A 115,343-nucleotide genomic window follows, 5' to 3' on the forward strand; every position below is an offset into this window, starting at 1 on the left:
GCTTTCAGGCAATGACGGCATTCTGGCGAGACTGTAATGCAGTGATTGTTCCGGAACATCGTATTCAATCTGATGGACGAGGAAATCCAGGCTCGCTTTCATGACTTCAATTGTAATGCCTTCCCCTGGACAGCGGTGGCCTTTCTCGGCGTGCCCCCCGCCTTGAGGAATCATATCAAACAGATTTTCTTCCCGCTCCGCAAATCGTTCCGGTCGGAATTCATCGGGATGATCCCATAGACGAGGGTCGTGGTTCGTTCCATATACATCAAGCAGCACCGATGTGCCCTTCTTAAACTCACAGTTATTCCATACAAAATCTTTTTTGACAAGCGCCCCTAAAAATGGGCCGAACGGATAATATCTGCGGACCTCCTGCACAAACATTTCTCTTTCCCGGCTGTTTCCAGACCGCAGCCATTCCTTATATTTCGGATGCTCATGAAGCGCCAAAGCTGAAAACACAAGAAAGTAAGAAATGGCGACAATAGGCCGCAATACATTAATCAGCTCAATGGCTGCCATACGGGAATCCAGCTGGCTTCCATCTTCTTGTGTGTGAAAAGCCATTTCATGCAGCGCTGTTCCGGGAGTCGTTTTCAGCAAGCCGGCACGAGCATCTTCAATCATGACTTCAATCCACTCTTCCGCACGCGGCCTTGCTCTTCTTCCCTTCCAATGCCGCGGTCCCACAGCACCGAACGCATCGACCATGTCAATGAAGTCATCCGCTCTCTCTTTGACTTCCGTTTCCTTCAACGGAACACCTGCCCAATAGCACGCTACCCGGCACAGGATTTCTTTTGCTTCTTCAAATAACACAACCTCATCTGCCTTCTCCCATCTTGTGACTGCTGCTTTCCACTCCTCTGTCATCAACTCAGCCAAACGTTTTTGATGCGGCGGTGTCATCAATGACAGAAAAAGCATCTTCCGATGGATATGCGCGCTGCCATCCATTCCCTGAATCGCATTAACACCAAACAGCGATTTCTGCACCCGCTTAGGCAAAGCGTTCTGCCGCTGGAATCGATCCGTATCATAAAACACCTTCGCCGCCTCAGCGCCAGTCATGCAAATAAAGTTTTTTCCCAACAAACGGGCCTGAAACAGATCTGAATTGTAGCGCTCTGTTCTGTTTTTAATAAATAAATACCCTTCCTTCAGCAGTGTCAGACTGTTATCGAGACTTTTGTCATGTGGAATCTGCTCATTCATCCGCTTACCCTGCCTTCCTTTTTACCCTCTATTTTCACGTTATCTTCCGAATATAAACCCAGTAACAGTATTTGTTTACAAAACCAAATTAAAGCGCTTTTTGATTATTTTTTAAAGGAAGAACAAACGAAATAGAGAAAAGGTAGTTAATCAAAACGAAGGGGAGAACAAAATGAAAAAATGGATATATGTTGTGCTTGTGCTGAGTATTGCAGGGATCGGCGGCTTCTCCGTCCACGCAGCATCATCTGCTCATGAAAAACACTTGAATGTCAGCAGAATGAATGTCGATGACGAATTCAAGGATACGGATGGAACCTTCATTCTTCACGATTTACAAAAGGAGCAGACATTTGTCTATAACAGAAAACGGGCAAATCAAAGACAAACTCCGCAATCCACCTTTAAAGTCGTGAACGCTTTAATCGGTTTGCAGGTCAAAGCTGTAAGAGATGAATACGATGTTAAACGATGGGACGGGGTCAAGCGTGAATTCGAATCATGGAACCGCGACCATACGCTTGGCTCGGCCATGCGCGAATCCGCAATCTGGTATTATCAGGCATTAGCGAGAGATATCGGCGAGGAAAGAATGAAAACATGGCTTCATACACTATCTTACGGCAACGAGGATATCAGCGGGGGAATCGACCAGTTTTGGCTGCAAAGCTCGCTCACAATATCTCCGCTGGAACAAGAAACCTTTTTGGAGAAACTATTTAAAGAGGAGCTTCCATTTGACAAGCCGGTAATGAAAACCGTCAAGCGCATGATGATTCAAGAGGAAGGCGATCATTACACGCTCTACGGGAAAACCGGAACCCGCCTGACAGATATGGGATTAGGATGGTTTGTCGGATTCATCAAAACAGAGCATGGCTCTTATGTCTTTGTCACCAATGTCGATGATTCCGGCACAAAAGCCAAAAACATCACCGTGGATATCCTGAAAAAGTATGGCCTGATCAGATCCTAAATAAAAGAGCCCTGCACGGCAGGGCTCTAAATCTCATGCTCAAAACAATAATGATTCACAAGCTCTTCAATCAAATCATGATCGGGATATTCCCCGTTAAATTCAAATTCGATTTCTTCCACAAATTCTCCTTGATGGTACACATGGATGGCTCCGTTTTGACGGACAACGCTAAACTCCGGCTGAAATGTATATCCGCTTCGTTCAATTGCTCCCATTTCTTACCCGCCTTTCTCAAAGCAGTAATTCATACACCTCGTTTAATTCCTTGGCCCGTTTTTGATCCTGTTCATTCTGGGCATACTTAATTTCTTTTTCTAATACATGATTCAAAAAAGACATTTCATTATCATCTAAGTCTTTTACAAATTCCTCTTCATTTGCATAACGCTTCGCCAGCATCTTCTTGCAAATACGCTGGCAGACTTCATTTTCTAGATGATTCGAAAGTGATTCGCGCAAATAACCGAGTGTAACATCCATTTTATGAACACCTTTCCTTCTGCTATCTTTACCCTATAGCTTGCTAAAATAGGGAAAATCCATACGTGAAAAATAAAAAAAGAGACATCCGTGAATGTCTCTTTTTTATCGTTATTCAGCTGCTTGTTCGCTTTTTATCAAATTGGCCTGCGTGCGTTTGCCAATCCCAAACACATAATAACTAATGACCACAAGCGCTAAGAAAATCACGCCTACAATCAGAGAGATACGAGTATCATCGTTAAACCACATGCCAACCAGAACCATCAGCAAGAAAGCAATCGTCAAATAGTTTGTAAAAGGAGCAAACGGCATTTTGAATGGATGTTTATCTAATGTAGCACCCTTCGCTTTTCTGAATCCGATATGGCTGATCAAAATGATAAACCAAGGAATCATCCCTGGGAGCACGCTTGCGCTGTATACATAGACAAAGATCTTCGGCGGCGCGATATAGTTCAGTACAACACCGACAGCCAAACCGATCAGCACCGCAATTGTGCCATACAGCGGCACACCATTGCGTGAAATCTTCTTAAAGAATTTCGGTGCTTGTCCATTGACACCCAGTGTATACAGCATGCGGCCCGCGCTGAAAATACCGCTGTTACAGCCGGACATTGCAGCAGTAATCACGACAAAGTTAATAATGCCGGCCGCTGCCGTAATTCCGATTTTCGAGAACGTAGACACAAACGGACTTCCGAGTGAGTTGAGCTCATCCCAAGGATACACCGTCACGATCACAAAAATAGCACCAATGTAGAAAATCAAAATACGCCAGATAATACTTTGAATCGCATTTCTTAGCGTGTTTTGCGGGTCCTTCGCTTCACCCGCTGTAATCCCGATCAGCTCAACTCCTTGATAGGCCGCAATGACAAGAGACAGTGCAAAGAAGAAACCTGAGAAACCTCCTGCAAAGAAGCCCCCGTGAGACCACAGGTTCGACAAACCGATCGCATCTCCGCCGTTGCCAAAACCGAAGAAAATAATTCCGATTCCCGCAATAATCATCAAGATAATCGTGACGATTTTAATCATCGCAAACCAAAACTCAAATTCCCCAAACGACTTAACAGAAATTAAATTCGCCGCACCAAGAATCACCATTGCCACGATACCAGGTATCCAAGCAGGCAAATCCGGGAACCAATACTTCATATAAGAACCGACAGCGATAATTTCTGACATGCCGACGATAATCCACTGGAACCAGTTGCTCCATGCTGTTATATAACCTGCCATCGGATGAATATATTGATGGCCGAACGTCGCAAAAGAACCTGTGCTCGGCTCGACATACAGCATTTCACCCATCGCACGCATAATAAAAAAGATAAAAATTCCGCATATTGCATAAGCCAGAAGGACAGATGGACCAGTCCATGAAATCGTGCTGGCAGAACCCATAAACAAGCCAACACCGATCGTACCGCCCAAGGCGATCATCTGAATATGGCGCGCACCCAGGCCCCTCTTTAATTCTTTATTTGCCACTCCTCTTCCTCCTCCTAACAAAATACTCATAAATGAGAAAACAGCAGACCTGCTTGCCTTCACATGAATCAGTGATAACAATCAGAAAATTCAAACTTAAAATTGTTATATAATCTCCTAAATTACTTATTTCATCATAATAAATTTCTCTGGAAAATACAATTGTTTTTTTCAGGTAAACACCTTTGTTCAGAGTTTTGAATCGTTCACTTCTTTTAAAATCTTTTATATAAAAATAATAAAATTGTTTGAATATTAAAATTAATACCCCCCTTAGATTCTCATAAAAAATAAGCTGTTCTACATGAACAGCTTACTTAATAATTCACACCCGTTTGACGCTTTAATGCTTCAAGCCACCCGGTATCTCCGGTCCCATAGCTCTTGCTTTGTCCCACATCTCTCAGAGATCCATTGCTGTAATCAATTGATAGGATGAAATCCGGAATGGCATTATACCCGGCTTCCGCGATTTTACTGAGCTCTGAACGATAGTAAGATATAGCATAAGAAGCCGTTTGTTTCTGCACTGGATCTTTTTCAAGCTCTTCCTTATATACATCTATTAAGTCACGTCCCTCAGGCGTGACGTACCGCCCATCAATCACTTCTAAATCCTTCAAATGGTAGCCTGTGACTTCGTACATCTCACGAGCTGCCTGATACTTTTGATAGGCCTTTTCGGAAAATTGTGTTGAATCACTGCTTTGGCTTTTCATGATGTGTAAAAATAGTTCTTTGCTGTTGTCTCCAGATTGCAGCACTTGCTCAATTTGCTTGATCAGATCCTGATCGTCTGACCCGCTCACCCGCACCTGATAGTCAATCGGCGTAATCGTAAACGTCAGCTCTGTCCCCTCTGGAATATGAATATGGTTTCGATTCAACAGCACTTGCAGCTGCTGGTTAACCTGTCCCCGCTGATACACCTTTTCATTCTCAGCTTCCACTTCCCCATGAAATGTGACATTCCGAAACGCAGCATCCTGAAGGTTATAGTTTTGCGCCTTCCCTTTGAATAACCATTCTGTTTCATTATCGTAAGCGGCCTGTCTTTCTGCAGCTGACAGATCACTTCTGAAATAAGGAGACTTTGAATTTTGGTACTTATCCTTAATATAGCCTAATGGATCAGACTTTGTTTTGTTAATCGCATTCATCCTGCTGTATTTTTCATCTAGTATTTTGATTCTGATATCACTCTCAGATTCATAGGGGTTTTGGGATTGAATCACTGTTTCTTCCCCTGTGTCTGTCACTGTTCGATCATTCACTGATTGATACACTTTGCTGAACGTCCCGCTGTTTCCCGACACGCTGGTTTTAGAATAATTGAACTGATTGATTCCCCCAGTTGAAGATTGTGACTTAAGCCTGCTGTATGCCTTTTCCAGAACTGCCGCTGGATTTTCAGTCGCATTCTCCCGTTTGGCAGGCGCATTCTTGCTCAATATGTTCTGTGCCATCAGCTGAGTGCGGATAAATTGCCGATTCAGACGCATTGAATTCCCTCCCGAGTATTCTCTCTTATTCTTTTTTATCGGCAAAGATAATGTATATATTAACCTCAAAAAACATTTATTTACACCTAAATCGTTATTATGTATGATGGAAATAAAAGGAGGTTGTTTGCATGGTGAAAAAATGGCTTATTCCATTCGCTGTTATGCTGTCTGTCTTATTCACCTTTACGTATTCGGCATCAGCTGTCGGAGTCACTGCTATCACAGGAAACAATTCATTTGATACCGCAATGCCGATCGGTTATTGGAAATATAAAAATATCGATACAACAATACTGGAAGCTGGTCAAGATGAAGCCTATTTCACTTTTACGGCTAATAAGGGAGAAAAAGTATACGTGAGGAGTACATACCAGAGCGCGTATACAGGGATGAAGATTGAAATTTATGATAAGAATAGAATACCTGTTTCTCAAGGGACAGAAGTCATTAACCCTAACACGTTTTCTTCTTTTATTTATGCAAATGCAGACGCCCAAAACACGACAGATACCTTTTATGTGAAAGTGTCACGAGGCACCTATACCGGAAACATGTATTTTACACTTTCAATTGAAGACCGAATCAAATCAGGCAGCGGAACATTCCAATTCAGCGGCGTTGCTGAAAATAAAGGAAATACAAGCCTTAGCCTCTCAGGTTCTGACTCCAGCGTGATCAAGGTTGATTTAACAAACCAATCTGGGATACCGCGTGATGCCATTGTAACCAGAGTTCAGACAACCGCCACTCAAACACCAAGCCAGGGAAATACACGCCACCTGATCATGACGAGCGAAAACAACGAATGGCGCCGTGCTCTTGTAAACAGCTCGACTTCAGGGTCTTATGATATCTCTTTGTCAGATCAACTCAGTGTGGCAAAGGTATGGAGTTTTAAATATAATACATTAGCGACTGCCAGATCGACGATGAGCAACGTAAAAGCAAAAATAGATTATGAATACGACGTGACAAAGCAGTTTTAACTTATACCGAGCCGGTTATCCGGCTCTTTTTTATTCTCCGTCTAGAAGGTAAACTATAATCAGTACAACCAAGGGAAGTGCAGACATGGCATTAAAACTTCTAAAAAAACTGCTTTTTGACCGCCCTCTAAAGAACGGCGTTATCTTAAATCATCAATACAAAATCGAAGAGTGCCTCGGTATGGGAGGCTACGGTTTGGTTTATTTGTGCACCGATATCCTAACTCAAACACCATATGTCTTAAAACAGCTTCGGAAGACAAAAGCGAAAAAGGAAAAAGAAAAAGTCCGGTTCCAGCAGGAAATAAAACTGCTCAAAAGCATTCACCACCCGCAAATTCCGGGCTTCATAGATGAGTTCATCATAGACGGACAGGCTTATTATGTCATGCAGTTCATTGAGGGAGAAAATATAGAAGAATTATTATTTTTTCGAAAACAGCCGTTCACAGAGCTTATGGCGTTACAACTGATTTCGCAGCTGCTTGAGATTATAGAATACCTGCATGATCGCCTTATTTTCCACAGCGACATCAGAACGCCTAATATCATCATCAATGACGGCAGGCTCTGCCTCATCGATTTCGGCCTTGCCAAACAATTGACGCCTGAAGAAATGGAGGAAATAAAGGTACGAAAACAGGATGACTTCTTCGATCTCGGAGAAACGCTGTTATTCCTGCTATACTCTCAATATAAAGGAAAAAAGAAGAAAAACGGCACTTGGCTGGAGGAATTAACACTGACAAAGGAAGTAACCCTGCTGCTGAAAAGATTATTGGGCATCGAGGAAGAGTATCAGCACACCGCTTCCATTCGCGAGGATCTAAACCGGGCCATTCAATCGGTCACATAAAAAAACCCTTGTCCCAAATAGCGGAACAAGAACTTTTTTCGATTAACTGCTGCTGTAGCTCCGGCGTTTGTAACGATGACTGCCGCCATAACGGTCGTAGTGTCTTCTTTTGCCTGAGCTGCTGCTGTAGCTGCGATAATGTCTGCGCCGGCTGCTGCTGTAATGCCGGTGTCTGCGATATCGGTCACTAGAACTGCTTGAGAGGTACTTAATCGTTTTGATGATTTTTTTAAACATATGATGTTCACCCCATTTCTTTCTCCCTATTATATAAATTTTATAGGAGAAAGAAAAACATCAGCAGGGTCACTCTTTTGAAAACAAGAACTCCGTTCCGTTATCATTTGTATGAAGCTCATAAGTAATCGCAAGCAGCCTGCATGTATCCTCAATAATCTTTAACCCAAGTCCCTCACTGCTCTCATTCCGATCAAATCCAATACCGTCATCACGAATAAAAACATCGCCATGTTCAATCGTGACTTCCATCTTTTCAGCTTTTGAATGCTTTAACGTATTTTGAAAAATATTATCAAACAGCCTTTGCATCCATAACGCGTTGCTCATCCATATCACATCTGAATCTGCCGGCTTATAGTGCAGCTCAATCCCACTCATACTGTATAAATAATCCCACTTTTTCACCGCTGTTTCTAATAGCTCGTTTAGACGCACTTCTTCATTTACAATATAAGAGCTTTCCAGCGTCTCAGCGGAATATAGATTGAATTCATTGGTTAATTCCGAGATATATTCGATTTGCTGATACAATGATTCGAATACAGCCTGACCATGACATTGATCTTCCAAATAAAATAACTGCAGCCTGAGAGCCGTTAAAGGTGTATTAATGTCATGCCGCAGTTTTTGCAAAAGCTCCTTTTTGATTTCCTCTTGCTGTCTCAGCTCCAGTTCACGATATGTCGTCCGTTCAATTAACAAATTGACCGACTTGATCAGTTCCCCGATTTCATCAGCACGCTTCACTTCAATTTTATCGGGCACCCTTTGATCACTCGCCAAATGCCGAATGGTTTGATTTAATAGATTGATTTTATGCAACAGAGAATGAATCGACTTTGAAAATAAAAAAGCTAACAATAAGAGCGATATCAAAAATACAACGATCATTGCCGGGTACGCAAACGACCTGTGAAAGGGCATACCATGATTCATCGTTTTAAACATGCTGTCATAAATCACAGACATCAAAACACTGACCGCCAGCAATAGCATCGGAACACTAATGACGGCCGTAAACAATAACAACTGATATTTTGTCTTGAGCTTCATTTCTTCACAACGGTATTCAGCCGATACCCTTCTCCATATATATTTTCAATCATCTCACCCGCTTGATCATTGATTTTAGCTCTGATTTTTTTAATATGCACATTGACAATATTCGGGTTTCTATCTTCGAGCTGCCATAGATATTCAAAGAAATGTTCCTTTGTCAGGATACTGTCTCTATTTTCATATAAATAAAAGAAAATTTTCCGCTCAATCGCAGTAAACAATACCTCATCATGCAGGCTTTCATTGAACACTTTTTTCGTTACCGCATCAATATACAAATGTTTGATTTGCGTAAAGGTGCCATAATGATGCTCAAGCATATTCCGCATTCTTAATAGCAGCTCTCTCGGATCAAAGGGCTTTACCATATAATCCTCGCCGATCTGCAAACCTTGAAGCTTGCTGTCCATGTCATTGCGGGCCGAGAGAAAAATAACCGGAATGCCCAGCCCCAGCTCTTTGATTTTTGCAGACATTTGATACCCGTCTTCACCCGGCAGCATCACATCCATAATGACCAAATCCACCTTCTGAATCACCGAAAGCACATCCGCTCCATCTGTTTTCCATATCACACGATATCCCTCACGCTGCAAAATCTTTTGCAGCAAATCACCAATCATCACATCGTCTTCAACGATTAAAATATGATAACCCTTCATCTTAGCGAACCTTTCTCATAAACTCCATGGACAGTTTATATATTTGATCAGGCTGATATAAATAAATACTGTGTGTTCCCCTCAGTTCCTTTATATCGGCAGTATTGAATTGAGCTGCAAACGCTTCATAGTCTTTTCGGTTTTGTATAGCATACTTTGAATGTCTATTTTGGTCAGAGACCGCATCTAAAATCAAGACGGGAGTTTCCTTTGGTGCCGGCAGATTCACAGATTTGCTGCCGTTTTGGTAAGACTGTAAAAGCTCATGCTCCATATCTGCATTAAAAAATTGCTTAAAGTTAATGGCTTTATAGATTTCTTTTTCTTCATCAGTTAAAAACGACTGCCGAATCGCCTCAGGATTATATACAGCGGAAGGCATAAACCGATGAAAACCAATCGAGGTTAACAGGTGGAACCCTCTCACTTTCAATCTGTCAACTCCGCTCAATTTATACGTGACGTACTGCTGGGGCAATCCAATATCCATCGCAATAATGGCCTTGATTTCCTTAGGATATTTCTGTGCCCAATACATCGCTTCAATCCCGGATATCGAATGAGGCATTAAAATATAAGGAGGCTTATTTCCGCTTTTCATAAGCGCTTTCCTCGTCTGTTCCAATACCGTATCAATATCTCTGTCATCGTGAGACACTTCACTGTATCCATAACCTGCCCGATCTACAACAGCAATCTTATTTTCTTTTGAAAACTTGCTGTACAGCCCCTTCATTTCATAAGCAGGCGCAGCAATCCCCGAACCGGACATAAACACAAACGTATCCTTCCCGCTTCCCTCTTGATACACATTCATCTTTTTACCGTCAACATCGACTAATGTGCCTTTACCTTTCAGCAGTGCCGCCTCCTTATTTAGCTGGAAATGGTGATAAATAAATACCGAGACGGATACAAGCAAAACCAAAGCAGCCAAGCTGACAAAAACAATTTTGAGGACTTTCCATAATGTTTTCATATAATGCTCCTTTCACGTGATACTGAAAGGATACGATATGAAAATAAATAACTGATTAACTTTGGAACAGTTTTATTTTCACATTTGACTTTGCCCTTACGGAAAGGTGTACATTTGGAGCATAGAGGTGATCACTCGGCTATCGATCGGCGAATTTTCAAAGATATGCAAAGTATCAACAAAAACACTGCGATACCATGATGAAATCGGACTCATCCACCCAGAAGACATTAATCCTGAAATGGATATCGGAGGGTCTATCCGCAAAGTCCGAGAATTTCTTATACGCAGCCTTCTCCAAGGAGAACGACATTGAGAAGGCTACCGCTTATATCAATCTTTCACAAAACATAATTCAGGGGTATTTAATCTATTTATTCCTATTTATTCACACAACAAAGTCACCACAAAGCTTTTTTCTCTTCTTCCTGCTCGATAAACAGATAATTTTCAGGACGTGCCAAAACAGAAAAAAGTGCCAAAAGCAACTTCCAACCTCGAAGCGGACTACCGCATCTAAACTTCAACACTTCTCCTTCCGCTAAAGTAAACCTCAAAGTTGGGCTTGTACACCAAGCAATCTTCACTTGAATAACATGCTCACCAGGCGGTAAATCAATTCGCAGCCTTCCTCCATCTTTGATAGTTCCCATCTCAGCCCCATCAATTAGCACTGAATACTCTCTCATTTTGTTGATGTACTGCGATATCCTCTAATTTCAATATACGTCTCTTGATTATTCACGATGACACATCCTCAAAGTAATGATCTTACAGGCGGGAAGCGCTAGAACCCTTCCGCCATACCGTTATTTCCCTTCCTAGTATATTATAACTTGCTGTGCTTCAGCTCTCTGTCGGCAAAAATCCCTTTCAGCTTCAGTGTGCCTTCTACTTGAGCTTTTTAAAAAAACACCCGCTTGTATAACGAGCGGATGTTAGATCTTTCGAAATTATTGATTGATATCTTTTAGCGCTTGTTTCGGTTGCGAATTGAAAATCAGCAATGATGCAATAATGGCAATCATAACCCCTAACGCACCAACCCAGGTAATCGAGGCCAATGATACGTTTTCCACAAAAACCCCTCCTATTCCTGCGCCGACCGCCATGGCGAATTGCATCATTGACTGATTCATGCTAAGTAAAACACCTGACATTTCCGGTTCTATTGTAGCCAGGTGAAATTGCTGTGTCGGACCGGTGGACCATGCGGCAAACGACCATAATATGAGAATCACCAACACTCCGATATAGAAATGAGTAACAAGTGACAGAAGAATCAGTGTGACGATATGCAACGTCATCCCGCCAACGAGTGTAAAGGACACTCCCCATTTATCGGTGCTATATCCCCCAAACTTTGATCCAACCAAACTGGCAATTCCAAATATAAGCAAAACACCACTGAGCAGCTTGCCATTTATACCTGAGATGTTCAAGAGATACGGTGACAAATAAGTGTAAGCAACAGAATATCCCCCGAGCCAGAAGAAAGTGATTGATAATCCCATAGCCACTTTCCGTTTTTTGAAAAGAGCAAGCTGTTGAAGCAAAGGCACAGGCTTATCCCCTTCAGTATGCGGAAGAGTAAAGAAAATAACGACCATTGCGATCAATCCCAACAAAGCAATTGCTCCAAATACAGACTTCCAGCCTAATGCTACTGCTATCATTCTTCCAAGCGGAACACCAATGATTAAAGAAGCGGTAAATCCCATCACGACCGTAGCGATGGCACTTCCCTGCTTCCCTTCCGATGCAATTTTAGCGGCAATCGTTAAGGCGGTGACAACCACCACACCTGCTCCCATCGCCATAATGATCCGCGCTGCAATAAACCATCCATAACCAGGCAGTACAAAAGCCAGGACATTACCGAACACAAACAAACCTAGGGCATACATCATCAATTTGCGTCTATCCATACTTGCTGTCAACGCCATAAGTACGGGTGTAGAAAGAGCATATACAAGTGAGAAAATGGTAATAAGCTGGCCCGCGGCAGCCAAAGTGATCCCGAGAGTATGAGCAATTTGATCCAAAATTCCCGAAATGATGTACTCTGAGGTTCCAACTAAAAAGCTGACAATGGCTAAAATATAAATTTTCCAAGTGTTAGACATAAAACATTCACTCCTTAATTATTAATAAACATATCACGAATTATCGATATGTTATTATAAAAAATAAACACATCGTAATATGTCGATATGTATGGTGTAAAAATAAACATCTTTTGATGTTTATTTTTATATCTCTGTTTTAAGAAAGTCAGCAAGTTTCCCAATGGCTTCTTCATCTCTTTTGTAATACGTGTACTTTCCGATTCGCTCCGCCTTAATTAGGCCGGCTCTTAAAAGGATGGTAAGATATTGGGAAGCCGTCGATTGCGTCATTTTCAATTTGTCTGTTATTTGACTGACACATACCCCGATTGTGTTCATATCAATCCCTTCATGGGGTGCAAAATGACGATCGGGCTCCTTCAGCCATTGCAAAATTTGCAGCCTTGATTCATTTGATAAGGCTTTGAATACTTCAATTGGTTCCATATCGATTATTATATCGTTATATTCCGATATGTCAATCCGTTTTTTGGATATATTTAATTAAAGGTTTATCTCTGACAATTCCGTGAAATGAAACTGAAGACAGCATATCAATTTTGTTCACCACTTAAATTTATCATCAAGCTTTACGAAATTGGTCTCATAATCATGTCACTAAACACTTGGGGGAACCCGGCAGGCAATTAAAATGAATTTAGTATTGTTCAAGTGACTAATTACCATCATCAAATTCATGTATTTAAAATAGATGTGAAAAAACATCCGCTCATAACAACAGCGGATGTTAGATCTTTCGACAGGAATAACAAAACAGTATACTATGAATTGACATCTCTTTGTCCGCTTAGGATATGAATAAAAGTTATCAATGATGCCATAATTGTAAAACAAAAGAAGCGGCAGTTCATTATGTTCAATTCATAACAGATTCCATACCGTCAAAACATTTTAATTTCTTTAGATTATAAGATCTTTTCCAAATTTTTCTCTAGATCATTACATAATTTAAATACCATCACTCGTTCACCTGTCCGGGAGCTTAAATCAGTATGAAAACTTTTCACTTTTTCTCCGGTTATTTTAAGGATAATATCCTTAAGGCCATCTATACCCGATTCGACTAACTCCGAACGAGTTTGTTTGATAGATAACATACCCTCTTTTGATCCACAAACTACATATTCGGCTGGTGTTAAAATCCCTTTTAAATTGACGATGATCATGTCCCGCAGTATATCAGTCTTAACAGATACAGACCCCCGCCCAAGATAATCCTTCTCCCATTGAGTAATGGACTTACTGATCTCTGATTCAATAGAACCCTTCGACTTTTTCATATCTAATACATCTCCTGAGCAAAAAAATTGGCATATTCTATTTGTGATTTCGTCTCATTAATATTCTCTTACAACATATCCTTCATATACACCTTCAATATCCAAATCAGTTTTACCGTTTCTTGTGACCACTATCATTTTGGATAACATATTTTCTTCCATCATAGAGTGGACATGCAAAAATCGAACGTTTCCTGAATGGGTTTCCTCAACTTCTTCATAAGACTTTAGATGATAAAAATCAATTGCTTTTCTAATTAGTTTTTTCATACATTCCATATTTTCACGATCAAACGAGTTCATTTCCTCTATTGTTTTCGTGACAAAATCAGTTAAATTAGCGCTCATACAATCTCCTTAGAACTGCTTTCTCCATATATGGGTGCGTTTAGAAGTTGAACCTGTATTTCATCATGACAAGCAATGATCAGGTAAGGCTTGACCTGTTTTAACATCAGGAACCTCCACGATTGAGGGTTTTCCATCCTTATGATGAACGAATAAACCTCTAACTTTAACATATGACGGCACTAGGGGATGATGTCGAATCATATCAACACTTTTTTCAATGGTGTCACTGTTATTTTCATTTAGCCATTCATCGACCGTACCACCTAAAAATTCAGGCTTGCAATTTTGAAAGAGATAATCCAATGTTTGTATTTTATCTTTCATTGTTTCAAGTTGAGTTAGTCCATTACCTGCGGAAGTCTTCTTGTCTTTTGTTCCTACTACAAAAATCTCCTCAACATCTTCCTGGTAAATCGCAAAAATAACAGACTTCATGATTTCTCCATAAGGATGTGAAATACTGGCACCATAGCTTTGTATAGTCAACATATTCTCTGCAGAAGTGTTAGTCGCTTCTTGTAAAATAGGCTCCAAACCGTTTTCAATATCCGTCAAAAATAATACTTTTTTATTTTGGTTTACATTCATACAGCACACCTCTTCCTTATGTTTATCATTTTTATTTTGAATAACAAATCCATTTGATAAATGCTTAGATTCATCATTACCAGCTTTCCCAACATCCTTCTGGATCAAGACTAGCCAGTCGGACCCATCCATTTTGAACTTTTTGCAGAAATGCTGAATCATTATTTAATAACCGTTCTACATATTCTCTAGGTGCTTGGATGAGTATCAATAAACGAAGAGGAGAATGATAGGCCTCGTGATCTGATTCCATGACGGATTGCCAAGGCAGTCCGGCTAACAAATCGCTTGCATTCCCCTGCATAACGCCGAGACCTGCAGTAACGGTTTGAGTTGCTTTATTTCCGCTGCCGTAATAATGAGGTGCTACCGTTGATGCGTAATATTGTAAATTAATCCATTGGGCTACAGTTCCAGGTCCTGCAATAATATTTGCTAGGAGTTCACCGCTTTCATCCTGCTTCCAATCATAATTATGGAGAAAGGCTCTTCCTTCCAAATCACAATCCTGAGTTAGTTCACGTTTACCGATAATAAAAGCGGCATTACGAGCCAGTCCCCATTCCGGACGTATCTCACTCCAATCTTCCGCAAATCGGTTTGCCTCAGCCTTTGGATTTTTTAGCTTCGATTGGAAATTCGGTAATTGGGCCAGACGTTCTGCGTTTACATGATGTCTCACTTTCGGCATAACGGCTTCAATTTGTTCAAATGCTTCTTGTGCAGCTTCGGAAAGCTCTGGTACATAAAGCCAATGTAATTCATCTACTGTTGTATTATGTTCAGCTGCTGCAAAAACCGTATCCTCAGGAATTTTAATTCCTTCAGCTAAAAGAGCTTCTCGTACCTCTGATAGATTACATAAAGCAGCTAAAACTCTTGCATTGAATCCACCGGCTGCTCCACCGCAGGCACCACAATCAAGGGCTGCAGAATAAGGATTATTAGTGCTTTGACTGCCATGCCCGCAAATCACGACCAATGGTGCGATGTTTTCCGTTAATCCTATCATTTTTAATGCTTGGCGAGCATAGTTCACTTTTTCTTCATCAGTAAAACCCACAGGTATTTCTGCTTCTGTAGCATCATGATGAAGCGAGAGTTTTGTATCAGGTTTGCGCAACCAAGCCTCACGGAGATTACGAATGAAATGACCCGCCTTTCTTGGCACAAAGCTACGGGCTGCCATTTGCAGAGTAAGCCAAGGTCCGCTTAGCTCAGGCAGTAGTAAGCTCGAGAGCGCATTCTGCTTCATCGTTTTAAAGGTATGGCTTAAAGAATGAATTGCTTGCTTCCGTTGATTGTATTTTTTGAATACATCCTCATCTGCGAACTCTTTTATTTTATTTTGCGGTTTTTGTATGATCGGCAAGGAAGCATGACTGTGTTTACTGCCAAGTTCACAAGTTGCAATCGGCACCCCGAAGAAACCAGCAATACCAATCGTTTCAAACGGGCCTTCTTTTTCTAGTTGACGACGAAAAGGTTCTGATCGTACATCGATGCAGAATGCTAATTGAGCTAATGCAGATTTTTTACGGCCGGTTTCACGTTGTTTCGAGATGATCTTCTGGCTTAATCGATCAGTGTATGTTTGTTCCCAAGCTTCTAACCAAAGTTTCTTGCGAAGTTTCTCATCAAAGCTGTAGGCAAATGATAAATATTCGTTTTGTTCAATGGCCGTCATCTGTGACCATTCTTCTAATGTAAGCCCACCCCAATGAATCCAAGCTGCTATAAGGGGAGCAATTGAAATTTTTTTCTTAGATCGTTCATTAGTCAAAGGTAAGTATGGCTTTATAAGAGCCCACTCCATGGATATTCGAACCGCTAAATATTCTGTTAGGAGTGCATGTTCGTGGCTCGATTGCTGGGAGCGCCAAAGCATCATCCCTGCCCATCCAGGTAATGAAAGTAAATGACCTTCAAGATAAGTCTGGATTTCTGACTCTGGGATTTCTAGTGCGAATAAGGCTTCCTGTAAAGCCAAATGCGCCTCTTTCGGCCAACCCTTTACCCTTTCTCGCTGCTTTTTGCTAAGTGCTGGATCATATTGAATGAGATGCTGCCAAGCACGATAGAAACCTTCCTCACGATTAGGCATTGTCCAGCCTGCTTGAGAGTCATCAAGATATAATTTACTCCACTTAATGACATGATGATCTAGTATATTGACTAGCCTTTCACCATCTTGATTCTCTATATGCGAACTTAGTGGTTGCATAAAAACATTCTCGATATGATCCAATCTACTACATTCACTTACTAATTTCTCCAGCTCATGTGATGATAAAAGGTCGGAAGGCAGGGGATCTAACTTTAATGCAGCATGACAAAATCGCTCTGCTACGTCCCGTGGGATGTGATAGGAATGTGAATCAAGCCAACGCTGCAGCCCCATTTCCACAAAATCTTCATCAATCTCACCTTTATTCTTTGCTGAACGGATCATAGACGCACTAGGGTATATATCAACATCGCGAGTGTTTTTCAACCAACTTGCAACCTGATCAAAAGGTTGGTTTTCAAGTCCCATCCACGGATTACGTGCAGCAAATGTAGAAATAGGCCAAAGTGGCGCAATCACCCGGCTGGCAGATGTAATGAAAACGTTAAGATCCCTTTCTTGAACATCAATATCTGTATCTATCTTTTTTACATTATCTTTCGTTAATACGGATGTAATGCCCATCTCAGATTAGCTCCTTATGAAATATATTGTTTAAGGTAGTCTGGGTGACTCTCTACTGACTTTGGTTTTGCTTCACCTAATCGAACTAACCAAAGATAGAGTACCGCGAAAAAAACGGAAGAACGATGACGAGCAACCCACGTACCTAAAGCACTGCCAAATAGTAAGAGACATACGACAATCATGACAGCTGACATTGGAGGTTGAACACTTTGAAAAATGGTTGTATGCAGCCACTTATAGAAAAGGTTATGAATGATAAAATATACGAGGGCTGCTCCTCCTAAAACAGTTAAGCCGGCAATTCGGCCAATTCGGCCCTCTCCAAAAGCGACAAGCTGAGTCCAAGAAACGGACAATGACCACCCTAAGATCAGCGCACTAATGAATTGATACCCCTCTCCAGGAGCAGCGAGCCAAAAAGCAACGCCTATAACTAAGGATAAAATCCGACCAGCCATGACCCATATATAGGATGTTCTTTCATTAGTACGAGCCGATACTTCATGACGCCCTACTGCTGAACCAGCTTGTAGAAACAACGTAGCTTTGAATAAACCATGTAAAATAAGATGAATAATGGCTGCTATATAGGCGCCTAATGCACACTGAATGAGCATAAACCCCATTTGTCCAATCGTGGAGCCTACTAACTGGCGTTTATAATCAACCTGGACTAAACTAATTCCAGTTCCAATCAATACAGAAATGCCAGCAAGCAGAAGTAAGATAATCGAAGCGATACCACCATGAAATAGAGGTGAAAATCGAGTTAGTATTATTCCTCCAGCATTTACTAAACCTGCATGCATAATTGCAGAAACAGGGGTTGGAGCAACAATAGACTCAACCAACCATCTTTGGAATGGCCATTGAGCTGCAGGAATGATCACCGCCAGTACAATCAATAGCTGAATCCCTATTCTCTCCCATTCTCCCAGCCCAGCTAAACTTTCATTTGTTACAACCAATGATAACTGCCATTGACCTGTGGCATGAAAAAGCCACATCATCGCAAAAAACAAAGAAAACCAACTTAACAAAAATAACCGGCCAGAAATTTTGGCTGCTTCACTAGCCACTTGCCAAGCACTGTTTAACCTAATAAGTAAGGTTAAACCAACAAGAGTTGCTCCCCAAAATATAACCATCAAGCGGAGATCACCACTTAACCATGTCATTGAAGCAGCTCCTGTTGTGAAAGTAAAAAGCATAAAATATTTTCGATAAGATCGATCCCCCATTAAGTAACGTACAGAAAAACGCTGAATGATGAATCCAATTGCAAGAACAAAGAAAGTCATTAAACAAGCTAAGGAATCTAAGTGCCAAGGGCCAACATTTCCACTCACACCACTATTGGCAAGAATCAGTAAGGAAACCAAAAGTGGTAAAGTCAAGATCCCAATATGAATGCGAACAAAACTCAAGGGTACTCGCGGATGTAAAAACAATAGTCCACTAATCCCAGAAGCCATAAGCATAATAAAAAATAATGTTAATAATGATGACAAACTCAGCGAAACTAACATTCTAAATTCTCCCTTTTTTAAAACTCATTATTGGTCAAAAGACCTTTCAATCAGATCATATTTGTTTATTATTTATTTCAATTTTTATTTATCTCTATTTTTTTCCAACAAAAAAGCCGACAACTTCAAAATTTCAATGATTATGTTAGATCATTGAATCCTGAAAATTGTCGGCTTCACTTCAACTAACTTCAGCGAAGTTTTTTGAAGAGCTACCTTATTATTGGTCATTTTACTTTATACAATATTTTAAGTTCATTCTAAAGGAATGAACTCACCGCTACACTTTAATATAGTGCTTGATTATAAATAAATCGACTTATGCTTCTCTTTCATTTAAATTAGGATACTTTTTCATCCTGTCAAGATTAGTTGAAAGAATGCTAAAGACCTAATAATGTAACAAATGAAAATAAACATCTGGTCGCGATTATTAAGATAAGTATAAGATATGCTAAATTTTAAACATTGTCAAGATGTTGGAATACAGAGAATGAAGTATCAAATCCTTCTTTCCCTTTAAATATACATCCTGAATCTTTATCCAAGGCTTATGATATCTATCACTTTAATTTTTTGTAGAAATACAAGAAGATTTTTATAATCATTTTTCTATTTTCTTGTTTAGTAAATAACTGGGTTCAATTAGGAACTATAAATAAATACTGGTTCCTACTTTATTTTCAACAGCCTTAACAACCAAGAAATTGAACTAGCTGTGTGGATATTGTTATAGCTGGAATTCCCCAATTTCTCCGTAGATGTCACTTTCCTTAAAAATACCTTCTTTAATATTTTCATATTCTTATGGCAATCCTAAATATCTGTAAAATTAAACATAGCCATCTTTAAAACAAAAAACCCCTTTGGCTAAAACTGTAGCTTTAAAATAAAGGTTGATCAAAAATAACACATGAACCTTCAGTTTACAGCAAATTTAAAGAATCCATAGAAAAAAAGATAGATCGAAATGGATTCTACAGCTTTGAATACAGATGGAATCTTTATAAAAGAGTTTATCATTTTAGGTTACGATTTTTTGAACATTAGCACCCGATTGTTGAATAAATCTAAAGGTTTTTTGACTTGTTTTCCTTTCTTTTGAAGCGATAAAGAAGTATGTTTTCACATTTTTCATAAATTTTCATGGTAGTTTGAGTAATATTTAGTTTAGGGAATGTTAAATATATAAAAGTTGAAACTGCTAGGCTTATTAATACTCCTGCTAAAACATCAAAAGGATAATGAACCCCAACCCATATACGGGAGACTCCCACAAGAACAGCTAACAATACCCATAAAATTGACCAGCCTCTCTTAAAGAGCCAGAATGAAATACAATATGAGAAGAATAAAATTGTATGGTCACTTGGAAAAGAATTGTCTTTTTCTTTATGTATCAGTTTATTAACCTCTCCCAATTCAACAAAAGGTTGATAATTCGAGTGAAATATCCCTGAAACCTTCCCTATCGTAAAGGCACAAATGAAAGCGATAGATGCACAAAAAATCATAATTCTATTATCCGTATCTCTTGTAAACCAAATAAAAAGGATACTTAGTGCAAGTAAAAAAACCATATATTCAGCAATAAAACTAAATACAGGATTCAAAAAGGGATGTTCTTTTCCTAAGTCATTAACTAGTCTAAACAGTGATATATTAACTTCTGAAATATCCAAACCCAACACCATCCAATCTCTTTTTAGAACATAATAAAAGAAAATTAGATGACCTGCCATCGAATAAAATTACATTATTTGAGATTAAAGTTACATTTTTGTAAGATTGGTGTCACATCTTTATGTAAAAAGGGAGCCCAAAATCAATTGGAATCCCCTTATAATTTTTAGTTACCCGCCTCTTTAGTTAAAATAGAAAAATACCCTTAGACATAAATTATCTAAGGGGAAAAACAACATTTTTATAAACGTCGTAACTTTATTTTAAAGCCGCAAAAATAACCAAAGGGGTTAAACATTTTTACTCCACAGTAACACTTTTCGCAAGGTTACGCGGTTTATCAACATCACAGCCGCGATGCAGTGCAGCATAGTAAGCGATCAGCTGCAATGGAACAACAGATACCAACGGAGCAAGCGCTGGGTTTACTTCCGGCAGTACGAATCTGTCATCCGCATCGTCTAGGCCTTTTAGTGAGATGATGCATGTGTTTGCTCCGCGAGCGGCAACTTCTTTGACGTTTCCGCGGATGCTTAGGTTTACGTGCTCTTGAGTTGCCAGTGCGAATACTGGTGTTCCTTGTTCGATCAAGGCAATCGTTCCGTGCTTTAGCTCACCGCCGGCAAAACCTTCTGCCTGGATGTAAGAAATCTCTTTCAGCTTCAGTGCGCCTTCGACACATACGAAGTAGTCAAGGCCGCGTCCGATGAAGAAAGCGTTTCTGGATACAGTCAGGTATTCACGGGCGATCATTTCCATTTCGTCTTTCTGGTCGCATAGAGCTTCCATTGCGTTTGCAGCGATACCGAGTTCTTTGACGAGGTCAAATCCGATATCGATGCCGTTTTTGTCAGCAGCCACAGAAGCAAGAACCGCAAGAACTGCGATTTGTGCAGTGTATGCTTTCGTTGACGCAACAGCGATCTCAGGGCCTGCATGAAGCAGCAATGTATAGTCAGCTTCACGAGAAAGCGTTGATCCAGGTACGTTTGTGATTGTCAGGGCTTTGTGTCCGAGCGCTTTGACTTGAACGAGAACCGCGCGGCTGTCTGCTGTTTCTCCGCTTTGAGAAAGGAAAATGAAGAGCGGTTTCTTAGACAGAAGCGGCATGTTGTAGGAGAATTCACTCGCTACATGCACTTCAACCGGCACGTTTGCCCACATTTCAATATATTGTTTACCGACAAGTCCTGCATGGTAGCTGGTTCCGCAGCCAATGATATAGATGCGGTCCGCTTCCGCTACAGCGGCAGCGATATCGCCAGGCACAGACAGCTTGCCGTTTTCATCTTGATACGTTTGGATGATTTTGCGCATAACAACAGGCTGCTCATCCGTTTCTTTCAACATGTAGTGAGGGTACGTGCCTTTTTCGATATCACTGGCATCAAGCTCAGCAATATAAGACGCACGTGTAATCACGTCACCATCAAGGTTTTTGATGACAACTTGGTCATCAGTGACGATAACCATTTCTTTATCCATCAGCTCAACATATTCGTTGGTTACTTGAAGCATCGCCATCGCATCAGATGCTACGACGTTGAATGTATCTCCAAGACCTACTAATAGAGGGCTTTTGTTTTTCGCTACAAAAATCGTTTCTCTGTTGTCGTTATCGAATAAAGCAATTGCATAAGAGCCTTTTAACAGTGTAAGTGTTTTGCGGAACGCTTCTTCTGTCTCAAGTCCTCCATTGACGAATTGCTCGATTACTTGAACGACTACTTCTGTATCGGTGTCACTTTTGAGCTCTACATCTTGCAAATATTCTTGCTTCAGCTGAACATAGTTCTCGATCACGCCGTTATGAACAAGTGTAAAGCGGCCCAGTGCGCTTTGATGCGGGTGAGCGTTCAGATAGCTTGGTTCGCCGTGTGTAGCCCAGCGAGTATGCCCAATTCCGGCTTTCGCTTCTACATTGGCATCCACAACTTCACGAAGATCTGCAATGCGTCCTTTTTCTTTGAACACATGGATTCCCTGTTCGTTGGCAACAGCAATACCAGCAGAGTCATAACCGCGATACTCAAGCTTTTCTAACCCTTTTAATAAAATTTCCTTCGCATCAAGCTGACCGATATAACCTACGATTCCACACATATTTTTCTTCCTCCTAAGATTGTAAAAGGAGACGAAGAAAGTCAAATTTCAAGGGGACTTTCAATCGTCCCCTCCTACATGTTTTTTGGAAGATCATGTGATTTCTCTTTGTTCAAGGAGTCACCCCCTTGGTTTGAAGAAATCCTTACGGCTGTGATCTGCACACTCAGCCGGGAGGCATCCGCCGAAAATTCGATAACCTCCATCCTCGTCAACTAAGCCTTTTTCCGGGCGCTTAGTTCGGGCGCTATAATTATAGGTAAAGCAATAATCCCGTCTTCTTTTCCTATTGAGATAATAAGAACAAGACAAGCTTGATTTTACAACATGTGGCATAAACGGTCAATTGTTTTTTAAACAATTTTGCGCTATGTCTCACAATTATCTTATGTAATCCTCGCTTGTCTTGTTCACTTTCTGATAATAGACTTCGTTACTCTAATCCCATTTCTGACCGGACGACTTCAACAATGCGATTGACATACTCATCACACAGCTCTTTCGTCTTCGCTTCAGCCATGACACGGACGAGCGGTTCAGTTCCTGAAGGGCGCACCAAAATTCGGCCGTCGCCGTTCATTTCTTTTTCAACTTCAGAAATAATTGCTTTTACTTTTTCATTTTCTTCAACTTTATATTTATCAGTCACTCTCACATTGACTAACAGCTGCGGGAACTTCTGCATTTCAGCTGCAAGCTCTGACAGCGGCTTGCCTGTTGCTTTCAAAGTGTTCATCAGCATAATAGCAGACAATAATCCGTCCCCTGTCGTGTTGTAATCAAGGAAAATAAGATGTCCTGACTGCTCTCCGCCGACGTTGTAGCCGTCTTTTTTCATTGCTTCTACTACGTAGCGGTCGCCGACAGCTGTCTGCACGCTTTTGATGCCTTCTTTTTCGAGTGCCTTATAGAAGCCGAGGTTGCTCATCACGGTTGAAACCACTGTATCATCCTTTAAACGGCCCTCTGATTTCAGGTGTTTTGAGCATATGTACATGATTTGGTCGCCGTCTACAATATTTCCTTTTTCATCGACAGCAATCAGGCGGTCGCCGTCACCGTCGAATGCAAGACCGAGATCCGCGTTTTTCTCTTTGACAAACGCGCTGAGCGCTTCGGGATGAGTCGAACCGACGCCGTCATTAATGTTTAATCCGTTCGGGGAAGTCCCCATTGTCGAAACATCTGCATCTAAATCAGCAAACAGGTGTGTCGCCAAGGATGACGTTGCGCCATGGGCACAGTCCAATGCCACATGAATGCCTGTGAAATCTTCATCAGCTGTCTGTTTTAAGAATTGCAGATATTTTTGTCCGCCTTCAAAATAATCGTTTACAAGTCCAAGGTCTGCTCCGACAGGTCTTGGCAGCTTATCCTCAGGTTCGTCCATCAGGCGCTCAATTTCAGCCTCCTGTTCATCAGAAAGCTTAAATCCATCTCCCCCAAAGAATTTGATGCCGTTATCCTGCACTGGGTTATGAGAAGCGGAAATCATGACGCCCGCCTCTGCATCCATCGCTTTTGTCAAATAAGATACACCTGGTGTAGAAATGACACCTAGGCGCATGACTTCTGCGCCAATGGATAAAAGTCCGGCGACAAGGGCTCCCTCCAGCATATGGCCGGAGATGCGTGTATCGCGGCCTATCAGCACTTTTGGACGTTGTTTGTCTTTTGTCAGCACATAACCGCCGAAACGTCCGACTTTAAAGGCCAGCTCAGGTGTAAGCTCACTATTGGCGACACCTCTTACACCGTCTGTTCCAAAATACTTGCCCATTTTATAATCGCTCCTTTTTTATTCCGATGAGGATTGTGAATTCGCAGTGGATTCATCCTCATCCTGATCTTGGTTTTGCTCTTTATTTTCGTCTTGGTTTTGATCGTTGCTGTTTTTATCAGTGTTCTTTGTATCTTCTTGCTGATTGTTCTTTTGATCATTTGTTTGTTTATCTGTGTCATCCTGATTCCCTGATGTATTGCTGCTGTTATCATTCGTTGATGTATTGCTTTTCTTAGACGTCAGCTTGATTTTGGCGTTTTTCCGCCCCAAGGACCAGGTTACATTCTGTGGCCCGTTCACTTCAAGCTTCACGCTATGCTCCCCGTCCTCTAAATCTGAAACATTCACATACAATTCAATATCTGATTTTTTCAGTTTTTTTATATTCGCGGGAGAGCCTTTAGCCGTTACGTCTATCGCTTGTGATTCAGGATCAAGAAATTCAATGTTTTGTGAGCTGCTCAGCCCTACAGTCTTGATAGGGACATTCTCGAACTTCTGATCCGCTTCACTATCGACTTCTATATGCAAAGTCACCTTTGACGGCGAGATTTTTTTGACACCGTCAGGAAGCGGAATATCTGCCTCGATATCGGAATCCTTGTTAATTTTACTTAAATCTAAGCTGACGCCGTCAATAAATTCAAGAGAATCCAACACATCCTGTGAGCCGTAAACCGTTACCTCACTGGGGCTGGATTCAATATTCGCTATGCTGACACCGTCAGGAAGGCTTCCTGTCCGTTCAATTTTAAAGGGCACTTTTTTACTCGGGCTTGTCACCGGAACGGTAATCTTGATGACCGAGGGCTCCACGTCGACAGGAAGCGCGTTTCCGTCTTTATCATAGACAGTCACTTTCGCTTCCTTTTCAATCGTTTCATCTGCGTTTTCCAAATTCACTGAAGCTTTTACAAGAGAAATATTATCGATGACATTTTTCGATCCGGTAATCTGCACATTTTTCGGACTGACAATCGGCTGCTCCGGAGAATAGCCTTTTTTCATCTTGCTTTTGTTGTAGTACTCCACTTCTACGGGAAAACTTTTGGTCGTCCGTTCCTGAATGGTCACTGTCGTAACAGACGGATTAATTGAGATTGTCAGCCCATCCGACACGTTTTTGGCCTTAAGCTCAACCTTATGTGTGCCGGTTTTCAAATGTTCCATATCGGCATATATTTCAAAGTTTTTGGTCTGCCGAGCCTTTTTCACGGCGCTTGTCGAGCCTTTTATCGTGACATTAACCGTTTGCGGAACACCCGTCACGACGTAATTTTCATCATCATAATACGCTTTAACCGGAATATCAGTCAGAGTTGCTTCATCAGTTGTTGATGTCGGAAAGAAAGATTCACCCGGTTTTTTCGGAGTCGGTGCTTGGTTGCTGTTAACCGCCACATAAAGCAAGAGCGCGAAAAGCAGAGCAATGATTTTCACAGCCCAGCGGTTGTTTAAGAATTTATCCATTTTTCTTGCCCCTCCAATACCAGCGGTTAGAAGAAGTGTCTCTGGTGTTTTTCTTAAACTCGGCTTCAAGCATTTCTTTCAGCGCTTCTTCTGTAAGCTCTCTGTGAAGGTCGCCGTTCTTTGCCACACTGACGCCGCCGGTCTCTTCAGACACAATAATCGTCAAACTGTCTGTTACTTCACTGATACCGACAGCTGCTCTGTGCCGCGTGCCCAGTTCTTTTGAAATAAACGGGCTCTCAGAAAGCGGCAGATAACAGGCGGCCGCGGCAATTTCATTATTTTTCATAATCACCGCACCGTCGTGAAGCGGGGTGTTTGGGATAAAAATATTGATCAGCAGCTCAGAGCTGACTTTGGCATTCAGTGGTATGCCGGTTTCAATATAATCCCCCATTCCAGTATCCCGCTCAATGGTCAGCAGGGCGCCTATACGGCGTTTCGCCATATAATTGATCGCTTTTGTAATGGCCTCAATCGTTTTCTGCTGCGCTTCTTCAACAGGCGTGCCGCTCCTCGAAAAAAAGCGGCCGCGGCCTAGCTGTTCAAGCGCTCTTCTCAGCTCAGGCTGAAAAATAATAATAATTGCTAAAAATCCCCATGTTATCGCTTGGTCCATCAGCCATTGAAGTGTGCTGAGGCCCAAATATTGGCTGGCCATACGAACAAGCACGATGACTACAATTCCTTTTAACAGCTGAACCGCTTTCGTGCCGCGTATCACCATAATCAATTTATATATCACATACCAAACAAGGAGAATATCAACGGCATTGCCGAGGTACTGCAAAAAAGGGATATCCTCAAAAGCCATTTCCTCGTCCTCCAAGATTTCAGTCATTTCGTATTTTGTGTTTTACGTGTTACGCATATGTACTTTACATAGCGAGCCCATTATACCACATTTCGATTTAGCAAGTGAAATGTGCCAGCCCTCTCAGCCCGCAAAAAAAGAGCAAAGCGGCTAACGCGCTTTACTCTTCTCCGTTCGGACTGAATGCATCGAGTACACTTTTCCCCGCAGACTTCATCTTGTACCATGTCCAGTCGAATAATTGATTGATTTCTTCAATCTGACCGGTGACTTGTCCAGCAGAGGCCATATACTTTTCGCCGTTTACGACGGTTACATCCCCGTCTATTTTGCCTTTAATAATCAGCTTGCCGTTTTTGACAGTGACATCACCTTTGACCGTCTCACCTTCTGGCACGGTCACAGTATGGTTATGAACCACAAGATTCGGCTGCTTGGATACGCTGAAATTGTGGTCATTATGCCAGCTGTTAAAAAAACCTCCGCCCATCAAAATGATGAATACCGCAGCAGCTGCGATAACGGGATGGGTTCTGAACCATCTTTTTACAGAAGCTCTTTTCTTCTCCTTAGGCAATTTTGCCATGACATTAGCGGTAAAATCCGCGGGGGCTTCGACATGCGATGTGCTCCGTACGAGCGCTATGGATTTCTCCATCTCGTAAAAATGCTTTCTGCATTTCTCGCATGTCTCCAGATGTTCATTTAATACGTGTTCATCTTTTGGAAGGATATCTCCATCAAGATGCATATGCATAAGCTGCACAATTTGTTCAGGACAGCTCATTTCATCACCCCACTTAAAGATCCCTTAATTGTTTTCTAAGAGCCTCTCTGCCTCTGTGAATCCGCGTTTTCACAGTCCCCACAGGAATGTTTAGAATCTCCCCGATTTCAATTAATGAGAGTTCGTCAATATACTTTAATACGATGACTGTTCTGTATTTGTCAGGAAGCTTTAAAATTTTCTGCTGTATCGTGTTTGAGAGCTCCAGCGACACAACTGCATCTTCAGGCAAAACACCATCTGCGGCGATTTGAGAATACATGGTCAAGCCTTCCGTACCAGCCACCTCTGCATCGAGGTAATAATCCGGCTTCTTTTTGCGAATGCGGTCAATGGTCAAATTGGTCGCGATTCGATAAAGCCAAGTTGAAAATTTCCGGTTAATATCAAAACTGTCGATATTAACGTACGCTCTGATGAAAGCTTCCTGTGCAATATCCTCCGCCTCATGCACATTGCCAAGCATACGGTAGCAAAGCTGATAAATTTTATCTTTGTAAATATCTACGATGTCCGCAAATGCATCCTGGTCGCCTTTTTTGACTTGTTTAATTCTTTTTTTAATCATCATTTCCATATTTATCTAACCTCTGCCTTCACCGGTCTGTATGTATACGAGCTTCGTTTCAAAAGGTTTCAATTTTTTTATAAAATAAGTTTATCAAATTTTTGGCAGGGTGTAGATGGTAATTCGTGAATAAACTACCTTAACATATTTTTAAAATTATTATACAGACTGAACAGTTAGAAGTTGGAATGATTTTTCCAAAAGAAAAAAGACACCTTTTGATCAAAGGTGTCTGTGACTGGGCTAGCTGGATTCGAACCAACGCATGACGGAGTCAAAGTCCGTTGCCTTACCGCTTGGCTATAGCCCAATAATGGTGGAGGGGGGCAGATTCGAACTGCCGAACCCTGAGGGAGCGGATTTACAGTCCGCCGCGTTTAGCCACTTCGCTACCCCTCCACATAAAATTTTGAAAAAACAGTGCCGGCAAGAGGACTTGAACCCCCAACCTACTGATTACAAGTCAGTTGCTCTACCAATTGAGCTACACCGGCAAGATGGTGGAGGATGACGGGCTCGAACCGCCGACCCTCTGCTTGTAAGGCAGATGCTCTCCCAGCTGAGCTAATCCTCCAAATGGTGACCCGTACGGGATTCGAACCCGTGTTACCGCCGTGAAAGGGCGGTGTCTTAACCGCTTGACCAACGGGCCGTTGTGTTCTCGTCGAGCTGACAAAAGTTATTATATACAGGTCACCCCCTGTTTGTAAAGAGGAAAATTAAATTTTTTATTTTCAAACTTTTTAACTCCTTTTTTAACTGAAAAAGCCTCCCAACTAAAGCCATTTATTTTATGATAGAGACAAGCAAAGCAAGAGAGGAGAAACCAATATGATTCTAGTCAGTTCTTGCCTTGGAGGCATTGAATGCAGATATAACGGCTCTCACGCAGCGTCGGAGAAAATCAGAAAACTCGTCGATGAAAAGAAAGCAGTCATGGCTTGCCCTGAGCTTCTCGGCGACTTCTCTACCCCACGCGAACCCGCAGAAATCATAGGAGGCACCGGCGAGGATGTCCTCAATGGAACAGCGAAAATCGTGACAGCTTCAGGAGAAGACGTCACAGAACTATATATGGAAGGCGCCGCGAAAACATTGGCTTACGCAAAAGAAATCAACGCTTCTGCCGTCATATTAAAAGAAAACAGTCCATCTTGCGGAAGCGGGTTTATCTATAACGGCACATTCTCTGGCAAAAAAATCACCGGCAACGGAGTAACCGCCGCATTGTTAAAACAAGCGGGCTACCGCGTCATTTCGGAAAACGAGCTTGACGACATATTGTAAGGAGGCCACCCCATGACTCAAGACATTTCTTTATCCTTCTATAAGCCTGAACACTTGCCCGAGCTTCAATCATTCACGCTCACTAATGATGACAAACGCTTTACCTCCCTCCCGAAAGAGGTGCTGTCTCAGGCTCTGGGCATACAGGACCGATACCCGGTTGTCATCTTAAAAGACGACCTTCCAGTCGGTTTTTTCATTTTACATGCATCAAAAGAAACGCTTGCTTCCTATTCTAACAATCCATTTGCTTTACTGCTCAGCTCCCTGTCTTTAAACGCTGTGCACCACGGAAAAGGCTATGCGAAAAAAGCCATGATTTTGCTTCCCGCTTTTGTGAGCGGATATTTTCCATGGTGCGACGAAATCATCTTGGCCGTCAATCATCTGAACATACGCGCAAAACACCTTTATATGAAAAGCGGGTTCCTTGATAAAGGACGGCGAAGAATCGGGCCGCTTGGAGAACAGTTGATCCTTCATCATTTCTTATAGTCTTGAGTGAAATAAAATTTCAAAAATTTAAAAACATAGTTGAAATATCATAACAGAAATGAATATACTGAACATTGAGATATATCATTTTAAAACAGGGGGCATCCTCATGTCAGAACCATTAAACCTTCACCGTCTTACAACGGAATCACGCAATAGTCAAACAGTTGAAATCCACAAAGCAAACACTCTCGGCATCCTCAAAATGATCAACAACGAAGATATGAAAGTCGCTGCAGCCGTTCAGGAGGTTCTCCCCGACATCAAAACAGCTGTAGACTGCGCATATGAATCGTTTCAAAATGGAGGCCGGCTCATATATACAGGCGCCGGCACAAGCGGCAGACTCGGCGTCATGGATGCTGTTGAATGTCCTCCCACCTACAGCGTAAGCCCTGATCAGGTCATCGGAATCATGGCTGGAGGCCCCAAAGCCTTTTTACAGGCAGCAGAGGGCATTGAAGACAGTGAGGAAGCAGGAGGTGAAGATTTAAGAAACATACAGCTCACTTCAAATGACACCGTCATTGCCATCGCAGCAAGCGGCCGCACACCGTACGCCGCAGGCGCCCTAAGATACGCCCGCAAAGTCGGAGCACACACCATCGCCCTTACTTGCAATGAAAATTCCGCCATCAGCAAGGATGCGGATCACAGCATTGAGGTTGTCGTCGGACCTGAGGCCATTACAGGATCAACACGTATGAAAGCCGCAACCGCTCATAAAATGATTCTAAACATGATATCTACCGCTGTAATGGTCAAAATCGGCAAGGTTTACGAAAACTTGATGGTAGACGTCAACGTCAGCAACAAAAAACTAAAAGAACGCGCCATCAGCATCATCCAAAGCCTTACAAATGCTTCATACGACACAGCCAGGCACACCCTGGAACAAGCCGATCATCACGTCAAAACAGCAATCGTCATGCTCAAAACAAGCACAGATCAGAAACAAGCAAAGACATTACTCGATGAAGCAAACGGTTTCATTGACAAAGCAATCGAACATTACCATCCATGATAAGGAGAGAACTAGAATGGCCACAGGCGGTTTAGCGATCATCCAATCAATGAAGCATAAGCTCCCTCCATCCGAGCGCAAACTTGCAGATTATATCCTAGCCCATCCTCACAAAGCAATCGAAAGCACCGTCAACGAAATTAGCGCCTTAGCCAATTCAAGTGACGCTGCCGTCATCAGGCTCTGCAAATCACTCGGTTTAAAAGGATTTCAAGATTTAAAAATGAGAGTAGCGGGCGATCTGGCAAAGCCAACTTTTCAGGGCTACCGGGATATTGTTCCCCACGAGCCGCTGCCCTCCATTTCCGAAAAAACGGCCGGCAATGCCATTCAAGCCATTCAGGATACTTCAGACCTGATGGACTACAAAGAGCTTGAACGAGCGGTTTCTCTGCTTCTCAAAGCTCATACCGTGCATTTTATCGGCCTCGGGGCTTCCGGCATTGTCGCCAAGGACGCCCAGCAAAAGTGGCTTCGCATTCATAAACAAGCAACCGCGTTTACAGACACTCATCTTGTGGCATCTTTAATCGCAAATGCAGATAAAGACGACATCGTATTCGCCATTTCGTTTTCAGGAGAGACACAGGAAATCATTGAACTGTTCGCCATGGCCAAGGAAAAAGGCATCACAACGATCAGCCTCACACAATTCAGTCAGACATCCGTCTCCGCACTGGCTGATGTCCCTTTGTATACAGCCCATTCCAATGAAGCCTTGATTCGAAGTGCAGCCACTTCCTCCCGCCTCGCCCAGCTTTTTATAATTGATGTTTTGTTTTTAGGCATGGCGGCTGAGCAGTATGAAACGACAACCGGTTATATCGATAAAACGAGAGCAGCCATACAATCTATGAGAATAAAATAAGGCATCTTGAAGGGGAGGGGTTTTAATGAGCAAAGAAAATAACTACCATCATCTCGCACAGAAAATCCTTGAGCTATGCGGAGGAAAATCCAATATTTCTTCATATACGCATTGCATGACACGCCTGCGCATTACGCCTTACGATGAAAGCAAAGCGGATGCTCAGGCTTTAAGAAAGCTTGACGGCGTATTGGGGGTCGTTGAAGCTGAAACCTTACAAATTATCCTCGGCACAGGAGTCGTCAATCATGTTACAGCTGCTTTCTCAAAGCTCGTGTCAGCAGCAGAAGAAAGTGCCGATGTCAAAGAAGCAGCGGCCAAAAAGAAAGCCGATATCAATCGAAAAAACGCCACTCCTTTTAAACTTTTCTTACGTAAAATTGCCAGCATTTTTATCCCTCTTATTCCCGCTCTAGTCGCTTCCGGTTTAATTACTGGGATTACCAAAGCAATTATTCAAGCAGGCTGGCTCTCTGCAGACTCACAAATTGCGGTTATCCTGACAGTCATCGGATCAGGGCTGTTCACTTATCTCGGCATTCTCGTTGGTATTAACGCTTCGAAAGAATTTGGCGGGACACCCGCACTTGGGGCTTTGGCCGGGATCTTGATTATCAATCCGGAGATCGCAAAAATCAGTTTATTTGGAGAAGAGCTTCTCCCGGGCAGGGGAGGTCTGATCGGCGTCCTTTTCGCAGCCATATTCATTGCTTACACCGAACAATTTATTCGCCGTTTTATTCCTCAATCACTCGATATCATTGTCACACCCACCGTTTCACTGTTAATCACCGGAATCGTAACGTATGTCGTATTTATGCCTTTAGGCGGATTCATTTCTGATGCCATTACATCCGGCCTACTGTCCATCCTGGACATCGGCGGCATCGCTGCGGGCTTTATTCTGGGCGCAACCTTCCTTCCTCTCGTCGTAACCGGACTGCATCAAGGCTTGACGCCTGTGCACATGGAACTAATCAATTCAATTGGCAATGACCCTCTGCTCCCTATTTTGGCTATGGGAGGTGCAGGACAGGTAGGCGCGGCCTTTGCCGTCTTCGTGAAGACGAAAAAAACAACACTGAGGAAAGCAATCGCCGGCGGGCTTCCATCGGGACTGCTCGGCATTGGTGAACCGCTTATTTTCGGAGTGACGCTGCCGCTTGGCCGTCCGTTTTTAACAGCATGTTTAGGAGCTGGAATCGGCGGCGCCTTTCAAGCTTATTTTCAAGTAGCCACCATTGCGATTGGTGTCTCCGGACTGCCGCTTTCCTTTCTAGTCCTGCCTTCGCAAATCATTTTGTATATCATTGGGCTCTTTATTTCCTACGCGGCCGGCTTTTTATTAACCTATGCATTCGGATATAAAGATGAAATGGCTTCACAGTTCGATTAAATTGTTTCTGTATTAGGGATAGTAAACGGGATAGAAGCACAGAAAGGGGCTAGCCTGTGAAAACAAAGACACTGTTCATATTCAGTGCCATTTTAACCCTATCGATATTCGCGCCAAATGAAACCTTCGCACAAACAGCAGACAACTTGGTTGAGCCGAAAACCATAAATGCAGAAACTGCACAATTCTCGACGAAGAAGCTAAGGAAGGTAGATCAGATGATAGAACGGGATATTGCAGCAGGATTTCCAGGCGCCGTTCTTGTGGTGGTGAAGGATGGACGCATCATAAAAAAAGCAGCATACGGCTACAGTAAAAAGTACGAAGGATCAGAACTACTGCGCCGTCCGGCCAAAATGAAAACCCGCACGATGTTTGACTTAGCCTCAAATACAAAAATGTACGCAACAAATTTTGCATTGCAGCGCTTAGTCAGCCAAGGAAAACTTGACGTCTATGAAAAAGTTTCTGCATATTTGCCGGGTTTCAAGGATCAGCCGGGTGACCTCATAAAAGGAAAAGACAAGATACGTGTCATCGATGTCCTCCAGCACCAATCAGGGCTCCCATCAAGCTTTTACTTTTACACGCCGGAAAAAGCCGGCAAGTACTATTCCCAGGAACGGGACAAAACGATTGAATATTTGACGAAAATTCCACTCGATTATCAAACTGGGACAAAGCACGTATACAGTGACATTGGATATATGCTACTCGGATGTATTGTCGAAAAACTCACCGGCAAACCGCTTGATGTCTACACGGAGCAAGAGCTCTACAAACCGCTCAGGCTGAAGCATACCTTGTACAATCCGCTGCAAAAGGGCTTTAAACCGAAACAGTTCGCAGCTACTGAACGCATGGGCAATACACGTGACGGCGTTATTCAATTCCCTAACATCCGCACAAACTCGCTGCAAGGAGAAGTGCATGACGAAAAAGCGTTTTACTCAATGGATGGCGTGTCTGGGCATGCCGGATTGTTCTCAAATGCAGATGATATGGCCATACTGCTGCAAGTCATGTTAAACAAAGGTTCATACCGAAATATTTCTTTATTTGATCAGAAAACAGCCGACCTGTTTACAGCACCTTCAGCAACAGATCCGACATTCGCTCTTGGCTGGAGGCGGAACGGAAGTAAAAGCATGGAATGGATGTTTGGCCCTCATGCCAGTGAAAATGCTTACGGGCATACCGGCTGGACAGGGACAGTTACAATTATTGATCCAGCATACAATTTAGGCATCGCATTGTTAACAAATAAAAAGCATACACCAGTTATTGATCCGGAAGAAAATCCAAACGTCTTTGAGGGTGATCAATTTGCAACAGGCAGTTATGGAAGTGTCATAACCGCGATTTATGAAGCGATGGAATGAATGATTAGACGATAGGAGGAAGTTTCTATGAGACCTGTCTTTCCGCTTATCCTTTCAGCCGTTCTCTTTATTTCATGCTTTTTCGGGGCCAGACAGACAGAAGCCTCTGCATCCAAACGTGCAATCGATGCCAATCAGATTGTCAATCGTATGTCGTTAGACGAAAAACTCGGCCAGATGCTGATGCCTGATTTTAGAAACTGGCAAAAGGAAGGCGAGTCCTCTCCGCAAGCCCTTACAGAAATGAATGATGAAGTCGCCAGCCTCGTCAAGAAATATCAATTCGGAGGCATCATCCTTTTTGCAGAAAATGTAAAAACAACAAAACAAACTGTCCAACTGACAGACGATTACCAAAAGGCAAGTCCAAAAATCCCGCTCATGCTGAGTATTGATCAGGAAGGCGGCATTGTAACGAGGTTAGGGGAAGGCACTAATTTCCCAGGGAATATGGCGCTGGGCGCAGCCAGAAGCAGAATCAATGCGTATCAGACCGGCAGCATCATCGGGAAAGAGCTCTCTGCCTTAGGCATCAATACAGATTTCAGCCCTGTCGTGGACATTAACAATAATCCTGATAATCCTGTAATCGGCGTACGGTCATTCAGCTCCAATCGAGAACTGACATCACGCCTCGGTTTATACACGATGAAAGGGTTGCAGCGGCAGGATATCGCGTCTGCCCTCAAACATTTCCCGGGACATGGAGACACGGACGTTGACAGCCATTATGGACTGCCGCTCGTTTCCCATGGCCAAGAACGGCTTCGTGAGGTCGAGCTTTATCCTTTTCAAAAAGCAATTGATGCCGGTGCTGATATGGTAATGACAGCCCATGTTCAATTCCCTGCCTTCGACGACACCACATACAAAAGCAAACTCGATGGATCGGACATTCTGGTTCCAGCTACACTTTCAAAAAAAGTGATGACAGGTCTTCTTCGTCAGGAAATGGGCTTTAATGGTGTGATCGTTACCGATGCGCTCAATATGAAGGCAATCGCAGATCATTTCGGACAGGAAGAGGCTGTGGTCATGGCCGTAAAAGCTGGTGTCGATATTGCATTAATGCCAGCCTCAGTTACTTCAATGAAAGAAGAACAGAAATTCGCACGTGTTATTCAAGCTTTGAAAGAAGCCGTGAAAAACGGGGATATTCCTGAACAACAAATCAACAAATCAGTTGAAAGAATCATTTCCCTGAAAATAAAACGCGGCATGTATCCAGCGCGAAACAGCGACAGTACAAAAGAAAAAATAGCCAAAGCCAAAAAAATCGTAGGAAGCAAGCAGCACCTGAAAGCAGAGAAAAAAATAGCTGAAAAAGCAGTAACTGTATTAAAAAATGAACAGCACACTTTGCCGTTCAAGCCCAAAAAAGGCAGCCGAATCTTAATTGTGGCACCTTACGAAGAACAAACTGCTTCAATCGAACAAACCATTCACGATCTCATCAAGCGAAAGAAAATCAAATCCGTATCCCTCAGCAAAATGAATTTTGCCAATCAAGTATTTAATGCCGAGCATGCAAAACAAGTAAAAAAGGCTCATTATATCATAACCGGCTCCTATGTCGTCAAAAATGACCCTGTCGTCAACGACGGTGTCATCGACGACACAATATCAGATTCAAGCAAATGGGCCACCGTGTTTCCGAGAGCTGTCATGAAAGCCGCACTGCAGCACAACAAACCATTTGTCTTAATGAGCCTGCGCAACCCCTATGATGCCGCCAATTTCGAAGAAGCAAAGGCACTGATTGCAGTCTATGGCTTTAAAGGATACGCAAATGGCCGTTATCTTCAACCTAATATTCCGGCCGGAGTGATGGCGATATTCGGCCAGGCAAAACCTAAAGGCACACTTCCAGTTGACATCCCATCAGTCACGAACCCGGGGGACACCCTTTATCCATATGGCTACGGATTAAATATCAAAACGGGAAAACCGCTTTAATAAGGAGGGACACATGAGAAAAACAATATTCGCTTTTCTGACAGGGCTCATGATGTTCGGAACGATAACCGCTGCCTCTTCTTCACCCGATCCAAAGAATCAAACGGCTAAAAAGCTTAAAGTCCAAACTGGTATAGACACGCTCTTGCCAGACTATAAAAAACAGCTCAAGGGAAAACGTATCGGACTGATCACCAATCCAACCGGAGTAAACGCATCTCTGAAAAGCAGTGTCGATATTCTTTACGAGAACCCGGATATCAAACTGACAGCTTTATTCGGCCCTGAACACGGCGTCCGCGGTGACGCCCAGGCTGGAGACGAAGTAGGCTCTTACATTGACGAAAAAACCGGGGTTCCCGTATACAGCCTCTACGGAAAAACGAAAAAACCGACTCCAGAAATGCTGAAAAATGTCGATATTCTAATGTTTGACATTCAGGATGTCGGGACCCGTTTCTACACGTACATTTATACAATGGCATACGCAATGGAAGCCGCTAAAGAAAACGGCATTCCATTTATGGTGCTGGACCGTCCGAATCCTCAAGGCGGGAATCATATTGAAGGGCCAATCTTAGAACCTGAATACGCCTCATTTGTCGGATTGTATCCCATTCCATTGAAGCATGGGATGACGATAGGCGAATTGGCTTTACTGTTCAACAAAGAATTTGATATTGATGCCGATCTTACAGTGGTAAAAATGAAACACTGGAAACGAAAAATGGATTTTGACGATACCCGATTGCCTTTCGTCCTCCCTTCGCCTAACATGCCGACGGTGGAAAGCACATTTGTTTATCCTGCAACCGGGCTGATTGAAGGAACAAATATATCCGAAGGGCGAGGGACAACAAAGCCATTCGAATTGATCGGAGCTCCCTTTATCAAAAGCACAGAACTTGAAGAAACATTAAACAGCCTCCATTTGCCGGGCGTTACATTTAGGGCAGCATCCTTCACACCCACGTTTTCTAAACATCAAGGAACACTTTGCCACGGTGTGCAGCTCTATGTGACAGACAGAGATAAGTTTGAAGCCGTTAAAACAGGTCTTTCAGTCATTAAAACCATACACGATCTCTATCCTGAGGATTTTGAGTTCCTGTCAACAGGTTCATTTAATAAACTGGCAGGCAACGGCTGGATCAGGACAAAAATTAAAAATGGAACTTCGATTGAGGACATCATAAACAGCTATGAAAAAACACTCCAACAATTCAACAAAACAAGAAAAAAATATCTCATTTATTAGAACGTGAGCATTGTATGTTACACGTGTAACATATTCTTATCGAACGAAAGACCCTTACTTTTACACACGAGTAAGGGTTTTTTCATACTAAAAACCCACACGCTTTATATAGGAAAACTTTCATTTATTTGGTACAATTTTTATTGAAAATGATTATCAATTGAACGTTTCTGAAAAGGTGGTCTACTCGTGCAAAATGCAGTGATTTATCAACCGGTACAAATTGAATATCTAAAAAAGACAAGTGATCTCTTCTCAGAACAGCAATTAGCCGATTCATTCGTGCTGATTTTTCATTTAAAAGGAAACGGCTATATTTCGATCGGAACAAACACCAATCCTCTGCAAAAAAAGACACTTTATGTTTGTCCGCCTAACGAGACCTTTGGCTTTACGCCAGCAGCCGATGGACATATAGAAGCCTGTCTAATCAGGCTTCAAAGCTATATCAAGGAAACCGGACAAGATATTTTCACACCGTGCATAGAATCGGAATTAGCCAACCTGAAGCTTATGAATGTTTCACATATCGAGAATCTTGCAGTCCGGCTTCAAGAACTTGCCGCACTATGGAATGAATCGTCTCAGCTTTCTCAGCTAAAATGTGTGATTGAAGTACAAAGCCTGATTTATGACCTCTTTACTGCCAGTTTATCTGATCAAACGGATACACATTCAGCAATCGAAAAAACAAAACACTATATCGAAACCCATGCCGATACAAAAATCACGCTTGCCCAGCTGTCGCAAATGGCAGGAATCAGTGCCAAACACTACAGTGAAAGCTTTAAAAAATGGACAGGACAGAGCGTAACAGAATTTATTACGAAAACACGAATCACAAAGGCAAAACGGCTCATGGCAAAATCAAACTGCAAATTGAAAGAAATTGCACACCAAACCGGTTATCAAGATGAATTTTATTTCAGCAGAATCTTTAAAAAACATACAGGCTGTTCACCTACAAGCTATATGAAAAAACGCCGAAAGAAAATCGCCGCATACGGAAGGGGCACAATGGGACATCTCATCCCTCTTCACCACATACCTTTTGCGGCCGCTCTGCATCCGAAATGGACGTCTTACTACTATCAGCATTATTCGACAGATATACCTGTCCAGCTCAGTGCATACCGGTTTAATGAAAAGTGGGAAGAAAACCTGTACACGTTATCACAGGCAGAACCAGATGTGATTGTCAGCACGGATTCTATTTCTCCAGAAGAACAAGATCGCCTGAATCGCATCGCAGAAGTCATGTACCTTCCTTCAGAAGAAAGCTGGAGAACCCACTTTCTGCAAACTGCCTCATTTTTAAAGGAGGAGTCCGAAGCAGAAAAGTGGCTAGCGGATTATGACCAGCAGACAACAGCCGCCAAAAAAACACTTCAGCACGTTCAAGGGCTGCGTTTTCTCTTTTTGAGGCTGCATAAGCAAAACTTCTATCTGGCACATAACCGAAGTGTCCGCGAAGTTTTCTTTGGGGATTTAGGATTCAGCTCGGCAACAACGGCTGACACACCTTCAGAACAAGCGATTTCGTTAGAAAATATCGCAAATTACCAAGCTGACTGTATGATGCTTTTTCTTTTTAAAGAGCCGGAGACCATAGCTTACTACCAGCAATTACAGCAGACAGAAGCATGGCAAAACCTAAGCGCGGTACGGAATAACCGTGTTTATCTTCTATCCCTTGACCCGTGGAATGAATACTCAGCTTGCGGGCATGAACGAATCGTTCAGCAAACTGTTTCTTTATTATCCGGAGATTGTCCATGATAAATCAGGAATTTGTCCATGGTGTTATATCTGTTCATTCTCTATAATTCCAATTGATAATAGTTATCAATTGAACAGGAGGCTCTATAGATGAAAAAGATATCTCTTACCTTATTAATCTTGCTTCTCGCTCTGACGGCGGCAGCTTGCGGCAGCAAAAATGAATCAACTGCCAGCAAGGCAAGCGGCACAGCATCTGAGAAGAAGAAAATTGAATACCTTGATAAATCATATGAAGTAACTGTACCGACAGACAAAATCGCCATTACGGGAAGCGTTGAATCAATGGAAGACGCGAAATTGCTTGACGTTCATCCGCAAGGCGCAATTTCATTCTCCGGCAAATTCCCTGATATGTTCAAAGACATCACTGATAAAGCCAAACCAACCGGAGAAAAAATGGAGCCAAATATTGAAAAGATTCTTGAAATGAAGCCAGATGTTATCCTTGCTTCAACAAAGTTTCCGGAAAAAACGCTTCAAAAAATCAGCACAGCAGGCACAACGATCCCAGTTTCTCATATCTCTTCAAACTGGAAGGAAAACATGATGCTGCTTGCCCAGCTGACTGGAAAAGAGAAAAAAGCAAAGAAAATTATTGCAGACTATGAACAGGATCTAAAAGAAACAAAAACAAAAATCAACGATAAAGCGAAAGATTCAAAAGCGCTTGTCATCAGAATCAGACAAGGCAACATTTATATTTACCCTGAACAGGTGTATTTCAACTCCACACTATACGGTGATTTAGGCCTTAAGGCGCCGAACGAAGTAAAAGCTGCAAAAGCGCAAGAGCTGATTTCATTAGAAAAATTAAGTGAAATGAACCCGGACCATATTTTCGTCCAATTTTCTGATGATGAAAATGCAGACAAACCTGATGCCTTAAAAGATTTAGAGAAAAATCCAATCTGGAAAAGCCTTAAAGCAGTCAAAGAAGACCATGTGTATGTCAACTCAGTGGACCCTCTCGCACAAGGCGGCACAGCTTGGAGCAAAGTCCGTTTCCTGAAAGCGGCTGCTGAAAAATTGACACAAAACTAATTCAGAGTAGGTTTTTGTATGTATTCAAAACAGTGGACACGTATCATATTGATTACTTCTCCATTCGCTATAGCGCTGTCACTTTTGCTTTCAATCCTTTATGGGGCAAAGCATCTTAGCACAGATATTGTTTTTACATCTCTTATTCATTTCGATCCGGGAAACACAGACCATCAAATTATATGGCATTCCCGGATTCCAAGGGCTGCCGGCGCTCTGCTCATAGGGGCAGCCCTTGCTGTTTCTGGAGCGCTTATGCAGGGCATTACGCGCAATTATTTAGCTTCGCCATCCATTATGGGTGTTTCAGATGGTTCAGCGTTTATCATTACGCTTTGCATGGTTCTGCTCCCGCAATCATCTTCGATTGAAATGATGATATACTCTTTTATCGGCTCAGCGTTAGGAGCTGTGTTAGTATTCGGCCTTGCCGCCATGATGCCAAACGGATTTACCCCCGTGCAACTCGCCATCATCGGCACAGTCACAAGCATGCTGCTCAGCAGCTTATCAGCGGCCATGTCGATTTATTTTCAAATTTCTCAGGATCTCAGTTTCTGGTACAGTGCCAGACTTCATCAAATGAGTCCAGATTTCCTGAAGCTTGCCGCTCCGTTTTTTCTGATTGGCATCATAATGGCCATTTCTCTCAGCAAAAAGGTAACCGCTGTATCATTAGGGGACGACATTTCTAAAAGCCTGGGGCAAAAGAAAAAAACCATTAAAATCATGGCGATGCTTTCCGTCATCATTCTAACCGGCAGTGCCGTAGCGCTGGCCGGAAAAATTGCGTTTGTCGGGTTGGTTGTTCCGCATATCACGAGATTTCTCGTCGGCTCTGATTACAGCAGGCTGATTCCGTGCTCCTGTATTTTGGGCGGAATCTTTTTAACCCTGTGTGATCTCGCAAGCAGATTTATCAACTATCCGTTTGAAACACCGATTGAGGTCGTAACATCCATTATCGGCGTACCTTTCTTCCTTTATTTAATTAAACGAAAAGGAGGGGAGCAAAATGGCTAAAAAATATGCATTGTTCATCGCTTTGATTCTTGTTGTCAGCTATTTCAGCTTAACGAGCGGATCATTTTCTGTTCGTCCTGCTGAGCTGCTCTCCACTCTTTTTCAAATCGACCCGAATCCGCAGTATGAAATTTTGCTGTTCGATTTAAGACTGCCGCGGGTTGTCATGGCTGCTATTATTGGACTCGGTCTTGGCATTGCAGGCGGTGTTATCCAGGCCATCACGAGAAACGGGCTTGCTGATCCTGGAATTCTCGGAATCAACGCAGGGGCAGGAGCCGGCATTGTAGCGTTTATGCTCTTATTCCAAGGCCAGAAGGAAGTGACATCCATAGCGGCAGCGATGGGAATGCCGCTCTTTGGATTGATAGGCGGGCTCATCGCGGCAATCCTGATTTACATATTTGCATGGCACAGAGGCAATTTAGATTCAGGAAGAATTATTCTGGTAGGGATTGCGATCAATTCAGGATTCAGCGCCCTGTCTTTGTTTTTATCTTTAAAAATGGACCCGCAAGACTATCAAATGGCCATGGTGTGGAAAAACGGAAGCATCTGGTCTGCCAACTGGACGTATATCACAGCCGTACTCCCATGGATGCTGCTGTTTATACCGATTCTTATCGGCAAATCCCGCCTGCTCGACACCATTCGTTTTGATGAAGACACAGTCAGAAGCCTCGGCATTTCATCAAATAAAGAAAAAACCATCCTGCTCGTAGCCTGTGTAGCAATCATCAGCGCCTGTGTCTCCGTAGCGGGAAGCATGGCGTTTGTCGGCTTAATTGCTCCCCATATCTCACGGAGACTGGCTGGCGTCGAACATCGCTATATCCTGCCACTGAGCGGTTTAATCGGGATGCTTCTTGTGATAAGCGCAGACTTTGCCGGAAAACTATTTTTTCAGCCCGCAGAAGTGCCCGCAGGCATCATTTTGGCGATCCTCGGAGTTCCTTATTTCTTATATTTGCTTTTCAAGCAAAAAAAGGGGGAGAATGCTTGAAAGGATCTCTTTCAGAACACAAAGCCGGCAACAGGAGGTTCACGCTGTACCTCCCTCCTTCCTACAGCACAGACAGCGGGGGATTTCCTGCTGTTTATGTGCAGGATGGCAATTCTTTGTTTCACGACGAAATTGAATTTTTAGAAAACATGTTTCAACAGCAAAGGCTCCCTGAACTCCTGCTAATTGGTATCGAACCCGAAAACCGGCTTGATGAATACACCCCATGGCCGGCTGCATCACTCAGTGATCGGTTCACGGACTTCGGCGGAATGGGATATCACTATCTGTCTGATATAACGAACCAGTTCATTCCGCTAATCGAAGAAAACTGGAACGTCACCAGGGAACCGCAGTCAAGAGGAATGATCGGTGCCTCATTAGGCGGCCTCATCTCAATGTTCGCCTTATTAAAATATCCGTCAATGTTCGGGAAAATAGGCTCTATATCAGGTTCATACTGGTACGAGAACGCAGCGGAAACCATTCATATATCTTTTTTAAAGCCCGGCACTGCACGTGTTTTCATGTCTGTCGGGAGTGAAGAAGGCCGTGAAAAACAATCCATTCAGCGACATATGCTGAAAAAAACAAAGCAAGTTCATCAAAGTCTAAAAGAAAAAGGCTTCACTGAAGACCAGTTGTGTCTTTCAATTGAAAAAGGAGCGGTGCACCACCGCAAGTATTTCTGCAAACAGTTCATCAACGCGCTCGAATGGCTATACGGAAAAAACCGCTCAACCCTATGAGCGGTTTTTTTATGCTTTCTGCAACATTGGTTTTAATTCAAAACGATTCAGCATATAGCCAAACAAAGCAGCCAATATCTGCTGAAACAGCATGCCGATCACAACAGGAACGGCAACCTGAGACGGGAAGAACGTAACGGCAAGAACTGCGCCGGCACTAATATTCCTCATGCCTCCCGTAAATATAAGAGAGACTATTTCCTCTTGCCGCCTTTTCATCATTTTTCCGATCAGCCAAGCAGCGGCATAGCCTGTTAACGCGATAAAGAATACCGTTACAGCTATTCCTGCAAATCTCAAATCAATGGATTTGAAATAAGGAGCAATCGCTGAACTGTTAATCGCAATCACTGCCATCAAGCAAAGCTTTGAAAAAGGCGACAGCGCACTGCTCACAGACGCAGTTCTTTCTGGAGATGACATCTGATTAAACAGCATGCCCAGAAAAGAAGGAATCACGACCATTATAATCAGACCTTTCATCATTCCCCACACATCCATATGAACCTGAGCGCCGGCCAGCAATGAAAGACTCAGCGGTACGATTAGCGGTGACAGCACAGTATCAACTAGAATAATCGAAAGTGTCAAACCGACATTCCCTTTGTACATCGCTGCCCAAATCAAGCTTGTAATCCCCGTAGGAATCACAACAGCCAATGTTAAACCGGTAATCGTCAAAGGATCACCTTTAAAAATAAGATGGCCGCTGCCCCAAGCAAAAAGCGGCATGAAAATATGAAGAACGAATAGTGCAAGAATCATAGGGAGAGGGTGAGACAATGCATGTCTCAAAGATTGAAAGTTCGCGCTTAAACTGCCTGCAAACGTAATAAAAGCAAAGATCCAAGGCACAGCCCATTCATACCCATGTAAAAACTGAGACAGCAGCACGCCCAACACCACACTAGTCGGCGTCAACAGCGGCATAACCCTCCCCAATACACGGTTCAGCTTCTGAAGCATCATATGCAAGTCCCCTATTTAAAATTTCTCTTCTCTCTATTATATCAATGCTGCTTAAGTGTATGTTATATAAAAAAGCCCAGATCTCATTAATCTGGGCTTCTCTATTTTATGCCATCTGTTTCATTAGAGATTTACTCGCTTTATTCAAACCTTTTAACTCAGCTTCAATGCCTTGTTCCTTAAACTTCGCAACAATCTTATCAAGTGCGGCCGTACCAGAATCGTCCCATACGTGAGCTTCAGTTAAGTCAATCACAACCCGCTCAATATCCTCTTGATATATAAACGCATTTGCAAGATCCGTCACTGACGCAAAAAAGATTTGCCCCTTCACTTGATACGTTCTAAGCTTTTGATCCTCTGCATGAGAAACGATTTTCAGCTTCGAGATTTTTGCCACAAAGAACACGGCACTTAAAAGAACACCGACAAATACACCTTTAGATAAGTCATCCGTCACAACAACCGTAACCACAGTCACAACCATGACAATCGAGTCCGTGAGCGGCGCTTTTTTGAGACCTTTTAAGGAAGACCAATCAAATGTGCCGACAGACACCATAACCATTACAGCCACTAACGCCGCCATTGGGATTTTCACCACGACATGACTTAACACCGCAATTAAAAACATCAGAAAAGCACCGGCAACAAATGCTGACAAACGTCCGCGACCACCCGCTTTTGTATTAATGACAGATTGTCCGATCATAGCGCATCCTGCCATTCCGCCAAAGAATCCAGTCACGATATTCGCAATTCCCTGTCCGCGGCTCTCTTTATTTTTATCACTGTCCGTATCCGTCATTTCATCAATAATCTGTGCTGTCAGCAAAGATTCAAGCAACCCGACAAACGCTAAAGCAATTGAATAAGGAAAAATAATTTGCAGTGTTTCAAAGGTAAACGGAACATCAGGGATTAAGAAATGAGGCAATGAACTAGAAATATTGCCCATATCACCAACCGTCCGCACATCCACATGGAAAGTGACCGCAATAATTGTCATCACAATAATCGCCACAAGCGGAGACGGAACAGCAGTCGTAAACCTTGGCAGCACATAAATAATAACCAACGACCCGGCAAGCATCGCATACATGCTCCAAGAAGCACCTTCAAACTGGGGAAGCTGCGCAGAGAAGATAAGGATCGCCAGCGCATTCACAAAACCGATCATCACAGAACGCGGGATGAATTTCATTAATCTTGCAATTTTACTGATACCTAAAATCACCTGAATAATACCTGTCAAAATCGTAGCCGCAAATAAATACTGAAGCCCATGATCAGCAACCAGCGACACCATAACGACTGCCATTGAGCCTGTCGCAGCTGAAATCATGCCAGGTCTGCCGCCAAAAAAAGAAATAATAATGGCGATACAAAATGACGCATAAAGACCGACCATCGGATCCACACCGGCTATAATAGAAAAGCCAATCGCTTCAGGTATTAACGCTAACGCAACTAAAATGCCAGCAAGAATGTCTTTTCGGATATTCCCGAACCATTGCTGTTTTAATGTAAAACTATTATTCAAATATAACGACTCCTTTTTAGTAAAAAATAAATCCGCACCATATCTTTTGTATTGGGAGCTTTTTTTATTTTACGGGAGAAAATGAAAAGAAAAACGACCGGGGAAAAAGGGGAAACGTTGAGTATATTGTATTGAGGCAAGGAGTTGTCATACAAAGAGTATCATAATAAATTTTTATCAATTACGCAAGATGAATGCTGAAGAAAAAAATGGCTCAAATATAGTCTGAGACATTTTATCATATCCGGATGAAACCAAGAATCGTTTTAATGACAGTAATATCTTTTCTCTCATTTGGCAACCCGAGCCGGTTTCCGAACAAACGACAGGCATGCTACTCGTTGCCAATGGATTGGCGGCTCTATCCTGCCAATCGCAGTCGGATGGAGTCTGGATGAGTCTCCCGTACAACCTGCATTTTGATTATTTATGACTCTCAACAGATATAAAATAAAAAACCCAGCTCAATGAGCTGAGTTTAAGCTTGCTTGGCGGCGTCCTACTCTCACAGGGGGGAAACCCCCGACTACCATCGGCGCTGAAGAGCTTAACTTCCGTGTTCGGTATGGGAACGGGTGTGACCTCTTCGCTATCGCCACCAAACAAATTGAGAGTGTTCTCTCAAAACTAGATAACAGGTGTGACATCATTCAAAATGTGGTTAAGTCCTCGATCGATTAGTATCTGTCAGCTCCATGTGTCGCCACACTTCCACCTCAGACCTATCAACCTGATCATCTTTCAGGGATCTTACTTCCTTGCGGAATGGGAAATCTCATCTTGAGGGGGGCTTCATGCTTAGATGCTTTCAGCACTTATCCCGTCCGCACATAGCTACCCAGCGATGCCCTTGGCAGAACAACTGGTACACCAGCGGTGCGTCCATCCCGGTCCTCTCGTACTAAGGACAGCTCCTCTCAAATTTCCTGCGCCCGCGACGGATAGGGACCGAACTGTCTCACGACGTTCTGAACCCAGCTCGCGTACCGCTTTAATGGGCGAACAGCCCAACCCTTGGGACCGACTACAGCCCCAGGATGCGATGAGCCGACATCGAGGTGCCAAACCTCCCCGTCGATGTGGACTCTTGGGGGAGATAAGCCTGTTATCCCCGGGGTAGCTTTTATCCGTTGAGCGATGGCCCTTCCATGCGGAACCACCGGATCACTAAGCCCGACTTTCGTCCCTGCTCGACTTGTAGGTCTCGCAGTCAAGCTCCCTTGTGCCTTTACACTCTGCGAATGATTTCCAACCATTCTGAGGGAACCTTTGGGCGCCTCCGTTACCTTTTAGGAGGCGACCGCCCCAGTCAAACTGCCCACCTGACACTGTCTCCCCGCCCGATAAGGGCGGCGGGTTAGAAGGTCAATACAGCCAGGGTAGTATCCCACCGATGCCTCCACCGAAGCTGGCGCTCCGGTTTCCAAGGCTCCTACCTATCCTGTACAAGCTGTACCAACATTCAATATCAGGCTGCAGTAAAGCTCCACGGGGTCTTTCCGTCCTGTCGCGGGTAACCTGCATCTTCACAGGTACTATAATTTCACCGAGTCTCTCGTTGAGACAGTGCCCAGATCGTTGCGCCTTTCGTGCGGGTCGGAACTTACCCGACAAGGAATTTCGCTACCTTAGGACCGTTATAGTTACGGCCGCCGTTTACTGGGGCTTCAATTCGCACCTTCGCTTACGCTAAGCGCTCCTCTTAACCTTCCAGCACCGGGCAGGCGTCAGCCCCTATACTTCGCCTTACGGCTTCGCAGAGACCTGTGTTTTTGCTAAACAGTCGCCTGGGCCTATTCACTGCGGCTCTCTCGGGCTTGCACCCTAACAGAGCACCCCTTCTCCCGAAGTTACGGGGTCATTTTGCCGAGTTCCTTAACGAGAGTTCTCTCGATCACCTTAGGATTCTCTCCTCGCCTACCTGTGTCGGTTTGCGGTACGGGCACCTCTCACCTCGCTAGAGGCTTTTCTTGGCAGTGTGGAATCAGGAACTTCGCTACTATATTTCGCTCGCCATCACAGCTCAGCCTTATGGGAAACGGATTTGCCTATTTCCCAGCCTAACTGCTTGGACGCGGATATCCAATACCGCGCTTACCCTATCCTCCTGCGTCCCCCCATTGCTCAAATGGTGAGGAGGTGGTACAGGAATATCAACCTGTTGTCCATCGCCTACGCCTTTCGGCCTCGGCTTAGGTCCCGACTAACCCTGAGCGGACGAGCCTTCCTCAGGAAACCTTAGGCATTCGGTGGAGGGGATTCTCACCCCTCTTTCGCTACTCATACCGGCATTCTCACTTCTAAGCGCTCCACCAGTCCTTCCGGTCTGGCTTCACAGCCCTTAGAACGCTCTCCTACCACTGTTCGAAGAACAGTCCGCAGCTTCGGTGATACGTTTAGCCCCGGTACATTTTCGGCGCAGAGTCACTCGACCAGTGAGCTATTACGCACTCTTTAAATGGTGGCTGCTTCTAAGCCAACATCCTGGTTGTCTAAGCAACTCCACATCCTTTTCCACTTAACGTATACTTTGGGACCTTAGCTGGCGGTCTGGGCTGTTTCCCTTTCGACTACGGATCTTATCACTCGCAGTCTGACTCCCAAGGATAAGTCATTGGCATTCGGAGTTTGACTGAATTCGGTAACCCGGTAGGGGCCCCTAGTCCAATCAGTGCTCTACCTCCAAGACTCTTACCTTGAGGCTAGCCCTAAAGCTATTTCGGAGAGAACCAGCTATCTCCAGGTTCGATTGGCATTTCACCCCTACCCACACCTCATCCCCGCACTTTTCAACGTGCGTGGGTTCGGGCCTCCATTCAGTGTTACCTGAACTTCACCCTGGACATGGGTAGATCACCTGGTTTCGGGTCTACGACCACGTACTCATGCGCCCTATTCAGACTCGCTTTCGCTGCGGCTCCGCATCTTCTGCTTAACCTTGCACGGGATCGTAACTCGCCGGTTCATTCTACAAAAGGCACGCCATCACCCGTTAACGGGCTCTGACTACTTGTAGGCACACGGTTTCAGGATCTCTTTCACTCCCCTTCCGGGGTGCTTTTCACCTTTCCCTCACGGTACTGGTTCACTATCGGTCACTAGGGAGTATTTAGCCTTGGGAGATGGTCCTCCCGGATTCCAACGGAATTTCACGTGTTCCGCCGTACTCAGGATCCACTCAGGAGAGAACGAAGTTTTGACTACAGGGCTGTTACCTCCTATGGCGGGCCTTTCCAGACCTCTTCATCTACCTCGTTCTTTTGTAACTCCGTACAGAGTGTCCTACAACCCCAAGAGGCAAGCCTCTTGGTTTGGGCTGATCCCGTTTCGCTCGCCGCTACTCAGGGAATCGCATTTGCTTTCTCTTCCTCCGGGTACTTAGATGTTTCAGTTCCCCGGGTCTGCCTTCTCATATCCTATGAATTCAGATATGGATACCACTCCATTACGAGTGGTGGGTTTCCCCATTCGGAAATCTCCGGATCAAAGCTTGCTTACAGCTCCCCGAAGCATATCGGTGTTCGTCCCGTCCTTCATCGGCTCCTAGTGCCAAGGCATCCACCGTGCGCCCTTTCTAACTTAACCGTTAAAAAGAATCACTATGTGATATCTTGTGTTACTAATTGAATGTGATGTCTACTGTTATCTAGTTTTCAAAGAACACGTTTCGAAGGAATGATCCTTCAAAACTAAACAAGACAGGGAACGTTCTGTTTATAAGACCCAAGGTCTTATATTCCGTATAATATCCTTAGAAAGGAGGTGATCCAGCCGCACCTTCCGATACGGCTACCTTGTTACGACTTCACCCCAATCATCTGTCCCACCTTCGGCGGCTGGCTCCTAAAAGGTTACCTCACCGACTTCGGGTGTTACAAACTCTCGTGGTGTGACGGGCGGTGTGTACAAGGCCCGGGAACGTATTCACCGCGGCATGCTGATCCGCGATTACTAGCGATTCCAGCTTCACGCAGTCGAGTTGCAGACTGCGATCCGAACTGAGAACAGATTTGTGGGATTGGCTTAACCTCGCGGTTTCGCTGCCCTTTGTTCTGTCCATTGTAGCACGTGTGTAGCCCAGGTCATAAGGGGCATGATGATTTGACGTCATCCCCACCTTCCTCCGGTTTGTCACCGGCAGTCACCTTAGAGTGCCCAACTGAATGCTGGCAACTAAGATCAAGGGTTGCGCTCGTTGCGGGACTTAACCCAACATCTCACGACACGAGCTGACGACAACCATGCACCACCTGTCACTCTGCCCCCGAAGGGGACGTCCTATCTCTAGGATTGTCAGAGGATGTCAAGACCTGGTAAGGTTCTTCGCGTTGCTTCGAATTAAACCACATGCTCCACCGCTTGTGCGGGCCCCCGTCAATTCCTTTGAGTTTCAGTCTTGCGACCGTACTCCCCAGGCGGAGTGCTTAATGCGTTAGCTGCAGCACTAAGGGGCGGAAACCCCCTAACACTTAGCACTCATCGTTTACGGCGTGGACTACCAGGGTATCTAATCCTGTTCGCTCCCCACGCTTTCGCTCCTCAGCGTCAGTTACAGACCAGAGAGTCGCCTTCGCCACTGGTGTTCCTCCACATCTCTACGCATTTCACCGCTACACGTGGAATTCCACTCTCCTCTTCTGCACTCAAGTTCCCCAGTTTCCAATGACCCTCCCCGGTTGAGCCGGGGGCTTTCACATCAGACTTAAGAAACCGCCTGCGAGCCCTTTACGCCCAATAATTCCGGACAACGCTTGCCACCTACGTATTACCGCGGCTGCTGGCACGTAGTTAGCCGTGGCTTTCTGGTTAGGTACCGTCAAGGTGCCGCCCTATTCGAACGGCACTTGTTCTTCCCTAACAACAGAGCTTTACGATCCGAAAACCTTCATCACTCACGCGGCGTTGCTCCGTCAGACTTTCGTCCATTGCGGAAGATTCCCTACTGCTGCCTCCCGTAGGAGTCTGGGCCGTGTCTCAGTCCCAGTGTGGCCGATCACCCTCTCAGGTCGGCTACGCATCGTTGCCTTGGTGAGCCATTACCTCACCAACTAGCTAATGCGCCGCGGGTCCATCTGTAAGTGGTAGCCGAAGCCACCTTTTATGTTTGAACCATGCGGTTCAAACAACCATCCGGTATTAGCCCCGGTTTCCCGGAGTTATCCCAGTCTTACAGGCAGGTTACCCACGTGTTACTCACCCGTCCGCCGCTAACATCAGGGAGCAAGCTCCCATCTGTCCGCTCGACTTGCATGTATTAGGCACGCCGCCAGCGTTCGTCCTGAGCCAGGATCAAACTCTCCGATAAAGTAGTTTGACTGACTACGCACATCGCTGTGCGATTTTTAAAAACTGAATTAACAGGTACGTTTTGTCTTGTTTAGTTTTCAAAGATCATTTTGTTTGTCCGCTTTGTTAAAGCGACTTTATTAGTATACAACGTCACTTCTTCAAAGTCAACAACTTTTTTTAAAAATTACACTAACGTGCAATTGCTTGGCGGCGTCCTACTCTCACAGGGGGAAACCCCCGACTACCATCGGCGCTGAAGAGCTTAACTTCCGTGTTCGGTATGGGAACGGGTGTGACCTCTTCGCTATCGCCACCAAACAAATTGAGAGTGTTCTCTCAAAACTAGATAACAGGTGTGACATCATTCAAAATATGGTTAAGTCCTCGATCGATTAGTATCTGTCAGCTCCATGTGTCGCCACACTTCCACCTCAGACCTATCAACCTGATCATCTTTCAGGGATCTTACTTCCTTGCGGAATGGGAAATCTCATCTTGAGGGGGGCTTCATGCTTAGATGCTTTCAGCACTTATCCCGTCCGCACATAGCTACCCAGCGATGCCCTTGGCAGAACAACTGGTACACCAGCGGTGCGTCCATCCCGGTCCTCTCGTACTAAGGACAGCTCCTCTCAAATTTCCTGCGCCCGCGACGGATAGGGACCGAACTGTCTCACGACGTTCTGAACCCAGCTCGCGTACCGCTTTAATGGGCGAACAGCCCAACCCTTGGGACCGACTACAGCCCCAGGATGCGATGAGCCGACATCGAGGTGCCAAACCTCCCCGTCGATGTGGACTCTTGGGGGAGATAAGCCTGTTATCCCCGGGGTAGCTTTTATCCGTTGAGCGATGGCCCTTCCATGCGGAACCACCGGATCACTAAGCCCGACTTTCGTCCCTGCTCGACTTGTAGGTCTCGCAGTCAAGCTCCCTTGTGCCTTTACACTCTGCGAATGATTTCCAACCATTCTGAGGGAACCTTTGGGCGCCTCCGTTACCTTTTAGGAGGCGACCGCCCCAGTCAAACTGCCCACCTGACACTGTCTCCCCGCCCGATAAGGGCGGCGGGTTAGAAGGTCAATACAGCCAGGGTAGTATCCCACCGATGCCTCCACCGAAGCTGGCGCTCCGGTTTCCAAGGCTCCTACCTATCCTGTACAAGCTGTACCAACATTCAATATCAGGCTGCAGTAAAGCTCCACGGGGTCTTTCCGTCCTGTCGCGGGTAACCTGCATCTTCACAGGTACTATAATTTCACCGAGTCTCTCGTTGAGACAGTGCCCAGATCGTTGCGCCTTTCGTGCGGGTCGGAACTTACCCGACAAGGAATTTCGCTACCTTAGGACCGTTATAGTTACGGCCGCCGTTTACTGGGGCTTCAATTCGCACCTTCGCTTACGCTAAGCGCTCCTCTTAACCTTCCAGCACCGGGCAGGCGTCAGCCCCTATACTTCGCCTTACGGCTTCGCAGAGACCTGTGTTTTTGCTAAACAGTCGCCTGGGCCTATTCACTGCGGCTCTCTCGGGCTTGCACCCTAACAGAGCACCCCTTCTCCCGAAGTTACGGGGTCATTTTGCCGAGTTCCTTAACGAGAGTTCTCTCGATCACCTTAGGATTCTCTCCTCGCCTACCTGTGTCGGTTTGCGGTACGGGCACCTCTCACCTCGCTAGAGGCTTTTCTTGGCAGTGTGGAATCAGGAACTTCGCTACTATATTTCGCTCGCCATCACAGCTCAGCCTTATGGGAAACGGATTTGCCTATTTCCCAGCCTAACTGCTTGGACGCGGATATCCAATACCGCGCTTACCCTATCCTCCTGCGTCCCCCCATTGCTCAAATGGTGAGGAGGTGGTACAGGAATATCAACCTGTTGTCCATCGCCTACGCCTTTCGGCCTCGGCTTAGGTCCCGACTAACCCTGAGCGGACGAGCCTTCCTCAGGAAACCTTAGGCATTCGGTGGAGGGGATTCTCACCCCTCTTTCGCTACTCATACCGGCATTCTCACTTCTAAGCGCTCCACCAGTCCTTCCGGTCTGGCTTCACAGCCCTTAGAACGCTCTCCTACCACTGTTCGAAGAACAGTCCGCAGCTTCGGTGATACGTTTAGCCCCGGTACATTTTCGGCGCAGAGTCACTCGACCAGTGAGCTATTACGCACTCTTTAAATGGTGGCTGCTTCTAAGCCAACATCCTGGTTGTCTAAGCAACTCCACATCCTTTTCCACTTAACGTATACTTTGGGACCTTAGCTGGCGGTCTGGGCTGTTTCCCTTTCGACTACGGATCTTATCACTCGCAGTCTGACTCCCAAGGATAAGTCATTGGCATTCGGAGTTTGACTGAATTCGGTAACCCGGTAGGGGCCCCTAGTCCAATCAGTGCTCTACCTCCAAGACTCTTACCTTGAGGCTAGCCCTAAAGCTATTTCGGAGAGAACCAGCTATCTCCAGGTTCGATTGGCATTTCACCCCTACCCACACCTCATCCCCGCACTTTTCAACGTGCGTGGGTTCGGGCCTCCATTCAGTGTTACCTGAACTTCACCCTGGACATGGGTAGATCACCTGGTTTCGGGTCTACGACCACGTACTCATGCGCCCTATTCAGACTCGCTTTCGCTGCGGCTCCGCATCTTCTGCTTAACCTTGCACGGGATCGTAACTCGCCGGTTCATTCTACAAAAGGCACGCCATCACCCGTTAACGGGCTCTGACTACTTGTAGGCACACGGTTTCAGGATCTCTTTCACTCCCCTTCCGGGGTGCTTTTCACCTTTCCCTCACGGTACTGGTTCACTATCGGTCACTAGGGAGTATTTAGCCTTGGGAGATGGTCCTCCCGGATTCCGACGGAATTTCACGTGTTCCGCCGTACTCAGGATCCACTCAGGAGAGAACGAAGTTTTGACTACAGGGCTGTTACCTCCTATGGCGGGCCTTTCCAGACCTCTTCATCTATCTCGTTCTTTTGTAACTCCGTACAGAGTGTCCTACAACCCCAAGAGGCAAGCCTCTTGGTTTGGGCTGATCCCGTTTCGCTCGCCGCTACTCAGGGAATCGCATTTGCTTTCTCTTCCTCCGGGTACTTAGATGTTTCAGTTCCCCGGGTCTGCCTTCTCATATCCTATGAATTCAGATATGGATACCACTCCATTACGAGTGGTGGGTTTCCCCATTCGGAAATCTCCGGATCAAAGCTTGCTTACAGCTCCCCGAAGCATATCGGTGTTCGTCCCGTCCTTCATCGGCTCCTAGTGCCAAGGCATCCACCGTGCGCCCTTTCTAACTTAACCGTTAAAAAGAATCACTATGTGATATCTTGTGTTACTAATTGAATGTGATGTCTACTGTTATCTAGTTTTCAAAGAACACGTTTCGAAGGAATGATCCTTCAAAACTAAACAAGACAGGGAACGTTCTGTTTATAAGACCCAAGGTCTTATATTCCGTATAATATCCTTAGAAAGGAGGTGATCCAGCCGCACCTTCCGATACGGCTACCTTGTTACGACTTCACCCCAATCATCTGTCCCACCTTCGGCGGCTGGCTCCTAAAAGGTTACCTCACCGACTTCGGGTGTTACAAACTCTCGTGGTGTGACGGGCGGTGTGTACAAGGCCCGGGAACGTATTCACCGCGGCATGCTGATCCGCGATTACTAGCGATTCCAGCTTCACGCAGTCGAGTTGCAGACTGCGATCCGAACTGAGAACAGATTTGTGGGATTGGCTTAACCTCGCGGTTTCGCTGCCCTTTGTTCTGTCCATTGTAGCACGTGTGTAGCCCAGGTCATAAGGGGCATGATGATTTGACGTCATCCCCACCTTCCTCCGGTTTGTCACCGGCAGTCACCTTAGAGTGCCCAACTGAATGCTGGCAACTAAGATCAAGGGTTGCGCTCGTTGCGGGACTTAACCCAACATCTCACGACACGAGCTGACGACAACCATGCACCACCTGTCACTCTGCCCCCGAAGGGGACGTCCTATCTCTAGGATTGTCAGAGGATGTCAAGACCTGGTAAGGTTCTTCGCGTTGCTTCGAATTAAACCACATGCTCCACCGCTTGTGCGGGCCCCCGTCAATTCCTTTGAGTTTCAGTCTTGCGACCGTACTCCCCAGGCGGAGTGCTTAATGCGTTAGCTGCAGCACTAAGGGGCGGAAACCCCCTAACACTTAGCACTCATCGTTTACGGCGTGGACTACCAGGGTATCTAATCCTGTTCGCTCCCCACGCTTTCGCTCCTCAGCGTCAGTTACAGACCAGAGAGTCGCCTTCGCCACTGGTGTTCCTCCACATCTCTACGCATTTCACCGCTACACGTGGAATTCCACTCTCCTCTTCTGCACTCAAGTTCCCCAGTTTCCAATGACCCTCCCCGGTTGAGCCGGGGGCTTTCACATCAGACTTAAGAAACCGCCTGCGAGCCCTTTACGCCCAATAATTCCGGACAACGCTTGCCACCTACGTATTACCGCGGCTGCTGGCACGTAGTTAGCCGTGGCTTTCTGGTTAGGTACCGTCAAGGTGCCGCCCTATTCGAACGGCACTTGTTCTTCCCTAACAACAGAGCTTTACGATCCGAAAACCTTCATCACTCACGCGGCGTTGCTCCGTCAGACTTTCGTCCATTGCGGAAGATTCCCTACTGCTGCCTCCCGTAGGAGTCTGGGCCGTGTCTCAGTCCCAGTGTGGCCGATCACCCTCTCAGGTCGGCTACGCATCGTTGCCTTGGTGAGCCATTACCTCACCAACTAGCTAATGCGCCGCGGGTCCATCTGTAAGTGGTAGCCGAAGCCACCTTTTATGTTTGAACCATGCGGTTCAAACAACCATCCGGTATTAGCCCCGGTTTCCCGGAGTTATCCCAGTCTTACAGGCAGGTTACCCACGTGTTACTCACCCGTCCGCCGCTAACATCAGGGAGCAAGCTCCCATCTGTCCGCTCGACTTGCATGTATTAGGCACGCCGCCAGCGTTCGTCCTGAGCCAGGATCAAACTCTCCGATAAAGTAGTTTGACTGACTACGCACATCGCTGTGCGATTTTTAAAAACTGAATTAACAGGTACGTTTTGTCTTGTTTAGTTTTCAAAGATCATTTTGTTTGTCCGCTTTGTTAAAGCAACTTTATTAGTATACAACGTCACTTCTTCAAAGTCAACAACTTTTTTAAAAAACTTTTGGTGGAGCCTAGCGGGATCGAACCGCTGACCTCCTGCGTGCAAAGCAGGCGCTCTCCCAGCTGAGCTAAGGCCCCATAAAAAATGGTCGGGAAGACAGGATTCGAACCTGCGACCCCATGGTCCCAAACCATGTGCTCTACCAAGCTGAGCTACTTCCCGATTCCCTATCTATTCTATTAAAAGATATGGCGCGCCCGAGAGGAGTCGAACCCCTAACCTTTTGATCCGTAGTCAAACGCTCTATCCAATTGAGCTACGGGCGCAATTCAATTTACAATATCCCGTTGGGATAAATGGAGCGGAAGACGGGATTCGAACCCGCGACCCCCACCTTGGCAAGGTGGTGTTCTACCACTGAACTACTTCCGCATATCGCAATAAAAAAAGCTTTCTCCTTATGAGAAACCTTGGTAATAATACATTTAATAAAGCTTCCAAGCGGGCTCGAACCGCTGACCTCTTCCTTACCATGGAAGTGCTCTACCTGCTGAGCTATGGAAGCAATGGCTCCGCAGGTAGGATTCGAACCTACGACCGATCGGTTAACAGCCGATAGCTCTACCACTGAGCTACTGCGGAATAATATAAAGCTTCATAAACAAACATGGTAGAATTAATAAATCTGCTTGGCGGCGTCCTACTCTCACAGGGGGAAACCCCCGACTACCATCGGCGCTGAAGAGCTTAACTTCCGTGTTCGGTATGGGAACGGGTGTGACCTCTTCGCTATCGCCACCAAACAAATTGAGAGTGTTCTCTCAAAACTAGATAACAGGTGTGACATCATTCAAAATGTGGTTAAGTCCTCGATCGATTAGTATCTGTCAGCTCCATGTGTCGCCACACTTCCACCTCAGACCTATCAACCTGATCATCTTTCAGGGATCTTACTTCCTTGCGGAATGGGAAATCTCATCTTGAGGGGGGCTTCATGCTTAGATGCTTTCAGCACTTATCCCGTCCGCACATAGCTACCCAGCGATGCCCTTGGCAGAACAACTGGTACACCAGCGGTGCGTCCATCCCGGTCCTCTCGTACTAAGGACAGCTCCTCTCAAATTTCCTGCGCCCGCGACGGATAGGGACCGAACTGTCTCACGACGTTCTGAACCCAGCTCGCGTACCGCTTTAATGGGCGAACAGCCCAACCCTTGGGACCGACTACAGCCCCAGGATGCGATGAGCCGACATCGAGGTGCCAAACCTCCCCGTCGATGTGGACTCTTGGGGGAGATAAGCCTGTTATCCCCGGGGTAGCTTTTATCCGTTGAGCGATGGCCCTTCCATGCGGAACCACCGGATCACTAAGCCCGACTTTCGTCCCTGCTCGACTTGTAGGTCTCGCAGTCAAGCTCCCTTGTGCCTTTACACTCTGCGAATGATTTCCAACCATTCTGAGGGAACCTTTGGGCGCCTCCGTTACCTTTTAGGAGGCGACCGCCCCAGTCAAACTGCCCACCTGACACTGTCTCCCCGCCCGATAAGGGCGGCGGGTTAGAAGGTCAATACAGCCAGGGTAGTATCCCACCGATGCCTCCACCGAAGCTGGCGCTCCGGTTTCCAAGGCTCCTACCTATCCTGTACAAGCTGTACCAACATTCAATATCAGGCTGCAGTAAAGCTCCACGGGGTCTTTCCGTCCTGTCGCGGGTAACCTGCATCTTCACAGGTACTATAATTTCACCGAGTCTCTCGTTGAGACAGTGCCCAGATCGTTGCGCCTTTCGTGCGGGTCGGAACTTACCCGACAAGGAATTTCGCTACCTTAGGACCGTTATAGTTACGGCCGCCGTTTACTGGGGCTTCAATTCGCACCTTCGCTTACGCTAAGCGCTCCTCTTAACCTTCCAGCACCGGGCAGGCGTCAGCCCCTATACTTCGCCTTACGGCTTCGCAGAGACCTGTGTTTTTGCTAAACAGTCGCCTGGGCCTATTCACTGCGGCTCTCTCGGGCTTGCACCCTAACAGAGCACCCCTTCTCCCGAAGTTACGGGGTCATTTTGCCGAGTTCCTTAACGAGAGTTCTCTCGATCACCTTAGGATTCTCTCCTCGCCTACCTGTGTCGGTTTGCGGTACGGGCACCTCTCACCTCGCTAGAGGCTTTTCTTGGCAGTGTGGAATCAGGAACTTCGCTACTATATTTCGCTCGCCATCACAGCTCAGCCTTATGGGAAACGGATTTGCCTATTTCCCAGCCTAACTGCTTGGACGCGGATATCCAATACCGCGCTTACCCTATCCTCCTGCGTCCCCCCATTGCTCAAATGGTGAGGAGGTGGTACAGGAATATCAACCTGTTGTCCATCGCCTACGCCTTTCGGCCTCGGCTTAGGTCCCGACTAACCCTGAGCGGACGAGCCTTCCTCAGGAAACCTTAGGCATTCGGTGGAGGGGATTCTCACCCCTCTTTCGCTACTCATACCGGCATTCTCACTTCTAAGCGCTCCACCAGTCCTTCCGGTCTGGCTTCACAGCCCTTAGAACGCTCTCCTACCACTGTTCGAAGAACAGTCCGCAGCTTCGGTGATACGTTTAGCCCCGGTACATTTTCGGCGCAGAGTCACTCGACCAGTGAGCTATTACGCACTCTTTAAATGGTGGCTGCTTCTAAGCCAACATCCTGGTTGTCTAAGCAACTCCACATCCTTTTCCACTTAACGTATACTTTGGGACCTTAGCTGGCGGTCTGGGCTGTTTCCCTTTCGACTACGGATCTTATCACTCGCAGTCTGACTCCCAAGGATAAGTCATTGGCATTCGGAGTTTGACTGAATTCGGTAACCCGGTAGGGGCCCCTAGTCCAATCAGTGCTCTACCTCCAAGACTCTTACCTTGAGGCTAGCCCTAAAGCTATTTCGGAGAGAACCAGCTATCTCCAGGTTCGATTGGCATTTCACCCCTACCCACACCTCATCCCCGCACTTTTCAACGTGCGTGGGTTCGGGCCTCCATTCAGTGTTACCTGAACTTCACCCTGGACATGGGTAGATCACCTGGTTTCGGGTCTACGACCACGTACTCATGCGCCCTATTCAGACTCGCTTTCGCTGCGGCTCCGCATCTTCTGCTTAACCTTGCACGGGATCGTAACTCGCCGGTTCATTCTACAAAAGGCACGCCATCACCCGTTAACGGGCTCTGACTACTTGTAGGCACACGGTTTCAGGATCTCTTTCACTCCCCTTCCGGGGTGCTTTTCACCTTTCCCTCACGGTACTGGTTCACTATCGGTCACTAGGGAGTATTTAGCCTTGGGAGATGGTCCTCCCGGATTCCGACGGAATTTCACGTGTTCCGCCGTACTCAGGATCCACTCAGGAGAGAACGAAGTTTTGACTACAGGGCTGTTACCTCCTATGGCGGGCCTTTCCAGACCTCTTCATCTACCTCGTTCTTTTGTAACTCCGTACAGAGTGTCCTACAACCCCAAGAGGCAAGCCTCTTGGTTTGGGCTGATCCCGTTTCGCTCGCCGCTACTCAGGGAATCGCATTTGCTTTCTCTTCCTCCGGGTACTTAGATGTTTCAGTTCCCCGGGTCTGCCTTCTCATATCCTATGAATTCAGATATGGATACCACTCCATTACGAGTGGTGGGTTTCCCCATTCGGAAATCTCCGGATCAAAGCTTGCTTACAGCTCCCCGAAGCATATCGGTGTTCGTCCCGTCCTTCATCGGCTCCTAGTGCCAAGGCATCCACCGTGCGCCCTTTCTAACTTAACCGTTAAAAAGAATCACTATGTGATATCTTGTGTTACTAATTGAATGTGATGTCTACTGTTATCTAGTTTTCAAAGAACACGTTTCGAAGGAATGATCCTTCAAAACTAAACAAGACAGGGAACGTTCTGTTTATAAGACCCAAGGTCTTATATTCCGTATAATATCCTTAGAAAGGAGGTGATCCAGCCGCACCTTCCGATACGGCTACCTTGTTACGACTTCACCCCAATCATCTGTCCCACCTTCGGCGGCTGGCTCCTAAAAGGTTACCTCACCGACTTCGGGTGTTACAAACTCTCGTGGTGTGACGGGCGGTGTGTACAAGGCCCGGGAACGTATTCACCGCGGCATGCTGATCCGCGATTACTAGCGATTCCAGCTTCACGCAGTCGAGTTGCAGACTGCGATCCGAACTGAGAACAGATTTGTGGGATTGGCTTAACCTCGCGGTTTCGCTGCCCTTTGTTCTGTCCATTGTAGCACGTGTGTAGCCCAGGTCATAAGGGGCATGATGATTTGACGTCATCCCCACCTTCCTCCGGTTTGTCACCGGCAGTCACCTTAGAGTGCCCAACTGAATGCTGGCAACTAAGATCAAGGGTTGCGCTCGTTGCGGGACTTAACCCAACATCTCACGACACGAGCTGACGACAACCATGCACCACCTGTCACTCTGCCCCCGAAGGGGACGTCCTATCTCTAGGATTATCAGAGGATGTCAAGACCTGGTAAGGTTCTTCGCGTTGCTTCGAATTAAACCACATGCTCCACCGCTTGTGCGGGCCCCCGTCAATTCCTTTGAGTTTCAGTCTTGCGACCGTACTCCCCAGGCGGAGTGCTTAATGCGTTAGCTGCAGCACTAAGGGGCGGAAACCCCCTAACACTTAGCACTCATCGTTTACGGCGTGGACTACCAGGGTATCTAATCCTGTTCGCTCCCCACGCTTTCGCTCCTCAGCGTCAGTTACAGACCAGAGAGTCGCCTTCGCCACTGGTGTTCCTCCACATCTCTACGCATTTCACCGCTACACGTGGAATTCCACTCTCCTCTTCTGCACTCAAGTTCCCCAGTTTCCAATGACCCTCCCCGGTTGAGCCGGGGGCTTTCACATCAGACTTAAGAAACCGCCTGCGAGCCCTTTACGCCCAATAATTCCGGACAACGCTTGCCACCTACGTATTACCGCGGCTGCTGGCACGTAGTTAGCCGTGGCTTTCTGGTTAGGTACCGTCAAGGTGCCGCCCTATTCGAACGGCACTTGTTCTTCCCTAACAACAGAGCTTTACGATCCGAAAACCTTCATCACTCACGCGGCGTTGCTCCGTCAGACTTTCGTCCATTGCGGAAGATTCCCTACTGCTGCCTCCCGTAGGAGTCTGGGCCGTGTCTCAGTCCCAGTGTGGCCGATCACCCTCTCAGGTCGGCTACGCATCGTTGCCTTGGTGAGCCATTACCTCACCAACTAGCTAATGCGCCGCGGGTCCATCTGTAAGTGGTAGCCGAAGCCACCTTTTATGTTTGAACCATGCGGTTCAAACAACCATCCGGTATTAGCCCCGGTTTCCCGGAGTTATCCCAGTCTTACAGGCAGGTTACCCACGTGTTACTCACCCGTCCGCCGCTAACATCAGGGAGCAAGCTCCCATCTGTCCGCTCGACTTGCATGTATTAGGCACGCCGCCAGCGTTCGTCCTGAGCCAGGATCAAACTCTCCGATAAAGTAGTTTGACTGACTACGCACATCGCTGTGCGATTTTTAAAAACTGAATTAACAGGTACGTTTTGTCTTGTTTAGTTTTCAAAGATCATTACCGCCGCTTAACGAAGCAGCTTTATTACTATAACATTTAGCTTCTTTTAAGTCAACAACTTTTTTCAAAGTACTTAATGAAGCTTTTAGTTGATGTCAGCTGTTTATCAGCGACGAATAATAATATATCACGGATATTATCAAAAGGTCAACACCCAATTTAAGCTGTATGTGAAGAGACATTTTATCGGTTATATTCAATTGTCCATGCTCATAAGATGTAAAACAAGAATGATGGACAAGATAAGGAGGCATCATCAGTGAATCACTTCTATGTGTGGCACATTAAACGGGTAAAACAATTAATTATTATACTTATCGCCGCATTTGCAGCTGCCAGCTTTTTTTATATCCAAAGAGCTGTCCCGCTTCCCGTGTTTTCAACTGACACCGGACCTAAAGCCATTTATAAAGGAGAAACAGACTCTAAAGATATTTCACTTACTTTCGATATCAGCTGGGGTGATGAGAGAGCAGAACCGATACTTAATACTCTGAAAGCAAACGGGATTAAAAATGCAACGTTTTTTCTTTCCGCTTCTTGGGCAGAACGCCATCCCGACACAGTGGCCCGTATCGTAAAGGATGGACATCAAATTGGGAGCATGGGTTACGCTTATAAAAACTATGCCAATTTAGAGAGCAGCGAAATAAAAAAGGACATGAACCGGGCGCAAACAGCCTTTGAAAAGTTAGGGGTCAAAGACATACAGCTATTAAGACCCCCTACCGGCCAATTCAATAAGAATGTTCTAAAGGTCGCAAAGCAATACAATTATACAGTCGTTCATTACAGTGTGAACTCTCAAGACTGGACAAATCCCGGAGTTGAAAAAATCATCGACAATGTGACCAAGCAAGTTTCCGGTGGAGACATTATTCTTTTACATGCCTCCGATTCGGCAAAACAAACAGAAGAAGCATTGCCTGATATCATCCATCAGCTGAAAGAAAAAGGATTAAAAAATGTAACCGTGGGTGATCTCATCGCAAATTCTGATGCCAAATCCGCAGAGGTAAAGTAATTACTTTGCTGCAAACTTCGGCAGCATCAGCAATTGGAAGGCATTACATGCCATTAACGGAAAAAGCATTAAATAAAGCCAGTCCTCATCATTTACTCTTAATGCAGGGAACCATTCTAATGCGGTAATCACAACCATTAAAAACAACGATGACACAAATGTTTTCTTAGAGGACTGCTTTTGCTTTATATAAGCTGTAATCACTCCAAAGATCAATAAAAACACCGGTAACCACGCATAGCCAGCCAGCGATTCTCCGCTCTCTCCAAAAAATAAAAAACGCACGTACATTAAATCAAAAGCAACAAACAGGATGAAAAACAACTGCAGCAAATTCCACAAAGAGGAGGACCTTAATATCTCAAGCGCAAACCGATGAACTGTTAAAAACACGAAAAAACCCATTTGGCTGATCACACTGAAAATCATGCCTACACCGATAAACCAAAATAAAACAGAGAAAATCTGTCCCGCTTCAAATGTTAGAAACAGCCCTCTATATTCTCCCCACTTTAAAGCAAAACCCACAATACTCGTGATAAGCGCTCCGACAGCTAAAATAGAAAAGAAAAAACGAACTAAACCACGGCTTTTCATTTCTTTATTCATCCCCTCAAAAATCGCGAACAGCGATATTTTGTTATGTATAATTCCAAACAGATGAATCATATTAAAGGTAAGACAAGTATGTGAAAGGAGCTTAAGCATGTCAAAAGCCAAAACGCTATTGATGAGCTGTTTTTTGTTATTATCTGTAACAGCTTGCGCTCCAAAAGACCAAGCAGCGGATATGGACTATGATCAGACCAAAAAAATGGTTGTTGATATATTAAAAACTGATGATGGAAAGAAAGCCATTAAGGAATTATTAAATGATGATGCCATGAATGAAGCGCTGGTGATTGACCAAAATGCAATTAAAGGAACAATAGAAAAAACACTCACATCTAAAAAAGGTGAAGAATTTTGGAAAAACATCTTTGAAGACACTGATTTTGCTGAGGGCTTTGCCAAAACTCTTCAGACAGAGCATGAAAAAGTGATTAAAAAGCTAATGAAGGATCCAGATTACCAGAAGATGCTGATGAGCGTTATGCAGGATCCCGGCATGGATAAAAAGTACAGCCAGCTGGCAAAAAGCCAAGAATTCCGCAGTTATTTAGAAGAGGTTATTAACGAAACACTTTCTAGTCCGCTTTACAAAAAGCAGTTCGAAGATGAGCTGAAAAAAGCAGCAAAAGACACAGCAAAAGAAAGTGAATAAAGGGAAAGCCGGGATCTGGAATCCCGGTTCACCTTTTATACCTGCACTGACATTTTTGCATCTATTTTTTTTGCGATGTCCTGATATATTTCTCCGATTGAATGATTTTCGTCATAAACAGACGGAGCAAATTGGTCCTTATCCCAATCTGGCTGTTTCAATGGGATTCTGCCGAGCAAAGGCACATTTAGTTCCTCAGCCAGTTTATCTCCTCCGCCTTTTCCAAAGACATATTCTCTTTCCCCTGTCTTTGCACTTTCATAATAAGCCATGTTCTCTATGACCCCCACGACCTCATGATCGGTTTTAATCGCCATAGAGCCCGCTCTGGCCGCGACAAAAGCAGCTGTCGGATGCGGCGTAGATACGATGATTTCTTTGCAGCTCGGAAGCATTGTATGTACATCGAGAGCAACGTCCCCTGTACCAGGCGGAAGATCAAGAACGATATAGTCTACTTCTCCCCACTCTACTTCGTGGAAAAAGTTATTCAGCATTTTGCCGAGCATTGGCCCTCTCCATACGACCGGGGCATTTTCTTCTACGAAAAAGCCCATTGACATGACCTTTACTCCAAAGCGTTCAACAGGAAGAAGTTTCTCTCCTTCAATTGTTGGACGCACAGTGATACCCATCATGTCCGGCACACTGAACCCATAAATATCCGCATCAATTAAACCAACCTTTTTCCCTAGACGAGCCAGAGAAATAGCTAGGTTTACCGACACAGTTGACTTGCCTACGCCGCCTTTTCCACTTGCTACAGCAAGAAAGACTGGCGGGTTATCCATATTTAATAATGTTTTTTTCTCGGCTGACGGCGCCCCGAATTTAGCAACCGTTTCTTTAGGCAGCTCTTCAAATCGAAGGCCGACTGTCTCAGCTCCTGCCCCTTTTAATACGTTTACGATCTCTTGCTGAATCTGCATTTGTTCTGCAGTTCCTGTTTTTGCAAGAGCGACTTTTACACTGATATGCCGTTTTTCAGGCTTTATTTTAATTTCCTTAACGGCATCCAATTCTCCCAGAGGTCTTTGAAGAAAAGGTTCGCGCATTTCTCCGACTAGTTTTCTTACTTCATCTTCTCTTATCATCGAACCTCACCCTTTTGTGTATTCGTTTACAATTATTATTATATCATACATAAATGGCGGGTGTCTTATGCTTAGAACCGCAAGAAAACCCTCCATTACTCCGGAGGGTCTCCTTTTTCTGTGAAATATCGCAAAATGCCTTTATATATGGAAGATGCCACCTTGTCTTGATATTTCGGTTTACCGAGCAACGTTGCTTCACTTGGATTGGATAAAAATCCGACTTCTATAAGCGCCCCCGGTTTGGTGACGTTTTGCATTAAGTAGATACCATGAATCCGCTTTGCTTTCCGGGTTGTGTTTTCCAGATTTCTTCTCAGCTCATCCTGAATGTATTTTGCGACTTTCTCATTTTCCGCATATTTCCCGTAATAAAAGCTTTGGGCTCCGCTCCATTTTTGTGACGGAATCGCATTAAGATGAATGCTGATATAGAGCTCCGCCTCTGAATGGTTTATTAATTTGACTCGTTGTCTTAGATCCTCAGCTTTACGTCGACTATAGCCTTTTGTTCCTTCTGGAGCGAGATCAGTATCACTTTCTCTGGTCATGATAACAAGCGCTCCTTGTTCTTGAAGATAATCCCTGACTCTAAAAGCCACTTCCAGGGTAACATCCTTCTCTAACAGCTTTCCGCCGACTGCTCCGCCGTCAGGCCCGCCATGACCTGGATCTAGATAAATGATTTTACCGCTCAAGGGCAGGCTCCACGGCTTCCAAGAGTCGTTATTGCTGAACTGATATTTGAACAGAAATAGTAATACGATGAAGCCTAGCAAAAAACCGAGCCATTTAAGCTTTTTCCTCATCCCTTCCCCTCCCGCTTGTCCGTTATTACATAACTATGGGACAGGGCCGGGAAATATGATTATCGCATGCGAAGCTTACACTGTTTTTCTCTTTGAACAAACCCTGCTGTCCACCAATCTTTAATGAACTTGCGTGCCGCTTCATAAACCGTGTTTTTATCAAATGTTGCGTATTGCTCGTGTATCCAATTATAGAGATAATCAAAAAACTCCATACGTAGCTCTTCTTCTTCTCTTGCAGAGCGGGCACTGATACTTTTCATGGATTCTCCGTAATAGCCGAATATCCCAAAACGCCCGCCTAACAAATAAGCTTCAATCGCAAAATCAATACAGCCTTCAGTAATAATATCTCGTTCATCATGTAAAAATGGAAATAATGGTTCCAAACAATCCTTAACAGACTGGATAATTTGTCTCAGAGAGAGTTCTTTGAGCAAGTTCTTTTCTAATTCAAAATCCTTTTGGCGTTTCAAATCCATAAAAGACAGTACTTCTGCCATATAAATTCACTCTCCTTTTACCGATTATTTTGAGGTTTGGATGATGAAACAATGCCCGAATTCGGTTGGAAATTCGCCCAAATGAAGGTGTAAAATCGATAAAAAATCAGCTTTCTGCAGGGTTCGGAACAAACGTTCTGTAATTGGTTATGAAAAAAGCAGCCCCTCTAACAGGTCGCTGCTTTTCATACTTTCACGCTTCTTGTTGCAGAATATGTATGGATATATTGGTCTAATACAAACCCGCCTTTATCTTCATAAAAACCAGTAACGATAAAACCGGCATCAATTTGGCCTTTGATTTGGTCTTCTAAGGAATGGCCGAATTCCAGAGCCTCATTATTTTCGATCAGTTTTTTCACTTTATGTTTCGGAAGATCTTCTGGGTCAGCATATGGAATGGAGTGTTTTACTTTTAAAACACCTTGCTGTTCTAATTCTGTATCAAACAGAAATACAACAGGATTGACAAAACCCGAGATTAGAACACCGTTCCTTTTCAACACACGGTGCGCTTCCTTCCATACCGGGAGGACATTCTCAACAAAAACATTGGCAACAGGATGTACAATGACATCAAATGATTCATCATTAAATACACTTAAATCGTCCATGCTTCCTTTGACAGTGTGTATCGTGAGACCATCTCGCTCAGCAATCATTCTATCCTGATTCAGCTGTTTTTCTGAGTTGTCTAATACAGTGACATCCGCGCCTGCGGCTGCCAAAACTGGACCCTGCTGGCCGCCGCCTGATGCTAAACAGAGTACTTTCAGACCTTTGACAGGCGGAAACCAATCCTTCGGTACATCTTTCATTGGTGTTACCCTTATATCCCAATTGCCTTTTTTTGCTTGTTCGATAACCTGCTGCTCAACAGCAACAGTCCATTCATTGCCTGTTTCTACTTTTTTATCCCAGGCTTTGCTATTATGAGCTACTAACGCATTCATGAATCTTCTCCTTACTTTAATGTATAGAGTATAACAAATATTTCTAGATTGATATCGCTTTCCCTTTGCATATTTAGAAAAAAGTTCATAAAAACGCAAAAAAATCACAAAGGAGATATGTGATTTATATCATCAGATTTACACTTACTTCGTTACATAGTGCCATTAGCAATGAGAGCCCTTGTTTCTCCGGGTTAAGAATCAGCAGTGAACTTTAACGGATGAGATACAGTGGTTAGATGGAGCTGGGCTGATCACATAACGATAATAAACATTGACCGAACTTCCAATTAAATAAAAAATGAAAGCTATCATGATTATTACAGTGAGACCGTTTATAAACAAACAATTTGCTTAACCCCGTCAAGCGTCCATTCAGTTGTTATTTTTATGCGGAGCTGCCACGTTTTATTGAAAGAAAAAAGCTCCCAACCCAAGGTCGAGAGCTTTTTGAAAACGTAAAATTAACGTTTTGAGAACTGAGGTGCACGACGAGCGCCTTTAAGACCGTATTTTTTACGTTCTTTCATACGAGCGTCACGAGTCAGAAGACCTGCACGTTTAAGAGTTGTACGGTATTCTGGATCTGCTTCAAGCAAAGCACGAGCGATACCGTGACGGATTGCTCCAGCTTGACCAGATAAGCCGCCTCCATGTACGTTTACTAAAACGTCATAAGTGCCAGCTGTTTCAGTCAAAGTTAATGGTTGTTTGATATCTTCGATTAAAGCTGCAGATGGGATATGTTCGCTGATTTCACGATTATTAACGACGATACGGCCTTCTCCTGGAACTAAACGCACACGCGCTACAGAGCTTTTACGACGGCCAGTACCGTAATATTGAACCTGTGCCAAATTGGTAACCTCCTTTTTAATTAACCGCGAAGTTCGTAAACTTCAGGTTTTTGTGCTTCGTGTGGATGCTCAGAACCACGGTATACGTTCAATTTTTTGAACATTTGACGACCTAGAGAACCTTTTGGAAGCATGCCTTTGATAGCAAGCTCAAGCATTTTCTCAGGGTAGTTTGTACGCATTTCAAGAGCAGTTCTTGATTTTAATCCGCCTGGATGTTGAGTGTGACGGTAGTAGATTTTGTCAGTTAACTTTTTACCAGTTAACTCGATTTTTTCAGCGTTGATGATGATCACATGATCTCCAGTATCAACGTGTGGTGTGTAAGTTGGTTTGTGTTTTCCGCGAAGGATAGCTGCAACTTCTGAAGAAAGACGACCTAAAGTCTTGCCAGCAGCATCAACAACTAACCACTTGCGTTCAATAGTACTTGCGTTAGCCATAGGTGTTGTACGCATTGAATTTCCCTCCTAAATGATCTGTCATTTTCAATAAACTTCGATTACGTTCTATTTCACAACACAATAAGTTCCGGGGCTTATCGTGGGGTTGAAATACATACCATATGATATCTTATAACTTTATGCAGACTCTGTCAAGAAAATATTATACACCTGGTTTAGTTGTCATAGTAAACGTTCCATAAATATAGTCCGTGCCCCGGCGCTGTGCGCCCTGCTGCTTCGCGATCCTTCGCTTCCAGCATGGATTTCACCTCATCAGGAGAAATTTTTCCAATACCTGCATCAAGCAAAGTACCCGCAATAATTCTGACCATATTATATAAGAAACCGCTGCCTGTGATCCGCATTTGCAGGCCGTCAGCCGTCTCAGTCCAATCAAGTTCGTATATCGTTCTTACCTTGTCCTGCACTTCTGTTTTAGCCGCACAAAAGCTCGTAAAATCATGTGTCCCTATAAGATGCTTTGCCGCTTCTCTCATGTCCTGCACATTAAGGCGATATGAAAAATGGTAAGCGTAATGCCGTTTAAATACGTCCGGGTGTTTCTCCGTGTATACAAAGTAGCGATATTCTTTTTTGACTGCGCTAAATCGTGCATGGAACCCATCATCCGCAATTTCTGCCTGTTTGACTGCGATATCGTCCGGAAGCAGTGCATTTAAGGCATGTGGCCATCTCTCAGCCGGGATAGACAGCGGAGTGTCAAAATGAATCACCTGTCCGGCTGCGTGAACCCCGCTGTCTGTTCTTCCAGACGAAACGACCGGAATTCTGTCTTTTGACTTATGCAGGACAGCCAAAGCCTTCTCCAGTTCATCCTGAACCGTTCTTTTGCCCGGCTGAACCTGATAACCGTTAAACAAATGTCCGTCATAAGAAATCGTGCATTTCAGTCTCATACAGCACCTCTAAGCCCTTAAGAAAAATAACAAAGCAGCTAATACAATTAAGCTGACAATGACAGAAGTGTCTTTTCCTGTCCATACAAGCTTTCTATATTTCGTACGTCCTTCTCCGCCTTGATAGCCTCTTGCTTCCATTGCAACCGCAAGCTCTTCGGCGCGTTTAAATGCGCTGACGAAGAGCGGGACAAGAAGCGGGACAATAGCCTTCACTCTATCTTTGACAGGCCCGCTTGTAAAATCAACGCCTCGCGCCATCTGAGCCTTCATGATCTTATCTGTCTCCTCCATCAGTGTCGGAATAAACCGTAAAGAAATTGACATCATAAGAGCCAGCTCATGAACAGGAAGCTTTAATTTTTTCAATGGGTTCAGCAGCTGCTCCATTCCATCGGTAATCTCAATCGGTGTGGTCGTAAGCGTTAATAAGGTTGTGATTAAAATCAAATAGACGAATCTAAGAGAAATGAATATCCCCTGAACCAGACCGCCCTCATAGACTTTGAAAAAACCTATTTGAAAGATAACCGGTCCTTCATGTGTCATAAGGATGTGAAGAAGGAACGTAAAAAGGACAATCCAGATGATTGGCTTCAGTCCTTTCATTAAAAAAGAGAAAGGAACTCTTGTTAAAGAAACGACGCCAATTGTAAATAAACCAAGCAACGCATATGTCTGAACATTATTGGCTAAGAATACGATGCAGACAAATAAAAAGATCGTGATCAGTTTTGTTCTGGGGTCAAGCCGGTGCACAAGTGAAGTACCCGGTACATACTTGCCGATAATCATGCTGTCCATCATAAAGTCTTCTCCCCCTGAAAAAGAGCACGGATTTCAGCAGCGGCATCTTCGATTGTGAGCATAGGCTCATTAAATCTCACACCCAGTGCAGCTTCAAGGTGTCTTTGGAATTTTATTGTTTCAGGAAGATCCAGCCCCCAGCCGGCCATCTCTTCACCCTTTAAAAACAGATCACGCGGACTGCCTGATGCTTGTATCGTTCCTTTATGCATAACAATCATTTCATCAGCGTATGCAGCTGCATCCTCCATGCTGTGTGTCACAAGGATCGTCGTCAGGTTCCCCCGTTGATGAAGCTCATAAAACATGTCCATAATCTCTTTTCGCCCTCTTGGGTCCAATCCTGCAGTCGGTTCATCCAGAACAAGCACTTCAGGGTCCATTGCAAGTACGCCGGCAATTGCAACTCTGCGCATTTGTCCCCCGCTTAATTCAAAGGGTGACCTGTCCAAAAGCTCTTCTGATAAACCTACAAGTTGCAGCATCTCTCTCGCTTTTTGTTCAGCATCTTCTTTTTTAACACCAAAGTTCATCGGCCCGAATGAAATATCTTTAAGAACTGTTTCTTCGAATAATTGATGCTCAGGAAATTGGAAAACGATTCCGACTTTTTTACGAAGTTTTTTCAGATCTTTATTCTTTTTCCCTGCCTGAATGACAGTGCTGCCTAGTGATATCTGTCCCTTCGTCGGCTTCAGGAGACCATTTAGGTGCTGAAGAAGAGTGGACTTGCCAGAGCCTGTATGCCCGATAACGGCTACGTAGCTTCCTTCTTTAATCGATGCATTGATATCATATAGTGCTAGGCGCTCAAACGGCGTCTTCATTTGATAGCGATGCTCTACATCTTTGATTGTAATGTCCACAGCTCTTTCACCAGCCCTTCCTGAGTCAAATGGTTTTCTTCCAAAGCCAGTCCATTTTCTCTTAAAAGCTGGCTAAGCTGGAATGAGAAGGGTAAATCAAGCCCAATTCGAACAAGTTCTTTATTCAATTTAAAAATCTCTTCAGGCGGCCCTTCAGCATATTTTTTACCGCCATTCATGACAATGATCCTATCTGCTTTTGCTGCCTCATCCAGATCATGTGTAATGGATATGACAGTCGCCATGCCCTGCTCTTTTAAATGTCTTACCGTTTCAAGCACTTCTTCTCGCCCGATCGGATCAAGCATGGATGTTGCTTCATCTAAGATAATAATATCAGGACGTGCGGCAATAACCCCCGCAATCGCAACTCTCTGCTTTTGGCCTCCGGAGAGATGGTGCGGCTCTTGATCGAGAAAATCTTGCATATTCACCTGTTTTACTGCCCAGTCTACTCTCTCAATCATTTCTTCCCGCGGTACACCATTGTTTTCTAAACCAAAAGCCACATCATCGCGAACAGTCGTTCCGACAAATTGGTTATCCGGATTTTGAAAGACCATACCTATCTTCTTACGTACTTCCCAAACAGATTCCTCTGTCAATTGAATCCCGGCAACCTCAATGTCGCCAGATTCAGGAAGAATTAAACCATTCAATGCCCGGGCCAGTGTTGATTTCCCTGAACCGTTATGACCTACGATTGCAAGCCATTCACCCTCATACACCTGCAGGGAGACGCCGTCTAGTGCTCGTCTTTCTGCGTCCTTCCGATATCGAAATACGATATCCTCTACCGATATCAACTGATTTTGATTCATGGAAAACCGGCCTCCTCTCAGCTAATGCTCTGCTTTTCTCTCTATTAAAAGTTGCAGTATCTAAAAAAAGGGCATAGATCCAGTTAGAAACTGTCCCGCCCTTCTTTAGATACACAAAAATATGTGATTAAACCAATTCGATAATTGCCATTGGTGCTCCGTCACCACGGCGAGGACCAAGCTTCATAATACGTGTGTATCCGCCTTGGCGCTCCTCGTAACGAGTTGCAATGTCAGAGAATAATTTTTGAAGTGCATCTTGGTTATTTTCTTCGTTTGCAACCTCGTTGCGGATGTATGCAGCAGCTTGACGGCGAGCGTGAAGATCACCGCGTTTGCCAAGCGTGATCATTTTTTCAACTACAGAGCGAAGTTCTTTCGCACGTGTTTCAGTTGTTTCGATTCTTTCGTTGATGATCAAATCAGTTGTAAGATCACGAAGCATAGCTTTACGCTGTGCACTCGTACGTCCTAGTTTTCTGTATGACATGTGATGTCCCCTCCTTTATTGGAATGCTGTTTCTGAATAAAAAACACACGAAAATCCTAGTTCACAAGGGAAACTAGTCAATCGTCTTTGCGAAGTCCGAGTCCAAGTTCTTCTAGTTTCGCTTTCACTTCTTCAAGTGATTTGCGTCCTAGATTTCGAACTTTCATCATATCTTCTTCCGTCTTGTTCGCAAGCTCTTGAACCGTGTTAATACCCGCACGCTTTAAGCAGTTGTAAGAACGAACAGAAAGATCCAATTCTTCAATTGTCATTTCAAGAACTTTCTCTTTTTGATCTTCTTCTTTTTCAACCATGATTTCAGCATGTTGAGCTTCGTCAGTTAAACCAACGAATATATTAAGGTGTTCAGTTAAAATCTTTGAACCAAGCGCAATTGCTTCTTTCGGTCCAGTGCTTCCATCAGTCCAAACATCAAGTGTAAGTTTATCATAGTTTGCAACTTGGCCTACACGAGTGTTCTCTACCTGATAAGATACACGAGAAACTGGCGTATAGATAGAATCGATCGGAATCACGCCGATTGGCTGATCGTCTCTCTTGTTTGCGTCAGCAGGCGTATACCCACGTCCTCTTTGAGCAGTAAGGCGAACTCGGAAACTCGCATTCTCACCAAGAGTCGCGATATGAAGATCAGGATTTAAGATCTCTACATCACTATCGTGTGTAATATCAGCTGCCGTTACAGTTCCTTCACCCTGTACATCAATTTCTAGCGTCTTCTCTTCATCAGAGTAGATTTTCAATGCAAGCTTTTTAATGTGTAAGATAATCGTTGTAACATCTTCCACAACGCCTTCAATTGTCGAGAATTCGTGCAGTACACCATCTATCTGGATTGATGTTACAGCGGCACCAGGGAGTGAGGATAAGAGGATACGACGTAAGGAGTTACCCAGAGTTGTACCATATCCACGCTCAAGTGGCTCTACGACAAACTTACCAAATTTGGCATCGTCGCTGATTTCAACCGTTTCGATTTTTGGTTTTTCAATCTCGATCATTACTTAAAACCCTCCTTCAAAACGTCGAAACCTCGAATAGAATCATATGAGATTCCATCCGAAATTCCCCATTGTTTAGTCCCGTATGTGCTCAGGCAACGAGTCGGTGCATTCGTTTCATAAATAACTGTATCATAACCCATTATTGACAGGGACACAAAATCTATACAAACAAATTACACGCGGCGACGTTTTGGTGGACGGCATCCGTTATGAGGAACAGGAGTTACGTCTCTGATAGCAGTGACTTCTAGTCCAGCAGCTTGAAGTGCACGGATTGCAGCTTCACGGCCTGAACCAGGTCCTTTAACAGTAACCTCTAGAGTTTTAAGACCATGTTCGATTGAACCTTTAGCAGCTGTTTCTGCAGCCATTTGCGCAGCAAAAGGAGTAGATTTACGAGAACCTCTGAATCCTAAAGCTCCGGCACTAGACCAAGAAATAGCATTACCATGAGTGTCAGTGATCGTAACGATCGTGTTATTGAAAGTTGAACGAATATGAGCAATTCCAGACTCAATATTCTTTTTCACGCGACGTTTACGCGTGTTAGATTTACGAGCAGCAGCCATTGTTTAAGAACCTCCCTTACTTATTTTTTCTTGTTAGCTACAGTACGACGCGGACCTTTACGAGTACGCGCGTTGTTTTTAGAGTTTTGTCCGCGAACAGGTAATCCTCTGCGATGACGGATTCCGCGGTAGCTTCCGATTTCGATCAGACGTTTGATATTAAGAGAAACTTCACGGCGAAGGTCACCTTCTACTTTCAGTTTGTCAATAATATCACGGATTTTACCAAGTTCTTCTTCAGTAAGATCGCGCACACGAGTATCTTCTGAAACTCCAGCTTCTTTTAAAACTTGCTGAGCCGTTGTGCGGCCAATTCCGAAGATGTATGTTAAAGAAATAACAACACGTTTGTCACGTGGGATATCTACACCAGCAATACGAGCCATTCTCTGGGCACCTCCTTATAAATTATCCTTGTTTTTGTTTATGCTTTGGATTTTCACAGATCACCATTACTTTTCCTTTTCTGCGAATAACTTTACATTTTTCGCAGATTGGTTTAACTGATGGTCTCACTTTCATGTGTTTCCAACCTCCTTCAGTTTCCGGAGTGCTTTATTTGTAACGGTACGTAATCCTGCCACGAGTTAAGTCATATGGAGATAATTCTACCGTAACTTTGTCTCCAGGTAAAATGCGAATGAAGTGCATGCGGATTTTACCAGATACATGAGCCAAAACAGTGTGGCCATTTTCAAGTTCAACTTTGAACATCGCGTTTGGCAGTGTTTCGACTATAGTACCTTCCACTTCAATTACATCGTCTTTCGCCATTCAAGTGTTCTCCCTTCTTCAAATCAGTAACTTGCTTTCTGACAAATTTCAAAAGAAGTTTGTCACACGCCCTGTTTCGTTTATACTGTTCTGAACTTCCGGAGATACGCAATCATAAAGGGTTAAATGATTGATATTCTTTTTCTTAGGAGAATGAAATGTACGCTTTTCTCCGTCTGCTGTTAGTACATTGATGATGGTTAAAATTCCAACGACAAGCAGCAAGATGAATTCGGTCTTGCCAATGTTCCCCCAAGCTTTCTGCCCTATCAAGCTTGAAAAACATCTGTCTTCGGAATTATTTTCATCATCTAGACTCTCGTCAGTATATCAAAACCCGTTTCCGTAATCGCAATCGTATGTTCAAAATGAGCACACTTTTTCCCATCTACCGTAACAACCGTCCAGTTATCAGCCAATGTTTTCACGTAGCGGCTGCCAGCGTTCACCATAGGTTCAATAGCGAGAACCATGCCAGGTTTAAGCCGTGGTCCTTTGTTGGGCGGACCGTAATGAGGAATTTGCGGGTCCTCATGCAAGTCTTGACCAACACCATGTCCGACATACTCCCTAACAACTGAAAACTGCTCATTTTCGACATACGTTTGTATTGCGTGGGAAATATTCGACAAACGTTCACCTGGTTTTGCTTCCTGCAAGCCTTTATATAAAGACTCCTCTGTCACTTCCAGAAGTTTTTTGTCATCATCGCTGATGTTTCCTACCGGATATGTCCATGCAGAGTCACCATGATAACCATTTAATTTAGCACCGATATCAATACTGATGATGTCACCGTCCTTCAGCACCCTGCTGCCAGGTATGCCGTGAACCAGTTCTTCATTAACTGATACGCAAATGCTCCCGCGAAACCCATTATACCCCTTAAAAGATGGGATTGCACCCTGCTTCTTAATAAAACGTTCGGCAATTTGATCCAATTCTTTTGTCGAGATTCCTGGTTTAATGTGCCTTTTTAACTCTTCATGAGTTAAAGCCACGATTCGCCCTGCTTCCCGCATGATACCAAGTTCACGTGGGGTTTTACAGATAATCATTTTTTTAATCCTCCAAGAAGATCCTTCACATCTGCATAAACGTCTTGAATGTCCTGTTGGCCATTCACGTTTGCAAGATAACCTTTCTCTGAATAGAAATCGAGTAAAGGCTGAGTTTGCTTCATGTTTACCTCAAGCCGTTTAGAGACGGTTTCCTCATTATCATCTGCCCGTTGATAGAGTTCGCCTCCGTCTTTATCACAAATACCCGGCGTTTTCGGCGGATTAAAGACTAAATGATAGGTTGTGCCGCAAACACTGCAAATTCTGCGTCCAGTCAGACGTTCCATAAGAGCGTCTTTGTCGACTTCAATGTTAATGACATAATCAATCGGCTTGCCGTATTCCTCAAGAATTTCTTCAAGAGCTTCGGCTTGAGCGACTGTTCGCGGAAATCCGTCCAGAAGAAAACCTCTTTCACAATCATCTTTGCCAAGTCTCTCTTTTACAATTCCGATTGTGACTTCGTCAGGTACGAGCTCTCCCTTATCAATATAAGATTTTGCTTCGAGTCCGAGTGGTGTTTCTTCTTTCATAGCAGCACGGAACATATCTCCTGTTGAGATATGAGGAATCCCATAATCCTCAACAATTCGTTCGCCCTGTGTGCCTTTACCGGCACCAGGAAGCCCCATTAAGACTAAGTTCATTCGGATTTCCCCCGTCCTCTCTTTATTAAGAGGGAATGGATAAATCCATTTCCTCTAGTTTTTCATAAATCCACGGTAGTTTCGTTTCACCAACTGGCTTTCTAGTTGTTTCATTGTCTCCAAGGCTACCCCGACAACAATTAACAAAGATGTTCCGCCAATTTGTGCACTTTGAGGCAATCCAGCGAATTGAATGAAAAAGATAGGAAGAATGGAAATCACGGCTAAGAATATAGAACCCACAAACGTAAGTCGATACAAAATGCTCGTAATTCTATCTTGAGTCATTTTCCCTGGACGAACCCCCGGGATATAGCCACCCTGTTTTTTAAGGTTATCAGCCATTTGTTCAGGGTTTACCTGTACAAAAGCATAAAAGTACGTAAAGGCAATAATCAACGCAACATATATCGCCATACCCACCGGATGCGTATTATCAAAGTTGTTTTGAATCCACTTTGTCACATCGTTTGTTCCAAAGAATGACGCGATCGTCCGCGGCGTTATCAAAAACGCAACCGCAAAGATTACCGGAATAACCCCTGCAGGATTCACTTTCAATGGAAGGTGTGTAGACTGACCTCCGCCAGCAGGTGAACGACCTGTGCCTTTAGCATATTGAATCGCAATTTTCCGTACGGCTTGCTGAATGAAAATAACTCCAACAATAACTGCTAAAATCGCAATCACAAGAAGTGCGATTTTCACAATATGAATAAACAACTGATCGTTGCTACCGACAAATTGAGTCTCATATATTTGCCCAATTGTTTTTGGAATACTAGACACAATCCCCGCGAAGATAATGATCGATATTCCGTTGCCTACTCCATGAGAAGTAATTTGTTCCCCAAGCCACATTAAAAAGGCAGTTCCGCCAGTGAGCACTAAAGCAATGATAAGATATGTCGATACACCGGATTTTTCGATCAGCATACCGTTTGCCAGATTGTTGAATCCATATGACATACCTAACGCTTGGATGAAACCAAGCACAATCGTAAAGTACCTTGTGAACTGAGCTAATTTACGGCGGCCAACTTCACCTTGCTTAGACCACTCGGTAAACTTCGGTACAACATCCATCTGAAGCAGCTGAATGATGATCGAAGCCGTGATATAAGGAGTAATTCCCATTGCGAAAATGGAAAATTGGTAAAGCGCACCGCCGCCAAATGTATTAAGGAGATCAAAAACACCCATTTGAGACTGCGCCTGTAACGCTTCAGCGTTAACATAAGGCACAGGAATAAACGCACCTATGCGAAAGACGATAAGCATGAGTAAAGTGAATATGATTTTATTCCTGATATCACTCACACGCATAAAGTTGGAGATTGTTTTAAACAAGTTAGATCACCTCAGCTGTACCGCCAGCAGCTTCAACAGCTTCTTTCGCAGAAGCAGAGAATTTATTGGCTTTTACAGTTAATTTTTTCTCTAATTTACCGTTGCCAAGAATCTTTACTCCTGCATTAAGTTTGCTAATAACACCAGTCTCTAGAAGAAGTTCAGGAGTGACTTCCGTTCCTTCTGCAAAACCGTTCAATTTGTCTAGGTTGACTACAGCGTATTCCTTGCGGTTGATGTTAGTGAAACCGCGTTTAGGAAGACGTTGGAATAAAGGCATTTGTCCCCCCTCGAAACCAGGGCGTACACCGCCGCCAGAACGAGCGTTTTGACCTTTGTGACCTTTACCAGCTGTTTTACCGTTGCCAGAACCAATACCACGACCTACGCGATTACGCGTTTTGCGTGAACCTTCTGAAGGTTTTAATTCATGAAGTTTCATTAGGACACCTCCTTATCCGATCAAATATTTTTATTGTTCTTTAACAGAAACTAAATGAGATACTTTATTAATCATACCACGGATCGCAGCGTTGTCTTCATGAACAACAGTTTGGTTTGTTTTCTTTAAACCAAGTGTTCTTACAGTAACGCGTTGGTCTTCCGGGCGACCGATTACACTTCGTTTGAGGGTAATTTCTAATTTAGCCATTAATGTTCCCTCCTTATCCTAACAGTTCTTCTACAGATTTTCCACGAAGCTTCGCAACGTCTTCAGCACGTTTAAGTTCACTTAAACCTTGAAGTGTTGCACGAATCATGTTGATCGGTGTGTTAGAACCTAAAGACTTAGAAAGGATATCAGCTACACCAGCTAGCTCAAGTACCGCACGTACAGGGCCTCCAGCGATAACTCCAGTACCTTCAGAAGCAGGTTTTAACAAGATGTTACCTGCACCGAAACGTCCGATGATTTCGTGTGGAATTGTAGTTCCAACCATTGGTACTTCAATCAAATTCTTTTTCGCATCTTCAACAGCTTTGCGGATCGCTTCTGGTACTTCTTGTGCTTTACCAGTACCGAATCCTACGTGTCCGTTTTTGTCACCGACAACGACTAGAGCTGCGAAGCGGAAACGACGACCACCTTTAACAACTTTCGCTACGCGGTTAACCGTAACTAAGCGTTCTTCTAACTCTAATTTGCTTGGGTCAATACGACGCATAATCATGTGTCCCTCCTTCTTTTATTAAAATTTAAGTCCAGCTTCACGAGCGGCATCAGCCAAAGCTTTTACACGTCCATGGTATAAGTATCCGCCACGGTCAAATACTACGTCAGAAATGCCTTTTTCAGCAGCGCGTTTTGCAACTAATTCTCCAACTTTAGTAGCAGCAGAAGTATCTCCAGTGCTTTCAACGTTCAAGTCTTTATCGAGAGTAGATGCACTAGCAAGTGTTACACCATTTACATCATCGATGATTTGAGCGTAAATGTGCTTGTTAGAACGGAAAACGTTCAGGCGCGGTCTTTCAGCAGTACCGGAAAGTTTAGCGCGAACACGAGCGTGTCTTTTAAGACGAGCAGCATTTTTGCTAGTTTTCGTAATCATCTAGGTCACTCCTTTCTTCACTTTAAGCGATCTTACTTAGCAGATTTACCTTCTTTACGGCGAACAACTTCACCTTCGTAGCGGATTCCTTTACCTTTGTAAGGCTCTGGAGAACGTACAGCGCGGATGTTAGCAGCAATAGCTCCTACGCGTTCTTTGTCTGTACCTTTTACAACTACTTTTGTTTGAGAAGGAACTTCGATTTCGATGCCTTCTTCAGGAACGATCTCAACAGGATGAGAGTATCCAACGTTTAAAACAAGTTTATTTCCGGATTTAGAAGCACGGTAACCGACACCGACTAATTCCAAACCTCTTTCAAATCCTTTAGATACACCTTCAACCATGTTGCCAAGCAGACTGCGAGTCGTACCATGCAGGGCACGGTGCTCTTTTTGATCAGAAGGACGAGCGACTGTAAGCACATTGTCCTCTACTTTAATCTCCATATCAGGGTGAAACGTACGAGTTAATTCTCCTTTTGGTCCTTTCACAGCTACAGTGTTGTTATCATTTAACGTTACTGTAACATCAGAAGGAATCTCAAGTAGCTTCTTACCTACACGAGACATACCAAACACCTCCATTCATGTTAAACTTCTTACCAAACGTATGCTAGAACTTCTCCACCAGCTTGTTTTGCACGGGCTTCTTTGTCCGTTAAAACACCTTGTGATGTAGAAATAATCGCGATTCCAAGACCGTTAAGTACGCGAGGTACTTCATTAGATTTAGCATAAACACGCAAACCAGGCTTGCTGATTCTTTTAAGACCAGTGATAACGCGCTCGTTGTTTTGTCCGTATTTCAAGAAAACGCGGATGATACCTTGTTTGCTGTCTTCTACGAACTCAACGTCACGAATGAAACCTTCACGCTTTAAAATTTCAGCAATTTCTCTTTTCAATTTAGAAGCAGGAATTTCAAGCTTCTCATGACGTACCATGTTTGCATTGCGAATACGAGTTAGCATATCTGCAATTGGATCTGTCATAACCATTATATAATTACCTCCTTCCCTTTCTTGGGGATTACCAGCTGGCTTTTTTCACGCCAGGAATTTGTCCTTTATATGCAAGCTCACGGAAACAAATACGGCAAAGTTTAAATTTACGAATGACTGAATGCGGACGTCCGCAGCGTTCACAGCGTGTGTACTCTTGTACTTTAAACTTTGGTGTACGTTGTTGTTTCGCAATCATAGACTTTTTAGCCACGATTTCGCCTCCCTTTCATTGATTATTTCTGGAACGGCATACCTACTTGAGTTAATAGCTCACGAGCTTCTTCGTCAGTATTAGCAGTTGTTACGATAACGATGTCCATTCCGCGAACCTTTGTTACTTTATCGTAGTCAATTTCAGGGAAGATTAACTGTTCTTTGATACCAAGTGTGTAGTTACCGCGACCGTCGAAAGATTTTTTAGAAACCCCGCGGAAGTCACGTACACGCGGTAAAGATACAGAAATAAGTTTATCAAGGAAATCATACATGCGCTCTCCGCGAAGAGTTACTTTCGCACCGATAGGCATTCCCTCACGAAGACGGAATCCAGCAATTGATTTCTTCGCACGAGTAACGACAGGTTTTTGACCTGCGATAAACGTTAATTCTTCAACAGCACTGTCGATTGCTTTGGCGTTTTGAACAGCGTCACCAACACCCATGTTGATTACGATTTTTTCGATTTTAGGCACTTGCATGACTGAATCATAGTTGAACTTAGTCATTAAAGCAGGTGCAATTTCTTTATTGTACTTTTCTTTAAGGCGGTTCATGAGATAGACCTCCCTTCCTTTTAATACTATTTATCTAGAACTTGCCCAGATTTTTTTGCTACACGAACTTTTTTGCCATCTTCCACTTTGTATCCTACGCGAGTCACTTCACCTGTTTTAGGATCGAGCGGCATAACGTTTGATACATGAATTGGCGCCTCTTGATTAGAAATACCGCCTTGAGGGTTAGCTTGAGTTGGTTTAGAGTGTTTCTTTACCATGTTAACACCTTCAACTAAAACGCGGTCCTTTTTAGGGAAAGCAGCAAGGATTGTTCCTTGTTTGCCTTTATCTTTACCAGAGATAACCATAACTTTATCGCCTTTTTTTACATGCATCCTGATCGCACCTCCTTGAGTAAGGCATTTATTTCATTAGATAACTTCTGGAGCTAGAGAAACAATTTTCATAAAGTTGTTTTCACGCAATTCACGAGCAACTGGTCCGAAGATACGAGTTCCGCGTGGGCTCTTGTCGTCACGGATGATAACACATGCATTCTCATCGAAGCTGATGTATGAACCGTCACTTCTGCGCGCTCCGCTTTTAGTGCGAACGATAACAGCTTTTACGACTTCACCTTTTTTGACAACGCCTCCTGGTGTTGCTTGTTTAACCGTGCAAACAATTACATCACCAATGTTAGCTGTTTTACGTCCAGAACCACCAAGAACTTTAATAGTAAGTACTTCACGTGCGCCAGAGTTGTCAGCTACTTTTAAACGAGTCTCTTGTTGAATCATTATTTGTTACCTCCCTTCGGAAAAAGAATTCCGAACTTTATTAGATAATAACAGCTTCTTCGACAACTTCAACTAGACGGAAACGCTTAGTTGCAGACAATGGACGAGTTTCCATGATCTTAACGATGTCACCGATTTTAGCTTGATTATTTTCATCATGTGCTTTGAATTTTTTTGAGTATTTTACGCGTTTACCGTAAAGTGTATGTTTTTTGTATGTCTCAACAACAACAGTAATGGTTTTATCCATTTTGTCAGAAACAACACGGCCTTGGTAAACTTTGCGTTGGTTACGTTCGCTCATGCTCACGACCTCCCCTCAGTGATTATTTATTAGCAGCAATTTCTCTTTCACGAATCACAGTTTTCATGCGCGCGATAGCTTTGCGCACTTCACGAATGCGAGCAGTATTTTCAAGTTGTCCTGTCGCTAATTGAAAGCGAAGATTGAAAAGTTCTTCTTTAAGAGACTTTACTTTTTGTTCAATTTCAGCAGTGGTAAGGTCACGAATTTCATTAGCTTTCATTTGATTCACCACCAATTTCTTCACGTTTTACGAACTTCGTTTTAATTGGCAATTTGTGAGATGCAAGGCGAAGCGCTTCACGAGCAACCTCTTCAGACACACCAGAAATTTCAAATAAAACTTTGCCCGGTTTTACAACAGCTACCCAACCTTCAGGAGCCCCTTTACCGGATCCCATACGTACCTCAAGTGGTTTAGCAGTGTAAGGTTTAGAAGGGAAAATTTTGATCCAAACTTTACCGCCACGTTTCATGTAACGAGTCATCGCAATACGTGCAGCTTCGATTTGACGGTTAGTAATCCAAGAAGCTTCAAGAGCTTGGATACCGAATTCACCGAAATGTACTTCAGTACCGCCTTTCGCACGGCCACGCATTTTTCCGCGATGCTCTCTGCGATATTTAACGCGTTTTGGTAATAACATATTATTTTCCTCCTTCCTCAGTTTTCTTCTTAGTAGGAAGAACCTCTCCACGATAGATCCAGACTTTCACACCAAGCTTACCGTAAGTAGTGTCAGCTTCAGATGTTGCATAGTCAATGTCCGCACGTAATGTGTGCAATGGAACAGTTCCTTCACTGTAGTATTCAGAACGAGCGATATCTGCACCGCCAAGACGACCAGAAACCATTGTTTTCACACCTTGTGCTCCAGCACGCATAGTACGTTGGATTTGTTGTTTCTGCGCACGGCGGAAAGAAACACGGTTTTCTAATTGACGAGCGATGTTGTCAGCAACTAGCTGTGCATCAAGATCTGCTCTTTTGATTTCAAGAATGTTAATGTGTACACGCTTGCCAGTAAGGCTGTTAAGGGCTTTGCGAAGTGCTTCGACTTCAGAACCGCCTTTACCGATAACCATACCAGGCTTAGCTGTGTGGATCGTAATGTTAACGCGGTTTGCTGCACGCTCGATTTCTACTTTAGAAACAGAAGCGTCAGAAAGGCGTTTGCTAATGTATTCACGAATTTTTAAATCTTCGTGCAGGAAGTCAGCGTAATCTTTACCAGCGTACCACTTAGATTCCCAATCACGAATGACTCCGATACGAAGACCGACTGGATTTACCTTTTGACCCACTACTTATCCCTCCTTCTTTTCTGATACAACGATTGTAATGTGGCTCGTACGTTTGTTGATTTGGCTCGCACGTCCCATAGCACGTGGGCGAAATCTTTTTAACGTAGGGCCTTCGTCAACGAATGCTTGAGAAATAACCAGGTTGTTAGCGTCCATTTCATAGTTATGCTCAGCATTTGCAATAGCGGATTTTAATACTTTCTCGATAATTGGAGAAGCAGCTCTTGGTGTAAGGTTCAAGATTGATACTGCCTCACCTACTTGCTTGCCTCGAATCAGGTCCATTACTAGACGTGCTTTACGAGGAGCAATACGGACTGTTCTTGCAACAGCTTTAGCTTGCATTTAAAAGCCTCCTCTCTTAGCGTCTTGTTTTTTTGTCATCACTAGCATGACCTTTGTACGTACGAGTTGGAGCGAATTCACCCAACTTGTGCCCTACCATATCTTCAGAAATGAATACAGGCACGTGTTTACGTCCGTCATAGACTGCGATTGTGTGACCAATAAACTGTGGGAAAATAGTAGAACGACGAGACCAAGTTTTTACGACTTGTTTCTTGTCTGTTTCATTTAATTTCTCGATTTTAGTCATCAAGTGTCCATCGACAAATGGTCCTTTTTTTAAGCTGCGAGCCATTTTGGAACCTCCCTTCGTGATTGCACTACGGTCCGAAAAGAACCGTAGACAACCCCGTTATTTATTTTTACGACGACGTACGATAAATTTATCGGATTTATTCTTTTTCTTACGAGTCTTGAATCCAAGAGTTGGTTTGCCCCATGGAGACATTGGTGATTTACGTCCGATTGGCGCACGTCCTTCACCACCACCGTGTGGGTGATCGTTAGGGTTCATTACAGAACCACGAACTGTAGGACGGATGCCTTTCCAGCGAGAACGTCCAGCTTTACCAATGTTGATAAGTTCGTGCTGTTCGTTACCTACTTGACCGATAGAAGCACGGCAAGCAGAAAGGATCATGCGAACTTCACCAGAGTTAAGACGTACAAGAACGTATTTACCTTCTTTACCAAGAACCTGAGCAGATGTACCAGCTGAACGTACAAGCTGTCCGCCTTTACCAGGTTTTAATTCAATGTTATGCACAACTGTACCAACAGGGATGTTGATAAGTGGAAGTGCATTACCTACTTTAATGTCAGCTTCAGGACCTGACATGATTTCAGTACCTACTTGAATTCCTTTAGGAGCAAGAATGTAACGTTTTTCTCCGTCTGCATAGTTGATTAGAGCGATGTTAGCTGAACGGTTTGGATCGTATTCAACTGTAGCAACGCGTCCAGGTATACCATCTTTATCGCGTTTGAAGTCGATAACACGGTATTGGCGTTTATGTCCGCCACCTTGGTGACGTACAGTCAATTTACCTTGGTTGTTACGTCCGCCTTTTTTGTGAAGGGGAGCAAGCAAGGATTTTTCCGGCTTGTCAGTCGTGATTTCAGCAAAATCTGAAGTTGTCATGCCACGACGTCCATTAGAGGTCGGTTTATACTTTTTAATCGCCATTTTGAATTTCCCTCCTTCTTTTTACAGATAATTAAGCTTCAAAAATTTCGATTTCTTTGCTGTCTGCAGTAAGTTTTACGATCGCTTTTCTGCGACGGCTAGTCATACCAGTGTAGCGTCCAACACGTTTTGATTTGCCTTTGTAGTTCATGATGTTGACTTTGTCAACTTTCACTCCAAAGATGCTTTCAACCGCGTCTTTCACTTCTGTTTTGTTAGCTCTTACATCAACTTCAAAAGTATATTTTTTTTCAGTCATTAAATCAGCAGAACGTTCAGTAATGACGGGGCGCTTTAGAACATCACGAGGATCTTTCATTATGCAAGCACCTCCTCTACTTTTTCAACCGCTGCTTTTGTAATCAGAAGCTTCTCGTGGTTGACAACGTCTAAAACGTTGATTCCGTTAGCTTCAACAACAGTAACTCCAGGAATGTTACGAGCAGATAATGCTACTGCTTCGTTTGCATCCGCAGTTACGATTAAAGCTTTTTTCTCAACAGATAATCCTTTAAGGATAGCTGCCATTTCTTTTGTTTTAGCCGTATCAAGAGTAAGATCTTCAAGAACGATGATGTTGTTGTCGATCACTTTAGAAGACAATACTGATTTGATTGCCAAGCGGCGAACTTTTTTAGGTAATTTATAAGAATAGCTGCGTGGTGTTGGGCCGAATACGACACCACCTCCGCGCCATTGCGGTGAACGGATTGAACCTTGACGGGCACGTCCAGTACCTTTTTGACGCCATGGTTTACGACCTCCGCCGCGTACTTCAGAACGATTTTTTACTTTGTGAGTTCCTTGACGTAAGGAAGCTCTTTGCATAAGAATAGCGTCGAATACAACACTCTCATTTGGTTCGATACCAAATACAGAAGCGTTTAATTCGATGTCACCAGCAGTAGAACCGTTTTGGTTGTATAATGCTACTTTTGGCATAATCAATTTCCTCCTTTCCTAAGAGAATTATTTAGATTTAACAGCACTTTTAACAGTGATTAAAGATTTCTTCGCACCAGGTACGTTACCTTTGATCAAAAGAAGATTGCGTTCTGCATCAACTTTTACGATTTCAAGGTTTTGAACAGTGATTTGCTCTCCGCCCATACGTCCAGGTAATAATTTACCTTTGAATACACGGTTAGGATCTACAGGTCCCATTGAACCAGGACGACGGTGGTAGCGTGAACCGTGAGACATAGGTCCGCGAGATTGTCCGTGGCGCTTGATCGCACCTTGGAAACCTTTACCTTTAGATACTCCTGTTACATCTACGATTTCTCCAGCAGAGAAAATTTCAACCTTGACTTCCTGACCAACTTCATACGCATCCATTTCCACTCCGCGTAATTCTTTAACGAAGCGCTTAGGAGCAGTTTCCGCTTTTGCAACGTGTCCTTTTTCAGGTTTGTTAGAAAGCTTTTCACGCTTGTCGTCAAAACCAAGCTGGATTGCTTCGTAACCGTCGTTTTCAGCTGTTTTCTTTTGAAGAACAACGTTTGGAGCAGCCTCGATAACAGTTACCGGAATAAGATCACCATTCTCAGCGAATACTTGCGTCATACCAATTTTTCTTCCTAAGATTCCTTTGGTCATTCGTCACACCTCCTATTAAGATCATTCTATATTTTAGAATTAAAGTTTAATTTCGATATCGACACCAGATGGTAAGTCTAATCGCATAAGAGCATCAACAGTTTGTGGTGTTGGGTTCACAATGTCGATTAAACGTTTATGTGTACGCATTTCAAATTGCTCACGAGAATCTTTGTATTTGTGCACCGCACGAAGGATTGTGTAAACTGATTTTTCAGTTGGCAACGGAATCGGACCAGATACGCTGGCACCAGAACGTTTTGCCGTTTCAACAATCTTCTCTGCAGATTGATCAAGGATTCTATGATCATATGCTTTCAAACGAATACGAATTTTTTGTTTTGCCATTATTTTCCCTCCTTTTCGCCTACATCACGTTAGACAGTTCTCCGTGAGAAAAACCTGAACACCTTGCCATGGCAAAGCGGCCGGGTGTGTCAGCAACCTCTCACTTCATCGCAGTCAAAGACCAACATACACCATTATACAGAAAATAGGCGCATGTTGCAAGACTTATTTAAAATATGCATGGTTTGCACACTTTTTTTATTATACAGGGGTTTTTCTTATTTATCAAGGATCTATCATAAATGGTGTCGTGCATGTCGACTTAATGTGTTCGCGAATAATGACGGCTCCTCAATATGCGGGGTGTGAGCTGAGTTCTCAAATTGAAACCAGCGCTTTTCCGGTGCCTCAAGTTCTTGATAATACTGTTTCGATATTTCAGCAGGAACAATTAAGTCATGTTTCCCTGAAATGAAAACACACGGTACTTTAATAGAAGGAACTGATGTAAAAGCATTAAACCGGTACAACTCATCAGTTAAATGTTTTTTACTGAAGCGCAATCCATTGAGGAAGCTGTGCATGTTCCGCACTCCATACTCATTGCCGGTAAGCATTTGAAATAATACAGCTAGAGATTGACGATGACGGCGAGTGAATCCTCCCCTGCTTAGCTCGACACAAAACCGATAGATAAGGTGCTGGATATCCTGCTTCCAAGGCGGAGCACCAATGAAACGTGTGAGGAAAGATAATATGCTGGCTTTTTTTGATTCAGAAATTTCACGAATATGTTGATAAGCAGTTGATTCTTCATCGTGAGGGTTAACAACCTGGCTGATTCCATAATACGCGTAAAATAAATCAGGACACTCCTGCAGCACATGAAGCGCCAATATTGACCCCCAAGAATGACCGGCTAGGTAAAGTTTTGATTTTGAAAAATGAGCTAAAAGCCATTGAGTGACTTGAATTGTATCTTTAATGAAGTGATTTATTGTCATAGAGTGATGCGAAATTCGTTTAGAATAAGAAAGCCCCGATCCTCTCTGATCCCAATGAACTACTGTAAAATACTGTTCCAGCTCTTTTTGATAATGTCTAACATATCCGATTTGCGGCGTTCCCGGCCCGCCATGTAAAAAAAGCAGCAATGGATTTTTCTCGTCAACTCCATTAATCATCAGCATTTGCTTTGTATTTCCAATGCTTAATTCTTTCATGATTGCGATTGATTTCTTTTCAGGAATCATAAATATTAACCCCTCGAATATGATAGATCCTATTATACAAGAAAAAGATAAGCAAACAAAAAACGAGACCCGCAGGGGTCTCGTTTAAAATCATACTATTACTCAGTGATTGTAGAAACAACGCCTGAACCAACAGTACGTCCGCCTTCACGAATAGAGAAACGAGTTCCTTCTTCGATAGCGATTGTAGAAATAAGTTCAACGTTCATTTCAGTGTTATCTCCAGGCATAACCATTTCTACGCCTTCTGGAAGATGGATGATACCAGTTACGTCAGTTGTACGGAAGTAGAACTGAGGACGGTAGTTAGAGAAGAATGGAGTATGACGTCCACCCTCTTCTTTAGAAAGAACGTAAACTTCAGCTTTGAATTTGCTGTGTGGAGTGATTGTACCTGGTTTAGCAAGTACTTGACCACGTTGGATTTCTTCACGAGATACACCGCGAAGAAGGGCACCAATGTTGTCACCAGCTTCAGCGTAATCAAGAAGCTTACGGAACATTTCAACACCTGTAACAGTTGTTTTCTTGTTCTCTTCTTGAAGACCGATGATTTCAACTTCGTCACCGACTTTAACTTGTCCGCGTTCTACACGGCCAGTAGCAACTGTACCACGACCAGTGATTGAGAATACGTCCTCAACTGGCATCATGAATGGTTTTTCAGTGTCGCGTTCTGGAGTTGGGATGTACTCATCAACCGCATCCATAAGTTCGAAGATTTTAGCTTCCCACTCAGCGTCTCCTTCAAGAGCTTTAAGAGCAGAACCTTTAACAACTGGTACATCATCGCCAGGGAAGTCGTATTCGCTAAGAAGATCGCGAACTTCCATTTCAACTAGTTCAAGAAGTTCTTCGTCGTCTACCATGTCGCATTTGTTTAAGAATACAACGATGTATGGTACACCAACGTTTTTAGAAAGAAGGATGTGCTCACGAGTTTGTGGCATTGGGCCATCAGCAGCAGATACTACAAGGATAGCTCCGTCCATTTGCGCAGCACCAGTGATCATGTTTTTAACATAGTCAGCGTGTCCTGGGCAGTCAACGTGTGCATAGTGACGAGTTTCAGTTTCGTACTCAACGTGTGCAGTAGAGATTGTGATACCGCGCTCGCGTTCTTCTGGAGCACCATCAATTTGATCGTACGCCATAGCTGTACCTTTACCAGATTTCTTATGAAGTACTGTTGTGATAGCAGCAGTTAAAGTTGTTTTACCATGGTCAACGTGTCCAATTGTACCAATATTGGCATGTGATTTGGAACGGTCGAATTTTTCTTTAGCCATTCTAAAATCCTCCTTAAGAGCTTTTAATTAGTAATGTATAGAGTGATAGGAAGTGAAAGAAAGCTTTCACTTCCTCATCTTACAATAGTAGTTATACTTGAGTTAAGCGGCAAAATCAATTATTCGCCTTTATTTTTTTTGATAATTTCTTCTGCGACGCTCTTCGGCACTTCTTCGTAGTGATCCATGTGCATAGTGAACGTACCGCGACCTTGCGTATTAGAACGAAGTGCAGTAGCGTAACCGAACATTTCAGCAAGAGGAACCATAGCGCGAACAACTTGAGCGTTACCACGTGCTTCCATACCTTCTACGCGTCCGCGACGTGAAGTGATATCACCCATGATATCTCCCATGTATTCTTCTGGAATAACCACTTCTACTTTCATGATTGGTTCAAGAAGAACTGGGTTACATTTGCTGACTGCATTTTTCAATGCCATAGAAGCAGCAACTTTAAATGCCATTTCGTTTGAGTCAACATCATGGTAAGAACCGTCGAAAAGTTTAGCTTTAATGTCGATAAGCGGGAAGCCTGCTAGCACACCATTTTCAAGTGCATCTTCCAGACCTGCTTGAACAGCTGGGATATATTCACGAGGAACGACCCCACCGACAATCGCATTTTCAAATTCAAAGCCAGCGCCTTCTTCGTTTGGTTCGAATTCGATCCAAACGTGTCCGAACTGACCGCGTCCACCAGACTGACGTACGAATTTACCTTCAACTTTTGCACCGGTACGGAATGTTTCACGGTACGCAACTTGAGGAGCACCAACATTGGCTTCTACTTTAAATTCGCGTTTCATACGGTCAACAATGATATCAAGGTGAAGTTCACCCATACCAGAGATGATCGTTTGCCCAGTTTCTGGGTTTGTTTGAGTACGGAATGTAGGATCTTCTTCAGCAAGTTTCGCTAAAGCGATACCCATTTTATCTTGGTCAGCTTTTGATTTAGGCTCAATAGCAACGTCGATAACTGGTTCTGGGAATTCCATTGACTCAAGGATAACAAGATCCTTTTCATCACATAGAGTATCTCCAGTAGTTGTATCTTTTAGACCTACAGCAGCTGCGATATCCCCTGCGTATACAGTAGAGATTTCTTCACGGCTGTTAGCGTGCATTTGAAGAATACGTCCAACACGCTCACGTTTGCCTTTAGTAGAGTTTTTCACGTATGAACCAGAATCAAGTGTTCCAGAGTACACACGGAAGAACGTCAACTTACCAACGTAAGGGTCAGTCATAACCTTAAATGCTAATGCAGAGAATGGCTCTTCGTCAGAAGAATGACGCTCAATCTCTTCATTTGTATCAGGACGTGTACCTTTGATTGCAGCAACATCAGTTGGTGCAGGAAGGTAGTCAAGAACAGCATCAAGTACTAGTTGAACACCTTTGTTTTTGAAGGCAGAACCAACAAGAACAGGGTAGAATTCAACATTTAATGTACCTTTACGAATTCCTGCTTTTAACTCGTCAATTGTGATTTCTTCACCCTCAAGGTACTTATCCATAAGCTCTTCATCAAGCTCACATACAGCTTCAATAAGGCTGTTGCGAAGCTCTTCAGCTTGCTCTTTGTACTCTTCAGGGATTTCTTTTGCATCAGAACGAGTTCCGAGGTCATCTTCGTAGAAATACGCAACGTTTTCTACAAGGTCAATGATACCTTCGAAGTTATCTTCAGCACCGATCGGCAATTGAATTGCATGAGCGTTTGCTTGAAGACGGTCTCTTAAAGTTCCTACAGAGTAAAGGAAGTCTGCACCGATTTTGTCCATTTTGTTAACAAAAACGATACGCGGTACTCCATAAGTTGTTGCCTGACGCCAAACAGTTTCTGTTTGAGGCTCAACGCCTGATTGCGCGTCAAGTACAGCAACAGCACCATCAAGTACACGAAGAGAACGTTCAACTTCAACTGTGAAGTCTACGTGTCCTGGAGTATCGATGATGTTTACGCGGTATCCTTTCCACTGAGCAGTTGTCGCAGCGGAAGTGATTGTGATACCACGTTCTTGTTCCTGCTCCATCCAGTCCATTTGTGAAGCTCCTTCATGAGTTTCACCAATTTTGTGGATACGACCAGTATAGAACAAGATACGTTCTGTAGTAGTCGTTTTACCGGCATCGATGTGAGCCATGATACCGATATTACGAGTTTTTTCTAAGGAGAACTCTCTTGCCATTGGGTAATTTCTCCTTCCTTATTAGGAAATTGTGTTTTGTTAATCTATAAATCCTACCAGCGATAGTGAGCAAATGCTTTGTTTGCTTCAGCCATCTTATGAGTGTCTTCACGTTTCTTAACAGCAGCACCAGTGTTGTTAGCTGCGTCAAGGATTTCGTTAGCTAAACGCTCTTCCATCGTTTTTTCTCCGCGAAGACGAGCGTAGTTAACTAACCAGCGAAGTCCAAGAGTCGTACGACGTTCAGGACGAACTTCTACAGGAACTTGGTAGTTCGCACCACCTACACGGCGTGCTTTTACTTCAAGTACAGGCATGATGTTTTTCAATGCTTGTTCGAAAACCTCCATTGCATCATTGCCAGTACGTTCTTTAATGATATCGAATGACTTGTATAGGATTGTTTGAGACTTACCTTTTTTACCATCGATCATCATTTTGTTGATTAGACGAGATACAAGCTTAGAGTTGTAAATCGGATCAGGTAAAACATCTCTTTTTGCTACAGGACCTTTACGTGGCATCTGAATATCCTCCCTTCATCAATTATGCGTATTTTCGTATATTATTTTGCTTTAGGTTTTTTCGTACCGTATTTAGAACGGCCTTGTGCACGGTTTTCAACTCCAGCAGTATCAAGCGCACCACGAACGATGTGGTAACGTACCCCTGGTAAGTCTTTTACACGTCCGCCGCGAATAAGTACAACACTGTGCTCTTGCAGGTTGTGACCGATACCAGGAATGTAAGCAGTAACCTCGATTCCGTTAGTCAAACGAACACGAGCATATTTACGAAGTGCTGAGTTCGGTTTTTTCGGTGTCATTGTACCAACACGAGTACATACCCCGCGTTTTTGTGGAGAAGATACGTTAGTGTGCTCTTTTTTAAAGCTGTTGTATCCTTTGTTAAGTGCAGGAGACTTTGAGTTTTCTACTTTACTCACGCGTCCTTTGCGAATTAGCTGATTAATTGTAGGCATGAATTTTTCCTCCCTTCATTACGTTTTATAACCCACATACCCAGGTGGTTCATCAAAAGGCAAAAAACAATGTCTTTACACAAGATGGAATCTTACGCAAAAACAAAAGTACGTTATAAAATAATGGCAACAGCGGCTGCTCCTACCTCAATTCCGCAGGCTTTGCCGAGCTTTTTCATGGATTCAACCATTGAGACAGAGATGCCTTGATCTTCAGCAAGTGAAACAACACTTGACGTGAGTATCGGATCTGCGTCTTTTGCAACGACTACTTCCTTTACTGAACCTCGCTTTAGAGCTTTCACTGTTTGCTTCGTACCAATAATAATTGATTTGGCCTGTGATACTTTATCATAAGACATAAACATATCCTCCAAAGTAACAGGTTTATTTCGAGCACCTTGGTTATATTATCATTCTAGGAGACGAATGTCAACAAGGTATGACATTTTTTAGTTTCTATCTTCTCATAGAGTGACTTTTTCATAAATATATCTGCTGAAAGACCGCAAAAACAGTCTTTCAGCAGAATGAAATCAGTTATTCAACCGGAACCATATCGTCAGTCGGCTGAACATTTGATACTGGTTTTACTTTACGGTATTTCATCATTCCTGTACCAGCTGGAACAAGCTTACCGATGATAACATTCTCTTTCAAGCCGAGAAGCTCGTCACGCTTACCTTTGATCGCTGCATCTGTAAGGACACGTGTTGTTTCCTGGAAGGAAGCAGCAGATAAGAATGAATCAGTTTCAAGAGATGCTTTTGTAATACCGAGTAAGACAGGACGGCCTGTAGCAGGTCGATTGCCTTCAAGCAATACCTTTTTGTTCGCTTCAGTAAATTGGTGAATATCAAGCAATGTACCTGGAAGCACATCAGTGTCACCAGCATCAATTACGCGTACTTTGCGAAGCATCTGGCGAACCATTACTTCTACGTGTTTATCACCGATTTCAACACCCTGCATACGGTAAACCTTTTGAACCTCATGGAGAAGATACTCTTGAACAGTCGTCAGGTCAGTCACTTTAAGAAGTTCTTTCGGATCGATTGAACCTTCTGTCAGTACTTGGCCTCGAGTAATTTTATCTCCTTCCGCTACTTTCAGGCGGGAGTTGTAAGGTGCCGTATAAGAACGTGTTTCCACTGCGCCTTGAACCACAATTTCCTGTTGCTTATCACGAACTTCATTGATCTCAACGACTGTACCGTCGATTTCTGTAATTGTTGCCTGACCTTTCGGATTACGCGCTTCGAAAAGCTCTTGGATACGCGGAAGACCCTGTGTGATATCGTCTCCGGCAACCCCGCCTGTATGGAATGTACGCATTGTTAACTGTGTACCAGGCTCACCGATTGATTGGGCAGCAATGATTCCGACAGCTTCACCGACTTCAACATCGGAGCCAGTTGCAAGATTTCGGCCATAGCATCGTTTACATACACCATGAGGCGTATTACATGTGAAGGCAGAACGGATCCACACTTCTTCAATGCCGGCTTCGACAATCTCCAGTGCTTTATCTTCATCAATCAGTTCGTTTTCATTCACAAGCACTTCACCTGTTTCAGGGTGCTTCACTTGTTTTCTTGCAAAACGTCCGATTAAGCGTTCTTCTAAGCGCTCAATTGTTTCAGTTCCTTCTTTAAGAGGCTTAGCAAGAATGCCTCGGTCAGTTCCGCAATCAGTTTCACGGATGATAACATCCTGCGCAACGTCAACGAGACGGCGTGTAAGGTAACCTGAGTCAGCAGTTTTAAGAGCGGTATCGGCAAGACCTTTACGCGCACCGTGTGTGGAGATAAAGTACTCCAATACTGTCAGACCTTCACGGAAACTTGATTTGATCGGCAACTCAATGATACGTCCAGCCGGGTTGGCCATCAGGCCGCGCATTCCGGCAAGCTGCGTAAAGTTAGATGCGTTACCACGGGCACCAGAGTCACTCATCATGTAGATCGGGTTGAGTTCATCAAGTGATTTCATCAGTTTGCCTTGAATAACGTCTTTTGCAGCACTCCAGATAGAGATGACTCTCTCATAGCGTTCTTCTTCAGTGATAAGACCGCGGCGGAACTGCTTCATAACGTTGTCAACTTTGCTTTGCGCTTCTTCAAGAATTTCTTGTTTATCATCGAGTACGACGATGTCAGAAACCCCAACTGTAATACCAGCTTTAGTTGAATATTTGAAACCTAGGTTTTTCATGCGGTCAAGCATTTTAGACGTTTCCGTAATATGGAATCGTTTAAAGATTTCCGCGATGATTTTACCCAGAATGCCTTTTTTAAACGGCGCATTGATTGGCTGCTGTGCGATAACAGCTTTAACGTCAGCACCTTTTTCTAAGAAGAAACGGTCAGGTGTTTTTTCTTCAATGTTGCTCTTCGTTGGTTCATTCATGTAAGGGAATGATTCCGGAAGAATTTCATTGAAGACAAGCTTACCGACAGTTGTAATTAACAATTTTGAGCGCTGTTCTTCGGTAAATGTCACATTCTTAAGTGAGTTAGCTGCAACAGCTACTCTCGTATGAAGGTGAACATATCCGTTTTGATAAGCAAGAAGCGCTTCGTCTGTATTCTTGAAGACCATACCTTCACCGACAGCACCGGCACGCTCAAGTGTCAGGTAATAGTTACCTAGTACCATATCCTGAGACGGTGTTACAACCGGTTTACCATCTTTAGGGTTCAAGATGTTTTGAGCAGCAAGCATCAAGATGCGTGCTTCAGCTTGTGCTTCAGCAGATAATGGTACGTGAACCGCCATTTGGTCACCGTCAAAGTCAGCGTTGTAAGCTGTACATACGAGCGGGTGAAGACGAATTGCGCGTCCTTCAACAAGCGTTGGTTCAAACGCCTGGATACCTAATCTGTGAAGTGTAGGGGCACGGTTCAGCAGTACCGGGTGCTCCTTAATAACTGATTCTAGTACATCCCAAACTTCAGGCTGTACGCGCTCAATTTTGCGTTTCGCACTCTTAATGTTGTGAGCAAGACCTTTTTCAACAAGTTCTTTCATAACGAAAGGTTTGAAAAGTTCAAGCGCCATTTCCTTCGGTAATCCGCATTGGTACATTTTCAAATGAGGACCAACAACGATTACAGAACGTCCGGAGTAATCAACACGTTTACCAAGAAGGTTTTGACGGAAACGGCCTTGCTTCCCTTTCAGCATGTGAGAAAGAGATTTTAACGGTCTGTTACCAGGACCTGTTACAGGGCGTCCGCGGCGGCCGTTGTCAATTAGGGCATCGACAGCCTCTTGAAGCATACGCTTTTCGTTTTGAACGATGATGCTAGGCGCACCAAGGTCCAAAAGGCGTTTCAAACGATTGTTACGGTTGATGACACGACGATAAAGGTCATTCAAATCAGAAGTCGCAAAACGTCCGCCATCTAGCTGAACCATCGGTCTAAGCTCCGGAGGAATAACAGGAAGCACATCAAGGATCATCCAAGAAGGCTTGTTTCCTGAGTTACGGAAGGCTTCTAAAACTTCAAGACGTTTGATCGCACGAGTACGGCGTTGTCCTTGTGAAGTTTTCAGCTCTTCTTTTAACATATCAACTTCTTTTACAAGATCGATATCTTGAAGAAGTTTATGAATTGCTTCAGCACCCATAGATGCTTGGAATTTATTACCGTATTTATCAAGATAAGCACGATATTCTTTCTCAGACAGAAGCTGTTTCTTTTCAAGCGGTGTATTCGCCGGATCAGTTACAACGTAAGAAGCAAAGTAAATGACTTCTTCTAAAGCACGAGGTGACATATCCAGCACAAGACCCATACGGCTTGGAATACCTTTGAAATACCAAATGTGGGAAACTGGGGCAGCCAGTTCAATGTGCCCCATTCTCTCACGACGGACTTTAGCCCGTGTTACTTCGACTCCGCAGCGGTCACAAACTACGCCTTTATAACGAACTCGCTTGTACTTCCCGCAATGACATTCCCAGTCCTTAGTCGGTCCGAAAATGCGTTCGCAGAATAGACCGTCCTTTTCAGGTTTTAACGTACGATAGTTTATCGTTTCAGGCTTTTTCACTTCACCAAAAGACCATGAACGGATTTTATCTGGTGAAGCAAGACCGATGTTCATATACTCAAAATTGTTCACATCTAGCAAGGGGCCTACCTCCCTTTTTATCTTCGGATTAACCGATGTCACTTGCCTTTATAACTAGAGATTATTCTTTTGTTACTACATCGCGTTCAACGTCTGCAGATGCTGTTTCTTCCGGCTCTTCATCACCTGATAATGCCAGGCCGTCAGCTTGTTTCGCATCTTCTTCGTCTTCTAAATCTCTCATTTCTATTTCTTCTTCATCACCAGAAAGGATTTTGACATCCATACCTAAGCTTTGAAGTTCTTTGATTAATACTTTGAATGATTCCGGAACACCTGGTTCAGGAACATTGTCGCCTTTAACGATGGCTTCGTATGTTTTCACACGTCCAACCACGTCATCAGACTTAACAGTCAGAATTTCTTGAAGAGTGTAAGCCGCACCGTAAGCTTCAAGTGCCCAAACCTCCATCTCACCAAAACGCTGTCCGCCAAATTGCGCTTTACCGCCAAGAGGCTGCTGCGTAACAAGTGAGTAAGGGCCTGTAGAGCGTGCATGAAGTTTATCGTCAACCATGTGAGCTAGTTTGATCATGTACATGATACCGACAGATACACGGTTATCAAACGGCTCTCCAGTACGTCCGTCGTAAAGCACTGTTTTGGCGTCACGAGACATGCCGGCTTCTTCAAGTGTTTCCCAGACATCCTCTTCTCGCGCTCCGTCAAATACAGGAGATGCAATGTGAATGCCAAGGTAACGAGCGGCCATACCCATGTGAAGTTCCAATACCTGCCCGATGTTCATACGTGATGGTACGCCCAGCGGGTTAAGCATGATATCAATTGGTGTGCCGTCAGGAAGGTAAGGCATATCTTCTTCAGGAAGAATCTTAGAGATAACACCTTTGTTACCGTGACGACCGGCCATTTTATCCCCTTCAGAAATCTTACGTTTCTGAACGATATATACGCGTACTAACTGGTTAACACCTGGAGGAAGTTCGTCTCCGTCTTCACGGTTGAAGACTTTAACGTCATGGATAATTCCGCCGCCGCCATGAGGCACACGAAGAGAAGTATCACGAACCTCGCGGGCTTTCTCGCCAAAGATGGCGTGAAGAAGGCGTTCTTCTGCAGTCAGTTCAGTTACGCCTTTAGGCGTTACTTTACCAACAAGAAGATCTCCGTCTTTTACTTCTGCCCCAATACGGATGATTCCGCGGTCATCAAGATTGCGAAGCGCATCTTCACCGACGTTTGGAATATCGCGAGTGATTTCTTCAGGTCCAAGTTTCGTATCACGTGCTTCTGATTCGTATTCTTCAATGTGGATAGATGTATAAACATCATCCTTCACTAGGCGTTCACTCATGATGATGGCATCCTCATAGTTGTAGCCATCCCATGTCATGAAGCCGACCATTACGTTACGGCCAAGTGCAAGTTCACCAAGCTCCATAGAAGGACCGTCAGCAAGGATTTCTCCTTTTACCACTTCATCGCCGACACTTACGATCGGACGCTGGTTGTAGCACGTACCTTGGTTAGAGCGGACAAATTTCAGCAGGCTGTATTTATCCAGGTTTCCTTTTACTTTTTGACCGTCTACTTCTTCATAACGGCGAACCCAAACGTTTTTCGCTTCTACGCGTTCAACGATACCAGGGTGTTTACAAATAACAGCGGCACCAGAGTCTTTTCCTGATACGTATTCCATACCAGTTCCAACAAATGGCGCTTCCGGCTGCATCAAAGGCACAGCCTGACGCTGCATGTTCGCTCCCATGAGGGCACGGTTGGAGTCATCGTTTTCTAAGAATGGGATACATGCTGTCGCAGCAGATACAACCTGCTTAGGCGATACATCCATGTAGTCTACACGATTTCTGGAAACAACAGTGTTCTCCCCGCGGAAACGAGCTACGATGCTGTCATCAATAAAGGCGCCTTCGTCATCAAGACGAGCATTCGCTTGAGCGACAACATAGTTATCCTCTTCATCAGCAGTTAAGTAATCGATTCTGCCCGTTACCTTCCCTGTTTCAGGGTCAACGCGGCGATATGGCGTTTCAATAAAGCCAAAACGGTTTACTTTTGCATAAGATGATAGTGAGTTGATCAAACCGATGTTCGGGCCCTCAGGCGTTTCAATCGGACACATACGGCCATAGTGGGAGTAGTGAACGTCACGCACTTCCATTCCGGCACGCTCACGTGTCAATCCGCCCGGTCCTAATGCTGACAGACGACGCTTGTGCGTTAATTCAGCAAGCGGGTTCGTCTGATCCATGAATTGAGAAAGCTGTGAGCTTCCAAAGAACTCTTTAATGGACGCAATAACAGGACGAATATTGATCAGTTGCTGAGGCGTAATTGTATTCGTATCTTGAATTGACATTCTCTCACGAACCACACGCTCCATACGGCTTAAACCGATACGGAATTGGTTCTGGAGAAGCTCGCCTACAGAACGTAAACGGCGGTTTCCAAGATGATCGATATCATCTGTGTCGCCTACTCCGTGCAGCAGGTTGAAGAAGTAGCTGATTGAAGAAATAATATCAGCAGGCGTGATGTTTTTAATCTCTTCTTCGATGTAAGCATTGCCGATTACATTAATAACCTGTTCTCCTTCTTGATCAGTCGGAGCAAAGATTTTAATTGATTGAAGAGTCACTTCATCTTCAACAACGCCGCCATTCGGATACAGCTTTCTGAAACCGATTCCGTTTTCTAAGTATGGCAGTACTTTATCAAGTGTTCTTCTATCAAGAATCTGGCCTTTTTCAGCAAGGATTTCTCCTGTTTCAGGATCAACAAGCGTTTCAGCAAGTCTCTGATTGAAGAGGCGATTCTTAATATGAAGTTTTTTATTAATTTTATAGCGTCCTACATTGGCAAGATCGTATCGTTTCGGATCAAAGAAACGAGAATCAAGCAAGCTTTTCGCATTTTCTACTGTAGGCGGCTCTCCAGGACGGAGACGCTCGTAAATTTCCAGCAACGCTTTGTCGCTGTTTTCTGTGTTATCTTTATCAAGCGTATTTCGTAAGTATTCGTTTTCTCCTATGAGATCAAGAATCTCTTGATCGGAGCCGAAGCCGAGAGCACGCAAAAGAACCGTAACCGGCAACTTACGTGTGCGATCAATGCGGACATAAACAACATCTTTCGCATCAGTTTCGTATTCTAACCATGCGCCACGGTTTGGAATGACAGTTGCGGTAAAACCTTTTTTACCGTTTTTGTCTACTTTACCACTGAAATATACACTTGGAGACCGAACAAGCTGGGAAACGATAACACGTTCCGCACCGTTAATGATAAAAGTACCTGTATCTGTCATAATAGGGAAATCACCCATGAAGACATCTTGGTCTTTTACCTCTCCAGTTTCTTTGTTAATTAAACGAACCTTCACTCTTAGCGGAGCTGAGTAAGTCACATCACGTTCTTTTGATTCCTCTACAGGATATTTAGGCTCACCTAAACTATAATCAATGAACTCAAGAGAGAGGTTACCAGTGAAATCCTCAATTGGTGATATGTCTTGAAACATCTCTCTAAGACCCTCATCAAGAAACCACTGATAAGAAGAGGTTTGAATTTCAATGAGATTTGGTAATTCTAACACTTCGCTAATGCGAGCATAGCTTCTGCGCTGGCGGTGTCGTCCATACTGAACTAGTTGACCTGTCAACTGATTCACCCCTCAAATCATGCGTATTATATGTGTAATAAGCATTTCTTCCAAAGAAAGAAAATACTTTTACAAGACAAAAGAAAAAAGGGTTTCTAATTAAGAAAACCACATCCAAAAACAAATACCGATTTTATTAGCATTTCCATACTTGTATAATTTATACATAGATATTGACAATTCATCATATCAAGCAAAATATATACATTGGCATTTTACAATATTAACATAGTTAAAATACCGAGTCAAACTTTTTTTGCTTTTATGATATAATAGCCTTTCTTTTTTTGAACGACAGAAACTTCATCGAACAGTTCCTCGAGCTTTTCAATGGCAGAAGGCGCGCCTTGCTTTTTCTGTATGACGATCCACAATTCACCTGAAGCTTTTAAGTGTTCAGCGCTTTTCTCAAAGATAGCATGGACAACTTTTTTTCCGGCTCGGATTGGGGGATTTGTAAGAATAGAAGCAAATGTTTGAGCAGAATCAACGTTTGAAAACAAATCGCTTTGATAAATCTTAACGTTTGTTATTCCGTTCTGTTCCGCATTTTCATTTGATAGTTCTACGGCTCTCTCATTAACGTCAATCATGTGGATAGTCCGGTCTTTAAAGTCGCTGGCGAGCGATAAACCAATCGGGCCGTATCCGCAGCCTACATCCAAAATGCCGCCCTCAACCTCAGGCTCTTCAAAAGAATCAATCAGCAGGCGGGAACCGAAATCAACTTCTTTTTTAGAAAAAACCCCGCTGTCGCTGGTAAACGTGAAATCTTTATTCCGAAGCCTAAAAGACCAGGTTTGCTTGTTGCTTTTCACTGAAGGTTTTTCTGAATAATAGTGCTCACTCATTATTAGAACCTCCTTTTTTCATGGCTTAAAGAATGGCAAAGAAAAAGCTCGCCTCATAAAAGCGAGCTTCCCCTACAGGTAAGTGAAGATTACTTAACTTCTACAGAAGCGCCAACTTCTTCAAGTTTAGCTTTAAGCTCTTCAGCTTCTTCTTTAGCAATACCTTCTTTAAGTGGTTTTGGAGTGTTGTCAACAAGTTCTTTAGCTTCTTTCAAGCCAAGACCAGTGATTTCACGTACAACTTTGATAACTTTGATTTTTTGAGATCCTGCACCAGCAAGGATAAGATCGAATTCGCTTTGCTCTTCAGCAGCTCCGCCTGCAGCAGCTCCGCCAGCTACAGCTACAGGAGCAGCAGCAGTTACGCCAAATTCTTCTTCGATTGCTTTTACTAGGTCGTTCAATTCAAGTACAGTTGCTTCTTTAACGGAAGCAATGATTTCTTCGATATTTAAAGCCATTTGTAATTCCTCCATTTTGTTTTAATTTATGAAAAACTGATTAGATTAAGCGCCTTGTTCTTCCTTTTGTTCTGCCACAGCTTTTGCAGCAAGAGCAAGGTTGCGAACTGGAGCTTGAAGTACGCTAAGCAACATAGAAAGCAAGCCTTCGCGTGATGGAAGTTCAGCAAGAGCTTTCACTTCTTCAACAGTAGAAACTTTACCTTCGATAACGCCAGCTTTGATTTCAAGAGCTTCGTGATTTTTAGCGAAGTCATTAAGAACTTTAGCCGGAGCGACAACATCTTCAGTGCTGAATGCGATCGCGTTCGGTCCAGTTAAGAAATCATTCAAACCATTAAGTTCAGCTTGTTCAACCGCACGGCGAGTCATCGTATTTTTGTAAACTTTGAACTCAACGTTAGCTTCGCGAAGCTGTTTACGAAGTTCAGTTACTTCAGAAACGTTAAGTCCGCGATAGTCAACGATGATCGTTGATTTACTTTCTTTCAGTTTAGAAGCAATTTCTTCAACAACAACTTTTTTTGTTTCAATTGCGCTGCTCATGGTTACACCTCCTGTAGATTCTTGTGTAACACTTATACCGTTAGGTGATCACGACTGAGACGACGGATTCCATATAAAAAGCCTCCATGAGACATGGAGGCTGTATATACAAGCATACGTAACGTAATAGCTGTGATAATATACACCTCGGTAGGATAATTAAGCGGTTAGGCCCCTACTGTCTACGGTATAAATGATATTCTATTTTACAACATTTTGAATAATATCAGAATGTTGATGTCATGTCAATATTATTTTACGTTAAAAGTTGAAGAGTCTACTTTGACACCAGGTCCCATAGTAGAAGTTACAGCAACGTTTTTCACGTAAACGCCTTTAGCTGCAGCAGGTTTAGCTTTAAGGATTGTATCGTACATTGTTGTGAAGTTCTCAACAAGTTTTTCATCCTCGAAAGAAACTTTACCGATAGGAACATGAATGTTTCCAGCTTTATCAACGCGGTATTCAACTTTACCAGCTTTGATTTCGCCGATCGCTTTTTCAACTTCGAAAGTAACTGTACCAGTTTTAGGGTTTGGCATTAAACCTTTTGGTCCAAGTACACGACCGATTTTACCAACTTCACCCATCATGTCAGGTGTAGCTACGATAACATCGAAATCGAACCAGCCTTGTTGAATTTTGTTGATGTAGTCAGTATCGCCTACGAAATCTGCACCAGCAGCTTCAGCTTCTTTCGCTTTTTCGCCTTTTGCGAAAACGAGAACGCGCTGAGTTTTACCAGTTCCGTTTGGAAGCACAACTGCTCCACGGATTTGCTGGTCGTTTTTACGAGGGTCAACCCCTAAACGGAAAGCCACTTCAACTGTAGCGTCGAATTTAGCTGTGTTTGTTTTTTTAACGAGAGCTACTGCTTCAGAGACGTCGTAAGCTTTAGAACGGTCTACAAGCTTAGCAGCTTCAACGTACTTTTTACCTTTTTTAGCCATTTTAAAATTTCCTCCTTATGTGGTTATAGCGGAATAACCTCCCACGAATAAGGGTTGCGAACTTGTTAAAACTCGCAACCCGACAAGAAACAAATTAATCCTCGATTACAATACCCATACTGCGGGCAGTACCTTCAACCATGCGCATTGCCGCTTCAACGTCTGCTGCGTTTAAGTCAGGCATTTTCGTTTCAGCGATTTCGCGTACTTTATCGCGCTTAACGGTTGCCACTTTATTACGGTTTGGTTCACCAGAACCAGACTCAATTCCAGCTGCTTTTTTAAGCAATACTGCAGCAGGTGGAGTTTTTGTAATAAATGTAAATGAACGGTCTTCGTAAACCGAAATTTCAACAGGAATGATTAAACCAGCTTGGTCAGCTGTACGAGCGTTAAACTCCTTACAGAATCCCATGATGTTAACACCGGCTTGACCAAGTGCAGGTCCAACTGGTGGTGCTGGGTTAGCTTTTCCAGCAGGAATTTGCAATTTTACAACTTTAACTACTTTTTTAGCCACGAGACACACCTCCTTAAGTCCGTGATGTGGTAATAGGGTAAACCCTCCCACTCAAGGTTTCATTCTTTATATGAATGACGAAATATCATGCTAGTTGCCTTGGATAAGTCCAAGACGTACCTTTGCTATATTATCATTTATATATAGCAATTTCAAGTTTTTTCACATTACAATTTATCGATTTGGGTAAATTCCAGCTCAACCGGCGTTTCACGGCCAAACATATTAACGAAAACTTTGACCTTGCTTTTATCATAATCAATCTCTTCAATTGATCCTGTAAAGTTAGCAAAAGGTCCGTCTATTACTTTCACTGTCTCTTTCAGTTCAAAGTCAATATCAGTTTTGCGTTCATCCATGCCCATTCTCTTCAGAATGGTTTCTGCTTCGCCCGGAAGAAGCGGCGTCGGTTTTGAACCTGATCCGGCGGATCCTACGAATCCCGTAACGCCCGGTGTGTTGCGGACAACATACCAAGAGTCGTCTGTCATTACAATTTCAACAAGCACATAACCAGGGAATACTTTCTTTTTCACAACTTTTTTCTTGCCGTTTTTGATATCCGTTTCTTCTTCTTCGGGTACGACTACACGGAAAATTTTATCCTGCATCCCCATTGATTCAACACGTTTTTCCAAGTTGGCTTTTACTTTATTCTCATAACCAGAGTACGTGTGAACAACATACCAATTCTTTTCCATTCTATTCAGGACTGTCCAGTCCTTCCCTCCCCGCATTTGGTTTTAATGAATTACCATAACGCTTCAAAAAATAGGCGGCAAGCCTATGATAACTATCATTTTAAGCCACAATAAAAAACCCGCTGAACGGGTTTTGGCAAGTAATATTATGATCTATTATAGCACGTATTGCTGATCATTATTCAACTATTAAACGAATTAATTGAGAAATTCCTGTGTCAAGGAGGGCAAAAAAGATAACAAAAAAGATAACTGTTGAAATTACCGTAATGGTATAACGCGTTAACTCTTTTCCTTTAGGCCAGCTTACCTTTTTCATTTCTTTCCCAACATCTTTAAAGAATTTCATAATACGCATGTAAAAGACCTCCACAATTTAAAAGCGCAAAAACTATTTTGTTTCAAGATGAGCTGTATGTGAATTGCAAGTACTGCAGTATTTCTTTACTTCTAATCGCTCAGCCGCTGATGCAGAGCTCTTCATTGTCGTATAATTACGGTTTCCGCATGTCTTGCATGCTAACGTAATCTTTTTTCTCATGTCATTACACCTTTTTCTAAATAGACATTAGTTCTTATCTTTAGTAACATATCATAGTCAGAAAAATACTGTCAATATAGCATAAATTCCTATTACAAACTGATTTCGCGAATTTCCAAGTACTTCTCCAGCTTGCGTTTCACACGCTGAAGGGCATTGTCGATCGATTTCACATGTCGGTTCAGTTCATCAGAAATCTCTTGGTAACTTCTCCCGTCGAGATATAAGACGAGTACTTTTCTCTCTAAATCACTTAATAGTTCTCCCATTTTCATTTCAATATCATCAAATTCTTCCTGATTAATGATCATTTCCTCAGGATTTAAGGTTTTCGCTCCTGAAATGACATCCAGCAGCGTTCGGTCTGATTCTTCATCAAAAATCGGTTTATCTAATGAGACGTAGGAATTCAAAGGAATGTGTTTCTGGCGAGTAGCTGTCTTTATTGCGGTAATAATTTGGCGGGTAATACATAATTCTGCGAAAGCTTTGAATGAGGTAAGCTTGTCCTCTTTGAAGTCACGAATAGACTTATAGAGGCCTATCATGCCTTCCTGAACAATATCCTCTCTGTCCGCCCCTATTAAGAAATAGGATCTTGCTTTTGCCCGAACAAAGTTTCGGTACTTCGTAATCAAGTAATCTAACGCATCACTGTCCCCAACATGAACCTTTTCAATGACCTGCTCGTCCTCCAACTGGCAAAACTGCTCTTTGTTGAATTTTCCCTTGTTGTTCTGTAGATTCACTCCGATCCCCCCGGCGCACGTAGATAGAAATATTATACAGTATTGGGCAAAAAAGCGTCAACTTAATCTAAGTCTCCCCGCCTCCACTTTTCAAACGTTTTCAAAACCTCTTCCGATAAAGCAATTTTACCCGCCGGCTTTTCGGAAGTGATTTTTCTTACCCGTCTCTCTATTCGCCTTTCAATCGTTTCTACCTCTCTCAAAAGCTCCCGGGCCGATTTCCGCAATGCCCCCTGTCCGAAAATCGCCCACTGCTCAGTATAGTCAGAGGTCGCAACGTGAATTTGAGTCGCAATATTATTCAAAGCCTGAGCGAGCTTTTCTATCCGCTCATCAGCCGTCTCATTTTCTTTTGTAAAAATTACTTCAACTCGATGGTTGGTCTGTTTTTTCTCAAGCCCTTTTACGAGATGCGCGTCAAAAACAACAATAACCCTGTTTCCTGTATACGATTGATATTCCGCCATTTTCTGAATCAGTACGTCTCTCGCCTCTTCAAAACTGTTCGCTTTTAAATCCTTCAGCTGCGGCCAGGCTCCAATCATGTTGTACCCGTCTACTAACAGGATATCCATGGGTCTTTATTCTCCCAGAGGGTTTCGTTTCCGGTAGACTTCATACATCAAAAGACCAGCCGCGACAGATGCATTTAGTGAAGTTACCTTTCCGGCCATCGGGAGTTTAATGAGAAAATCGCACTTTTCCTTCACAAGGCGGCCCATCCCTTTTCCTTCACTTCCGATGACTAGAGCCAAAGGCATATTGCCGTCCATATTGCGGTAATCCTCACGCGCGGACGCATCCGTTCCGACAACCCAGATTCCCCGCTCTTTCATCTCTTCTAACGTCCGTGCCAAATTGGTGACTCTTGCTACAGGAATGTGCTCAATTGCTCCTGTTGAAGCTTTTGCTACTGTTGTTGTCAGCCCGACAGCTCTCCGTTTTGGAATAACGATGCCATGAGCGCCGACCGCATCTGCTGTCCTCATAATGGAACCCAGATTATGAGGGTCTTCAAGCTCGTCCAGAATGAGGAAGAAAGGCTGTTCATTTTTTTCTTCAGCTGCTTTATATAAATCGTCCAGTTCTGCATATTCATACGCTGCAACCTGTGCCACTACGCCCTGATGCTGTCCTGTCACCATTTGATCGAGTTTTTTTCTCGGGACGTATTGAATCGTGATTCCCTGCTTTTTGGCAAGCTCAATCACTTGCTGTGCTTGTCCCTTTACGGTGTTTTCCGCCATCCACAGCTTATACAGCTTCCGATCAGATTTTAACGTCTCGATCACTGCATTTTTCCCTATGACGTAATCATGTTGCTGACTCATTTGTTTTCCTCCCTGACGTCCCGAATTGTATAGCTTCGGCTACGAGCTGACTAAGTCGTTCCTCTTTTTTCTCTAGAAAAAGGTAGCCCAGAAGCGCTTCAAATGCTGTACTGTAGCGGTACGTCTGAACATCTGTATTTTTAGGTGTTGTCCCTGACTTGGCATTTCTGCCTCTTTTCAGCACCGCTTCCTCTTCTTCCGTAAAAAATGATTGATTCTGCAGAAAAAATAGGATCTCAGCCTGTGACTTTGCTGAAACAATCCGGCTTGATTTCTTATGAAGATCATTTGGTTTGGTAAAGCCCTGCTTAAGCAGGTGATGCCTGACATACACTTCAAAAATGGCATCACCTATATAAGCAAGCGCAAGACCGTTAAGCTGCTTAGAATCTTTTATCGTATCAAATTCAAGCATCTGTTATTCTCCCCGTTTCCAGCGAGTGCCTTGAGCCGTATCTTCAAGAATGATATTCATGCTTTTCAGCTGGTCGCGGATCTGGTCTGACAATGCAAAATCGCGATTCCGGCGCGCTTCATTTCGCTTTTCGATTAAGTCTTCAATCTCTTGATCGAGAAGTTCCTGCTCACCCAACGAAAAACCGAGGACAGAAACAATGCGGTCAAACATCTCAATAAACGCCGTAATCACATGATCAGCCGTATGATCTTTCTGAAGATAATAATTGGCGTGTTTCGCTAAGTCAAACAAGACTGAAATGGCATTCGCCGTATTAAAATCATCGTCCATCGCTTCTTCGAATGCTTTGCGGTGTTCTTCAACTTTTTCAATCCATTGATCGTCATCTTCGGTTAAATTCGTACTGCTGTTCAGACGGTGCTGAAGATTGCTGTACGCTGTTTTTAAGCGGTTGAACGCGCTTTTCGTATTCTCCAGAAGCTCTTCTGAATAGTTAATCGGATGGCGATAATGAACAGATAGCATAAAGAATCTTAAAAGCTGCGGATCATGCTGTTTAATGATGTCATGGACAAGCACAAAGTTGCCTAGTGATTTTGACATTTTTTCATTATCAATATTGATATAACCATTATGAAGCCAGTACTTCGCAAACGTTTTGCCTGTCAGCGCCTCAGATTGCGCAATTTCGTTTTCATGGTGAGGGAATGTTAAATCCTGTCCGCCCGCATGGATATCAATCTGGTCACCGAGATACTTTTTCACCATTGCTGAGCATTCAATGTGCCAGCCCGGACGTCCTTTCCCCCAAGGGCTATCCCAAGAGATTTCTCCTTCTTTTGCCGCTTTCCACAGTGCGAAATCAAGAGCATCTTCTTTTTTCTCGCCGACTCGGATGCGTGCACCTGATCTAAGTTCATCAATTGATTGCTGAGAAAGCTTTCCGTACCCTTCAAATGCTCTGGTTTTGAAATATACGTCACCTTCTGATTCATATGCGTAGCCCTTTTTCACGAGCTGATCTACGAATTCGATAATGGCATCCATGTTCTCCATTACTCGCGGATGAAGGTCGGCTTTTCGGCAGCCGAGCGCACCTACGTCTTCAAAGTATGCTTTAATAAAACGCTCTGAAATGGTGGGTACATCCTCACCGAGTTCATTTGCCGCTTTAATTAATTTATCGTCTACGTCTGTGAAGTTAGAGACATACTGCACATCATAGCCTTTATACTCTAAATAGTTTCGAACCGTATCGTAAACGATTGCCGGACGCGCGTTCCCGATATGAATGTAATTGTAAACCGTGGGTCCGCATACATACATTTTCACTTTTCCCTCTTCAAGAGGAACGAATGTTTCCTTCTGTCTAGTCAATGTATTATAAAGTGTGATTGTCATTTTTGATTGATCCTTTCTTTTCTGTCTTCAAGTTCTGCCTTCAGCTCTAAAATCTGCTGTTCCAAAGACTTAAAGCGGTCAGCAACCGGATCGGGCAAATCCTGGTGGTTTAAATCGCGTCTTACTTTCTTGCCATTTTGTACAACGACCCGTCCAGGGATACCGACAACTGTTGAAAAATCAGGAACATCATGCAGCACTACTGAACCAGCGCCAATCTTTGAGCCTTCTCCGACCGTAATAGAACCGAGCACTTTAGCACCTGTGGCTATCAATGCGTCATCTTTAATCGTTGGGTGCCTTTTTCCCTTTTCTTTCCCCGTTCCCCCGAGGGTAACCCCCTGAAAAACGGTTACGTTATTGCCGATTTCACATGTCTCCCCAATGACAACCCCCATGCCGTGGTCTATGAAAAATCTTCTCCCGATTGTAGCGCCGGGGTGGATTTCTATCCCGGTAAAAAATCGGCTTACTTGAGATATAAGGCGTGCAAGGAAATAAAATTTTCGTTTATATAAAGCATGTGCAATCCGATGCGCCCATATAGCATGTAAACCGGAATAAGTTAAAATCACTTCAAAATAGCTTCTTGCTGCGGGATCTTGATCGAACACAGTATCAATGTCTTCTTTGAGCATTCTAAAAAACACATGCTTCCCCCCGTTTCTCTATCTGATTTCCTCTACCCAATAAAAAAAGCGTCTCTGCATGTAAACATGACAGAGACGCTTTAACCGCGCGGTTCCACTCTGTTTGAAAAGCAGACTTCTGCTCTCCCAACTTCAGCCTGTAACGGCGGCGGCCGCCTTTGAATACTGATTTCAAAAAACGTTCTTCAAAGGTCTTAAGGGCGCACTTCTAAAACCCGGCTCATGGATCTCTCTCAGCCAATGGAGATCCTTTCTGTAATGGCCTAAAGCTTTATACTCTTCCCTGTCAACAATCATTTATTTAGATATTTTTCAAACGCTGAATTGCAGTCTCTTTACCGATCAATTCAATTGATTGCGGCAGTTCCGGACCGTGAGTTTGCCCTGTTACAGCAACACGAATCGGCATAAACAGTTTTTTTCCTTTATGGCCAGTTTCTTTCTGCACTGCTTTGATCGATGCTTTGATGTTATCCGGAGTGAACTCCTCAAGCTCTTCAAGCTTCGCTGCGAATGTGCTGAGCACTTCAGGAACCTGTTCTTCTTCCAGAACAGCTTTCGCTTCTTGATTATACTCGATCTCATCCGTAAAGAACAAATCAGTCAGCTCAACAATTTCCGCACCGTAGCTTAATTGCTCATGATACAGGGAAATCAGTTTACGAACCCATTCTTGTTCTTCAGCAGAAAGCTCAGTGCCAACTTTGCCGGCTTTTTGCAAATGCGGAAGCGTCAATTCAACAACCTGATCAAGATCCAGCTTCTTCACATATTGGTTGTTAACCCATTTTAGCTTATGCATATCAAACAAAGCTGGTGATTTAGATAAACGATTTACATCAAAAATTTCAATAAACTGTTCTTTTGTGAAAAGCTCTTCTTCTCCAACAGGTGACCAGCCTAACAGGCCGATAAAGTTGAACAGTGCTTCTGGCAGGTAGCCAAGCTCTTTGTACTGCTCGATGAATTGAATAATGGATTCATCACGTTTGCTGAGCTTTTTACGGCTTTCGTTTACGATCAGCGTCATGTGTCCGAACTGAGGAATATCCCATCCGAATGCTTGATAAATCATAATCTGTTTCGGTGTGTTAGAAATATGATCCTCACCACGCAGCACGTGTGTCATTTTCATTAAGTAGTCATCAATCGCTACCGCGAAGTTGTAAGTCGGCGTTCCGTCCTTTTTCACAATAACAAAGTCGCCGATGCCATCTGATTCAAAAGAAATTTCACCTTTTACGATATCATTGAAGGCGATGATTTTCCCTTCCGGCACTCGGAAACGAATACTCGGTTTTCTGCCTTCAGCGATAAATTTCTCCTGTTCTTCCTGAGTCAGGTCTCTGTGTTTTCCGGAATAACGAGGCATTTCTCCGCGGGCAATCTGTTCTTCACGCTCTTTTTCAAGCTCTTCTTCCGTACAGTAACATTTATAAGCAAGCCCTTTTTCAAGAAGCTCTTCATAGTACACTTTATAGATATCGTTACGCTCTGACTGACGGTATGGGCCGTACTCTCCTCCGACATCCACACTCTCATCCCAGTCAATACCTAGCCACTTCAGATAATTCAGCTGGCTTTGTTCTCCGCCCTCAATATTGCGCTTTTTATCAGTATCCTCAACTCGAATGATAAACTTACCGCCTTGATTGCGGGCAAATAAATAATTAAAAAGCGCCGTTCTGGCATTTCCAATATGCAAATGTCCGGTTGGACTCGGTGCATAACGGACGCGTACTTCGTTTCCCATTTTCAAATACTTCCTTTCATGTCATGTATGGCCTCAGGCAAAAATGTATGAATCTATTCTACCACCAAATAGACCCGGCATCAAAACAAGTTAGCCTTTTTGTATCAGTACTGTCGCCTGAGCCGCTATTCCTTCCGCCCGGCCTGTAAATCCAAGCTTTTCTGTCGTTGTTGCTTTTACATTTACTTGAGAAACATCTGCCTCAAGGCCTTCAGCAATTCTTTTTCTCATATCTTCTATGTACGGCAGCATCTTCGGCTTTTGCGCTATGATGGTGCAATCAATGTTCCCAAGGACATACCCCTTCTGTTTCACGATTCCCCAGACATGCTGAAGTAATTTGAAAGAATCTGCGTCCTTGAACTCGGGATCTGTGTCAGGAAAATGCTTGCCGATGTCTCCTTCACCCACAGCTCCCAGGCAGGCGTCAGCGACGGTATGCAGCAATACGTCTGCATCAGAATGGCCAAGCAGCCCTTTTTCGTACGGGATTTCAATTCCGCCAATAATGAGAGGACGGCCCTCCACTAATTGATGCACATCAAATCCTTGTCCAATTCTAAACATGTTTATTCCCACTTTCTGATTCCATGATAGCTTCAGCTGACGTCAAATCGTCTGGCGTCGTCAGCTTAATATTTGTATAGCTGCCTTCTACAACACGGACCGAACCGCCCTCCATCTGTTCAACGAGGCTGGCGTCATCCGTCCCTAAAAATCCCTTGCGCTCGGCCTCAGCGTGAGCCTTCATCAATAAAGAAAGACGAAAAGCTTGTGGCGTTTGGACAGCCCACAAGCTTGAACGTTCAATCGTCTCACTGACTTGTAAATCTTGAACGCGTTTAATCGTATCTTTTACCGGAACAGCAAGGATGGCCGCTCCTGTCTGTTCCGCCTCTGCGATCAGTTCGTCAATTTGTTCATGTTTTATAAATGGGCGGGCACCGTCATGTACAAGGACAATCTTTTCCTGCTTTACGGCTTTCAGCCCCTTATACACACTGTGCTGACGCTCTTCTCCGCCTGCAACAAGCTCAATCGAAGTTTGAAACGGGTAATCGGACAGCAATTGCTGAAAGTGCTCCCGCTCCTGCTCGTTAATCACCAAAATGATTTTATCGCACTGCCGGTGGCTGTCAAACACTCTTAACGTGTGTATGATCACCGGGTCTCCTTTCAGCTCAATGAACAGTTTATTTCTCCCTGCCTTCATCCGCTTTCCCTGTCCGGCTGCAGGAATCACCACTTCATAACTCATTGTTTCTTCTCCCTTTACAGCGCCTTCTCCAACAGCTTAGGCTTCGCAAAAATCATTCGTCCCGCTGCTGTCTGCAGCACACTTGTGACGAGTACATCAATATGCTTGCCGATATAATTCCGTCCTTCTTCAACGACAATCATCGTACCGTCATCCAAGTAGGCAACTCCCTGATTATGCTCTTTCCCGTCCTTAATGACCTGAACATTCATTTCCTCGCCAGGAAGCACAACAGGCTTGACCGCATTGGCAAGGTCATTAATGTTTAATACTGCTACCTTCTGAAGCTCGCACACTTTATTTAAATTAAAATCATTCGTCACGACGACCCCGGATGTCAGCTTAGCAAGTTTGACGAGCTTGCTGTCAACCTCCTGAATATCTTCAAAGTCGCCTTCGTAAATTTCAACTTCAATGTCTAATTCTTTCTGAATGCGGTTCAGGATATCAAGACCGCGGCGTCCTCTGTTTCGTTTTAAAACATCTGAAGAGTCTGCAATATGCTGCAATTCCTCAAGAACAAACTGCGGAATCACGATAACTCCCTCTAAAAAACCAGTCTGACAAATATCTGCTATTCTCCCATCAATAATAACACTAGTGTCCAAAATTTTCAGCTTCTTGTCTTGAACCTCATGTTCTTCATCAGCTGTTCCTTTTTTCTTTTGCATTCTGGCGGAAATGGAAAACAGGCTGATCAATTCATCCTTTTTCTTAAAGCCCACCTGGAAGCCGAGATAACCGAGGAAGAAAGCCAAAAATACAGGAATTATTGTGCTGAATATGCGGTAAGGTATATTGTCTAAAGGAATAACATTTACGATAAGATAAGCAATTATAAGTCCAAAAACTAAGCCAAGACTTCCAAATAACAAATCTGGAACCGGCGCTTTTAACAATGAATCCTCTATCCACTTCACCCAGTTCACAACGTATTCTGTACCCCATATACTGATGAGAAAAAAGATAATTGCTCCTATTGCCGCAGACGTATATGCGTTTGTTATTAAAGGTATGTCCTGTATATTTAACAGTACAAACAATTCAGGTATCAAAAATATACCAACAACGCCGCCAAAAATAATGAAGAACGCCTGAACTATTCGTTTTAACATACCCCCACCTCCTTTTTTAACATTTTAATTTCACAAAGTCTTATGCATCCTACGAATATCAGAATAAACAAAAACCAACATTAATATACCCGTATTCATAAGGTTTTAACCGAAATCACAGTTGTCTGTCTAAATAATGCTTCTCTTGCAGGCGTTTTAATCCTTTTTTGATTTTTTGGGCTCGTACTTCACCGATTCCCTCTACTTCATCTAATTCTTCTGCACTCGCCTCAATAATCCTTGGCAGGACTCCAAATGCTTCTACAACATTTTCAACAATCGGCATCGGAAGACGCGGTATCTTATTTAACAGCCTGTATCCTCTCGGCAATACATAATCATCAAGATTAGTAGAAGCAGGGTAACCGAGAAGCTTATACACAATGGAATCATCCAGCAGATCATAACTGGACATATCCTGCAGCTCCTTCAAGAGAACAAACGGATCTTTAATCTTTTCTTTTACATAGTCCTTAATAAATAAAGCGGCCTCTTCTTCCATATCCGTAATCAATTCAATGACTTGCAGTTTGATCAGATGTCCTTCTGTCCCCAGCTCTTTGATATACATATTAATTTCGTTTTTGATTCTCAGTACCATTTCATAACGATGCATGACAGACAAGACATCACTGAAGGTAACAAGTTCCTCAAACTCTAACGCGTTCAGTGCATTAATCGTTTTATCGAGGATTGTCTTATATTTTTCAAGTGTTTGAATGGCTTGGTTCGCCTTGGTTAAAATAAATCCTATGTCTTTTAGTGTATACTTCATGTTTTCCTGATATAACGTTATGACATTTCTTCTTTCAGAAATTGCGATCACAAGACAGCCAGTTTGCTTAGCTACTCTTTCGGCAGTTCTGTGCCGCATTCCTGTTTCTGATGAAGAAATTGTGGCATCCGGCATCAGCTGAGTATTCGCGTAGAGGATTTTTTGACCCGAATCACTTAAAATGATCGCTCCATCCATTTTAGCCAGCTCATATAAATGCGCCGGAGAAAAAGCCGTATTTATGTGAAAGCCGCCGTCCACCACTTCTTTTACTTTATCATTATATCCAACAACAATCAGACCGCCTGTATTTGCTCTCAAGACGTTTTCCATCCCCGCTCTGAGCGGTGTACCTGGAGCAACAAACTGCAATATAGATGACAGGTCTAACTCGTGTTTCGC

The 115,343-nt window shown here is 43.8% G+C and carries 112 protein-coding genes, 11 tRNA genes, 9 rRNA genes, 2 pseudogenes and 2 other annotated features (2 of these 136 only partly in view); of the genes and pseudogenes, 19 read left to right on the plus strand and 115 right to left on the minus strand.

Going from position 1 to position 115,343, the window contains the following annotated elements:
* Positions 1 to 1,218 carry the 5' portion of a CYP152 family fatty-acid peroxygenase CypC gene (gene cypC, locus ACQVGT_RS19485; protein WP_015382632.1) on the minus strand. Its footprint begins 36 nt before the window's first position, so 1,218 of the gene's 1,254 nt are visible here — the first part of the coding sequence; it begins with the start codon at positions 1,216 to 1,218; its stop codon lies off the left edge, out of view.
* A gap of 172 nt (positions 1,219 to 1,390) precedes the next feature.
* On the opposite strand from cypC, the gene blaOXA reads away from it, so the two are divergent.
* Complete coding sequence (gene blaOXA, locus ACQVGT_RS19490) at positions 1,391 to 2,194, plus strand: class D beta-lactamase (protein ID WP_015382631.1); 804 nt, start codon at positions 1,391 to 1,393, stop codon at positions 2,192 to 2,194.
* Between the two features lie 26 nt (positions 2,195 to 2,220).
* On the opposite strand, the gene ACQVGT_RS19495 is transcribed toward blaOXA, so the two are convergent.
* The 4 genes from ACQVGT_RS19495 to ACQVGT_RS19510 form a co-directional block, all read right to left on the minus strand.
* A complete protein-coding gene (locus tag ACQVGT_RS19495; RefSeq protein ID WP_003234886.1) occupies positions 2,221 to 2,412 on the minus strand; it encodes a DUF5370 family protein in 192 nt (63 codons plus the stop codon).
* A gap of 16 nt (positions 2,413 to 2,428) precedes the next feature.
* The gene (gene csgA, locus ACQVGT_RS19500) at positions 2,429 to 2,677 is read right to left on the minus strand and encodes a sigma-G-dependent sporulation-specific acid-soluble spore protein CsgA (RefSeq protein WP_003234887.1); all 249 of its coding nucleotides are present in this window, start codon (positions 2,675 to 2,677) and stop codon (positions 2,429 to 2,431) included.
* A gap of 111 nt (positions 2,678 to 2,788) precedes the next feature.
* On the minus strand, positions 2,789 to 4,177 hold the full coding sequence (locus ACQVGT_RS19505; RefSeq protein WP_015482727.1) for an amino acid permease: 1,389 nt from the start codon (positions 4,175 to 4,177) through the stop codon (positions 2,789 to 2,791).
* A 317-nt stretch (positions 4,178 to 4,494) separates the two neighbouring features.
* Positions 4,495 to 5,679, minus strand: a complete 1,185-nt coding sequence (locus ACQVGT_RS19510; protein ID WP_015382629.1) for a DUF4885 domain-containing protein — start codon at positions 5,677 to 5,679, stop codon at positions 4,495 to 4,497.
* Between the two features lie 131 nt (positions 5,680 to 5,810).
* Between ACQVGT_RS19510 and ACQVGT_RS19515 the strand changes: the two genes are divergently transcribed.
* The gene (locus tag ACQVGT_RS19515; RefSeq protein WP_015382628.1) at positions 5,811 to 6,668 is read left to right on the plus strand and encodes a hypothetical protein; all 858 of its coding nucleotides are present in this window, start codon (positions 5,811 to 5,813) and stop codon (positions 6,666 to 6,668) included.
* A gap of 85 nt (positions 6,669 to 6,753) precedes the next feature.
* Entirely contained in the window at positions 6,754 to 7,524 is a 771-nt protein-coding gene (locus tag ACQVGT_RS19520) for a serine/threonine protein kinase (protein ID WP_015382627.1), read from the plus strand.
* On the opposite strand, the gene ACQVGT_RS19525 is transcribed toward ACQVGT_RS19520, so the two are convergent.
* From ACQVGT_RS19525 to ACQVGT_RS19540, 4 genes are read right to left on the minus strand one after another with little or no spacing between them, the layout of a single operon-like run.
* Positions 7,509 to 7,772 carry a hypothetical protein gene (locus ACQVGT_RS19525; RefSeq protein ID WP_015482726.1) on the minus strand — a complete coding sequence of 88 codons (264 nt, stop codon included), beginning with the start codon at positions 7,770 to 7,772 and terminating at the stop codon, positions 7,509 to 7,511. The genes ACQVGT_RS19520 and ACQVGT_RS19525 overlap by 16 nt on opposite strands.
* 58 nt (positions 7,773 to 7,830) lie before the next feature.
* Positions 7,831 to 8,817 carry a two-component system sensor histidine kinase YbdK gene (gene ybdK / locus ACQVGT_RS19530; protein ID WP_015382625.1) on the minus strand — a complete coding sequence of 329 codons (987 nt, stop codon included), beginning with the start codon at positions 8,815 to 8,817 and terminating at the stop codon, positions 7,831 to 7,833.
* Positions 8,814 to 9,485 carry a two-component system response regulator YbdJ gene (gene ybdJ, locus ACQVGT_RS19535; RefSeq protein WP_015382624.1) on the minus strand — a complete coding sequence of 224 codons (672 nt, stop codon included), beginning with the start codon at positions 9,483 to 9,485 and terminating at the stop codon, positions 8,814 to 8,816. The genes ybdK and ybdJ overlap by 4 nt, the downstream gene beginning before the upstream one ends.
* A 1-nt stretch (position 9,486) precedes the next feature.
* The gene (locus tag ACQVGT_RS19540; RefSeq protein ID WP_015382623.1) at positions 9,487 to 10,464 is read right to left on the minus strand and encodes an alpha/beta hydrolase; all 978 of its coding nucleotides are present in this window, start codon (positions 10,462 to 10,464) and stop codon (positions 9,487 to 9,489) included.
* A gap of 130 nt (positions 10,465 to 10,594) precedes the next feature.
* Here ACQVGT_RS19540 and ACQVGT_RS19545 point away from each other — a divergent pair.
* Positions 10,595 to 10,709: pseudogene (locus ACQVGT_RS19545) on the plus strand (MerR family DNA-binding transcriptional regulator); the annotation flags it as partial.
* A gap of 156 nt (positions 10,710 to 10,865) precedes the next feature.
* On the opposite strand, the gene ACQVGT_RS19550 reads toward ACQVGT_RS19545, so the two are convergent.
* From ACQVGT_RS19550 to ACQVGT_RS19645, 20 genes are all read right to left on the minus strand, one after another.
* Positions 10,866 to 11,117: a hypothetical protein gene (locus ACQVGT_RS19550; protein ID WP_236822441.1), complete on the minus strand. Its 252-nt coding sequence runs from the start codon at positions 11,115 to 11,117 to the stop codon at positions 10,866 to 10,868.
* Between the two features lie 300 nt (positions 11,118 to 11,417).
* Entirely contained in the window at positions 11,418 to 12,590 is a 1,173-nt protein-coding gene (locus ACQVGT_RS19555) for an MFS transporter (protein WP_015382622.1), read from the minus strand.
* Between the two features lie 126 nt (positions 12,591 to 12,716).
* A complete protein-coding gene (locus ACQVGT_RS19560; RefSeq protein WP_003234907.1) occupies positions 12,717 to 13,019 on the minus strand; it encodes an ArsR/SmtB family transcription factor in 303 nt (100 codons plus the stop codon).
* A gap of 479 nt (positions 13,020 to 13,498) precedes the next feature.
* Complete coding sequence (locus ACQVGT_RS19565) at positions 13,499 to 13,873, minus strand: Na-translocating system protein MpsC family protein (RefSeq protein WP_015482722.1); 375 nt, start codon at positions 13,871 to 13,873, stop codon at positions 13,499 to 13,501.
* A 57-nt stretch (positions 13,874 to 13,930) separates the two neighbouring features.
* Entirely contained in the window at positions 13,931 to 14,221 is a 291-nt protein-coding gene (locus tag ACQVGT_RS19570) for a DUF6407 family protein (protein ID WP_014475635.1), read from the minus strand.
* Between the two features lie 63 nt (positions 14,222 to 14,284).
* Positions 14,285 to 14,812, minus strand: coding sequence for a carbonic anhydrase (locus ACQVGT_RS19575; RefSeq protein ID WP_015482721.1), 528 nt, complete (start codon positions 14,810 to 14,812; stop codon positions 14,285 to 14,287).
* Between the two features lie 76 nt (positions 14,813 to 14,888).
* Positions 14,889 to 17,504: a DUF2309 domain-containing protein gene (locus ACQVGT_RS19580; protein WP_046340200.1), complete on the minus strand. Its 2,616-nt coding sequence runs from the start codon at positions 17,502 to 17,504 to the stop codon at positions 14,889 to 14,891.
* A 14-nt stretch (positions 17,505 to 17,518) separates the two neighbouring features.
* A complete protein-coding gene (locus ACQVGT_RS19585) occupies positions 17,519 to 19,036 on the minus strand; it encodes an NADH dehydrogenase subunit 5 (RefSeq protein ID WP_015482719.1) in 1,518 nt (505 codons plus the stop codon).
* Between the two features lie 1,070 nt (positions 19,037 to 20,106).
* Entirely contained in the window at positions 20,107 to 20,730 is a 624-nt protein-coding gene (locus ACQVGT_RS19590; RefSeq protein WP_080030625.1) for an undecaprenyl-diphosphatase, read from the minus strand.
* Between the two features lie 289 nt (positions 20,731 to 21,019).
* Positions 21,020 to 22,822, minus strand: coding sequence for a glutamine--fructose-6-phosphate transaminase (isomerizing) (glmS, locus tag ACQVGT_RS19595; RefSeq protein WP_015252962.1), 1,803 nt, complete (start codon positions 22,820 to 22,822; stop codon positions 21,020 to 21,022).
* A 433-nt stretch (positions 22,823 to 23,255) separates the two neighbouring features.
* Positions 23,256 to 24,602, minus strand: a complete 1,347-nt coding sequence (gene glmM, locus ACQVGT_RS19600; RefSeq protein ID WP_015382618.1) for a phosphoglucosamine mutase — start codon at positions 24,600 to 24,602, stop codon at positions 23,256 to 23,258.
* Positions 24,603 to 24,620: 18 nt separating this feature from the next.
* Positions 24,621 to 26,075: a CdaA regulatory protein CdaR gene (gene cdaR, locus ACQVGT_RS19605; protein ID WP_015382617.1), complete on the minus strand. Its 1,455-nt coding sequence runs from the start codon at positions 26,073 to 26,075 to the stop codon at positions 24,621 to 24,623.
* Positions 26,068 to 26,889, minus strand: a complete 822-nt coding sequence (cdaA, locus tag ACQVGT_RS19610; RefSeq protein ID WP_003223651.1) for a diadenylate cyclase CdaA — start codon at positions 26,887 to 26,889, stop codon at positions 26,068 to 26,070. The genes cdaR and cdaA overlap by 8 nt, the downstream gene beginning before the upstream one ends.
* 160 nt (positions 26,890 to 27,049) lie before the next feature.
* On the minus strand, positions 27,050 to 27,676 hold the full coding sequence (rsiW, locus tag ACQVGT_RS19615) for an anti-sigma-W factor RsiW (protein ID WP_015252964.1): 627 nt from the start codon (positions 27,674 to 27,676) through the stop codon (positions 27,050 to 27,052).
* 13 nt (positions 27,677 to 27,689) lie between these two features.
* Positions 27,690 to 28,253 (minus strand): RNA polymerase sigma factor SigW, encoded by a 564-nt coding sequence (gene sigW, locus ACQVGT_RS19620; RefSeq protein ID WP_003223646.1) that lies wholly within the window; start codon positions 28,251 to 28,253, stop codon positions 27,690 to 27,692.
* 229 nt (positions 28,254 to 28,482) lie between these two features.
* Positions 28,483 to 28,554: transfer RNA gene (locus ACQVGT_RS19625), tRNA-Gln, on the minus strand.
* A gap of 4 nt (positions 28,555 to 28,558) precedes the next feature.
* Positions 28,559 to 28,643 (minus strand) — tRNA-Tyr (locus ACQVGT_RS19630).
* 22 nt (positions 28,644 to 28,665) lie between these two features.
* Positions 28,666 to 28,738: transfer RNA gene (locus ACQVGT_RS19635), tRNA-Thr, on the minus strand.
* A gap of 4 nt (positions 28,739 to 28,742) precedes the next feature.
* Positions 28,743 to 28,818 (minus strand) — tRNA-Val (locus tag ACQVGT_RS19640).
* Between the two features lie 3 nt (positions 28,819 to 28,821).
* Positions 28,822 to 28,896, minus strand: a tRNA-Glu gene (locus tag ACQVGT_RS19645).
* Between the two features lie 179 nt (positions 28,897 to 29,075).
* On the opposite strand from ACQVGT_RS19645, the gene ACQVGT_RS19650 reads away from it, so the two are divergent.
* The 13 genes from ACQVGT_RS19650 to ACQVGT_RS19710 all read left to right on the plus strand — a co-directional run bounded on the left by ACQVGT_RS19650 (position 29,076) and on the right by ACQVGT_RS19710 (position 43,508).
* Positions 29,076 to 29,531, plus strand: a complete 456-nt coding sequence (locus ACQVGT_RS19650) for a 2-thiouracil desulfurase family protein (protein ID WP_015382616.1) — start codon at positions 29,076 to 29,078, stop codon at positions 29,529 to 29,531.
* 12 nt (positions 29,532 to 29,543) lie between these two features.
* Positions 29,544 to 30,026, plus strand: a complete 483-nt coding sequence (locus ACQVGT_RS19655) for a GNAT family N-acetyltransferase (RefSeq protein ID WP_015382615.1) — start codon at positions 29,544 to 29,546, stop codon at positions 30,024 to 30,026.
* Between the two features lie 109 nt (positions 30,027 to 30,135).
* The gene (gene murQ / locus ACQVGT_RS19660; protein WP_015482716.1) at positions 30,136 to 31,050 is read left to right on the plus strand and encodes an N-acetylmuramic acid 6-phosphate etherase; all 915 of its coding nucleotides are present in this window, start codon (positions 30,136 to 30,138) and stop codon (positions 31,048 to 31,050) included.
* Positions 31,051 to 31,066: 16 nt separating this feature from the next.
* Positions 31,067 to 31,918: a MurR/RpiR family transcriptional regulator gene (locus ACQVGT_RS19665; protein WP_015252968.1), complete on the plus strand. Its 852-nt coding sequence runs from the start codon at positions 31,067 to 31,069 to the stop codon at positions 31,916 to 31,918.
* A 25-nt stretch (positions 31,919 to 31,943) separates the two neighbouring features.
* On the plus strand, positions 31,944 to 33,314 hold the full coding sequence (locus ACQVGT_RS19670) for a PTS transporter subunit EIIC (protein WP_015482715.1): 1,371 nt from the start codon (positions 31,944 to 31,946) through the stop codon (positions 33,312 to 33,314).
* A 56-nt stretch (positions 33,315 to 33,370) separates the two neighbouring features.
* Complete coding sequence (gene amiE, locus ACQVGT_RS19675; RefSeq protein ID WP_015482714.1) at positions 33,371 to 34,696, plus strand: N-acetylmuramoyl-L-alanine amidase; 1,326 nt, start codon at positions 33,371 to 33,373, stop codon at positions 34,694 to 34,696.
* A 27-nt stretch (positions 34,697 to 34,723) separates the two neighbouring features.
* Positions 34,724 to 36,652: a beta-N-acetylhexosaminidase gene (nagZ, locus tag ACQVGT_RS19680; protein ID WP_046340198.1), complete on the plus strand. Its 1,929-nt coding sequence runs from the start codon at positions 34,724 to 34,726 to the stop codon at positions 36,650 to 36,652.
* A 13-nt stretch (positions 36,653 to 36,665) separates the two neighbouring features.
* A complete protein-coding gene (locus ACQVGT_RS19685; RefSeq protein ID WP_015382609.1) occupies positions 36,666 to 37,910 on the plus strand; it encodes an exo-beta-N-acetylmuramidase NamZ family protein in 1,245 nt (414 codons plus the stop codon).
* 189 nt (positions 37,911 to 38,099) lie between these two features.
* Entirely contained in the window at positions 38,100 to 39,689 is a 1,590-nt protein-coding gene (btr, locus tag ACQVGT_RS19690) for a bacillibactin transport transcriptional regulator Btr (RefSeq protein WP_015382608.1), read from the plus strand.
* A 90-nt stretch (positions 39,690 to 39,779) separates the two neighbouring features.
* Positions 39,780 to 40,733 carry an iron ABC transporter substrate-binding protein FeuA gene (gene feuA / locus ACQVGT_RS19695; RefSeq protein WP_015382607.1) on the plus strand — a complete coding sequence of 318 codons (954 nt, stop codon included), beginning with the start codon at positions 39,780 to 39,782 and terminating at the stop codon, positions 40,731 to 40,733.
* Between the two features lie 18 nt (positions 40,734 to 40,751).
* Entirely contained in the window at positions 40,752 to 41,756 is a 1,005-nt protein-coding gene (locus ACQVGT_RS19700; RefSeq protein WP_003234979.1) for a FecCD family ABC transporter permease, read from the plus strand.
* Positions 41,749 to 42,759: an iron ABC transporter permease FeuC gene (gene feuC, locus ACQVGT_RS19705; RefSeq protein WP_015382606.1), complete on the plus strand. Its 1,011-nt coding sequence runs from the start codon at positions 41,749 to 41,751 to the stop codon at positions 42,757 to 42,759. The genes ACQVGT_RS19700 and feuC overlap by 8 nt, the downstream gene beginning before the upstream one ends.
* Entirely contained in the window at positions 42,756 to 43,508 is a 753-nt protein-coding gene (locus tag ACQVGT_RS19710) for an alpha/beta hydrolase (RefSeq protein WP_015382605.1), read from the plus strand. Before feuC ends, ACQVGT_RS19710 begins: the two co-directional genes overlap by 4 nt.
* A gap of 9 nt (positions 43,509 to 43,517) precedes the next feature.
* Here ACQVGT_RS19710 and ACQVGT_RS19715 read toward each other — a convergent pair whose 3' ends face one another.
* From ACQVGT_RS19715 to ACQVGT_RS19795, 17 genes are all read right to left on the minus strand, one after another.
* Positions 43,518 to 44,438 (minus strand): bile acid:sodium symporter family protein, encoded by a 921-nt coding sequence (locus tag ACQVGT_RS19715; protein ID WP_080030707.1) that lies wholly within the window; start codon positions 44,436 to 44,438, stop codon positions 43,518 to 43,520.
* Between the two features lie 145 nt (positions 44,439 to 44,583).
* A complete protein-coding gene (locus tag ACQVGT_RS19720; RefSeq protein WP_015382603.1) occupies positions 44,584 to 46,020 on the minus strand; it encodes a SulP family inorganic anion transporter in 1,437 nt (478 codons plus the stop codon).
* A 486-nt stretch (positions 46,021 to 46,506) separates the two neighbouring features.
* A 5S ribosomal RNA gene (gene rrf, locus ACQVGT_RS19725) occupies positions 46,507 to 46,623 on the minus strand.
* 54 nt (positions 46,624 to 46,677) lie between these two features.
* Positions 46,678 to 49,605, minus strand: a 23S ribosomal RNA gene (locus ACQVGT_RS19730).
* 170 nt (positions 49,606 to 49,775) lie between these two features.
* A 16S ribosomal RNA gene (locus tag ACQVGT_RS19735) occupies positions 49,776 to 51,325 on the minus strand.
* Between the two features lie 186 nt (positions 51,326 to 51,511).
* A 5S ribosomal RNA gene (rrf, locus tag ACQVGT_RS19740) occupies positions 51,512 to 51,627 on the minus strand.
* Between the two features lie 54 nt (positions 51,628 to 51,681).
* Positions 51,682 to 54,609: ribosomal RNA gene (locus ACQVGT_RS19745) — 23S ribosomal RNA — on the minus strand.
* 170 nt (positions 54,610 to 54,779) lie between these two features.
* Positions 54,780 to 56,329, minus strand: a 16S ribosomal RNA gene (locus ACQVGT_RS19750).
* Between the two features lie 172 nt (positions 56,330 to 56,501).
* Positions 56,502 to 56,577, minus strand: a tRNA-Ala gene (locus tag ACQVGT_RS19755).
* An 8-nt stretch (positions 56,578 to 56,585) separates the two neighbouring features.
* A tRNA-Pro gene (locus ACQVGT_RS19760) sits at positions 56,586 to 56,662 on the minus strand.
* Positions 56,663 to 56,689: 27 nt separating this feature from the next.
* Positions 56,690 to 56,766 (minus strand) — tRNA-Arg (locus ACQVGT_RS19765).
* 31 nt (positions 56,767 to 56,797) lie between these two features.
* Positions 56,798 to 56,872: transfer RNA gene (locus ACQVGT_RS19770), tRNA-Gly, on the minus strand.
* Positions 56,873 to 56,932: 60 nt separating this feature from the next.
* Positions 56,933 to 57,005: transfer RNA gene (locus ACQVGT_RS19775), tRNA-Thr, on the minus strand.
* Positions 57,006 to 57,007: 2 nt separating this feature from the next.
* Positions 57,008 to 57,082: transfer RNA gene (locus ACQVGT_RS19780), tRNA-Asn, on the minus strand.
* A gap of 45 nt (positions 57,083 to 57,127) precedes the next feature.
* Positions 57,128 to 57,243: ribosomal RNA gene (gene rrf / locus ACQVGT_RS19785) — 5S ribosomal RNA — on the minus strand.
* A 54-nt stretch (positions 57,244 to 57,297) separates the two neighbouring features.
* Positions 57,298 to 60,225 (minus strand): 23S ribosomal RNA (locus tag ACQVGT_RS19790).
* Positions 60,226 to 60,395: 170 nt separating this feature from the next.
* Positions 60,396 to 61,945 (minus strand): 16S ribosomal RNA (locus tag ACQVGT_RS19795).
* The 16S, 23S and 5S rRNA genes sit together here with 6 tRNA genes alongside, the layout of an rRNA operon.
* Positions 61,946 to 62,296: 351 nt before the next feature.
* Between ACQVGT_RS19795 and pdaB the strand changes: the two genes are divergently transcribed.
* Entirely contained in the window at positions 62,297 to 63,061 is a 765-nt protein-coding gene (gene pdaB / locus ACQVGT_RS19800; protein ID WP_003235130.1) for a polysaccharide deacetylase family sporulation protein PdaB, read from the plus strand.
* On the opposite strand, the gene kbaA is transcribed toward pdaB, so the two are convergent.
* The gene (gene kbaA / locus ACQVGT_RS19805; protein WP_004399693.1) at positions 63,062 to 63,658 is read right to left on the minus strand and encodes a KinB-signaling pathway activation protein; all 597 of its coding nucleotides are present in this window, start codon (positions 63,656 to 63,658) and stop codon (positions 63,062 to 63,064) included. It abuts the gene before it with no gap.
* A 109-nt stretch (positions 63,659 to 63,767) separates the two neighbouring features.
* On the opposite strand from kbaA, the gene gerD reads away from it, so the two are divergent.
* Positions 63,768 to 64,325 (plus strand): spore germination lipoprotein GerD, encoded by a 558-nt coding sequence (gene gerD, locus ACQVGT_RS19810; RefSeq protein WP_015382601.1) that lies wholly within the window; start codon positions 63,768 to 63,770, stop codon positions 64,323 to 64,325.
* Positions 64,326 to 64,360: 35 nt separating this feature from the next.
* Here the strand turns inward: gerD and salA are convergent, their stop codons facing one another.
* The 68 genes and pseudogenes from salA to disA form a co-directional block, all read right to left on the minus strand.
* The gene (gene salA / locus ACQVGT_RS19815; RefSeq protein WP_015382600.1) at positions 64,361 to 65,419 is read right to left on the minus strand and encodes an iron-sulfur carrier protein/transcriptional regulator SalA; all 1,059 of its coding nucleotides are present in this window, start codon (positions 65,417 to 65,419) and stop codon (positions 64,361 to 64,363) included.
* A 95-nt stretch (positions 65,420 to 65,514) separates the two neighbouring features.
* On the minus strand, positions 65,515 to 66,228 hold the full coding sequence (gene cwlD / locus ACQVGT_RS19820; RefSeq protein ID WP_015382599.1) for an N-acetylmuramoyl-L-alanine amidase CwlD: 714 nt from the start codon (positions 66,226 to 66,228) through the stop codon (positions 65,515 to 65,517).
* 59 nt (positions 66,229 to 66,287) lie between these two features.
* Positions 66,288 to 66,731, minus strand: coding sequence for a YbaK family protein (locus tag ACQVGT_RS19825; RefSeq protein ID WP_015382598.1), 444 nt, complete (start codon positions 66,729 to 66,731; stop codon positions 66,288 to 66,290).
* 185 nt (positions 66,732 to 66,916) lie between these two features.
* Positions 66,917 to 67,684 carry a class I SAM-dependent methyltransferase gene (locus ACQVGT_RS19830; RefSeq protein ID WP_046340194.1) on the minus strand — a complete coding sequence of 256 codons (768 nt, stop codon included), beginning with the start codon at positions 67,682 to 67,684 and terminating at the stop codon, positions 66,917 to 66,919.
* Positions 67,685 to 68,148: 464 nt separating this feature from the next.
* Positions 68,149 to 68,541, minus strand: coding sequence for a 30S ribosomal protein S9 (gene rpsI / locus ACQVGT_RS19835; protein ID WP_004399691.1), 393 nt, complete (start codon positions 68,539 to 68,541; stop codon positions 68,149 to 68,151).
* 20 nt (positions 68,542 to 68,561) lie between these two features.
* A complete protein-coding gene (rplM, locus tag ACQVGT_RS19840) occupies positions 68,562 to 68,999 on the minus strand; it encodes a 50S ribosomal protein L13 (RefSeq protein ID WP_003241966.1) in 438 nt (145 codons plus the stop codon).
* Positions 69,000 to 69,160: 161 nt separating this feature from the next.
* Positions 69,161 to 69,904, minus strand: a complete 744-nt coding sequence (truA, locus tag ACQVGT_RS19845; RefSeq protein WP_015382595.1) for a tRNA pseudouridine(38-40) synthase TruA — start codon at positions 69,902 to 69,904, stop codon at positions 69,161 to 69,163.
* 9 nt (positions 69,905 to 69,913) lie between these two features.
* Positions 69,914 to 70,711 (minus strand): energy-coupling factor transporter transmembrane component T family protein, encoded by a 798-nt coding sequence (locus ACQVGT_RS19850; RefSeq protein WP_015382594.1) that lies wholly within the window; start codon positions 70,709 to 70,711, stop codon positions 69,914 to 69,916.
* Complete coding sequence (locus ACQVGT_RS19855) at positions 70,708 to 71,577, minus strand: energy-coupling factor ABC transporter ATP-binding protein (protein WP_003235106.1); 870 nt, start codon at positions 71,575 to 71,577, stop codon at positions 70,708 to 70,710. Before ACQVGT_RS19855 ends, ACQVGT_RS19850 begins: the two co-directional genes overlap by 4 nt.
* A complete protein-coding gene (locus ACQVGT_RS19860; RefSeq protein WP_014478629.1) occupies positions 71,553 to 72,398 on the minus strand; it encodes an energy-coupling factor ABC transporter ATP-binding protein in 846 nt (281 codons plus the stop codon). Before ACQVGT_RS19860 ends, ACQVGT_RS19855 begins: the two co-directional genes overlap by 25 nt.
* A 127-nt stretch (positions 72,399 to 72,525) precedes the next feature.
* Entirely contained in the window at positions 72,526 to 72,888 is a 363-nt protein-coding gene (gene rplQ, locus ACQVGT_RS19865; RefSeq protein WP_003225836.1) for a 50S ribosomal protein L17, read from the minus strand.
* Between the two features lie 77 nt (positions 72,889 to 72,965).
* The gene (locus ACQVGT_RS19870) at positions 72,966 to 73,910 is read right to left on the minus strand and encodes a DNA-directed RNA polymerase subunit alpha (RefSeq protein ID WP_003225835.1); all 945 of its coding nucleotides are present in this window, start codon (positions 73,908 to 73,910) and stop codon (positions 72,966 to 72,968) included.
* A gap of 176 nt (positions 73,911 to 74,086) precedes the next feature.
* On the minus strand, positions 74,087 to 74,482 hold the full coding sequence (rpsK, locus tag ACQVGT_RS19875) for a 30S ribosomal protein S11 (RefSeq protein ID WP_009966385.1): 396 nt from the start codon (positions 74,480 to 74,482) through the stop codon (positions 74,087 to 74,089).
* A gap of 20 nt (positions 74,483 to 74,502) precedes the next feature.
* Positions 74,503 to 74,868, minus strand: a complete 366-nt coding sequence (rpsM, locus tag ACQVGT_RS19880; protein ID WP_003235095.1) for a 30S ribosomal protein S13 — start codon at positions 74,866 to 74,868, stop codon at positions 74,503 to 74,505.
* Positions 74,869 to 74,890: 22 nt separating this feature from the next.
* Positions 74,891 to 75,004 (minus strand): 50S ribosomal protein L36, encoded by a 114-nt coding sequence (gene rpmJ, locus ACQVGT_RS19885; RefSeq protein WP_003156543.1) that lies wholly within the window; start codon positions 75,002 to 75,004, stop codon positions 74,891 to 74,893.
* A 33-nt stretch (positions 75,005 to 75,037) separates the two neighbouring features.
* Positions 75,038 to 75,256, minus strand: coding sequence for a translation initiation factor IF-1 (gene infA / locus ACQVGT_RS19890; protein WP_003156508.1), 219 nt, complete (start codon positions 75,254 to 75,256; stop codon positions 75,038 to 75,040).
* Positions 75,234 to 75,502 (minus strand): annotated as a pseudogene (locus ACQVGT_RS19895) (ribosome-binding protein ybzG). The gene infA and the pseudogene ACQVGT_RS19895 overlap by 23 nt, the downstream one beginning before the upstream one ends.
* A 65-nt stretch (positions 75,503 to 75,567) precedes the next feature.
* Positions 75,568 to 76,314, minus strand: a complete 747-nt coding sequence (gene map, locus ACQVGT_RS19900; RefSeq protein WP_015482707.1) for a type I methionyl aminopeptidase — start codon at positions 76,312 to 76,314, stop codon at positions 75,568 to 75,570.
* Positions 76,311 to 76,964 (minus strand): adenylate kinase, encoded by a 654-nt coding sequence (locus tag ACQVGT_RS19905; RefSeq protein WP_003241987.1) that lies wholly within the window; start codon positions 76,962 to 76,964, stop codon positions 76,311 to 76,313. Before ACQVGT_RS19905 ends, map begins: the two co-directional genes overlap by 4 nt.
* A gap of 54 nt (positions 76,965 to 77,018) precedes the next feature.
* The gene (gene secY / locus ACQVGT_RS19910) at positions 77,019 to 78,314 is read right to left on the minus strand and encodes a preprotein translocase subunit SecY (RefSeq protein WP_024571501.1); all 1,296 of its coding nucleotides are present in this window, start codon (positions 78,312 to 78,314) and stop codon (positions 77,019 to 77,021) included.
* 1 nt (position 78,315) lies between these two features.
* Positions 78,316 to 78,756, minus strand: coding sequence for a 50S ribosomal protein L15 (gene rplO, locus ACQVGT_RS19915; protein WP_003225819.1), 441 nt, complete (start codon positions 78,754 to 78,756; stop codon positions 78,316 to 78,318).
* 30 nt (positions 78,757 to 78,786) lie between these two features.
* Complete coding sequence (gene rpmD, locus ACQVGT_RS19920) at positions 78,787 to 78,966, minus strand: 50S ribosomal protein L30 (protein ID WP_003156497.1); 180 nt, start codon at positions 78,964 to 78,966, stop codon at positions 78,787 to 78,789.
* Positions 78,967 to 78,979: 13 nt separating this feature from the next.
* Positions 78,980 to 79,480, minus strand: a complete 501-nt coding sequence (rpsE, locus tag ACQVGT_RS19925) for a 30S ribosomal protein S5 (RefSeq protein ID WP_003328273.1) — start codon at positions 79,478 to 79,480, stop codon at positions 78,980 to 78,982.
* 24 nt (positions 79,481 to 79,504) lie between these two features.
* On the minus strand, positions 79,505 to 79,867 hold the full coding sequence (gene rplR, locus ACQVGT_RS19930; RefSeq protein ID WP_003225816.1) for a 50S ribosomal protein L18: 363 nt from the start codon (positions 79,865 to 79,867) through the stop codon (positions 79,505 to 79,507).
* Between the two features lie 32 nt (positions 79,868 to 79,899).
* Positions 79,900 to 80,439: a 50S ribosomal protein L6 gene (gene rplF / locus ACQVGT_RS19935; protein WP_004399690.1), complete on the minus strand. Its 540-nt coding sequence runs from the start codon at positions 80,437 to 80,439 to the stop codon at positions 79,900 to 79,902.
* A 29-nt stretch (positions 80,440 to 80,468) separates the two neighbouring features.
* Positions 80,469 to 80,867: a 30S ribosomal protein S8 gene (gene rpsH, locus ACQVGT_RS19940; RefSeq protein ID WP_003241998.1), complete on the minus strand. Its 399-nt coding sequence runs from the start codon at positions 80,865 to 80,867 to the stop codon at positions 80,469 to 80,471.
* Positions 80,868 to 80,898: 31 nt separating this feature from the next.
* On the minus strand, positions 80,899 to 81,084 hold the full coding sequence (rpsN, locus tag ACQVGT_RS19945; RefSeq protein WP_003156488.1) for a 30S ribosomal protein S14: 186 nt from the start codon (positions 81,082 to 81,084) through the stop codon (positions 80,899 to 80,901).
* A gap of 22 nt (positions 81,085 to 81,106) precedes the next feature.
* On the minus strand, positions 81,107 to 81,646 hold the full coding sequence (rplE, locus tag ACQVGT_RS19950) for a 50S ribosomal protein L5 (protein ID WP_003225809.1): 540 nt from the start codon (positions 81,644 to 81,646) through the stop codon (positions 81,107 to 81,109).
* Between the two features lie 26 nt (positions 81,647 to 81,672).
* Complete coding sequence (gene rplX, locus ACQVGT_RS19955; protein WP_003156486.1) at positions 81,673 to 81,984, minus strand: 50S ribosomal protein L24; 312 nt, start codon at positions 81,982 to 81,984, stop codon at positions 81,673 to 81,675.
* 36 nt (positions 81,985 to 82,020) lie between these two features.
* Positions 82,021 to 82,389, minus strand: coding sequence for a 50S ribosomal protein L14 (rplN, locus tag ACQVGT_RS19960; RefSeq protein ID WP_003225805.1), 369 nt, complete (start codon positions 82,387 to 82,389; stop codon positions 82,021 to 82,023).
* A gap of 40 nt (positions 82,390 to 82,429) precedes the next feature.
* A complete protein-coding gene (gene rpsQ / locus ACQVGT_RS19965) occupies positions 82,430 to 82,693 on the minus strand; it encodes a 30S ribosomal protein S17 (RefSeq protein ID WP_003225804.1) in 264 nt (87 codons plus the stop codon).
* A gap of 22 nt (positions 82,694 to 82,715) precedes the next feature.
* On the minus strand, positions 82,716 to 82,916 hold the full coding sequence (gene rpmC / locus ACQVGT_RS19970) for a 50S ribosomal protein L29 (protein ID WP_003156482.1): 201 nt from the start codon (positions 82,914 to 82,916) through the stop codon (positions 82,716 to 82,718).
* Positions 82,906 to 83,340, minus strand: a complete 435-nt coding sequence (rplP, locus tag ACQVGT_RS19975; protein ID WP_003225801.1) for a 50S ribosomal protein L16 — start codon at positions 83,338 to 83,340, stop codon at positions 82,906 to 82,908. The genes rpmC and rplP overlap by 11 nt, the downstream gene beginning before the upstream one ends.
* A 1-nt stretch (position 83,341) precedes the next feature.
* Positions 83,342 to 83,998 carry a 30S ribosomal protein S3 gene (gene rpsC / locus ACQVGT_RS19980; protein ID WP_003242001.1) on the minus strand — a complete coding sequence of 219 codons (657 nt, stop codon included), beginning with the start codon at positions 83,996 to 83,998 and terminating at the stop codon, positions 83,342 to 83,344.
* A gap of 3 nt (positions 83,999 to 84,001) precedes the next feature.
* A complete protein-coding gene (rplV, locus tag ACQVGT_RS19985; RefSeq protein ID WP_003156475.1) occupies positions 84,002 to 84,343 on the minus strand; it encodes a 50S ribosomal protein L22 in 342 nt (113 codons plus the stop codon).
* 16 nt (positions 84,344 to 84,359) lie between these two features.
* Positions 84,360 to 84,638, minus strand: coding sequence for a 30S ribosomal protein S19 (rpsS, locus tag ACQVGT_RS19990; RefSeq protein ID WP_003156472.1), 279 nt, complete (start codon positions 84,636 to 84,638; stop codon positions 84,360 to 84,362).
* A gap of 57 nt (positions 84,639 to 84,695) precedes the next feature.
* Positions 84,696 to 85,529 carry a 50S ribosomal protein L2 gene (rplB, locus tag ACQVGT_RS19995; protein ID WP_003225795.1) on the minus strand — a complete coding sequence of 278 codons (834 nt, stop codon included), beginning with the start codon at positions 85,527 to 85,529 and terminating at the stop codon, positions 84,696 to 84,698.
* 31 nt (positions 85,530 to 85,560) lie between these two features.
* Positions 85,561 to 85,848 (minus strand): 50S ribosomal protein L23, encoded by a 288-nt coding sequence (gene rplW, locus ACQVGT_RS20000; RefSeq protein ID WP_003156467.1) that lies wholly within the window; start codon positions 85,846 to 85,848, stop codon positions 85,561 to 85,563.
* Positions 85,848 to 86,471, minus strand: coding sequence for a 50S ribosomal protein L4 (gene rplD, locus ACQVGT_RS20005; RefSeq protein WP_004399658.1), 624 nt, complete (start codon positions 86,469 to 86,471; stop codon positions 85,848 to 85,850). The genes rplW and rplD overlap by 1 nt, the downstream gene beginning before the upstream one ends.
* A gap of 27 nt (positions 86,472 to 86,498) precedes the next feature.
* On the minus strand, positions 86,499 to 87,128 hold the full coding sequence (gene rplC, locus ACQVGT_RS20010) for a 50S ribosomal protein L3 (RefSeq protein WP_004399671.1): 630 nt from the start codon (positions 87,126 to 87,128) through the stop codon (positions 86,499 to 86,501).
* Positions 87,129 to 87,167: 39 nt separating this feature from the next.
* Entirely contained in the window at positions 87,168 to 87,476 is a 309-nt protein-coding gene (gene rpsJ, locus ACQVGT_RS20015) for a 30S ribosomal protein S10 (protein WP_003156464.1), read from the minus strand.
* Positions 87,477 to 87,712: 236 nt separating this feature from the next.
* Entirely contained in the window at positions 87,713 to 88,669 is a 957-nt protein-coding gene (locus tag ACQVGT_RS20020; protein WP_015382589.1) for an alpha/beta fold hydrolase, read from the minus strand.
* A gap of 98 nt (positions 88,670 to 88,767) precedes the next feature.
* Positions 88,768 to 89,958 (minus strand): elongation factor Tu, encoded by a 1,191-nt coding sequence (gene tuf, locus ACQVGT_RS20025; protein ID WP_003235058.1) that lies wholly within the window; start codon positions 89,956 to 89,958, stop codon positions 88,768 to 88,770.
* A gap of 119 nt (positions 89,959 to 90,077) precedes the next feature.
* Positions 90,078 to 92,156, minus strand: a complete 2,079-nt coding sequence (gene fusA / locus ACQVGT_RS20030; protein ID WP_003235056.1) for an elongation factor G — start codon at positions 92,154 to 92,156, stop codon at positions 90,078 to 90,080.
* A 53-nt stretch (positions 92,157 to 92,209) separates the two neighbouring features.
* Positions 92,210 to 92,680, minus strand: coding sequence for a 30S ribosomal protein S7 (rpsG, locus tag ACQVGT_RS20035; RefSeq protein WP_003225784.1), 471 nt, complete (start codon positions 92,678 to 92,680; stop codon positions 92,210 to 92,212).
* Between the two features lie 41 nt (positions 92,681 to 92,721).
* On the minus strand, positions 92,722 to 93,138 hold the full coding sequence (gene rpsL, locus ACQVGT_RS20040; RefSeq protein ID WP_003225781.1) for a 30S ribosomal protein S12: 417 nt from the start codon (positions 93,136 to 93,138) through the stop codon (positions 92,722 to 92,724).
* A gap of 113 nt (positions 93,139 to 93,251) precedes the next feature.
* Positions 93,252 to 93,500, minus strand: coding sequence for a 50S ribosomal protein L7ae-like protein (locus ACQVGT_RS20045; protein ID WP_003225778.1), 249 nt, complete (start codon positions 93,498 to 93,500; stop codon positions 93,252 to 93,254).
* 178 nt (positions 93,501 to 93,678) lie between these two features.
* Complete coding sequence (gene rpoC, locus ACQVGT_RS20050; RefSeq protein WP_004399688.1) at positions 93,679 to 97,278, minus strand: DNA-directed RNA polymerase subunit beta'; 3,600 nt, start codon at positions 97,276 to 97,278, stop codon at positions 93,679 to 93,681.
* A 61-nt stretch (positions 97,279 to 97,339) separates the two neighbouring features.
* Positions 97,340 to 100,921, minus strand: a complete 3,582-nt coding sequence (gene rpoB / locus ACQVGT_RS20055) for a DNA-directed RNA polymerase subunit beta (RefSeq protein WP_009966326.1) — start codon at positions 100,919 to 100,921, stop codon at positions 97,340 to 97,342.
* 245 nt (positions 100,922 to 101,166) lie between these two features.
* On the minus strand, positions 101,167 to 101,772 hold the full coding sequence (locus tag ACQVGT_RS20060; protein ID WP_003235045.1) for a class I SAM-dependent methyltransferase: 606 nt from the start codon (positions 101,770 to 101,772) through the stop codon (positions 101,167 to 101,169).
* Between the two features lie 89 nt (positions 101,773 to 101,861).
* Positions 101,862 to 102,233: a 50S ribosomal protein L7/L12 gene (gene rplL / locus ACQVGT_RS20065; RefSeq protein WP_003156436.1), complete on the minus strand. Its 372-nt coding sequence runs from the start codon at positions 102,231 to 102,233 to the stop codon at positions 101,862 to 101,864.
* Between the two features lie 45 nt (positions 102,234 to 102,278).
* Positions 102,279 to 102,779: a 50S ribosomal protein L10 gene (gene rplJ / locus ACQVGT_RS20070; RefSeq protein WP_003235042.1), complete on the minus strand. Its 501-nt coding sequence runs from the start codon at positions 102,777 to 102,779 to the stop codon at positions 102,279 to 102,281.
* Between the two features lie 65 nt (positions 102,780 to 102,844).
* Positions 102,845 to 102,985, minus strand: a sequence feature (ribosomal protein L10 leader region).
* A 45-nt stretch (positions 102,986 to 103,030) separates the two neighbouring features.
* A complete protein-coding gene (gene rplA, locus ACQVGT_RS20075) occupies positions 103,031 to 103,729 on the minus strand; it encodes a 50S ribosomal protein L1 (RefSeq protein WP_003235040.1) in 699 nt (232 codons plus the stop codon).
* Between the two features lie 94 nt (positions 103,730 to 103,823).
* The gene (gene rplK, locus ACQVGT_RS20080; protein ID WP_003156430.1) at positions 103,824 to 104,249 is read right to left on the minus strand and encodes a 50S ribosomal protein L11; all 426 of its coding nucleotides are present in this window, start codon (positions 104,247 to 104,249) and stop codon (positions 103,824 to 103,826) included.
* A gap of 167 nt (positions 104,250 to 104,416) precedes the next feature.
* Positions 104,417 to 104,950 (minus strand): transcription termination/antitermination protein NusG, encoded by a 534-nt coding sequence (gene nusG, locus ACQVGT_RS20085; protein WP_003225764.1) that lies wholly within the window; start codon positions 104,948 to 104,950, stop codon positions 104,417 to 104,419.
* Between the two features lie 178 nt (positions 104,951 to 105,128).
* Positions 105,129 to 105,308, minus strand: coding sequence for a preprotein translocase subunit SecE (gene secE, locus ACQVGT_RS20090; protein ID WP_004399676.1), 180 nt, complete (start codon positions 105,306 to 105,308; stop codon positions 105,129 to 105,131).
* A 33-nt stretch (positions 105,309 to 105,341) separates the two neighbouring features.
* A complete protein-coding gene (rpmG, locus tag ACQVGT_RS20095) occupies positions 105,342 to 105,491 on the minus strand; it encodes a 50S ribosomal protein L33 (RefSeq protein WP_003156421.1) in 150 nt (49 codons plus the stop codon).
* A gap of 92 nt (positions 105,492 to 105,583) precedes the next feature.
* Positions 105,584 to 106,240, minus strand: a complete 657-nt coding sequence (gene sigH, locus ACQVGT_RS20100) for an RNA polymerase sporulation sigma factor SigH (RefSeq protein WP_003225758.1) — start codon at positions 106,238 to 106,240, stop codon at positions 105,584 to 105,586.
* A gap of 62 nt (positions 106,241 to 106,302) precedes the next feature.
* The gene (gene rae1 / locus ACQVGT_RS20105) at positions 106,303 to 106,815 is read right to left on the minus strand and encodes a ribosome-dependent mRNA decay endonuclease Rae1/YacP (RefSeq protein WP_003235032.1); all 513 of its coding nucleotides are present in this window, start codon (positions 106,813 to 106,815) and stop codon (positions 106,303 to 106,305) included.
* 6 nt (positions 106,816 to 106,821) lie between these two features.
* Positions 106,822 to 107,571 carry a 23S rRNA (guanosine(2251)-2'-O)-methyltransferase RlmB gene (gene rlmB, locus ACQVGT_RS20110; RefSeq protein ID WP_014475598.1) on the minus strand — a complete coding sequence of 250 codons (750 nt, stop codon included), beginning with the start codon at positions 107,569 to 107,571 and terminating at the stop codon, positions 106,822 to 106,824.
* Positions 107,555 to 107,986, minus strand: a complete 432-nt coding sequence (locus tag ACQVGT_RS20115; RefSeq protein ID WP_004399685.1) for a mini-ribonuclease 3 — start codon at positions 107,984 to 107,986, stop codon at positions 107,555 to 107,557. Before ACQVGT_RS20115 ends, rlmB begins: the two co-directional genes overlap by 17 nt.
* Before the next feature lie 3 nt (positions 107,987 to 107,989).
* Positions 107,990 to 109,390 carry a cysteine--tRNA ligase gene (gene cysS, locus ACQVGT_RS20120; RefSeq protein WP_015482703.1) on the minus strand — a complete coding sequence of 467 codons (1,401 nt, stop codon included), beginning with the start codon at positions 109,388 to 109,390 and terminating at the stop codon, positions 107,990 to 107,992.
* The gene (gene cysE / locus ACQVGT_RS20125) at positions 109,387 to 110,040 is read right to left on the minus strand and encodes a serine O-acetyltransferase (protein WP_003225749.1); all 654 of its coding nucleotides are present in this window, start codon (positions 110,038 to 110,040) and stop codon (positions 109,387 to 109,389) included. The genes cysS and cysE overlap by 4 nt, the downstream gene beginning before the upstream one ends.
* A 68-nt stretch (positions 110,041 to 110,108) precedes the next feature.
* Positions 110,109 to 110,339 (minus strand) — a binding site (T-box leader).
* 2 nt (positions 110,340 to 110,341) lie between these two features.
* Positions 110,342 to 111,793, minus strand: coding sequence for a glutamate--tRNA ligase (gene gltX / locus ACQVGT_RS20130; RefSeq protein ID WP_014478617.1), 1,452 nt, complete (start codon positions 111,791 to 111,793; stop codon positions 110,342 to 110,344).
* Positions 111,794 to 111,883: 90 nt separating this feature from the next.
* Positions 111,884 to 112,360 (minus strand): 2-C-methyl-D-erythritol 2,4-cyclodiphosphate synthase, encoded by a 477-nt coding sequence (ispF, locus tag ACQVGT_RS20135; RefSeq protein WP_003225745.1) that lies wholly within the window; start codon positions 112,358 to 112,360, stop codon positions 111,884 to 111,886.
* Positions 112,353 to 113,051 carry a 2-C-methyl-D-erythritol 4-phosphate cytidylyltransferase gene (gene ispD / locus ACQVGT_RS20140; RefSeq protein WP_015382584.1) on the minus strand — a complete coding sequence of 233 codons (699 nt, stop codon included), beginning with the start codon at positions 113,049 to 113,051 and terminating at the stop codon, positions 112,353 to 112,355. Before ispD ends, ispF begins: the two co-directional genes overlap by 8 nt.
* Positions 113,052 to 113,065: 14 nt before the next feature.
* Positions 113,066 to 114,166: a PIN/TRAM domain-containing protein gene (locus ACQVGT_RS20145; protein ID WP_003235014.1), complete on the minus strand. Its 1,101-nt coding sequence runs from the start codon at positions 114,164 to 114,166 to the stop codon at positions 113,066 to 113,068.
* Between the two features lie 115 nt (positions 114,167 to 114,281).
* A protein-coding gene (gene disA, locus ACQVGT_RS20150; RefSeq protein ID WP_003225736.1) for a DNA integrity scanning diadenylate cyclase DisA crosses the window boundary here: on the minus strand, positions 114,282 to 115,343 show its 3' portion. The gene runs 21 nt beyond the window's last position; only the last 1,062 of its 1,083 coding nucleotides appear in the window; its start codon lies beyond the right edge, outside the window; the stop codon is at positions 114,282 to 114,284.

This window comes from Bacillus sp. SCT118, assembly GCF_058566435.1.

What these genes read in the sequence shown, in the direction of transcription:
- rplW (WP_003156467.1), bottom strand. Translation starts at nt 85,848, where the DNA reads ATGAAAGATCCTCGTGATGTTCTAAAGCGCCCCGTCATTACTGAACGT.
- nagZ (WP_046340198.1), top strand. Translation starts at nt 34,724, where the DNA reads ATGAGACCTGTCTTTCCGCTTATCCTTTCAGCCGTTCTCTTTATTTCA.
- ACQVGT_RS19580 (WP_046340200.1), bottom strand. Translation starts at nt 17,504, where the DNA reads ATGGGCATTACATCCGTATTAACGAAAGATAATGTAAAAAAGATAGAT.
- ACQVGT_RS19510 (WP_015382629.1), bottom strand. Translation starts at nt 5,679, where the DNA reads ATGCGTCTGAATCGGCAATTTATCCGCACTCAGCTGATGGCACAGAAC.
- ACQVGT_RS19655 (WP_015382615.1), top strand. Translation starts at nt 29,544, where the DNA reads ATGACTCAAGACATTTCTTTATCCTTCTATAAGCCTGAACACTTGCCC.
- rpsL (WP_003225781.1), bottom strand. Translation starts at nt 93,138, where the DNA reads ATGCCTACAATTAATCAGCTAATTCGCAAAGGACGCGTGAGTAAAGTA.
- cysS (WP_015482703.1), bottom strand. Translation starts at nt 109,390, where the DNA reads ATGACAATCACACTTTATAATACATTGACTAGACAGAAGGAAACATTC.
- cdaR (WP_015382617.1), bottom strand. Translation starts at nt 26,075, where the DNA reads ATGGATAAATTCTTAAACAACCGCTGGGCTGTGAAAATCATTGCTCTG.
- rpsJ (WP_003156464.1), bottom strand. Translation starts at nt 87,476, where the DNA reads ATGGCAAAACAAAAAATTCGTATTCGTTTGAAAGCATATGATCATAGA.
- cwlD (WP_015382599.1), bottom strand. Translation starts at nt 66,228, where the DNA reads ATGAGGAAAAAGCTTAAATGGCTCGGTTTTTTGCTAGGCTTCATCGTA.
- rpmD (WP_003156497.1), bottom strand. Translation starts at nt 78,966, where the DNA reads ATGGCTAAATTAGAAATTACCCTCAAACGAAGTGTAATCGGTCGCCCG.
- rpsG (WP_003225784.1), bottom strand. Translation starts at nt 92,680, where the DNA reads ATGCCACGTAAAGGTCCTGTAGCAAAAAGAGATGTTTTACCTGATCCG.
- rlmB (WP_014475598.1), bottom strand. Translation starts at nt 107,571, where the DNA reads ATGAGTCAGCAACATGATTACGTCATAGGGAAAAATGCAGTGATCGAG.
- rplQ (WP_003225836.1), bottom strand. Translation starts at nt 72,888, where the DNA reads ATGTCATACAGAAAACTAGGACGTACGAGTGCACAGCGTAAAGCTATG.
- rpsE (WP_003328273.1), bottom strand. Translation starts at nt 79,480, where the DNA reads ATGCGTCGTATTGACCCAAGCAAATTAGAGTTAGAAGAACGCTTAGTT.
- ACQVGT_RS20145 (WP_003235014.1), bottom strand. Translation starts at nt 114,166, where the DNA reads ATGTTAAAACGAATAGTTCAGGCGTTCTTCATTATTTTTGGCGGCGTT.
- ACQVGT_RS19590 (WP_080030625.1), bottom strand. Translation starts at nt 20,730, where the DNA reads ATGGTGTTGGGTTTGGATATTTCAGAAGTTAATATATCACTGTTTAGA.
- ispF (WP_003225745.1), bottom strand. Translation starts at nt 112,360, where the DNA reads ATGTTTAGAATTGGACAAGGATTTGATGTGCATCAATTAGTGGAGGGC.
- ACQVGT_RS19560 (WP_003234907.1), bottom strand. Translation starts at nt 13,019, where the DNA reads ATGGAACCAATTGAAGTATTCAAAGCCTTATCAAATGAATCAAGGCTG.
- rplX (WP_003156486.1), bottom strand. Translation starts at nt 81,984, where the DNA reads ATGCATGTAAAAAAAGGCGATAAAGTTATGGTTATCTCTGGTAAAGAT.
- nusG (WP_003225764.1), bottom strand. Translation starts at nt 104,950, where the DNA reads ATGGAAAAGAATTGGTATGTTGTTCACACGTACTCTGGTTATGAGAAT.
- sigW (WP_003223646.1), bottom strand. Translation starts at nt 28,253, where the DNA reads ATGGAAATGATGATTAAAAAAAGAATTAAACAAGTCAAAAAAGGCGAC.
- truA (WP_015382595.1), bottom strand. Translation starts at nt 69,904, where the DNA reads ATGAGACTGAAATGCACGATTTCTTATGACGGACATTTGTTTAACGGT.
- ACQVGT_RS19650 (WP_015382616.1), top strand. Translation starts at nt 29,076, where the DNA reads ATGATTCTAGTCAGTTCTTGCCTTGGAGGCATTGAATGCAGATATAAC.
- rpsS (WP_003156472.1), bottom strand. Translation starts at nt 84,638, where the DNA reads ATGGCTCGCAGCTTAAAAAAAGGACCATTTGTCGATGGACACTTGATG.
- ACQVGT_RS19715 (WP_080030707.1), bottom strand. Translation starts at nt 44,438, where the DNA reads ATGCCGCTGTTGACGCCGACTAGTGTGGTGTTGGGCGTGCTGCTGTCT.
- rplV (WP_003156475.1), bottom strand. Translation starts at nt 84,343, where the DNA reads ATGCAAGCTAAAGCTGTTGCAAGAACAGTCCGTATTGCTCCTCGTAAA.
- cdaA (WP_003223651.1), bottom strand. Translation starts at nt 26,889, where the DNA reads ATGGCTTTTGAGGATATCCCTTTTTTGCAGTACCTCGGCAATGCCGTT.
- ACQVGT_RS19570 (WP_014475635.1), bottom strand. Translation starts at nt 14,221, where the DNA reads ATGAGCGCTAATTTAACTGATTTTGTCACGAAAACAATAGAGGAAATG.
- rplM (WP_003241966.1), bottom strand. Translation starts at nt 68,999, where the DNA reads ATGCGTACAACACCTATGGCTAACGCAAGTACTATTGAACGCAAGTGG.
- murQ (WP_015482716.1), top strand. Translation starts at nt 30,136, where the DNA reads ATGTCAGAACCATTAAACCTTCACCGTCTTACAACGGAATCACGCAAT.
- rplF (WP_004399690.1), bottom strand. Translation starts at nt 80,439, where the DNA reads ATGTCTCGTGTAGGTAAGAAGCTACTTGAGATTCCTTCTGATGTTACA.
- rplO (WP_003225819.1), bottom strand. Translation starts at nt 78,756, where the DNA reads ATGAAACTTCATGAATTAAAACCTTCAGAAGGTTCACGCAAAACGCGT.
- rpsK (WP_009966385.1), bottom strand. Translation starts at nt 74,482, where the DNA reads ATGGCTGCTGCTCGTAAATCTAACACGCGTAAACGTCGCGTGAAAAAG.
- tuf (WP_003235058.1), bottom strand. Translation starts at nt 89,958, where the DNA reads ATGGCTAAAGAAAAATTCGACCGTTCCAAATCACATGCCAATATTGGT.
- ACQVGT_RS19540 (WP_015382623.1), bottom strand. Translation starts at nt 10,464, where the DNA reads ATGAAAACATTATGGAAAGTCCTCAAAATTGTTTTTGTCAGCTTGGCT.
- map (WP_015482707.1), bottom strand. Translation starts at nt 76,314, where the DNA reads ATGATTATCTGTAAAACCCCACGTGAACTTGGTATCATGCGGGAAGCA.
- ybdK (WP_015382625.1), bottom strand. Translation starts at nt 8,817, where the DNA reads ATGAAGCTCAAGACAAAATATCAGTTGTTATTGTTTACGGCCGTCATT.
- ACQVGT_RS19515 (WP_015382628.1), top strand. Translation starts at nt 5,811, where the DNA reads ATGGTGAAAAAATGGCTTATTCCATTCGCTGTTATGCTGTCTGTCTTA.
- rplL (WP_003156436.1), bottom strand. Translation starts at nt 102,233, where the DNA reads ATGGCTTTAAATATCGAAGAAATCATTGCTTCCGTTAAAGAAGCAACT.
- ACQVGT_RS19850 (WP_015382594.1), bottom strand. Translation starts at nt 70,711, where the DNA reads ATGATGGACAGCATGATTATCGGCAAGTATGTACCGGGTACTTCACTT.
- ACQVGT_RS20060 (WP_003235045.1), bottom strand. Translation starts at nt 101,772, where the DNA reads ATGAGTGAGCACTATTATTCAGAAAAACCTTCAGTGAAAAGCAACAAG.
- rplN (WP_003225805.1), bottom strand. Translation starts at nt 82,389, where the DNA reads ATGATTCAACAAGAGACTCGTTTAAAAGTAGCTGACAACTCTGGCGCA.
- csgA (WP_003234887.1), bottom strand. Translation starts at nt 2,677, where the DNA reads ATGGATGTTACACTCGGTTATTTGCGCGAATCACTTTCGAATCATCTA.
- ybdJ (WP_015382624.1), bottom strand. Translation starts at nt 9,485, where the DNA reads ATGAAGGGTTATCATATTTTAATCGTTGAAGACGATGTGATGATTGGT.
- ACQVGT_RS19700 (WP_003234979.1), top strand. Translation starts at nt 40,752, where the DNA reads ATGTATTCAAAACAGTGGACACGTATCATATTGATTACTTCTCCATTC.
- infA (WP_003156508.1), bottom strand. Translation starts at nt 75,256, where the DNA reads ATGGCGAAAGACGATGTAATTGAAGTGGAAGGTACTATAGTCGAAACA.
- ACQVGT_RS19565 (WP_015482722.1), bottom strand. Translation starts at nt 13,873, where the DNA reads ATGAAAAAGTCGAAGGGTTCTATTGAATCAGAGATCAGTAAGTCCATT.
- salA (WP_015382600.1), bottom strand. Translation starts at nt 65,419, where the DNA reads ATGATAAGAGAAGATGAAGTAAGAAAACTAGTCGGAGAAATGCGCGAA.
- ispD (WP_015382584.1), bottom strand. Translation starts at nt 113,051, where the DNA reads ATGAGTTATGAAGTGGTGATTCCTGCAGCCGGACAGGGAAAGCGGATG.
- rplD (WP_004399658.1), bottom strand. Translation starts at nt 86,471, where the DNA reads ATGCCAAAAGTAGCATTATACAACCAAAACGGTTCTACTGCTGGTGAC.
- ACQVGT_RS20115 (WP_004399685.1), bottom strand. Translation starts at nt 107,986, where the DNA reads ATGCTTGAATTTGATACGATAAAAGATTCTAAGCAGCTTAACGGTCTT.
- rplJ (WP_003235042.1), bottom strand. Translation starts at nt 102,779, where the DNA reads ATGAGCAGCGCAATTGAAACAAAAAAAGTTGTTGTTGAAGAAATTGCT.
- rsiW (WP_015252964.1), bottom strand. Translation starts at nt 27,676, where the DNA reads ATGAGCTGTCCTGAACAAATTGTGCAGCTTATGCATATGCATCTTGAT.
- gerD (WP_015382601.1), top strand. Translation starts at nt 63,768, where the DNA reads ATGTCAAAAGCCAAAACGCTATTGATGAGCTGTTTTTTGTTATTATCT.
- ACQVGT_RS19685 (WP_015382609.1), top strand. Translation starts at nt 36,666, where the DNA reads ATGAGAAAAACAATATTCGCTTTTCTGACAGGGCTCATGATGTTCGGA.
- secE (WP_004399676.1), bottom strand. Translation starts at nt 105,308, where the DNA reads ATGCGTATTATGAAATTCTTTAAAGATGTTGGGAAAGAAATGAAAAAG.
- rplA (WP_003235040.1), bottom strand. Translation starts at nt 103,729, where the DNA reads ATGGCTAAAAAAGGTAAAAAGTACGTTGAAGCTGCTAAGCTTGTAGAC.
- gltX (WP_014478617.1), bottom strand. Translation starts at nt 111,793, where the DNA reads ATGGGAAACGAAGTACGCGTCCGTTATGCACCGAGTCCAACCGGACAT.
- rplR (WP_003225816.1), bottom strand. Translation starts at nt 79,867, where the DNA reads ATGATTACGAAAACTAGCAAAAATGCTGCTCGTCTTAAAAGACACGCT.
- rae1 (WP_003235032.1), bottom strand. Translation starts at nt 106,815, where the DNA reads ATGGATATCCTGTTAGTAGACGGGTACAACATGATTGGAGCCTGGCCG.
- rpmG (WP_003156421.1), bottom strand. Translation starts at nt 105,491, where the DNA reads ATGAGAAAAAAGATTACGTTAGCATGCAAGACATGCGGAAACCGTAAT.
- fusA (WP_003235056.1), bottom strand. Translation starts at nt 92,156, where the DNA reads ATGGCAAGAGAGTTCTCCTTAGAAAAAACTCGTAATATCGGTATCATG.
- ACQVGT_RS19670 (WP_015482715.1), top strand. Translation starts at nt 31,944, where the DNA reads ATGAGCAAAGAAAATAACTACCATCATCTCGCACAGAAAATCCTTGAG.
- blaOXA (WP_015382631.1), top strand. Translation starts at nt 1,391, where the DNA reads ATGAAAAAATGGATATATGTTGTGCTTGTGCTGAGTATTGCAGGGATC.
- feuA (WP_015382607.1), top strand. Translation starts at nt 39,780, where the DNA reads ATGAAAAAGATATCTCTTACCTTATTAATCTTGCTTCTCGCTCTGACG.
- ACQVGT_RS19550 (WP_236822441.1), bottom strand. Translation starts at nt 11,117, where the DNA reads ATGGGAACTATCAAAGATGGAGGAAGGCTGCGAATTGATTTACCGCCT.
- rplE (WP_003225809.1), bottom strand. Translation starts at nt 81,646, where the DNA reads ATGAACCGCCTTAAAGAAAAGTACAATAAAGAAATTGCACCTGCTTTA.
- ACQVGT_RS19825 (WP_015382598.1), bottom strand. Translation starts at nt 66,731, where the DNA reads ATGGCAGAAGTACTGTCTTTTATGGATTTGAAACGCCAAAAGGATTTT.
- rplC (WP_004399671.1), bottom strand. Translation starts at nt 87,128, where the DNA reads ATGACCAAAGGAATCTTAGGAAGAAAAATTGGTATGACGCAAGTATTC.
- rplB (WP_003225795.1), bottom strand. Translation starts at nt 85,529, where the DNA reads ATGGCGATTAAAAAGTATAAACCGACCTCTAATGGACGTCGTGGCATG.
- rpsQ (WP_003225804.1), bottom strand. Translation starts at nt 82,693, where the DNA reads ATGAGCGAACGTAACCAACGCAAAGTTTACCAAGGCCGTGTTGTTTCT.
- rpmC (WP_003156482.1), bottom strand. Translation starts at nt 82,916, where the DNA reads ATGAAAGCTAATGAAATTCGTGACCTTACCACTGCTGAAATTGAACAA.
- ACQVGT_RS19665 (WP_015252968.1), top strand. Translation starts at nt 31,067, where the DNA reads ATGGCCACAGGCGGTTTAGCGATCATCCAATCAATGAAGCATAAGCTC.
- ACQVGT_RS19575 (WP_015482721.1), bottom strand. Translation starts at nt 14,812, where the DNA reads ATGAATGTAAACCAAAATAAAAAAGTATTATTTTTGACGGATATTGAA.
- glmS (WP_015252962.1), bottom strand. Translation starts at nt 22,822, where the DNA reads ATGTGTGGAATCGTAGGTTATATCGGTCAGCTTGATGCGAAGGAAATT.
- ACQVGT_RS19495 (WP_003234886.1), bottom strand. Translation starts at nt 2,412, where the DNA reads ATGGGAGCAATTGAACGAAGCGGATATACATTTCAGCCGGAGTTTAGC.
- feuC (WP_015382606.1), top strand. Translation starts at nt 41,749, where the DNA reads ATGGCTAAAAAATATGCATTGTTCATCGCTTTGATTCTTGTTGTCAGC.
- rpsM (WP_003235095.1), bottom strand. Translation starts at nt 74,868, where the DNA reads ATGGCTCGTATTGCTGGTGTAGATATCCCACGTGACAAACGTGTTGTT.
- rpsH (WP_003241998.1), bottom strand. Translation starts at nt 80,867, where the DNA reads ATGGTTATGACAGATCCAATTGCAGATATGCTAACTCGTATTCGCAAT.
- ACQVGT_RS19860 (WP_014478629.1), bottom strand. Translation starts at nt 72,398, where the DNA reads ATGAATCAAAATCAGTTGATATCGGTAGAGGATATCGTATTTCGATAT.
- ACQVGT_RS19870 (WP_003225835.1), bottom strand. Translation starts at nt 73,910, where the DNA reads ATGATCGAGATTGAAAAACCAAAAATCGAAACGGTTGAAATCAGCGAC.
- ACQVGT_RS20020 (WP_015382589.1), bottom strand. Translation starts at nt 88,669, where the DNA reads ATGATTCCTGAAAAGAAATCAATCGCAATCATGAAAGAATTAAGCATT.
- ACQVGT_RS19830 (WP_046340194.1), bottom strand. Translation starts at nt 67,684, where the DNA reads ATGAATGCGTTAGTAGCTCATAATAGCAAAGCCTGGGATAAAAAAGTA.
- rplP (WP_003225801.1), bottom strand. Translation starts at nt 83,340, where the DNA reads ATGTTATTACCAAAACGCGTTAAATATCGCAGAGAGCATCGCGGAAAA.
- ACQVGT_RS19520 (WP_015382627.1), top strand. Translation starts at nt 6,754, where the DNA reads ATGGCATTAAAACTTCTAAAAAAACTGCTTTTTGACCGCCCTCTAAAG.
- ACQVGT_RS19905 (WP_003241987.1), bottom strand. Translation starts at nt 76,964, where the DNA reads ATGAACTTAGTCTTAATGGGGCTTCCTGGTGCCGGTAAAGGCACACAG.
- ACQVGT_RS19585 (WP_015482719.1), bottom strand. Translation starts at nt 19,036, where the DNA reads ATGTTAGTTTCGCTGAGTTTGTCATCATTATTAACATTATTTTTTATT.
- ACQVGT_RS20045 (WP_003225778.1), bottom strand. Translation starts at nt 93,500, where the DNA reads ATGTCTTATGATAAAGTATCACAGGCCAAATCAATTATTATTGGTACG.
- rpmJ (WP_003156543.1), bottom strand. Translation starts at nt 75,004, where the DNA reads ATGAAAGTGAGACCATCAGTTAAACCAATCTGCGAAAAATGTAAAGTT.
- ACQVGT_RS19555 (WP_015382622.1), bottom strand. Translation starts at nt 12,590, where the DNA reads ATGTCTAACACTTGGAAAATTTATATTTTAGCCATTGTCAGCTTTTTA.
- kbaA (WP_004399693.1), bottom strand. Translation starts at nt 63,658, where the DNA reads ATGAAAAGCCGTGGTTTAGTTCGTTTTTTCTTTTCTATTTTAGCTGTC.
- glmM (WP_015382618.1), bottom strand. Translation starts at nt 24,602, where the DNA reads ATGGGCAAGTATTTTGGAACAGACGGTGTAAGAGGTGTCGCCAATAGT.